The organism is Noviherbaspirillum sp. Root189 (genome assembly GCF_001428545.1).
Lineage (GTDB): Bacteria > Pseudomonadota > Gammaproteobacteria > Burkholderiales > Burkholderiaceae_D > Noviherbaspirillum.
This window is the reverse complement of record NZ_LMHZ01000002.1, coordinates 58,566-146,371: the sequence shown is the minus strand read 5'-3', so window position 1 is coordinate 146,371 and position 87,806 is coordinate 58,566. Positions and strand designations below refer to the sequence as shown.

The 87,806-nt window shown below is 57.3% G+C and carries 84 protein-coding genes, 1 tRNA gene and 1 riboswitch (1 of these 86 only partly in view); of the genes, 49 read left to right on the top strand and 36 right to left on the bottom strand.

Annotation, left to right across the window (positions count from 1 at the left end; translation table 11 throughout):
* The first annotated feature begins 67 nt into the window (after positions 1–67).
* Positions 68–1,299 (top strand): IS3 family transposase gene (locus tag ASE07_RS02380; protein WP_442946040.1). Its coding sequence is split into 2 segments (ribosomal slippage): positions 68–428 and positions 428–1,299, totalling 1,233 coding nucleotides; the frame shifts between segments, so codons are not numbered across the junction.
* Between the two features lie 686 nt (positions 1,300–1,985).
* Here ASE07_RS02380 and ASE07_RS02375 read toward each other — a convergent pair.
* The gene (locus ASE07_RS02375) at positions 1,986–2,297 is read right to left on the bottom strand and encodes a hypothetical protein (RefSeq protein WP_057289196.1); all 312 of its coding nucleotides are present in this window, start codon (positions 2,295–2,297) and stop codon (positions 1,986–1,988) included.
* A 146-nt stretch (positions 2,298–2,443) separates the two neighbouring features.
* On the opposite strand from ASE07_RS02375, the gene ASE07_RS02370 reads away from it, so the two are divergent.
* On the top strand, positions 2,444–2,686 hold the full coding sequence (locus ASE07_RS02370) for a helix-turn-helix domain-containing protein (protein WP_057289195.1): 243 nt from the start codon (positions 2,444–2,446) through the stop codon (positions 2,684–2,686).
* 94 nt (positions 2,687–2,780) lie between these two features.
* Here ASE07_RS02370 and ASE07_RS02365 read toward each other — a convergent pair.
* The 3 genes from ASE07_RS02365 to pepN form a co-directional block, all read right to left on the bottom strand.
* Positions 2,781–2,856 (bottom strand) — tRNA-Thr (locus ASE07_RS02365).
* Between the two features lie 111 nt (positions 2,857–2,967).
* Positions 2,968–3,969 carry a class 1 fructose-bisphosphatase gene (locus tag ASE07_RS02360; RefSeq protein WP_057289194.1) on the bottom strand — a complete coding sequence of 334 codons (1,002 nt, stop codon included), beginning with the start codon at positions 3,967–3,969 and terminating at the stop codon, positions 2,968–2,970.
* A 177-nt stretch (positions 3,970–4,146) separates the two neighbouring features.
* Positions 4,147–6,834: an aminopeptidase N gene (gene pepN / locus ASE07_RS02355; RefSeq protein WP_057289193.1), complete on the bottom strand. Its 2,688-nt coding sequence runs from the start codon at positions 6,832–6,834 to the stop codon at positions 4,147–4,149.
* Between the two features lie 72 nt (positions 6,835–6,906).
* Between pepN and ASE07_RS02350 the strand changes: the two genes are divergently transcribed.
* Together ASE07_RS02350 and ASE07_RS02345 are read left to right on the top strand one after the other, a co-directional pair.
* Positions 6,907–7,248, top strand: a complete 342-nt coding sequence (locus ASE07_RS02350; protein WP_057289192.1) for a hypothetical protein — start codon at positions 6,907–6,909, stop codon at positions 7,246–7,248.
* A 342-nt stretch (positions 7,249–7,590) separates the two neighbouring features.
* Positions 7,591–8,229: a DUF4136 domain-containing protein gene (locus tag ASE07_RS02345; RefSeq protein ID WP_057289191.1), complete on the top strand. Its 639-nt coding sequence runs from the start codon at positions 7,591–7,593 to the stop codon at positions 8,227–8,229.
* A gap of 70 nt (positions 8,230–8,299) precedes the next feature.
* On the opposite strand, the gene ASE07_RS02340 is transcribed toward ASE07_RS02345, so the two are convergent.
* The 6 genes from ASE07_RS02340 to ASE07_RS02320 all read right to left on the bottom strand — a co-directional run bounded on the left by ASE07_RS02340 (position 8,300) and on the right by ASE07_RS02320 (position 13,700).
* On the bottom strand, positions 8,300–10,234 hold the full coding sequence (locus ASE07_RS02340) for a DUF1631 family protein (protein WP_057289190.1): 1,935 nt from the start codon (positions 10,232–10,234) through the stop codon (positions 8,300–8,302).
* Positions 10,235–10,274: 40 nt separating this feature from the next.
* Positions 10,275–10,433, bottom strand: coding sequence for a hypothetical protein (locus ASE07_RS29375; protein ID WP_200960866.1), 159 nt, complete (start codon positions 10,431–10,433; stop codon positions 10,275–10,277).
* On the bottom strand, positions 10,433–11,407 hold the full coding sequence (locus ASE07_RS02335; RefSeq protein ID WP_057289189.1) for a quinone oxidoreductase family protein: 975 nt from the start codon (positions 11,405–11,407) through the stop codon (positions 10,433–10,435). Before ASE07_RS02335 ends, ASE07_RS29375 begins: the two co-directional genes overlap by 1 nt.
* Before the next feature lie 21 nt (positions 11,408–11,428).
* Positions 11,429–11,818 carry a methylglyoxal synthase gene (locus tag ASE07_RS02330; RefSeq protein WP_057289188.1) on the bottom strand — a complete coding sequence of 130 codons (390 nt, stop codon included), beginning with the start codon at positions 11,816–11,818 and terminating at the stop codon, positions 11,429–11,431.
* A gap of 141 nt (positions 11,819–11,959) precedes the next feature.
* A complete protein-coding gene (locus tag ASE07_RS02325) occupies positions 11,960–12,739 on the bottom strand; it encodes an SDR family oxidoreductase (RefSeq protein ID WP_057289187.1) in 780 nt (259 codons plus the stop codon).
* A gap of 40 nt (positions 12,740–12,779) precedes the next feature.
* Positions 12,780–13,700: a DMT family transporter gene (locus tag ASE07_RS02320; protein ID WP_057289186.1), complete on the bottom strand. Its 921-nt coding sequence runs from the start codon at positions 13,698–13,700 to the stop codon at positions 12,780–12,782.
* 165 nt (positions 13,701–13,865) lie between these two features.
* Between ASE07_RS02320 and ASE07_RS02315 the strand changes: the two genes are divergently transcribed.
* Both ASE07_RS02315 and ASE07_RS02310 read left to right on the top strand, forming a co-directional pair.
* Positions 13,866–14,366: an AAC(3)-I family aminoglycoside N-acetyltransferase gene (locus ASE07_RS02315; protein ID WP_082583903.1), complete on the top strand. Its 501-nt coding sequence runs from the start codon at positions 13,866–13,868 to the stop codon at positions 14,364–14,366.
* A gap of 104 nt (positions 14,367–14,470) precedes the next feature.
* Positions 14,471–15,916 carry an FAD-binding oxidoreductase gene (locus ASE07_RS02310; protein ID WP_235548320.1) on the top strand — a complete coding sequence of 482 codons (1,446 nt, stop codon included), beginning with the start codon at positions 14,471–14,473 and terminating at the stop codon, positions 15,914–15,916.
* Positions 15,917–15,985: 69 nt separating this feature from the next.
* Here ASE07_RS02310 and ASE07_RS02305 read toward each other — a convergent pair whose 3' ends face one another.
* Positions 15,986–17,560 carry a helicase HerA-like C-terminal domain-containing protein gene (locus tag ASE07_RS02305; RefSeq protein ID WP_057289184.1) on the bottom strand — a complete coding sequence of 525 codons (1,575 nt, stop codon included), beginning with the start codon at positions 17,558–17,560 and terminating at the stop codon, positions 15,986–15,988.
* 151 nt (positions 17,561–17,711) lie between these two features.
* Between ASE07_RS02305 and ASE07_RS02300 the strand changes: the two genes are divergently transcribed.
* The 16 genes from ASE07_RS02300 (at position 17,712) to ASE07_RS02225 (ending at position 32,081) form a co-directional block, all read left to right on the top strand.
* Positions 17,712–18,437, top strand: coding sequence for a YebC/PmpR family DNA-binding transcriptional regulator (locus ASE07_RS02300; RefSeq protein ID WP_057289183.1), 726 nt, complete (start codon positions 17,712–17,714; stop codon positions 18,435–18,437).
* 116 nt (positions 18,438–18,553) lie between these two features.
* On the top strand, positions 18,554–19,828 hold the full coding sequence (gene purD, locus ASE07_RS02295; protein WP_057289182.1) for a phosphoribosylamine--glycine ligase: 1,275 nt from the start codon (positions 18,554–18,556) through the stop codon (positions 19,826–19,828).
* Between the two features lie 288 nt (positions 19,829–20,116).
* Positions 20,117–21,037: an oxygen-dependent coproporphyrinogen oxidase gene (hemF, locus tag ASE07_RS02290; RefSeq protein ID WP_057289213.1), complete on the top strand. Its 921-nt coding sequence runs from the start codon at positions 20,117–20,119 to the stop codon at positions 21,035–21,037.
* Entirely contained in the window at positions 21,028–21,678 is a 651-nt protein-coding gene (locus ASE07_RS02285) for a nicotinate-nucleotide adenylyltransferase (RefSeq protein WP_057289181.1), read from the top strand. Before hemF ends, ASE07_RS02285 begins: the two co-directional genes overlap by 10 nt.
* Entirely contained in the window at positions 21,678–22,301 is a 624-nt protein-coding gene (rsfS, locus tag ASE07_RS02280; RefSeq protein WP_057289180.1) for a ribosome silencing factor, read from the top strand. The genes ASE07_RS02285 and rsfS overlap by 1 nt, the downstream gene beginning before the upstream one ends.
* Before the next feature lie 6 nt (positions 22,302–22,307).
* Positions 22,308–22,778 (top strand): 23S rRNA (pseudouridine(1915)-N(3))-methyltransferase RlmH, encoded by a 471-nt coding sequence (gene rlmH, locus ASE07_RS02275; protein ID WP_057289179.1) that lies wholly within the window; start codon positions 22,308–22,310, stop codon positions 22,776–22,778.
* A gap of 13 nt (positions 22,779–22,791) precedes the next feature.
* The gene (locus ASE07_RS02270; RefSeq protein ID WP_057289178.1) at positions 22,792–23,424 is read left to right on the top strand and encodes a Maf family protein; all 633 of its coding nucleotides are present in this window, start codon (positions 22,792–22,794) and stop codon (positions 23,422–23,424) included.
* A 219-nt stretch (positions 23,425–23,643) separates the two neighbouring features.
* A complete protein-coding gene (rng, locus tag ASE07_RS02265) occupies positions 23,644–25,107 on the top strand; it encodes a ribonuclease G (RefSeq protein WP_057289177.1) in 1,464 nt (487 codons plus the stop codon).
* A 302-nt stretch (positions 25,108–25,409) separates the two neighbouring features.
* Positions 25,410–26,162, top strand: a complete 753-nt coding sequence (gene modA / locus ASE07_RS02260; protein WP_057289176.1) for a molybdate ABC transporter substrate-binding protein — start codon at positions 25,410–25,412, stop codon at positions 26,160–26,162.
* A complete protein-coding gene (locus tag ASE07_RS02255; RefSeq protein WP_057289175.1) occupies positions 26,159–26,563 on the top strand; it encodes a TOBE domain-containing protein in 405 nt (134 codons plus the stop codon). The genes modA and ASE07_RS02255 overlap by 4 nt, the downstream gene beginning before the upstream one ends.
* The gene (modB, locus tag ASE07_RS02250; RefSeq protein ID WP_235548319.1) at positions 26,560–27,240 is read left to right on the top strand and encodes a molybdate ABC transporter permease subunit; all 681 of its coding nucleotides are present in this window, start codon (positions 26,560–26,562) and stop codon (positions 27,238–27,240) included. The genes ASE07_RS02255 and modB overlap by 4 nt, the downstream gene beginning before the upstream one ends.
* The gene (locus ASE07_RS02245) at positions 27,241–28,113 is read left to right on the top strand and encodes an ATP-binding cassette domain-containing protein (RefSeq protein ID WP_057289174.1); all 873 of its coding nucleotides are present in this window, start codon (positions 27,241–27,243) and stop codon (positions 28,111–28,113) included.
* 339 nt (positions 28,114–28,452) lie between these two features.
* Positions 28,453–28,926 carry a hypothetical protein gene (locus ASE07_RS02240; RefSeq protein WP_235548318.1) on the top strand — a complete coding sequence of 158 codons (474 nt, stop codon included), beginning with the start codon at positions 28,453–28,455 and terminating at the stop codon, positions 28,924–28,926.
* A 154-nt stretch (positions 28,927–29,080) separates the two neighbouring features.
* Positions 29,081–30,625 carry an IS1182 family transposase gene (locus ASE07_RS02235; RefSeq protein WP_057289172.1) on the top strand — a complete coding sequence of 515 codons (1,545 nt, stop codon included), beginning with the start codon at positions 29,081–29,083 and terminating at the stop codon, positions 30,623–30,625.
* Positions 30,626–31,125: 500 nt separating this feature from the next.
* Positions 31,126–31,497 carry a hypothetical protein gene (locus tag ASE07_RS02230; RefSeq protein WP_057289171.1) on the top strand — a complete coding sequence of 124 codons (372 nt, stop codon included), beginning with the start codon at positions 31,126–31,128 and terminating at the stop codon, positions 31,495–31,497.
* 26 nt (positions 31,498–31,523) lie between these two features.
* A complete protein-coding gene (locus tag ASE07_RS02225) occupies positions 31,524–32,081 on the top strand; it encodes a dihydrofolate reductase family protein (protein ID WP_057289170.1) in 558 nt (185 codons plus the stop codon).
* Between the two features lie 242 nt (positions 32,082–32,323).
* Here the strand turns inward: ASE07_RS02225 and ASE07_RS02220 are convergent, their stop codons facing one another.
* Together ASE07_RS02220 and ASE07_RS02215 are read right to left on the bottom strand one after the other, a co-directional pair.
* Positions 32,324–32,812, bottom strand: coding sequence for a GNAT family N-acetyltransferase (locus ASE07_RS02220; RefSeq protein WP_057289169.1), 489 nt, complete (start codon positions 32,810–32,812; stop codon positions 32,324–32,326).
* Positions 32,813–33,133: 321 nt separating this feature from the next.
* On the bottom strand, positions 33,134–33,400 hold the full coding sequence (locus ASE07_RS02215; protein ID WP_156396331.1) for a hypothetical protein: 267 nt from the start codon (positions 33,398–33,400) through the stop codon (positions 33,134–33,136).
* Between the two features lie 96 nt (positions 33,401–33,496).
* On the opposite strand from ASE07_RS02215, the gene ASE07_RS02210 reads away from it, so the two are divergent.
* A complete protein-coding gene (locus tag ASE07_RS02210) occupies positions 33,497–34,987 on the top strand; it encodes an amidase (protein ID WP_057289167.1) in 1,491 nt (496 codons plus the stop codon).
* On the opposite strand, the gene ASE07_RS02205 is transcribed toward ASE07_RS02210, so the two are convergent.
* Both ASE07_RS02205 and ASE07_RS02200 read right to left on the bottom strand, forming a co-directional pair.
* Positions 34,964–36,295 carry a voltage-gated chloride channel family protein gene (locus ASE07_RS02205; protein WP_057289211.1) on the bottom strand — a complete coding sequence of 444 codons (1,332 nt, stop codon included), beginning with the start codon at positions 36,293–36,295 and terminating at the stop codon, positions 34,964–34,966. The genes ASE07_RS02210 and ASE07_RS02205 overlap by 24 nt on opposite strands.
* A 331-nt stretch (positions 36,296–36,626) precedes the next feature.
* Positions 36,627–36,824 carry a hypothetical protein gene (locus ASE07_RS02200; protein WP_057289166.1) on the bottom strand — a complete coding sequence of 66 codons (198 nt, stop codon included), beginning with the start codon at positions 36,822–36,824 and terminating at the stop codon, positions 36,627–36,629.
* A 251-nt stretch (positions 36,825–37,075) separates the two neighbouring features.
* Here ASE07_RS02200 and ASE07_RS02195 point away from each other — a divergent pair, with 251 nt between their 5' ends.
* The 3 genes from ASE07_RS02195 to ASE07_RS02185 all read left to right on the top strand — a co-directional run bounded on the left by ASE07_RS02195 (position 37,076) and on the right by ASE07_RS02185 (position 40,062).
* On the top strand, positions 37,076–37,678 hold the full coding sequence (locus ASE07_RS02195) for a TetR/AcrR family transcriptional regulator (protein ID WP_057289165.1): 603 nt from the start codon (positions 37,076–37,078) through the stop codon (positions 37,676–37,678).
* 73 nt (positions 37,679–37,751) lie between these two features.
* Positions 37,752–38,858, top strand: a complete 1,107-nt coding sequence (locus ASE07_RS02190; RefSeq protein WP_057289164.1) for an alkene reductase — start codon at positions 37,752–37,754, stop codon at positions 38,856–38,858.
* Between the two features lie 214 nt (positions 38,859–39,072).
* Positions 39,073–40,062, top strand: coding sequence for an LLM class flavin-dependent oxidoreductase (locus ASE07_RS02185; protein WP_057289163.1), 990 nt, complete (start codon positions 39,073–39,075; stop codon positions 40,060–40,062).
* Positions 40,063–40,094: 32 nt separating this feature from the next.
* On the opposite strand, the gene ASE07_RS02180 is transcribed toward ASE07_RS02185, so the two are convergent.
* The 3 genes from ASE07_RS02180 to senA form a co-directional block, all read right to left on the bottom strand.
* Entirely contained in the window at positions 40,095–41,390 is a 1,296-nt protein-coding gene (locus tag ASE07_RS02180) for an NRAMP family divalent metal transporter (protein ID WP_057289162.1), read from the bottom strand.
* A 159-nt stretch (positions 41,391–41,549) separates the two neighbouring features.
* Entirely contained in the window at positions 41,550–41,933 is a 384-nt protein-coding gene (locus tag ASE07_RS02175; RefSeq protein WP_057289161.1) for a DUF2237 family protein, read from the bottom strand.
* A gap of 22 nt (positions 41,934–41,955) precedes the next feature.
* Complete coding sequence (senA, locus tag ASE07_RS02170; protein ID WP_200960864.1) at positions 41,956–43,155, bottom strand: selenoneine synthase SenA; 1,200 nt, start codon at positions 43,153–43,155, stop codon at positions 41,956–41,958.
* Positions 43,156–43,188: 33 nt separating this feature from the next.
* Here senA and senB point away from each other — a divergent pair, with 33 nt between their 5' ends.
* The 7 genes from senB (at position 43,189) to ASE07_RS02135 (ending at position 51,280) form a co-directional block, all read left to right on the top strand.
* Positions 43,189–44,214 carry a selenoneine biosynthesis selenosugar synthase SenB gene (senB, locus tag ASE07_RS02165; protein ID WP_057289160.1) on the top strand — a complete coding sequence of 342 codons (1,026 nt, stop codon included), beginning with the start codon at positions 43,189–43,191 and terminating at the stop codon, positions 44,212–44,214.
* Entirely contained in the window at positions 44,214–46,559 is a 2,346-nt protein-coding gene (locus ASE07_RS02160; protein ID WP_057289159.1) for a response regulator, read from the top strand. The genes senB and ASE07_RS02160 overlap by 1 nt, the downstream gene beginning before the upstream one ends.
* Before the next feature lie 388 nt (positions 46,560–46,947).
* Entirely contained in the window at positions 46,948–47,430 is a 483-nt protein-coding gene (locus ASE07_RS02155) for a 4Fe-4S dicluster domain-containing protein (protein ID WP_057289158.1), read from the top strand.
* 11 nt (positions 47,431–47,441) lie between these two features.
* On the top strand, positions 47,442–49,289 hold the full coding sequence (locus ASE07_RS02150) for an aldehyde ferredoxin oxidoreductase family protein (protein ID WP_057289157.1): 1,848 nt from the start codon (positions 47,442–47,444) through the stop codon (positions 49,287–49,289).
* Positions 49,290–49,437: 148 nt separating this feature from the next.
* Positions 49,438–50,706, top strand: coding sequence for an NAD(P)/FAD-dependent oxidoreductase (locus ASE07_RS02145; RefSeq protein WP_057289156.1), 1,269 nt, complete (start codon positions 49,438–49,440; stop codon positions 50,704–50,706).
* Positions 50,703–50,954, top strand: coding sequence for a sulfur carrier protein ThiS (thiS, locus tag ASE07_RS02140; protein WP_057289155.1), 252 nt, complete (start codon positions 50,703–50,705; stop codon positions 50,952–50,954). Before ASE07_RS02145 ends, thiS begins: the two co-directional genes overlap by 4 nt.
* Positions 50,954–51,280 carry a hypothetical protein gene (locus ASE07_RS02135; RefSeq protein ID WP_057289154.1) on the top strand — a complete coding sequence of 109 codons (327 nt, stop codon included), beginning with the start codon at positions 50,954–50,956 and terminating at the stop codon, positions 51,278–51,280. The genes thiS and ASE07_RS02135 overlap by 1 nt, the downstream gene beginning before the upstream one ends.
* A 53-nt stretch (positions 51,281–51,333) precedes the next feature.
* Here ASE07_RS02135 and ASE07_RS02130 read toward each other — a convergent pair whose 3' ends face one another.
* The 4 genes from ASE07_RS02130 to ASE07_RS02115 all read right to left on the bottom strand — a co-directional run bounded on the left by ASE07_RS02130 (position 51,334) and on the right by ASE07_RS02115 (position 57,216).
* Entirely contained in the window at positions 51,334–51,789 is a 456-nt protein-coding gene (locus ASE07_RS02130; RefSeq protein ID WP_156396329.1) for a hypothetical protein, read from the bottom strand.
* A 240-nt stretch (positions 51,790–52,029) separates the two neighbouring features.
* Complete coding sequence (locus tag ASE07_RS02125; RefSeq protein WP_057289152.1) at positions 52,030–52,695, bottom strand: endonuclease III domain-containing protein; 666 nt, start codon at positions 52,693–52,695, stop codon at positions 52,030–52,032.
* Positions 52,696–52,886: 191 nt separating this feature from the next.
* The gene (locus tag ASE07_RS02120; RefSeq protein ID WP_057289151.1) at positions 52,887–53,279 is read right to left on the bottom strand and encodes a hypothetical protein; all 393 of its coding nucleotides are present in this window, start codon (positions 53,277–53,279) and stop codon (positions 52,887–52,889) included.
* A 313-nt stretch (positions 53,280–53,592) separates the two neighbouring features.
* Positions 53,593–57,216, bottom strand: coding sequence for an indolepyruvate ferredoxin oxidoreductase family protein (locus ASE07_RS02115; RefSeq protein WP_057289150.1), 3,624 nt, complete (start codon positions 57,214–57,216; stop codon positions 53,593–53,595).
* 98 nt (positions 57,217–57,314) lie between these two features.
* Between ASE07_RS02115 and ASE07_RS02110 the strand changes: the two genes are divergently transcribed.
* Positions 57,315–58,220, top strand: a complete 906-nt coding sequence (locus ASE07_RS02110) for a LysR family transcriptional regulator (RefSeq protein WP_057289149.1) — start codon at positions 57,315–57,317, stop codon at positions 58,218–58,220.
* Between the two features lie 5 nt (positions 58,221–58,225).
* Here ASE07_RS02110 and ASE07_RS02105 read toward each other — a convergent pair whose 3' ends face one another.
* Positions 58,226–58,636 (bottom strand): PaaI family thioesterase, encoded by a 411-nt coding sequence (locus tag ASE07_RS02105; RefSeq protein WP_057289148.1) that lies wholly within the window; start codon positions 58,634–58,636, stop codon positions 58,226–58,228.
* A gap of 396 nt (positions 58,637–59,032) precedes the next feature.
* On the opposite strand from ASE07_RS02105, the gene ASE07_RS02100 reads away from it, so the two are divergent.
* A complete protein-coding gene (locus tag ASE07_RS02100; protein WP_057289147.1) occupies positions 59,033–59,377 on the top strand; it encodes a four-helix bundle copper-binding protein in 345 nt (114 codons plus the stop codon).
* Positions 59,378–59,588: 211 nt separating this feature from the next.
* Complete coding sequence (locus ASE07_RS02095; RefSeq protein ID WP_057289146.1) at positions 59,589–62,381, top strand: bifunctional diguanylate cyclase/phosphodiesterase; 2,793 nt, start codon at positions 59,589–59,591, stop codon at positions 62,379–62,381.
* 115 nt (positions 62,382–62,496) lie between these two features.
* Here the strand turns inward: ASE07_RS02095 and ASE07_RS02090 are convergent, their stop codons facing one another.
* The gene (locus ASE07_RS02090) at positions 62,497–63,201 is read right to left on the bottom strand and encodes a GntR family transcriptional regulator (protein WP_057289145.1); all 705 of its coding nucleotides are present in this window, start codon (positions 63,199–63,201) and stop codon (positions 62,497–62,499) included.
* A 291-nt stretch (positions 63,202–63,492) separates the two neighbouring features.
* On the opposite strand from ASE07_RS02090, the gene ASE07_RS02085 reads away from it, so the two are divergent.
* Both ASE07_RS02085 and ASE07_RS02080 read left to right on the top strand, forming a co-directional pair.
* Positions 63,493–64,734: an allantoate amidohydrolase gene (locus ASE07_RS02085; RefSeq protein WP_057289144.1), complete on the top strand. Its 1,242-nt coding sequence runs from the start codon at positions 63,493–63,495 to the stop codon at positions 64,732–64,734.
* Positions 64,735–64,803: 69 nt separating this feature from the next.
* The gene (locus ASE07_RS02080; protein ID WP_057289143.1) at positions 64,804–66,432 is read left to right on the top strand and encodes an HAL/PAL/TAL family ammonia-lyase; all 1,629 of its coding nucleotides are present in this window, start codon (positions 64,804–64,806) and stop codon (positions 66,430–66,432) included.
* Positions 66,433–66,636: 204 nt separating this feature from the next.
* On the opposite strand, the gene ASE07_RS02075 is transcribed toward ASE07_RS02080, so the two are convergent.
* The 5 genes from ASE07_RS02075 to ASE07_RS02055 all read right to left on the bottom strand — a co-directional run bounded on the left by ASE07_RS02075 (position 66,637) and on the right by ASE07_RS02055 (position 71,621).
* The gene (locus tag ASE07_RS02075) at positions 66,637–67,725 is read right to left on the bottom strand and encodes a porin (protein WP_057289142.1); all 1,089 of its coding nucleotides are present in this window, start codon (positions 67,723–67,725) and stop codon (positions 66,637–66,639) included.
* A 119-nt stretch (positions 67,726–67,844) separates the two neighbouring features.
* Entirely contained in the window at positions 67,845–68,363 is a 519-nt protein-coding gene (gene uraD / locus ASE07_RS02070) for a 2-oxo-4-hydroxy-4-carboxy-5-ureidoimidazoline decarboxylase (RefSeq protein WP_057289141.1), read from the bottom strand.
* Positions 68,360–69,304, bottom strand: coding sequence for an allantoinase PuuE (gene puuE / locus ASE07_RS02065; protein ID WP_057289140.1), 945 nt, complete (start codon positions 69,302–69,304; stop codon positions 68,360–68,362). The genes uraD and puuE overlap by 4 nt, the downstream gene beginning before the upstream one ends.
* A gap of 21 nt (positions 69,305–69,325) precedes the next feature.
* Positions 69,326–70,828 (bottom strand): nucleobase:cation symporter-2 family protein, encoded by a 1,503-nt coding sequence (locus ASE07_RS02060; protein WP_082583900.1) that lies wholly within the window; start codon positions 70,826–70,828, stop codon positions 69,326–69,328.
* 67 nt (positions 70,829–70,895) lie between these two features.
* Positions 70,896–71,621, bottom strand: coding sequence for a GntR family transcriptional regulator (locus ASE07_RS02055; protein WP_057289139.1), 726 nt, complete (start codon positions 71,619–71,621; stop codon positions 70,896–70,898).
* Between the two features lie 262 nt (positions 71,622–71,883).
* Between ASE07_RS02055 and uraH the strand changes: the two genes are divergently transcribed.
* From uraH to ASE07_RS02040, 3 genes are all read left to right on the top strand, one after another.
* Positions 71,884–72,237, top strand: coding sequence for a hydroxyisourate hydrolase (gene uraH / locus ASE07_RS02050; protein WP_057289138.1), 354 nt, complete (start codon positions 71,884–71,886; stop codon positions 72,235–72,237).
* Positions 72,238–72,264: 27 nt separating this feature from the next.
* On the top strand, positions 72,265–73,455 hold the full coding sequence (locus tag ASE07_RS02045) for a urate hydroxylase PuuD (RefSeq protein WP_057289137.1): 1,191 nt from the start codon (positions 72,265–72,267) through the stop codon (positions 73,453–73,455).
* A 185-nt stretch (positions 73,456–73,640) separates the two neighbouring features.
* A riboswitch (FMN riboswitch) is annotated at positions 73,641–73,810 on the top strand.
* A gap of 181 nt (positions 73,811–73,991) precedes the next feature.
* Positions 73,992–74,531 carry a 6,7-dimethyl-8-ribityllumazine synthase gene (locus ASE07_RS02040; protein WP_082583899.1) on the top strand — a complete coding sequence of 180 codons (540 nt, stop codon included), beginning with the start codon at positions 73,992–73,994 and terminating at the stop codon, positions 74,529–74,531.
* Positions 74,532–74,616: 85 nt separating this feature from the next.
* Here the strand turns inward: ASE07_RS02040 and ASE07_RS02035 are convergent, their stop codons facing one another.
* Positions 74,617–75,075 carry a YiiD C-terminal domain-containing protein gene (locus tag ASE07_RS02035; protein ID WP_057289136.1) on the bottom strand — a complete coding sequence of 153 codons (459 nt, stop codon included), beginning with the start codon at positions 75,073–75,075 and terminating at the stop codon, positions 74,617–74,619.
* Positions 75,076–75,097: 22 nt separating this feature from the next.
* Between ASE07_RS02035 and ASE07_RS28570 the strand changes: the two genes are divergently transcribed.
* A complete protein-coding gene (locus ASE07_RS28570; protein WP_156396328.1) occupies positions 75,098–75,319 on the top strand; it encodes a hypothetical protein in 222 nt (73 codons plus the stop codon).
* Positions 75,309–76,841: a CYTH and CHAD domain-containing protein gene (locus ASE07_RS02030; RefSeq protein ID WP_156396327.1), complete on the top strand. Its 1,533-nt coding sequence runs from the start codon at positions 75,309–75,311 to the stop codon at positions 76,839–76,841. Before ASE07_RS28570 ends, ASE07_RS02030 begins: the two co-directional genes overlap by 11 nt.
* A 40-nt stretch (positions 76,842–76,881) precedes the next feature.
* Here the strand turns inward: ASE07_RS02030 and ASE07_RS02025 are convergent, their stop codons facing one another.
* The gene (locus ASE07_RS02025; protein ID WP_235548317.1) at positions 76,882–77,190 is read right to left on the bottom strand and encodes a putative signal transducing protein; all 309 of its coding nucleotides are present in this window, start codon (positions 77,188–77,190) and stop codon (positions 76,882–76,884) included.
* 84 nt (positions 77,191–77,274) lie between these two features.
* Positions 77,275–77,688 (bottom strand): hypothetical protein, encoded by a 414-nt coding sequence (locus ASE07_RS02020; protein ID WP_057289134.1) that lies wholly within the window; start codon positions 77,686–77,688, stop codon positions 77,275–77,277.
* A gap of 282 nt (positions 77,689–77,970) precedes the next feature.
* On the opposite strand from ASE07_RS02020, the gene ASE07_RS02015 reads away from it, so the two are divergent.
* From ASE07_RS02015 to ASE07_RS02005, 3 genes are all read left to right on the top strand, one after another.
* The gene (locus ASE07_RS02015; RefSeq protein WP_057289133.1) at positions 77,971–78,774 is read left to right on the top strand and encodes a M48 family metallopeptidase; all 804 of its coding nucleotides are present in this window, start codon (positions 77,971–77,973) and stop codon (positions 78,772–78,774) included.
* A 202-nt stretch (positions 78,775–78,976) separates the two neighbouring features.
* Positions 78,977–80,035 carry an AI-2E family transporter gene (locus ASE07_RS02010; RefSeq protein ID WP_057289132.1) on the top strand — a complete coding sequence of 353 codons (1,059 nt, stop codon included), beginning with the start codon at positions 78,977–78,979 and terminating at the stop codon, positions 80,033–80,035.
* Positions 80,036–80,196: 161 nt separating this feature from the next.
* Entirely contained in the window at positions 80,197–80,649 is a 453-nt protein-coding gene (locus tag ASE07_RS02005) for an Hsp20 family protein (protein WP_057289131.1), read from the top strand.
* Positions 80,650–80,821: 172 nt separating this feature from the next.
* Here the strand turns inward: ASE07_RS02005 and ASE07_RS02000 are convergent, their stop codons facing one another.
* From ASE07_RS02000 to ASE07_RS01990, 3 genes are all read right to left on the bottom strand, one after another.
* On the bottom strand, positions 80,822–81,247 hold the full coding sequence (locus ASE07_RS02000; RefSeq protein WP_057289130.1) for an OsmC family protein: 426 nt from the start codon (positions 81,245–81,247) through the stop codon (positions 80,822–80,824).
* Between the two features lie 206 nt (positions 81,248–81,453).
* Positions 81,454–82,263: an alpha/beta hydrolase family protein gene (locus ASE07_RS01995; RefSeq protein ID WP_057289129.1), complete on the bottom strand. Its 810-nt coding sequence runs from the start codon at positions 82,261–82,263 to the stop codon at positions 81,454–81,456.
* Positions 82,250–83,428, bottom strand: coding sequence for a DUF3182 family protein (locus ASE07_RS01990; RefSeq protein WP_082583904.1), 1,179 nt, complete (start codon positions 83,426–83,428; stop codon positions 82,250–82,252). The genes ASE07_RS01995 and ASE07_RS01990 overlap by 14 nt, the downstream gene beginning before the upstream one ends.
* A gap of 241 nt (positions 83,429–83,669) precedes the next feature.
* Here ASE07_RS01990 and ASE07_RS01985 point away from each other — a divergent pair, with 241 nt between their 5' ends.
* Genes ASE07_RS01985 through ASE07_RS01975 form a run of 3 tightly spaced genes read left to right on the top strand, consistent with a single transcriptional unit; the run spans position 83,670 to position 87,041 of the window.
* Positions 83,670–84,332: a biliverdin-producing heme oxygenase gene (locus tag ASE07_RS01985; protein ID WP_057289128.1), complete on the top strand. Its 663-nt coding sequence runs from the start codon at positions 83,670–83,672 to the stop codon at positions 84,330–84,332.
* Positions 84,325–86,577 carry an ATP-binding protein gene (locus ASE07_RS01980; RefSeq protein WP_057289127.1) on the top strand — a complete coding sequence of 751 codons (2,253 nt, stop codon included), beginning with the start codon at positions 84,325–84,327 and terminating at the stop codon, positions 86,575–86,577. The genes ASE07_RS01985 and ASE07_RS01980 overlap by 8 nt, the downstream gene beginning before the upstream one ends.
* 8 nt (positions 86,578–86,585) lie before the next feature.
* Entirely contained in the window at positions 86,586–87,041 is a 456-nt protein-coding gene (locus tag ASE07_RS01975) for a response regulator (protein WP_057289126.1), read from the top strand.
* 85 nt (positions 87,042–87,126) lie between these two features.
* Here the strand turns inward: ASE07_RS01975 and ASE07_RS01970 are convergent, their stop codons facing one another.
* Positions 87,127–87,806 carry the end of a response regulator gene (locus ASE07_RS01970; RefSeq protein ID WP_057289125.1) on the bottom strand. It continues 961 nt past the right edge of the window, so only the last 680 of its 1,641 coding nucleotides appear in the window; its start codon lies off the right edge, out of view — the gene reads right to left on this strand; it ends in the stop codon at positions 87,127–87,129.

Here is an 87,806-nt window from a genome sequence, read left to right as displayed (position 1 = left end):
AATTGAAGTAGCCCCCTGATTCTCCGGACCATCGGTATTCCTTAAAATTGCAACTAGGAATACTGCTATGGATATGCCTATGCCTTCGGGAAGAAGTCGGGAAGTGGAAGTGATTACCGGGGTCCAGCGGCGAAGACGCTGGACCCCGGAGCAGAAGCTGGAATGGGTCAGACGGACGATGGAACCAGGGATGTCAGTGTCCCTGGTAGCCAGGGAGGCAGGCATCACTGCCAGCCAGCTTTTCCAATGGCGCAAGGCCTACACCGAGGGTTCACTCGTGGCGGTCGGGGCAAATGAGCCGGTAGTGCCGGCCTCGGAGCTACAAGAGGCGCTCAGACGCGTCAAGCAACTAGAAGCAGCTTTGGGACGCAAGACCCTGGAAAACGAAATCCTCAAGGAAGCCGTCGACTTCGCCAAGTCAAAAAAATGGATTGCGCGCTCGCCGCTGTTGCCCGGGGAAGAGCAATGAGGCTGGTTTGCTCAACTCTAGGCGTGGCGCGCAGTCATCTGGTGGCACTCGTGAATCGTCCAACAGACTGGAGCGACCGTCGCAAGGCGCGCCAGCGCTCCGACGATGCACAGCTTCTGAAGGACATCCGCCAGGTCGTTCACGAGCTGGGAACGTACGGCTACCGCAGGGTCTGGGGCGTGCTGAGGCATCAGCATGACTGCGGTGCAAATCACAAGACCATCTATCGCGTCATGCGCGACCATGGTCTGCTGCTGTATCGCCATGGCCAAAGACCGGTATCGACGCGCAAGCATGACGGACAAATCGCCGTCGCCACCAGCAATACGCGCTGGTGCACGGACGGCTTCGAGGTCAGTTGCGACAACGGGGAGCGGGTTCGCGTGGCGTTCGCCTTGGACTGCTGCGACCGGGAGGTGATGAGCTGGGTGGCCACGACCAAGGGGATTGATGCCGGATTGGTGGGAGACTTGATGATGCAGGCGGTCGAATATCGGTTTGGCGCCAACCAAATTGCGCCGACAGAGATTGAGTGGCTATCGGATAACGGCAGCTGCTACACGGCTGCCGAGACTCGCTCGTTTGCTCGTGCCCTGGGTCTCAAACCGGTTACGACGCCTGTTCACAGCCCTCAGAGCAACGGGATGGCTGAGAGCTTCGTGAAAACGATTAAACGCGACTACGCCAAGCTTGCGTTGCGACCGGATGCTAAAGCTGTGATGCAGCAGCTGGCCGATTGGTTTGAGCACTACAATACGAAGCACCCACACAGTGCATTGAAGTATCTGCCGCCGAGGATGTTCAGGGAGCGGCAGTCCTTAAATAACTAATACCGACGGTCCGGGAATATAGGGGCGAGACCANCCACACAGTGCATTGAAGTATCTGCCGCCGAGGATGTTCAGGGAGCGGCAGTCCTTAAATAACTAATACCGACGGTCCGGGAATATAGGGGCGAGACCAGCAATATACACTCGCGGATTAATACCTCCTGCGATGTAGGAGAGGACGCAGAACGACACTATGACTCCGCCTGCACTCCAGTAATCTCCACGAAGTGCAATGACTATAGCGCCTAGGATGCAAAGAAGCTGCCAAAGGCCAAGAATAAATGCTGTAGTTTTCGTGACCCCAGGATAGCACCAAGCATGGTTATAGCGGTCAAATAACTCTTGAGCTGTTGGAGATAGACCGTCTAGGAATATCTTTGGTTGGCGTCGCAACGACGAATATGTGAACCAAAGAAGGATAACTGCGACAAGAGAGAGGCAAAAGAATGCCGAACTCGAAAAGAATATTACGACAGAGGCGATAATCCAAATAAAACCGGCGATGTATGAAGTCATAAGTTTGATTAAGCTGACCTGCCTCTAGATAGCATGGGACATTAAAAAATTACAAAAATCGTATCAAGCTGCTTCACTCAGTATTCATCTGCTCAGATTTTCCCCCCTCCCCCCACCAAGAAGCAGGGCCGAAGTATGCAGGCGCGTACTTGTGTAAGTACCAAGGCCAGCTAAAGCTCTTTATTTTTATCTTGTAAGTTCAAGTGGTCCATCATTTTGCTAAATCGTGCAGCGCGAGCTTTAGCCTTTGGATACCCATGAAGTGCATCCCACCAGTGCGATAGGTCGCGTCCGAGTCGCCCCATAAATGCGCTACCAACTGCAAAGACAATGACAACTAGCCAATAGAACACCGTTAATGCAAGCAGGCCTAAAACCCATTCGTGAAAAAGGACCGTAACAGCAAGCATTCCACCAACGGACGCAAGGTTTCCTTTATTCTTTTGTACAAACCTCACCACAGATCGAAATTGAAACTCCATCGCGCTCCCTGAATGGCTCTATGTCTGAGGAAGGCACTAGATCCAGCGTACCCACATCCGGTAATTTCTTAATCAATGAATATTATACGTAACAGTTACGTTTAGTCTGTAGTCGTATAGTCTACAAAGCAAGATGATCGGGCTGTATGAAGCCCAAAGGGAAATATGTAGACGCACGTACGCTGTTCTCCGCGAATATGCAACGCATCCGAAGAGAGCAAGGCATCTCGCAGGAAAAGCTTGCAGAATTGGCGGGCTTACACCGTACCTATGTAAGCTCAGTAGAGCGTCAAGGAAGAAATGTGACGATTGACAACATGGAGCGGATTGCCTTTGCCTTGGAAGTTCCGCTATTTACCCTTCTCATGCCGCCCGGAGAGAGTGCGTAGCGTAGTAGCTTATCTTCATGTCTACATACTGTCTACGTAGACCGAAAAAGAAAAAGGCCCATGACTAGAGAAAGTCATAAGCCTTTGATTTCCTTGGTGCTGATGAGACGAATCGAACGTCCGACCTACTGATTACGAATCAGTTGCTCTACCAACTGAGCTACATCAGCGATGAAGCGTATTCTAGCAAAAACATTTGCCGCATTACCAGACCGCCAACCCTTTCACCGCCAGCAAGAGACCCTTCCTTCAATCTCCCGCTAACGGCGTCCAGACCACGTTTACTCGTTGTGATAACTGGTCACGCGTTCCACTTCACTCTTCGACCCCAGAAACACCGCAACCCGCTCATGCAGCTTGCCCGGCTGAATGTCCAGAATGCGCTGCTTGCCGTTAGTCGCAGCGCCACCGGCCTGCTCGATGAGGAAGGCCATGGGATTGGCTTCGTACATCAGGCGCAGCTTGCCTGGCTTGTCCGGTTCACGCGCGTCAGCCGGGTACATGAAGATGCCGCCACGGTTGAGGATGCGGTGTACGTCGGCCACCATGGAGGCGATCCAGCGCATGTTGAAGTTCTTGCCGCGCGGACCGGTGTCGCCGGCTTGCAGTTCGTCGATGTAGCGCTTGACGGGCGGGTACCAGTGGCGGGCGTTGGAGGCGTTGATCGCGTATTCCTTGGTTTCCTCGGGAACCTTCATGTCGCGCTCGGTGAGTACCCAGGAACCCATTTCACGGTCGAGCGTGAAGCAGTTGACGCCGTCGCCGGTGGTCAGCACGAGCACGGTCTGTGGGCCGTAGACGGCGTAGCCGGCGGCGACCTGCTTGCTGCCCGGTTGCAGGAAATCCTTTTCGGTCGGCTCCTTCATGCCTTCGGGGGCCTTCAGCACCGAGAAGATGGTACCGATCGAGACGTTGACGTCGATGTTGCTGGAGCCGTCGAGCGGATCGAACAGCAGCATGTATTCGCCCTTGGGATAGCGATTGGGAATCGGGTGGATGGTTTCCATTTCTTCCGATGCCATCGCCGCGAGGTGGCCGCCCCACTCGTTGGCTTCGAGCAGGATTTCATTGGACAGGACGTCGAGCTTTTTCTGCACTTCGCCCTGGACGTTTTCGCTACCTGCGCTGCCGAGGACTTCGCCGAGCGCACCCTTGCTGACCGCATGACTGATGGTCTTGCAGGCGCGGGCGACGACTTCGATCAGCAGGCGCAGTTCGGCGGGGATGCTGTTATGGAGGCGCTGCTCCTCGACCAGGTATTGCGTGAGGCTTACTCGTTTCATAGGCGTTCCAGTAGTAATAATGTTAGGAATTGCGGCGTTATGTGATGGCCTCTTTCCGTGGCCCGCCTGCGGTACCTGTCTTCGTTGTGGACTGTTACCGCGGCGGCCTTTCGGTGTCTTGAGGACTCTGTGTTTTTGCGTTGCTTGTTGTGTTGCTTGTTGTATTGCGTATTGTCCTTAATCGGCAAGCGACTTGGTGACCACTTCAAGCACGTCTTTCGACAGGGACTTGGTGGCCGCTACGCGCTTGAGCGCTGCGCGCATTTTTTCCTGCAAGGTAGGCGTGTATTTCCGCCAGCGATCCATCGTGCGCGCAAGGCGTGCGGCAACTTGCGGATTGATCGCATTGAGTGCAATCACCTGGTCGGCCCAGAATTCATAGCCGCTGCCATCGACCGCATGGAATTGCGACGGATTGCCATTGCAGAAGCTGAAGATCAGGCTGCGTGCGCGGTTTGGATTCTTGATGGAAAAGGCCGGGTGTTTCATCAGTTCGCGTACGGTCGCCACATCGGTATGGCGCGCCATGGCCTGCAGCGAGAACCACTTGTCGATGACCAGCGCTTCCTGCTTGAAGTCTTCATAGAAGCTGGCAAGTGCCGCGTCCCTGCCCGGTGCAGTGCTGTTGACCATTGCGGATAGCGCGGCAATGCGATCGGTCATGTTGTTGGCATTGTCGTACTGGTTTTGCGCGAGCCGGTGAGCATCGACATCGTCGACTTCCATCACGTAGGATAGGGCGAGGTTCTTGAGACCACGCTTGCCGGCAGAGATGGGGTCGGGACTGTAGGTGCCGGGTGTGCGGTTGTCCTGATAGGCGACCAGCCAGTCAACCTTCAGCGCGGACGCGAGTGAGCGGCGCAGGAAAATGCGCACCGCATGGATGGCGTGCGGGTCGATCACATCCATCTGCTCGGCGACTACGGTTTCCGATGGCAGCGTCAGCGCCAGTTCACAGAAGGCGGGATCGAGGTTGGTATCGGTCAGCGTTGCACGGAAAGCCCTCTGCAATGCCGTATCGTTCCGCGCGGTGTCGTTCAAGGGAATGCCATCCTGCACCGACTGCGACAACGCGAGCATGCGGCGCATCGCGAGCCGTTGACCGGCTTCCCAGCGATTGAAGGCATCACTGTCATTGGCCATCAGGAAGGCGAGATCGGCGTCGCTGTAGTCATACTCCAGGATGACCGGCGCGGAGAAATTGCGCAGGATCGACGGCACCGGCTGTTCGCTGACGTTGGTGAAGACGAAGGTCTCGTTCGCCTGCGTGAGTTCCAGCACCATGGTGGTCGGCGCCGCGCCATTGTTGCCTGCCTGATTGTCCTGCGATCCGCCCTGCAATGCCAGTGGCATGTCGCGGCCGCTCCTGTCGAGCAGACCGACTGCAACCGGAATATGGAAAGGCAGCTTCTTGCTTTGTCCTGGCGTCGGTGGGCAGGATTGCGTCAGCGTGATGGAGTAGGTCTTTGCATCGCGGTCGTATTGCGTTTCCGCCTTGACGCGCGGCGTGCCGGCCTGGCTGTACCAGAGTTCGAACTGGCTCAGGTCACGGCTATTGGCATCGGCCATTGCGGCACGGAAATCGTCGCAGGTGACCGCCTGTCCGTCATGCCGTTGGAAATACAGGTCCATGCCCTTGCGGAAGCCGTCGCGTCCGAGCAGGGTCTGGTACATGCGCACGACTTCCGAACCCTTCTCGTAAATCGTGACGGTGTAGAAGTTGTTGATTTCGACATAGGAATCGGGGCGCACCGGATGCGCCATCGGGCCGGCGTCTTCCGGAAATTGCGCCTGGCGCAATACGCGCACGTCCTCGATGCGCTTGACCGCGCGGCCGCTTTCGCTACCGATCAGGTCAGCGGAGAATTCCTGGTCACGGAAAACGGTGAGGCCTTCCTTGAGCGAGAGCTGGAACCAGTCGCGGCAGGTGACGCGGTTGCCGGTCCAGTTGTGAAAATATTCATGGCCGACCACGGATTCGATGCCGGCGTAATCGGCATCGGTAGCAATGCGCGGGTTGGCCAGCACGTACTTGGTGTTGAAGATGTTGAGGCCCTTGTTTTCCATCGCCCCCATGTTGAAGTCGCCAACCGCAACGATCATGAAGCGGTCAAGGTCGAGTTCAAGGCCGAAGCGTTCAACGTCCCAACGGATGCTGTTTTTCAGCGAGTCCATTGCATGCTGGGTCTTGTCGAGGTTGCCCTCCTCCACCCATACCTGCAGCAGGACTTCACGTCCCGATTGCAGCATGTAGGTTTCTTCCTGGCAGACCAGTTGACCGGCGACCAGCGCGAACAGATAAGACGGCTTCTTGAACGGATCTTCCCATACCGCGTAATGACGGCCATCGCCCAAAACGCCTTCCTCGATGAGGTTGCCATTGGACAGCAATACGGGATAACGTTGCTTGTCGGCACGCAGCATCACCTTGTATTTCGCCATCACGTCGGGGCGATCGGGGAAGAAAGTAATCTTGCGGAAACCTTCTGCTTCACACTGGGTGAAAAAGTTGCCGTTGGACGTGTACAGGCCCATCAGCGAGGTGTTCTGGTTCGGATGGATGGCGGTTTCGATTTCCAGCGTGACGCTGTCAGGCGCGTTGAAGATCTCGAGAATACCGTTTCCCAGCGCATAACCGCGCTTGGCGACTTCTTTGCCGTTCATGCGCAGCTGCACGAGTTCCAGGCTATCACCGTACAAGACAAGGCTCTTGTTGCGGCTTTCGGTATTGCGGCGCATGGTCAGCCGAGTGGCGACGCGCGTGAGATCCGGATCGAGGTCAAACCCCATTTCAACGGTATCGACCCAGTAGGTCGGCGGCGTGTAATCCTTGCGATAAATCGTTTGGGCGGTGTCGGTACGCATAGTTGGATTGGTTTCGCGAGATAATGACGCAAATAGCCATTTTACCAACCAACACGGCGGGAGCCTATCCTGATGAAATCATCCTTTGCGCTTTTCGTAGTTGCCATTTCTGCACTACTTGCCGGCTGCACACAGGAACAGCAGAACCAGATCAGCCGCTCGGTCCAGAACTGGACCGGTACCAACGGTGTCCTGGAGTTTTATGCGGGCGATAAACTGATGCGCCGCTTTATCAAGATCGACAAGATGACCACTGCGTCCGGGACCAATGACGGGCAGCCACGTTCGTACCGGTTTGGCTATGGCGTGCTCGATGAAAACCAGAACATGGTTGCTGACCCGGGCGAGAAAAAAGTGTATTTCGAGATCAGCGATTTCGGGGCGAATTACATCTTTTTCGAGAATCCACGATAGGGTTATTGGGGGATGTGCTTGCCAGATGGGGTTTGCTGGTGAACGCTGCCGGGAAAGTGAAAAATTTTTTGCTTGTATCGGCTGTTGAGCCGATGTGGGCACTCAACCTCCATCCCAACCTTCCTCCTCGCCGGGCGCCCCTGCCAAGGGGGAAGGGGCCGGTCTGCAGCATATTGGATGTCATGCGATTTGTTGTGACGTCCTTTGGATTTGCAATGACGTCCTCAACGTGGTCGGTCAGCGCTACCCAGGTTTACAGAATTACAAAAATTTGCGGAATTTTTAACGCGCTTTTACATTCTCAGTTTCTATAAAGAGACATTGCAAAACCGGAGAGAAGTTATGAAACGATGGCTGGTCGCCGGCATGATGGCGATAACGACCTTGCTGCTGGGCGGTTGCGCGACCAGCACCATCAGAAGCGACGTGACGGCGTTTCACGAATGGCCCGATACCCTGCCGGACAAATCGTATGTCTTCGAACGGACCAAGGACCAGAACGACAGCCTCGAATACCGCAGCTATGAAGACCTGGTGCGTGCCGAACTGAACCGGCTTGGTTTTACGGAAGCGCCCGCTTCCACCACGCCCGCACTGAAGGCTGCACTAAGCTACAGCATCACGGGCCGCGATGTGCGCGAGGTCTATCCGGTCGTGGTTAACCCTTACTGGTATGGGCCTGCCTGGCGTGGCTACTACGGACCTTTCTATGATCCATTCTATGATCCATTCTGGTATGGACCTCCTGTCGTGGAGCAAAGGGTCTCGCAATACCAGTTGTTTACACGACAGCTGAAGATCATACTGGCGCGCATGGCCGATGGCAAAAAGCTCTATGAAACGACTGTCGTCAGCGAAGGCACCAACCGATCACTGGCGGCGATCATGCCCTATATGGTGCGCAGCGCATTCGTCGATTTTCCTGGCAAGAGCGGCGTGCCGCGCCGGATCGAACTTGAAGTCGCAAAGCAGCAAAAATAAGTTGTTGCAACGGTTCTGCTTACCGGGCTGCTGTGTTGCCAGGTAAGCCTGCTACATAGATGTGGCTTCCCTATGGCACGCCTAATTCCTGCAACGCGGCATCCAGCGCCTTTCCGATAACCGAGTCACTCGCGATGGCATTGGCGCGGTTGGCGTGCAAGGCTTGCGCAAGCGCCTCGTCGCTGAGTGTGAACAGCACCTGCGTTGACGGCGACACAAAAATGAAGCGTCCACGTGCCGGACTGGCCCATAACAGCCGGCAATTTACCCGCGTCCCGTTATTGCGCACAAACTCCATCCAGCTTCCCGGCTTGAGGTCGTCGATCACCGGCGCAAAACCGGCCAGCGCCGCCTGCTGTTGTGCGCGGGCACGACGTGTCAGTTGGTGCTCGCTGGCGCGCTGTACGGTGTTCATCGTCAGTTCCAGCTGTTGCCGTGGTGAAGGTGCGGCAGGGGCGCGCATTGCCGCCGCCTGGCGTTCGGCCAATTGGCTGAGGAGTTGCTCGCGCTCGGGTCCGTGCCACTTCACCACATTGAGCCAGGCATTCAGCATGGATAGCATGCCGGGCAAGTGGGCGAGCAATTCTTTGCGGTCCTCGGGACTACCTTTAGGCTGCACGCTCCAGATCAGGTCGTCCATTGCCTTGGTGACACTTGGCAGCACGTCTGGTTTGGCACTACGTACGCTGTGGCCAAACGCCAGCACCCGGGTCCATTGCGCGAGCAAAAACTCTTCCAGAAAACCTGGCACTTCACCTGTTTCGATGCGTGCCAGCACGTCTGCCTCGGCGAGTGTCTGTGCATGCGCTTGCTCTTCCTCGCGCAATGCCTGTTCACGCCGGGTTGCAAGCTGGGACTCCAGCGGCAGATAAAGCTGGGCAGCACTCGCCTGCAGGTCACGCATCAGGGTATCGAATACCGAAGTGGGCGGGACGAACTCCGGCGCTAACCCGTCGAGTACGTCGTCAAGCCGTTCCACGGTACGTACAAGTGCCTGATACAGTGGATCGTCGGCGCCGGATGCATCGTCGCAGCCGATGCCGGTGTTGATCATTTCATACAGGAGACGACGCGCGGGATGTGCATCGCTGAACAGGAAATTGGCGTCAGCCAGAGCGAGCTGGGTGAGCGGCTCTTGCAGACGCAGCAGCAAGGTGCGCACGCGCCCGGGAATGATGGTATTGGTGATCAGATGGCTCGACATGCTGTCGAGCAGCGACACCACGCGCGCTGCAATGACGTTGAGCGTACCTTCCGGCGCAAGCCAGGTTCGCAGGCGATGTTCGAGCGATGGCGCGGACAGATCCGTGTCGACAATGCGTGGACGATAGGTGGCTTCGAGATCGGGCAGGATATGGCGCGCTATCAGTTCGCGATTCAGCGTTTGCCAGACCGGCTCCAGCCGCAGGAAAACATCCGGCCGCATCTGCTGCATCGCCAGCCTGTGGGCAATGTCGCCGGGATGGAACTTGCGCCATGCCGCCGATACCGCCTGCAGAAAGGTTTCCGAACGAAACGGATTCTGCGCGATGCCGATCGCATCCGAACCCACGCAGTGGGCAATGCGCAGACTGAGCGAGGTCAGCGTGTCCTGATGCGCGGCATCGAGTACCTGGCTGAGGTTGTCGAGCAATACCCTGGCTTCCATCGCATCGAAGCTAAGGAGAGACAGATCCATGGCACCGCTTTCGATGGGCGCCACGCCGTGCTCGGCGGTCGAGTCGGCCGCCTGGAGCAATTTTTCCTGAAGATTTTCGGCGACAAATTTACTGAACAGGGCCGGTTGGTCGCGCAGTCGCGCAAGCGCGGCACGACAGGCATCGACTTCATCTGCCTGCAGTTCGGGTAGCTGCATCTGGGCGGCCAAGGCCTCATGCAACCGTGTTGTGAAACCATCCAGCTGCACCGAGGCAAGCCGCAACGCGTTGAACGCCAGCGCGTGCAGCAAGGCGACGCGCTCGGCGCCGGCTTGCACCGGACCGCGTCCGGTTGATTGCTCGCTCATGATCGGCGGTATCGGCAATACAAGGCCTGCACCCTCCCGTTCAGGAATACAAGGCTTCGGATGCCAGCGTGATGGCAACGATCAGCAGGACCGCACCGATCAGCACCAGCAGCAACTTGCCAAATTTTGGCGTGCCATCGGTGCCGGTTGGCTGCTCGGCGGGATGCTCCATCGGGTTATTGTGCGGTTCCTTGTTCATCACGGTACCAGGATGGTCGATCCCGTCGTCTTGCGCGCTTCGAGATCACGATGGGCCTGGGCGACATCCTTGAGCGCATAGCGCTGATTGATGTCGATTTTGATCTTCCGGCTTTCGATCATGCTGAACAGATCGGCTGCCATGTCTTCCAGGTCGTTGCGCTTGGCCGCGTAAGTGAACAGGGTCGGGCGCGTGACGAACAACGAACCGCGCGAGGCCAGTTCATTCAGTCCGAACGGCGGTACCGGGCCGGACGCACTGCCGAAGCTGACCATCATGCCCAGCGGAGACAGGCAGTCCAGCGAACCGATGAATGTATCCTTGCCGATCGAGTCGTACACGACCGGCACGCCCTTGCCTTCGGTAATTTCCTTGACGCGCTCGACAAAGTTTTCCGTGTTGTAGTTAATGGTGTGCGTACAGCCGTGCGCTTTGGCAAGCGCAGCTTTTTCGTCGGACCCGACGGTGCCAATCATGTTGACGCCGATCGCGCGTGCCCATTGGCAGGCGATCAGGCCAACGCCGCCGGCGGCTGCATGGAACAGGATGGTTTCGCCGCCACGCAGCGGGAAGGTGCGACGGAACAGGTATTGCACGGTCAGGCCCTGCAGCATCATCGCGGCGCCGGTCTCGAAACTGATCGACTCCGGCAGCTTGACCAGGATGGCCGCGGGCATGATGCGCGCTTCGGCATAGGCGCCGGTCGGACGTCCGGCGTAGGCAACACGATCACCGGGCTTGATGTGGGTGACGCCTTGGCCGACGGCTTCCACCACACCGGCACCTTCCATGCCCAGACCGGCGGGCAGTGGCTGCGGATAAGCGCCGGTGCGGAAATAGACGTCGATATAGTTCAGGCCACAGGCATGCTGGCGGACCAGCGCCTCGCCTGGCCCGGGATTACCGAGTTCAACGTCCACGTATTCCATGACTTCCGGTCCGCCGACGGAATTGATGCGGATAGCCTTGACCATTTCCTGCTCCTTTTAGGTTATTCAGTTGTGATGGTGATGATGAGGAACAATCTGCGATAGCAACATTTTCGCAGAAGTGACATTGGTTGCGCAGGGAACATTGTGCACGTCGCAGGCCCGGATCAATGCATTGATGTCCGGCTCATGCGGCTGCGGGGTCATGGGATCGCGCAAAAAGATGACGCAATCGATCTTGCCCTCCACCAGCTCGGCACCGATCTGCATGTCGCCGCCGAATGGTCCGGAAAGCTTGCGCTCGACCGTCAAGCCGACGTCGTCATGCAATCGTTTGCCGGTCGTGCCGGTGGCTACCAGGATGCATTGCCGCAGAAGATCGGCAAATTCCGATGCCAACTCGACCATGTCATCCTTTTTCTTGTCGTGCGCAATCAGCGCGATACGTTTTTTCACTGCTGCCTCATCGTGTCAAAAACTGGTTGCGGAGAAATGAACGCGCCGCGCATAGGCCGGCTTGCGGCTTGCATTCGCCCGGAATGTCGTTCGACACCTGTCCCGGCGAACGGGTTGCCTGCGCAAACTACTTTTTCAAACTTAAAACGTACCGGGATAGTTGCCGCCGTCGAGCAATACATTCTGGCCGGTCATGTAGCCGGCATGCATGCTGCACAGGAATGCACAGACCGCGCCGAATTCGGCCGGGTTGCCGAAGCGATGTGCGGGAATCTGCTGGCTGCGTGCTTCCAGGACTTCCTCCAGAGTTTTGCCGGTAGCGGCTGCCGCAGCCCCCAGGGTTTTCTTCAGCCGGTCCGTATCGAACTGGCCGGGCAACAGGTTGTTGATCGTGACGTTATGGCTGACCGTCTTGCGTGCAATGCCGGCGACAAAACCGGTCAGGCCGGAACGCGCACCGTTCGACAGGCCGAGGATATCGATCGGTGCCTTGACCGCGCTCGAGGTAATGTTGACGATGCGGCCGAACCCGCGTTCTATCATGCCGTCCACCGTGGCCTTGATCAGTTCGATCGGGGTCAGCATGTTGGCATCGAGGGCGGCAATCCAGTCGTCGCGATTGAATTTACGGAAGTCGCCCGGCGGCGGGCCACCCGCATTGGTAATCAGGATATCCACTTGCGGGCAGGCAGCGAGCGCTTTGTCGCGCCCCTCGGGCGTGGTGATGTCGCAGGCCACGGCATTGACCGTGACGCCTGTCTTCTGACGAATTTCCGCCGCGGTTGCTTCGAGCGCATCCTGGGTGCGGGCGACCAGCGTAACGTGCACCCCTTCTCCGGCAAGCGCTTCCGCGCAGCCCCGGCCGAGTCCCTTGCTTGCGCCGCAGACCAGCGCGTGTTTACCAGCAATTCCAAAATCCATGACTTCTCCTCTGTGTACCGTCGGTAACGTCTGTAATGCGTTATACCCGTTTTTTTGACAATAAATAAATGCCGGCCAGGACCAGCGCGGTTCCTGCAAGTTGTATTCCGGTAATCGGCTCTGCCAGGATGAGGGCACCAAGGAAGAGCGTGGATACCGGTCCGATCATACCGGCTTGCGAAGTCGTCGGTGCGCCGATGCGCGCGACCGCCGCCATGGTCATGAATACCGGGAGTACGGTGCAGAACACGGCGTTAAGCAATGACAAACCGTAGACCTGCACTGGCTGAACCAGCAGCGAAACAGGCCGCAACAAAAAGAATTGCAGGATACAAGCAACACTGGAGACGCACATTGCATAGGCGACCAGCCGTATCGAGCCGACCTTGCGCACCATCTCGCCGGACATCAGCAGGTAGACGGCGTAGGTGATTGCGCTGCCAAGCACGAATGCGCCGCCCAGCAGCACGTTGGCACCGCCGAGACGCACATCATGCAGGAATACCAACACGGTACCTGCATAGGCAGTACCGAGCGCAATCCATTCGAGTTTCGTAATGCTTCTTTTCAGGAAAAGTACCGACAGCAGCAGGACGAACGACGGCGTCAGGAAGAGGATCAGACGCTCAAGGCCGGCCGAAATATGTTCCAGCCCGAGAAAATCAAGAAAGCTCGACAAGTAGTAGCCGAGCAGGCCCATCACCGTGATCTTCGCCAGTTCGCGCTTTGTCAGCGCGGGTTCGGTATGGGCTTTCCAGATCGCCACCGCGGCAAAGAAAGGCACGGAAAACATCATGCGAAAAGCGATCAGCGTCACCGCATCGATGTGGTAGCGATACAGCAGCTTGGCGACGATGGCTTTGGCGGAGAACAGAATGGCGCCGGCGATGGCGATGGTGAGACCAATCAGGAAGGCCTTGCGGTCAAGGCCGGAGATAGAAGGCGGGGAAGTGGATGGCATTCCGCAATTTTACGCGGTGAATCATTTTCTGACTTGCCATGTTGCTGACCGCGGTAATCCGGTGGAATATTCAGAGTCAGGCTGACTGGAATTGGCTTAAGGGTCTGGTTTTTCTACACTATTTGAAAAGCGCGAGTGGGTTCATGCCAAACGAAAGGAAGCAATATGCAGGAAAACATCCATGTTCGATTGCTTGGAGAAGCAGACATTTCCTCCATACGCGCAATGATGAAAATGTTCGGGGAAGCGTTTGGAGACCTTTCAACCTATACCGACAGGCAGCCTGACGACGCGTACCTGCATGACCTGCTTGGAAGCAGGACTTTTCTTGCCGTAGCAGCCTTTGCAGGACCAGAAGTGGTTGGTGGCCTTGCCGCCTATGTCTTGCCCAAGTTCGAGCAAGCCCGATCGGAGCTGTACATCTACGATCTCGCCGTTAGCGAGCCTTACCGCCGGCAAGGCATCGCCACGGCCATGATAGAAGAACTGAAGGTGCAGGCTGCTGAGCGCGGTATCTGGATGATCTTCGTTCAGGCTGACTATGGCGACGATCCGGCGATTGCGCTCTACACAAAACTGGGACTTCGTGAAGATGTTCTGCATTTCGACATCTTGCCAGCAAATTGCCGCCAAAGCACCCGAGATGCTGGCCTTCAGCGAAGGTAAGCTGACTAACACCGTAGATATTAACTTTTAATACTTTAGGGATGCGTATGGTTTAACGACTTGACCTCTCCTACAGTGGGACTCCAATCAAGCAGGAGACTTCAATGACCCACGAGACGCCTAAAGCGCACCCCGCGCCTCTTCCTCGACGTAGCTTTCTTGTCTATACCCTTGGCACAATCGGCTTGAGTTCTGTTGGCATGGCCCGTTCGGTCTGCGCAGCGGATATCGTGGTATCGAATGTGACAGGACTGTATTCCGTCATTGTTGCCAAGGTCGAGCAAGCTTCGTCTGCGGCGGAAGTATCGGAGCTGATAGGCAAATGGCCAGGAAAGATAGCGTTAGGTGGCGGTCGCTACAGTATGGGTGGTCAGGTTGCGGTGCAGGCCGGGTTGCATCTCGATATGCGGAAGATGAATCGCCTGGTCTGGTTCAGGCCCGAAGAACGAACCGTCAGAGTACAGGCGGGCATGCGCTGGCGTGAACTGCAAGAAATTATTGACATGCATCACCTCGCGGTAAAAACGATGCAAAGCTATTCCAACTTTACCGTTGGCGGGTCTGTATCCGTGAATGCCCATGGCCGTTATGTCGGGCACGGACCGATCTGCAATTCAGTCAGGGCACTTCAGATGGTTCTGGCGGACGGCAAAGTTGTTGAAGCCGGCCTGAATCACAACCGATCTCTATTCAGGGCTGCTATCGGCGGCTATGGCGCTGTCGGAGTCATTACCGAGGTAGAGCTGGAACTCAGCCGCAATGTCCCAATCGAGCGGATCATACAGTCGGTGCCACTGGAACAGTACGTGGATTTTTTCAAGTCCCGGATTGAGTCGGATCCCAGGCATATTCTGCACAACGCAGATCTTTTACCACCGGCGTTTAACGCACCCGTTTCCGTCACCTGGAAAAGCACAGACAAGCCGCTTACAGAGACACAACGACTTATTCCAGGCGGCCTTTCCTACCCTATCGAGCAAAACGTCCTTTGGGCTGTGACGGAATTACCTGGGGGAGAAACATTACAGGCGCAAGTCATTCGTCCCCGTGTTCTGAGTAAGCCTGTCGTAAAGTGGCTCAACCATGAGGCCAGCCGCGATACCGCTGAACTGGAACCCCGCACCCGAATGATGAGCACTTACGCGTTACAGGAATATTTCATCCCGACTCGCCATTTTGTCGCTTTCGCCAAGGGAATGGCGAAGATTCTGCAGCAACAAAACGTTGAGGCGCTGAATGTCTCAATCAGGCATTCGCCGGTTGATACCGTAAGCTTGCTTCCGTGGGCAAAAGAAGAGGTGTTCTGCTTCGTCATTTATTACAAGCAGCGCACTTATCTGAAGGCCAGAGAAGATGTCGGTCACTGGACTCGTGCATTGATCGAGCTAGCGTTGGCGAATGGGGGACGGTACTACCTTCCTTACCAGTTACACGCCACAAAACGACAGTTCCATCGGGCATATCCGGAAGCTGATGCGCTTCGGTCCGTAAAGAGCATGGTGGACCCCGCCGATAAATTTTCTAACGAATTATGGAGAAAATATCTGTAAGCGAAGGCATGTCGCTGCGCATAAGCATGAGCGTGCCGTCACCAAAGCACGGCACGCCGCACACCAGCTTCAGCGTTTCATGATCGAACCAAGCACACCGCGAATGATTTCCCGTCCGACCTGTGAGCCGATGCTGCGCGCCGCGGATTTCACCATGGCTTCGACCATGGTGTCCTTGCGGCGTCCCACGCTGCTGCCGCCGAACAGCCCGCCCATTGCGTCGCGCACCGAGTCGCCAAACGATGCGCCGCCGTCCGCTTCTCGCGAAGCAGGCTCTGCGTCACGGGATGAGGAAGCCGGAGAACCCGATGTTGCGCGACCGCGTTTTGCCGGCTGGACATCTTCCTTGGCCGGCATTTCACGGGCCACACGGCCTTTCAGTTTTTCGTAGGCGGATTCGCGGTCGACGACTTTTTCATAGACCCCGGCCACCATGGAATCGGCCATGAATTCGCTGCGCTCGACGTCGGTGATCGGCCCGATCTGCGATGCCGGAGGTACGACGTAGGCGCGCTCGACCATATTCGGCCGGCCCTTTTCATCGAGAAACGACACCAGCGCCTCGCCGACGCCGAGTTCAGTAATGACCTGGGCGGTATCGAGCTTGGGATTGGGACGGAAGGTCTCGGCGGCGGTCTGCACCGCTTTCTGATCGCGTGGCGTGTAGGCGCGCAAGGCGTGCTGGACGCGGTTACCCAACTGGCCGAGCACGGTATCCGGAATGTCGAGCGGATTCTGCGTGACAAAGTACACGCCAACCCCTTTGGAACGGATCAGGCGGACCACCTGCTCGATTTTTTGCAGCAAGGGCTTGGGCGCTTCGTCGAACAGCAGGTGGGCTTCATCGAAGAAGAAAACGAGTTTCGGCTTGTCGAGGTCACCGACTTCGGGCAGGTGTTCGAACAGTTCCGCTAGCATCCATAGCAGGAAGATCGCGTACAGGCGCGGCGAATTCAGCAGCTTGTCCGCCGCCAGGATATTGATCACGCCCTTGCCCTGCGGATCAGTTTGCATGAAATCGTCGATGTTGAGCATCGGTTCGCCGAAAAAGCGGTCGCCGCCCTGCTCGTCGATGGCAATCAAGCCGCGCTGGATGGCACCGATGCTGGCTGCGGAAATATTGCCGTACTCAGTCTGGATCTCGGCGGCATTTTCGCCCACATGCTGCAGCATCGCCCGCAAATCTTTCAGATCCAGCAACAGCAAGCCGTGGTCATCGGCGACCTTGAACACCAGTTGCAACACGCCCTGCTGGACTTCATTCAGGTTCAACATGCGCGACAGCAGCAACGGGCCAAGGTCGGAAACGGTGGCGCGGACCGGATGGCCTTTTTCGCCGAATACATCCCAGAACGTGACCGGGCAACCGGCCCAGGCCGGTTCGGTGATGCCGAGCAGGTCGAACCTTTCCTTGATGCGCGGCGTTTCAGAACCTGGTTTGACTAGTCCCGACAGATCGCCCTTGACGTCGGCCATGAATACCGGCACCCCTATGCCTGACAGTGCCTGTGCCAGCGTCTGCAAGGTAACGGTCTTACCGGTTCCAGTTGCGCCTGTGATACAGCCATGGCGGTTGGCCAGATTAGGGAGGAGCGCGAGTTCGAGGTCCTGGTGTTTGGCGATCAGCAGCGGTTCGAGAGGCATGTTTGGTCAGTCTTTCAGGCAAATTTCACGAAGGGCGATATGGTAAAATTGTAGATTGCTTTTCGGCTTGGCACTTAGTTATTTTGGCGACAAATATGCGCCGGAACGGGGTGCCCGGCCTTCTCTCGTTCATTTCCAAGAAAGATTTGCCATGGCTGGACATAGTAAATGGGCCAATATTAAGCATAAAAAAGCCGCGACCGACGCAAAGCGCGGCAAGATCTGGACACGTTTGATCAAGGAAATCACCGTGGCGGCCCGTTTGGGCGGCGGCGACATGAATGCCAATCCGCGCTTGCGACTGGCGGTGGACAAGGCAGCCGACGCCAATATGCCCAAGGACAACGTGACCCGCGCAATCCAGCGCGGCACCGGCGGCCTGGAAGGCGTCAATTATGAAGAGATCCGCTACGAAGGCTACGGGATCAACGGCGCAGCGATCATCGTTGATTGCATGACTGACAACCGGGTCCGCACGGTGGCTGAAGTGCGTCACGCTTTCTCCAAGTTTGGCGGCAATATGGGGACCGAGGGTTCGGTTGCCTTTCTGTTCAAGCATTGCGGCCAGTTGCTGTTCGCGCCGGGCACGAATGAAGATGCACTGATGGAAGCGGCCTTGGAAGCCGGCGCCGAGGACGTGGTTACCGACGAAGAAGGCGGCATTGAAGTGCTGACCCCGCCGCATGATTTTTCTGCGGTCAAGGAATCGCTGGAAAAGGCGGGTTTTAAAGCAGAAGTGGCTGAAATCCTGATGAAACCGTCAACAGAGACCGTTTTCACGGGAGACGACGCGGTCAAGATGCAAAAATTGCTCGACGCGCTCGAAAACCTTGACGACGTGCAGGAGGTCTATACCAACGCCGTCATCGAGGAATGAGGTTTTCATTTCCTTATTGCAACAAACGATCAATTGACGGCACAGGTGATGCCTGCTCCGTCCTGCAGACGTCAGCGTCTGCAACAAGCAATATTCCATAACGCAAGTAGATTCTCATGAAAATTCTGGTAGTCGGTTCAGGCGGCCGCGAACATGCCTTGGCTTGGAAGCTCGCGCAATCCGAGCGGATTCAAATGGTGTATGTCGCGCCGGGCAATGGCGGCACTTCGCTCGACCCGCGCCTGCAAAACGTCGACATCACCGATCCGGCATGGCTCGCGCAGTTTGCGATCAAGGAAAACATCGCGCTAACCGTGGTGGGCCCCGAAGTCCCGCTGGCGGCTGGCATTGTCAATATCTTCCGCGAGCAAGGCCTGAAGATTTTCGGCCCGACCAAAGAAGCGGCACAACTCGAAAGCTCGAAGGACTTCGCCAAGGCCTTCATGAAGCGTCACCGTATTCCGACCGCCGATTATCAGACGTTTTCCGATCCGCAGGCCGCGCGCAAGTACATCCTGCAAAAGGGTGCACCAATCGTCATCAAGGCGGATGGACTGGCGGCCGGCAAAGGCGTGGTCGTTGCCATGACAATCGATGAAGCGCATGCCGCTGTCGACATGATGCTGTCCGACAACAAGCTGGGGGATGCGGGCGCACGCGTTGTGATCGAGGAATTCCTTGCCGGCGAAGAGGCCAGCTTCATCGTCATGGTTGACGGCAAGCATGTGCTGCCGCTGGCGACCAGCCAGGACCACAAGCGCCTGAAGGACAATGATGAAGGTCCGAATACCGGCGGCATGGGTGCGTATTCGCCCGCGCCGATCGTGACGCCTTCGCTGCACGCGCGCATCATGCGCGAGATCATCAACCCGACTGTGCTGGGCATGAGCAAGGACGGTATTCCGTTCACCGGCTTCCTGTACGCAGGCCTGATGATCGATGCCAAGGGCAACCCGAGAACGCTGGAATTCAATTGCCGCATGGGCGATCCCGAAACCCAGCCGATCATGGCGCGTCTCAAGACTGATCTGGTGAGCGTGATGGAACATGCGGTCAACGGTACACTGGACCAGATCGAACTGGAGTGGGATCGTCGCACAGCACTCGGCGTCGTGATGGCCGCGGCCGGTTATCCGGATGCGCCGCGCAAAGGTGACGTGATTTCGGGCATCCCGGCGGAAAATCCGGAATGCGTGACCTTCCATGCCGGAACAACGATAGCGGACGGCAAGCTGATGACTTCGGGCGGCCGTGTGCTGTGCGTAGTCGGTCTTGGCGACAATGTGCGCATGGCGCAAAAGAATGCATACGACGTCGTGGACCAGATCCATTTTGACGGGGCGCAATTCCGTCGTGATATCGGCTGGCGCGCACTGAAGCGGCACGGATAAACATCGCGTCCGGCCGGTCTGATGAATGTTTCCTGACCGGCCAACGTCACACCGCAGCACTGCATCATCGTAACGAATCAGCAATGAATAATCCGGCCAAACCGGTCGGAAGCATCATGAGTTTCCCGGGAATTGCGTATCGTCCCGGATGGCCTGGGTGTTGCCCTGGCCCTGGCATGCAAACAGGCGGCAAGATGGCATTCGCAACGGTGCTGTGCGCCAAACCATCCACATTCTCAGCTTGCGCGCCGCGACCCGGCGATAAACAGGACACTCCATAATAATATCGTGACCACTATTACTTCCACTGACGTCAAGACTTACCTGCTGGATTTGCAAGCCAGAATCGTTGCGGCGATCGAGCAGGTCGACGGCAAAAGCTTCCTCTTCGACCAATGGCAGCGCCCGCATGGCGAAGGCCCGATCGCGGGCGGCGGCATTTCGCGCATCCTCGAGGAAGGTCATGTGCTCGAACGTGGCGGCGTTGGCTTTTCGCATGTGAGCGGTACCACGTTGCCTCCCAGTGCGGCGGCGAATCGCCCTGAACTGGCTGGCCGTGCATGGGAAGCGATGGGTGTGTCGCTGGTGCTGCATCCGCGCAATCCGTATGCGCCGACCGTTCACATGAATGTACGTTTCTTTATCGCCAGCGCCGAAGGCAAGGAACCGGTATGGTGGTTCGGCGGCGGCATGGATCTGACACCGTATTACGGCTTTGAAGAAGATGCGAAGCATTTTCACCAGGCTTGCCATGATGCGCTGGCACCGTTCGGCGACGATCTGCATCCGCGCTTCAAGAAATGGTGTGACGACTACTTTTATCTCAAGCACCGCAAGGAAGCACGCGGCGTGGGCGGCATCTTTTTCGATGATTTCCACGAACTCGGGCTGGAACAAAGCTTTGCCATGATCAAAAGCGTAGGCGACCGCTTTATCGATGCCTATGTGCCCATCCTGAACAAACGCAAGGATATGCCTTATGGCGAACGCGAACGCGATTTCCAGGCCTACCGGCGTGGGCGCTATGTTGAATTCAACCTGGTCTATGATCGCGGCACACTGTTCGGGCTGCAGTCCGGCGGTCGGACCGAATCGATCCTGATGTCCATGCCGCCGGTCGTGAAATGGCGTTATGACTGGACACCGGAACCCGGCAGCGCGGAAGCCCGGCTATATTCCGATTTCCTGGTGCACCGCGAATGGGTGTGACCCGCTCCATCGCCTTGCTCGGTGGGAGCTTTGATCCCGTCCATAACGGCCATGTCGCGCTGGGGAATTACTTCGTCACCCTGCTGGCGCCGGATGAGCTGCGACTTCTTCCGGCGGGCAATCCCTGGCAAAAACCGCCGCTCAAGGCCAGTGCACAGCAGCGCATCGCCATGCTGCGGCTGGCGTTCGAGCGCACTGCGGTAACGGTGGTCATCGACGAGCAAGAGATTCACCGCAATGATGCCTCGTACACCATCGATACCTTGCGGGCCATGCGTTCGCAGCTTGGTCCGGAAGTATCACTGGCATTTCTGATCGGCGGCGACCAGCTGCTGCAGCTACATACCTGGAAGGACTGGCAGGCACTGTTCGACCATGCGCATATTTGCGCGGCGTCGCGCCCCGGTTTCGATGTCGCTGTCCTGCCGCCCGAAGTAGCCCGTGAGTTTTCCCGGCGCGGGGCAACCGCAGAACAGATTCGCACGACGCCGCATGGCTTGGCGCTGCTGGGCACCAACCTGGCGATCGATATTTCGGCTACGCAAATACGTGCCGCGCTTCAACACGACGAACCCGTCACCACGCTCGTTCCGGGCGGGGTGCTAGACTATATCCAACAACATCATCTCTATAAAAGCTAATGGACATCAAAAAACTCCAATCCACCGTGATCGACGCGCTTGAGGACGTCAAGGCCCAGGACATCCGCATTTACGACACTGTCCATCTGACCAGCATGTTCGACCGACTGGCGATCGCGTCCGGCACCTCCAACCGCCAGACCAAGGCGCTGGCCGCCTCGGTACGCGACAAGGTGAAGGAAAAAGGCGGCAGTATCGTCAGCATCGAAGGTGAAGACACCGGGGAATGGGTATTGGTTGATCTCGGCGACATGATTGTGCATATCATGCAGCCGGCCATCCGCGAATACTATCGTCTCGAGGAAATCTGGGGCGACAAGGAAGTCAAGTTCGGCGCGGCCAAGCGTGTTTCCAAGCGCACCGCATCCGAGGATATGGAAGAAGAAGCACCGAAGAAGCGCTCGCGCCACCTCGCCGCAAGCCAGACCACGGTTGACGACGAAGAGAAGAAGCCGGCGCGCAAAACGGCCGTGAAAAAAACCGCAGCCAAAACCACGGCAGCCAAGAAGCCAAAGGCCCCTGTGGGCAAGACCGTCAAGGTCGCTGCCGGCAAGACCGCCGCACCGCGCAAGACGGCAGCCAAAACCGCAGCCAAACGTCCGGCACGGAAAACCGCTGAATAAGCCGTCATGCAGCTTGTAATTGCCGCGGTTGGGCATAAAATGCCCGGCTGGATCGAGGACGGCTTTGGTGAGTACGCGAAAAGGATGCCGCCGGAATGCCGCATCCAGCTCAAGGAAATCAAACCCGTCGAGCGCTCAGGGAGCAAGACTGCGGAAACCGTCATGGCGCTGGAACGCGTCAAGATTGAAGCGGCGATTCCGAAGGGCTCGCGCATCATCGCGCTTGACGAGCGGGGCAAGGACATAACAACCATGCAACTGTCCCGCTTTCTGACGGAGTGGCAACAAGACGGCCGTGATGTTACATTTCTGATAGGGGGCGCAGATGGTCTGGACGCCGGCCTGAAGGCTTCGGCCGACATGCTGGTCAGAATTTCCAGCCTGACGCTTCCGCATGGAATGGTACGCGTGTTGCTCGCCGAACAGCTTTACCGGGCCTGGTCCATCACACAAAATCATCCGTACCACCGCGTTTAAAGAATTTGGTCTCATGAAACCGGCAGATAACAAGATTTACCTTGCATCCAAAAGCCCCCGACGTCGCGAATTGTTGCGCCAGATCGGCGTCGAATTTGAATTGCTCCTGCTCCGCGACGCAGCACCGCGCGGCCCGGAAGTCAGTGAAGAAGTCCTGTCGGGCGAAAAGGCCGAAGACTATGTTGTCCGAGTCACTCGCGAGAAGGCCGAATTCGCGAGCAAAATGATGATGATGCGCCGTCTGCCCGCGCGTCCGGTGATGTCCGCCGACACCACGGTTGTCATCGACGGTCGCATTCTCGGCAAGCCTGCCGATCAGGTCGAAGCGATGGATATGTTACGCGCTCTGTCCGGCCGTACGCATCAGGTGCTGACAAGTGTTGCGCTGCATCGTGACGATGAAACCTGGCAGACCCTGCAAGTCTCGGATGTCCGCATCGCTACGCTGAGCGAAGAAATGATGCGCGCCTACTGTGCAACGTCGGAACCTTATGACAAGGCCGGTGGATACGGTATCCAGGGACTCGCCTCGGTGTTTATCGAGCATATTGCCGGCAGCTACACAGGCATCATGGGCCTGCCGTTGCATGAAACGGCAAAATTATTGAATCAGGCAGGGATCCCGGTACTGGGCTCTGTCAGCTAAACGGGTGAATGATGCGTTCATTCCAAAATGTGTGGATGTAGTTTCCGGGCGCACGTGTCAAGATTGAGTGTCGAATTTGACTAGAGAAACACACGCGCCGCCGCATATTTTGGAATGAACCCATAAGAATGAACCATCTTTGCTTCAGCGCGACGCCGGTCAAAGGTGCCGTGCCGGTGGACATGGTTCGCTTGCAACTTAACATCACCCGACAGGCTCATGAGCGAAGACATCCTCATCAATATCACCCCCCAGGAAACCCGGGTCGCATTGATTCTTCAGGGGGCGGTGCAGGAACTCCACATCGAGCGCACGCTGTCGCGCGGCATGGCTGGCAATATTTATCTCGGCAAGGTCGTGCGCGTCCTGCCCGGCATGCAATCGGCATTCATCGATATCGGTCTCGAACGCGCCGCTTTCCTGCATGTGGCCGATATCTGGGAAGCCCGCCCGCATGACAATTCCAACACGCCGGCCACCCCCATCGAAAAGCTTTTATACGATGGCCAGGCCATCATGGTGCAGGTCATCAAGGACCCGATAGGCACCAAGGGTGCTCGTCTGTCGACGCAAATCTCGATCGCAGGCCGCATGCTGGTCTACCTGCCGCAGGATTCGCATATCGGTATCTCTCAGCGCATTGAAAATGAAGCCGAGCGCGAGATGCTGAAGAGCCGGGTGCAGAAGCTGCTGCCATCGGAAGAAAAAGGTGGTTTTATCATTCGCACGATGGCGGAGGATGCATCGGAAACCGATCTGCAGATGGACGTCGACTACCTGCGCAAGACCTGGGCGACCATCACGCAACAGGCCAAGACAAGGCCCGCGCCCAACCTGCTTTACCAGGACCTGAACCTCGCCCAGCGCGTACTGCGCGATTTCGTCAATGATGAAACATTGACGATTCAGATCGACTCGCGCGAAAATTTTCAGATGCTGCAGCAGTTCGGCAATACCTACACGCCTTCGGTCCTGTCGAAGCTCGTGCATTACACGGGCGAGCGGCCGCTGTTTGACTTGTATGGCGTCGAGGAAGAAATCCAGCGCGCGCTTGGTCGCCGCGTCGACCTCAAGTCGGGCGGCTACCTGATCGTCGACCAGACCGAGGCGATGACGACGATCGACGTCAATACCGGCAGCTATGTCAACGGCCGCAATTTTGACGATACGATCTTCAAGACCAATCTGGAAGCGGCACATGCCATTGCGCGCCAGCTGCGGTTGCGTAATCTCGGCGGTATCATCATTCTCGATTTCATTGATATGGAAAATGTCGAGCACCGCAATGCGGTGCTCGCCGAGCTGAACAAGGCGCTGTCGCGCGACCGGACCAAGGTGTCGGTATCCGGCTTTTCCGCGCTCGGTCTGGTGGAGATGACCCGCAAACGTACGCGCGAATCGCTGGCGCATATTTTGTGTGAAGTATGCCCCGCCTGTTCAGGCAAGGGCCAGGTAAAAACCGCACGTACCGTCTGCTATGAAATTCTGCGCGAGTTACTGCGCGAAGCGAAACAATTCAACCCCCGGGAATTCCGTATCCTAGCGTCGCAGGTAGTGGTCGACATGTTCCTTGAAGAAGAGTCTCCGCACCTCGCCATGCTGGGCGACTTTATCGGCAAACCGATTTCCTTACAGGTTGAAAATGTCTACCATCAGGAGCAGTACGACATCATCCTGATGTAGCCGCTTATCCGCTGACTGCCCGCTTTTCTTATAAGCACGAATCGGATTCTTATTGCTAATAACGGTGCCGATGCACATATCTGTTGCGAATACTATCAACGCCAAGGGGCGTCGCAGCCCCAAAGCGGCAGAGGGCAATCCAGGATTCTGGCAGCCACACTTGAGCTGAATGGATATGCGCACGCCGGATTACAATATCAGCGCATCGATATAGTTGCCACAGTGCCTGGAGACATCTTCCGTGCCAGCCGACTCCGCACAATGGCAGTTCACATTATTTTTCACGGACGGCGTTTTTCTGCATGCATCGCTTCTTCATTCCATTGCTTGGGCTGATCTTGTTCATGTCCGGTGCGCATGCCGATACCTTGACCGTTGCCGTCGCGGCAAATGTGCGGTATGCGTTTGACGACCTGCAGGCCGCATTCAAGAAGGAAACTGGCCACGACATCAAACCGGTCTTCAATTCATCAGGAAAATTCTTTTCACAGATCGCCAGCGGCGCGCCCTTCGATGTCTTCCTGTCCGCCGACATGGAGTATCCCGAAAAACTTTACAGCGAAGGTCACGCCACTGCTGCACCCAAGGTCTATGCCTATGGTGCGCTGGTGTTATGGACGATGAAGGATCTCGACCTCAGCCGCTGGCAAACGGCATTGACAGGACCGGCGGTGCGCAAGATTGCCGTCGCCAATCCCAAGACCGCGCCGTATGGCCGAGAGACCATCAAGGCGCTCGCCTACTTCAAGCTAGACGAGTCCTTGAAGAACAAGATGGTATTTGGTGAAAGCATTGCGCAAACAAATCAGTACATTCATTCGAGCGTGACGGAAGCCGGTTTTACCGCCAAGTCGGTCGTGGTTTCTCCCGAAATGAAAAACCAGGGGAAATGGGTGGAGCTCCCCAAAGAAGCCTATCAGCCGATCGCACAAGGCATCGTGGTTCTCCGGCACGGTCAGCGAACCAATAGCCAGCTGGCGCAGCAATTCCATGATTTCGTCCTGTCAGGCACGGCGCGCAGCATTCTGCAGCGCTATGGATATCTTCTGCCATGAATCAGCTTCCCGGCCAGATCGTCACCATTGATAGTCATGGCAGCATCGCGCTGGTGGATGCAATCGTCGCCGGGCAGCGTTTCACGGCCATGTTGATCGGTGCAGGCGAAGAAGTAGCGGCATGGGAGCCGGGCATGGATGTGACGCTTTTGTTCAAAGAAGTGGAGGTGTCGCTGGCCAAAAATCTGATGGGCCAGATCAGCTTGCGCAACCGCATTGCGTGCACGGTGACGAGCATCGAACATGGTCGCCTGATGAGCAGGGTGATGATGGACTTTCAGGGATACCGTATTGCTTCGGTGATTACGACACGGTCGGCGCAGGCCTTGGCGATTGCGCCGGGCGTGTCGGTCGAGGCACTGATCAAGGCCAATGAAATGACGGTGGTGCCGGCGCCATGATGATGAGCTATGACTGGCAACCTTTGCTGCTGACGTTCCGGCTTGCCGCGCTGACGACATTGTTCCTGTTGCTGATTGGCGTCCCGCTCGCCTACTGGATTGCGACCACGCCAACGCGTTTCAAACCGGTGATCGAAACACTGGTCAGCATGCCCTTGGTATTGCCGCCATCGGTGCTTGGTTTCTATCTTTTGCTGGCGTTCAGTCCGCAAAATGCGTTCGGGCAGTGGCTGGAGCAATGGTTCCATGTCCGCCTGGTGTTCAGCTTCGCCGGACTAGTGGTTGGCTCCATCATCTTCAGCCTCCCCTTCATGGTGCATCCGGTCCAGGCAGGCCTGCAGGGACTGTCGCCGTCATTGCTGGAAGCATCCCGCACCTTGGGCAAATCAGACACGAGTACCTTATTTCGGGTGCTGTTACCCAACATCAAGCCCGCACTGTTGACGGGCGTGGTGTTGAGCTTCGCGCATACCGTCGGCGAATTCGGCGTGATCCTGATGATAGGCGGGAATATTCCGGGTGTAACCAAGGTTGCGTCGATCGCGATTTATGACGAGGTCGAAAGTCTTAATTACGCGGCGGCGCATTTTTATGCGCTGGTGCTGTTCGTGGTGAGCTTCAGCATTCTGCTGACTGTCTATATCGTGAACAAGAAATTGCTGCGGACAGGAGGCTGATTGCTGGAGATTTCGCTTCGTCATTTACTGCATGGCGCCGGCGGCAGCATGCCGCTGGCCGTTGATACGCGGATTGCTGCGGGAAGCTTCGTCACTTTGTTCGGGCCGTCGGGCGCCGGCAAGACCAGCATCTTGCGGATGATCGCCGGATTGATGCAGCCGCAATGCGGTCGGATCGTAGTCAATGGCACTGTGTGGTTTGACAGTACCAGCGGAATCAACCTGCCGCCACAGAAGCGTTCGATCGGTTTCGTATTCCAGGACTACGCACTGTTTCCTAACCTGAGCGTGCGCGAGAACATCGGCTATGCCATCGACAAACGCGATACAGGCTGGGTCGATGAACTGCTCGAACTCACAGAGCTTTCGGAACTGGCCGGCCGCAAGCCCGTCAGCCTGTCAGGCGGGCAGAAGCAGCGCGTGGCGCTGGCGCGTGCAGTCGCACGTAAGCCCAGCTTGCTGCTGCTGGATGAACCACTATCCGCGCTCGATCTGGCGTTGCGCGCCGAAATGCAGGATGAACTGGCGAACCTGCATCAGCGCTTGGGATTGACTACCCTGCTTGTCAGCCATGACATCGGCGAAGTGTTCAAGCTGTCGCAACACGTGCTGAAGCTGGAAGCCGGAAACGTCGTTGCATCCGGTACACCGGCCGAGGTGTTTCTTCAGCATCGTCTTTCTGGGCGACTGAATCTGCAGGCACAAGTCCTCGCGGTTCGCCGCGAAGAGGTGATCCATATCGTCACCCTGCTGGTTGGGCAGGACATGCTCGAAGTCATCGCCTCCGAGGACGAAGCTGTCACACTGAAGCCAGGTGACGTGGTTTCCATGTCAGCCAGGGCGCTCAGCCCCTACCTGTTCAAGCGGCGATAGCTGTAAGGTTTGTCCTGCATATCGTATCAGGCCGTTCATATAAACAACGATTGATTTGTTTAAGGCAGCATAGTGCTTTTGTCGAATGCCAAGGAAAATGAAAAATGTGCCAAGTAAGTGAAAAAATACTGCCACAGGACCTGAAAATTCTCGTTTTCCGTACTCAGCAATTCAACACCAGGTAGTCATTTTGAGACCTGTGCTGCTGTCCATGTAAGACGTGTCCGTATAATTTGGGATATGTTGAACATCCTTTTTCAAAACAATAACTTGGGCGCGTAACATGTCCGTGCATACCGGACGTTCGCTGTCCGTATAAGTACAACAGTTAAACATCATATGCGGCTCAAAATAGATTATCGATTGACTGGGACAGGCTGGGCAGAATGCGAGCTTTCTGATGAAGAAGCGAGCTGCGTTGTCACTGCTTCATACCTATCCGACGCGCTACGGAATCTTGTGCTTGCAGCTACCGCTGTAATATCCGGTTTCAATAGGGTTGCCTTTGGTTTCGATGAAGAGCCGGGTGAGTATCGATGGGTAATAACGACGTCGCGCATCAATGAAATCGACCTTCAAATCTTGGAGTTCAATGAGCTGTGGAGTGGCAAGCTCGATGATGAAGGTAGGCTTCTATTTCATACTCGGTGTCTACCAGATACCTTCGCCGACGCAGTACATGTCGCAGCACAAAAAATTTTGAATGAGCTAAGTGCTCAAGGGTACGAGGATAAATGGTCAGAACATCCTTTTCCGATGGCTCAGCTTCAAGAATTGGGCCGTTTGTTGGAGGAGCAGAAACGTGATGCCTAACTCGTTACTCAACCCGGACGCCCAGCAAAAGGATAGCCGCTTCCCGGCTTGTACTGGGTACCTGTTAGCTCGGCGTTGAGGCTGTGCAAAAAGGTGTAAACGAATTGGCGTCTGCGCTGTCTGAGTAAGTGATATCTGCGATGAAGGAGCTACGATGGCACGCTTCAAACCAGTCGACATGAACCCGCGCTTTCTTCCCGTAGTCCTCGAACAGCAGATCCAACCAGGCACATTCGAACATGTGCTGCATGTACTGATCGATACCGAGTTTGGCCTTACGCCACTCGTTGCCAGATATATTAACGACGACACCCGAGCGCCGGCATACGACCCCGCCGTCATGCTTAAGATCGTATTGCTCGCCTACTCGCGCGGCATCATTAGCAGCCGCGCCATTGAACGGGTGTGTCGCGAGAATGTCTTGTTCATGGCTATCTCTGGCGACACGCAATCGGCCTATACCACCATCGCATCCTTCATCCGTCATCTTGCTGACCAGATATCGGACATCTTCACCGAAGTCATTCTTATCTGTGACCGCCAAGGGTTAATCGGCCGCGACGTGTTTGCCATTGATGGCGTTAAATTGCCAAGCAATGCCCGCAAGGCGCGTAGCGGCACACACGCCGAACTGGCTCACCAAGCTGATGCGATTGAGCGCCGAGTCCGGCAAATGCTCAAGACGCATCGCAGTCTGGACAAGCAGAGCGAGAAGAACCAAATACACGCGCAGCGGAAAGCAGAACAGGATCGCATTCATGCATTACAAATAGAAGCGCAGTCGATCCGTGAGTTTCTATGCGCTCATCCTAAACGTACCGGCGATGCCTCCGGCAAGGGCCCTGAGCGCAAAAGCAACGTTACCGACAATGACAGTGCGAAGATGGCCACCGGTAAAAGTGTGATACAAGGCTATACCGGAGCGGCTACCGTCGATGCAGAATGTCAGATCATCGTGGCGGCGCAAGCGCACGGCTCGGGGTCGGAGCAAAGCCTGCTGTTGCCGATGATTGAACATGCCCGGCCATTTGCGAGCAAACGCACAGTAATGACTGCTGACGCTGGCTATCACAGTGAAGCCAATCTGGAGCAATTGCATGACAAGCGGATTGCGGCATTGATTGCCGATTCACAGATGCGTAGGCGGGATGAGCGGTTCAAAGAACAAGCAAAGCACAAAAGCAAGCCAGATCCGCTGTATAACAAGAAGCCGGCTCTTAAATCGGCGGGCAGTGGAAAATTTAAGCCGCTCGACTTCCACTATGACCCTGTCAGCAATACGTGCATTTGCCCGGCTGGCAAGAAGCTGTATAGCAACGGGGTCAACAACACCGCCAACGGCAGAACCTACCGTAAATTCACCGGCGCCAAGAGCGTTTGCATGCCGTGCAGTTTGCGTCAACAATGCCTGCGCAAACCGGATACCACCGAAACCAGACAGGTTGCCTTCTTCAGAAAGAATCAGGTTTCACCATTGAAGTATACCGAGTCGATGAAGCAGAAAATCGACACACTGGAAGGCCGAGCTTTATACGGAAGGCGGATTGCCACCGTCGAGCCAGTGTTTGGCAACCTGCGCTACAACAAGCGGCTGGACCGCTTCACATTACGCGGTCAGCACAAGGTAGATACGCAGTGGAAGCTGAACTGCATGGTGCACAATATTGAAAAGCTGGCGCATCATGGATATGCGAGGTAAAAAGAATGGCAACAAGGCTCTGTTCTTGCCATTCTTAGCCATATGGCCGACACTTTGATTATCTAAAACAATGCAGAAAACTGAAATCATGACTGTACGTAGGACGGGCAGCGTATCGCTTGAAATTCGGCTTTTTGCACATTCTCGTTAGGCATCAAGATGAGATTCCAGGACACCCACGTTAATTCGTTGGAGCGATTTTCCGTTGGCCAGGAGCTAGACAGCGGGCGCTTTTATCTCTCTATACCCGTGAGCAATAGGCTTGCTGATTATGAGGAATACTACGAGATTTCAAGAGAGTGCCATGACCGTTACTTGCATAACCTCGCTAAGCTTTCTGAATTGGCGAGGAAGTGCCGTAGTCGTGAATGTGACCATCTTTTATTTATCAAGCCGGGAAGTGATAGAGGTATTGGATGAGAATACACGCTATGCATAACACGACAGTGAACACAGATTCGCCCGCGGTGACCTGGTTACCTTGGCATTAGGAATCATTGATGAGCAAACCTTGGTCATATCTACGCCGCCGATACGGTGAAGAAGTTGGGTCACCATCGGACTCTGACTGCAAGAAGGCAGGTTATGAGCTGTTCAATGAGAACCTGCCAGGAATGACGACGGCAGATTATATTGAGCACGGGTCAGCTCATCTTCGCTATGGATACGATAACGGGCCCATGTATGTGCTGGAGATCGACCGGACAGGGCATGCAACGCTCGAAGTATGGGAAGATCAAGATTACGAAGTTGAGGCTTGTGCACCGCGAAAAATCAAGGTGGTCAGCGAAGGTCAAGCGACTGAGTTATGGGCTTGGTTAGCGTCAGGGCAGACAGAAAAAGTGGAGGCAGTTTTTAATGCAAACTCCTAACACATGTATCTCGAACGGAGGACACCATGGGACTCTTGACCTTCAGTATCAACGTTACCCTGGACGGCTGCGTCGACCACCAGGAAGGAATCGCCGACGACGAGACACACGCCTTCTTCACCCGCCTCATGGACGAGGGCGGGGCGATGCTGTGGGGCCGCGTCACCTACGAGATGATGGAGAGCTACTGGCCAGCGGTCGCCCGCGGCGACGCGGAGGCACCGCCGGCGTTGCGCGAGTGGGCGGTCAAGCTGGAGGCCAAGCCGAAGTACGTGGTGTCCTCGACGCGAAAGGACTTCCCGTGGACCAACAGCCACCACATCGCCGGCGACCTGCGCACGGGCGTACAGAAGCTCAAGGACTCGACCCCGGACGGCGTGCTTCTCGGTAGCGGCAAGCTCGCGACCGAGCTGGACCGGCTGGATCTGATCGACGAGTACAAATTGCTCGTCCACCCCAGGATCGCCGGCCACGGCCCGACCCTGTACGAGAGCGGGCTGCCCAGCACGCGACGGCTCGAGCTGATCTCGGCGAAGCCGCTCCGCAGCGGCGCGGTCGCCATGCACTACCGGCGCGCGCGCTGACTCGGAGATGCGTCATGTCGCCTAACAACGCGCTGCACTCGGACGGGCCTCGCGTTACTCGGTCCGCCGGTGAGCGCGGGCGTCAGATTTTTCATTATCTACAGCACATGCTTGGCGTATTTTCAGCAACCACATCAATGCGAACGCAATACTTGCCAAGGAATGTGAAAAAACATAGTGAAATCAAAGACCGTGTTTTCACTTTTCGTGTCACCCGACAGCTTGCCCGGTCCAGTCCTCTACTATGAATCCAGCTTCCGATACATCACATAGGCATCCACATACCCCAATTCCTGATGCAAAAACGCCTCAGGCAAAGTCCCGACCACAGCAAACCCCAACTTCTTCCACAACCCCACCGCTCGCTCGTTGGTGCTGACCACAAAATTAAACTGCATCGCTTTGAACCCTGCCTTCTTCGCCTCGGCAAGACAATGCTCCCCCATCGCCGTCCCCAAGCCACGTCCGCTATAGGCTGGGTCCACCATGAACGAAGCGTTCGCCACATGTGCCCCCCGATCCCTCTGATTTGCGACCAGCTTGTACATGCCAACAATACGCCCCTGTTCTTCAGCGAGATACGACGTCACTCCGTTGGCAAACCAGTAATCGAACGCCGTTTGCCTGCTGGTCTCCGGTCCGAAAACATAGGTTGTGCCAGTCATAATGACCGCATGAAAGATCGGCCACATGGCAACAAAATCGGATTCAACAGCTTTACGGATAGGCATAAGTCTTGAAATAAGTGATTGCTACATGAATCGGCACACGATGACATCTACCGGGAATTGCTGTAACACCTCAGCGTCTCTTCACGCTTTCACATCGTCGTTCCGCCCTGCTTCTGCTGGTCGCTTCGATGGTGTACGAATCCCGGAGAGCATTCGGCTGGAGATTTCGCTCCAGCTTGTCAGCGGCAACCCGGTATTGTCGACGCTCGGTACAGGCTTTCGCAAGGTTTTTCATCAGCATGGAGCCGGGATGCGCCCTGAGGCCACGCTTGTACCATGCAATAACTGTCTCGTGATCTCTGTCGGTTCCCGCCAAAAGCGCTACGCGATCTCCGCTGAAATCGCGTGGTCATTCAGCCGAACCTGCCTACCATCTTGACAGCGTGCATTCGTGCATTTGCCTGGACGAACCGCTAGATTGGAAACGAAGCGAAAGCTTGCATGCTCTTCTTCCCGCCATGCTTCGTAACGGTCGGCCATGCTGTTGGGGCCTGCTTTCACGATATGATATACAGACAGACGCTTGACGAAAAACCAGTAGTGGCCGCCGCAAAATATTGCCATATCAACTAAGGCGGATAGTCTCACTCGGGTATCCTCTTGTCAATTATTGTCCTAGACAAATATTGATTTGTGTGATGACGATACAATGCGATTGTCAGCATTAGGCCTACAATTCCACGCATGAATGCCACCTCTTCTCTGCCCCCACTGGTCACCCTGACCGCTTCACAACTTTCGCTCGCCATCCAGTCACGCGAAGTTTCCTGTCGTGATGTGATGACCGCTTATCTGTCCTGGATCGAGAAGATCAATCCGGCAGTCAATGCGATCGTGTCATTGCAGGATGCGGAGGGTTTGCTGCGACAAGCAGACGAACGCGACAATCTGCTCGCACGCGGTGAGTATCTGGGCTGGATGCATGGCTTTCCCCAGGCGCCGAAAGACCTCGCGGCGACCGACGGAATCATCACGACACTCGGTTCGCCCCTGATGAAGAAACATGTTCCGCAGTACGATGCAATCGTTGTCGAACGTGCGAAGCGGTCGGGTGCGATCCTGATCGGCAAAACCAATACGCCGGAACTCGGGCTGGGGTCGCATACCTATAACCCGGTGTTTGGCACGACGCTCAATGCCTACGATCAGCGCAAGACAGCCGGTGGCAGCAGTGGTGGTGCGGCGGTTGCGGTAGCGCTGCACATGCTGCCGGTAGCCGATGGCAGCGACATGATGGGTTCGCTGCGCAATCCCGCTGCATACAACAATATCTTCGGCTTCCGCCCATCGTTGGGCAGAGTGCCGAATGGTCCAGGCAATGAAGTCTTTTACCAGCAGCTCAGTACCGAGGGGCCAATGGCACGCACCGTTACCGACCTCGCAATGTTGTTATCGGTACAGGCAGGCTATGATGCGCGCGTGCCCCTGTCGCTCGCCGCGGATCCTGCGGTCTTTGCCGGTTCACTGCAACGTGACTTCAAAGGTACGCGCATCGGCTGGCTGAGCGACATGGATGGCTACCTGCCGATGGAGGACGGCGTCCTGGACTTGTGTGGCAGCGCACTCGCGCATTTTGAAGACCTGGGGGCAAACATCGAACATCTGGCCCCGGGCTTTGCCATGGATCGTGTCTGGAGCGCCTGGCTTACGCTACGCGGCTTTCTGATTGCCGGCAAGTTCGGGATGATGGCGGCCAATCCGGCAACGCGCCGCCTGCTGAAGCCCGAGGCGCTGTGGGAAATCGAACAAGGCCAGAAGCTGTCGGCCGCCGATGTGTATCGCGCGTCGACGGAGCGTAGTGCATGGTATGAAGCCGTCCGCAAATTATTCGAGCAGGTCGACTTCCTGGTGCTGCCAACGGCACAGGTCTTTCCTTTCGATGCGACACTCGATTGGCCAAAGCATATCGCCGGCAAGCAAATGGATACCTATCATCGCTGGATGGAAGTCGTCGTTCCGGCGACACTAGCTGGTTTGCCTGCGATCAGCGTACCTGCCGGCTTTAACGATGCCGGGCTACCGATGGGACTTCAGATTATCGGCAAACCACAGGACGATCTGTCGGTATTGCAACTGGCCCATGCTTATGAGCGAGTCATTCCCTATACGCGGATAAAGCCCCGCCTTCTTCGCTCAATGCCAGCAACAGGCTCAGCGCCGATCGGACTCGTCTGATGCCTGCTCGGCTTGTTTTCGTTCGCGCAGGGATTTGCGGTGGGCGGCAAGCTCGCCAAGCCGGATACCTTCAGGGGCACGACGGTACGGTTTTGCATGGCCGATACGTTGTGCCCTGTAGATGCCGGTATGGCCGGAGAACAGATAACTGACGACACATGCGATCCCGGCGTACGGGCCGATCGCCGGACCGAACAGCTCGATCGCCATTATGGTGCAAGCGATAGGTGTGTTGGCCGCGCCCGCGAACACGGCGACGAAACCTAGCGCAGCGAGCGTGGGAAAAGGCATATGCAACAATGGAGCAAGACTGTTGCCGAGTGTGGCGCCAATATAAAACAAAGGTGTCACTTCACCGCCCTTGAAGCCTGTCCCTAATGAAGCGATCGTGAAACCCATCTTTCCGATAAAGTCCCAAGGCGACAGCGGCGTCTCGAACGACTCAAGGATGACAGGTATCCCGAGTCCGATATAGCGCTGGCTTCCGACCGCCCACACGGCAGCGGCGACGGCGATGCCGCCGATGAAGCTACGGAACGGGGCATAGCGAATGTGCGCCTTCATCGTATCCGACAACAGATGCGTGCAGGTCGCGAACAGCATCCCGATCAGGCCGAAAATCGCGCCCGCTGCCAGCACCGCGGCGAGGGTCGCCGGCGTGATGGCAGGTATCAGCGACACTGCGTAATGCGTATGACGCACCCCTAGCAGCAACCCTACCTGATCAGCCACGATCGCCGCGACAAAACAGGGCAGGATGGCGTCGTAACGCATGCGTCCGATCGCCAGCACTTCGAGGCCGAAAACCGCACCGGCGAGCGGCGTGCCGAACACCGAGGCGAAGCCGGCGCTGATGCCGGCCATGATCAGCATCCGCCGTTGCTGGTTATCCATGCGGAACAGGTGCGTTAACTGATCCGCGAGCGCTCCACCCATTTGCACGGCGGTGCCTTCGCGCCCTACCGAGGCGCCGAACAGATGCGAAACGATCGTGCTGCCAAGGACTAAGGGCGCCATGCGAAGCGGTATGACATTCTTTGGATCGTGGATCTCATCCAGCAACAGATTGTTGCCGGCTTCCACCCTGGTACCGTACTGCAGGTAGATCCAGCTGACGGCGAACCCTGCAAAGGGCAGCAGCCAGATGATCCATGGATGGGCTTCACGCCACGTAGTTGCCCAATCGAGGCCAAACAGGAAGAGTGCGGACGCTGTGCCGGCGAATGCTGCGACGATAAGCGCCAGTACCAGCCATCTCGCAATATGCGGCAGCAGCTTGATTTGTTCGGGACGCGCGGGAGTTTTCATGTAACCAGGATCTTGTGCAAATAACCTGGTCGGAGAATGCACGGTGCACATGCCGATGGCTGCCTGCAGTGCAGGCTGAATCATCGGCGGCGACACGCGTGACAGACCGGGGCGACCGGGAGAACAATAATTTCCCTGCATCGCGCAATGATCTTACCAAACTTGTTGGACGCTGCGATTGGCGCGGCACGGATTGATGGCGGGATCGCGGCTGACCTACAGGGCGTCGTCTCACCTGCTCATTCGATGAGCAGCACTGCTCCGGTGCGGCCACGCGGTACCCGCAAGGGGAAATGAAATGGCCGGTGTCGGGCTTTAGCGGTTGCTTAACTTAGTTGCGCGCGGCCTTCTGAATCGCCAGCACAATGGCAACGGCCTTTTCGATCACCTCGGCCTGACTTGCCGCACCCATTGATTCTTTCAGATCGTGAAGACCTTCCCGTGTCGCGCGTGTAACGGGAACATTAATGAAGCCGTCCTGCTGCGAACCACCATTACCGTTGTTTGCTTTTGAATTTTTCTTTGGCATGAGTTTCTCCTGAGGGTGTAGGTTTATTGTCTTAAGCCGCATCATACGCGCTCGCAGAGCGGGTCAGAATTTTTACAAGGATAGGCGGGAGTACTTCTCTAAACAATATATTCTTGCAAAACACACAAGCATCGACCCGGCGGATGCTCAAATCGGCAGTACAAATAGTCACGTGTTGGTATATGAACGCAGAAGAACGTTTCCAAAATAAACCATGGCTTCTAGACGACCGGTCTAATATAATGCGTTTCATGGACCGCACCCTTCAATACCAGGACACCCGTGAACGCATCCTCTCGGTTGGAGAGGGCTTAATTCTTGCACGCGGGTTCTCGGCCGTGGGATTGAGTGAAATCCTGAGCAAGGCTGAAGTCCCGAAAGGCTCTTTTTATCACTATTTTCGCTCCAAGGAAGGCTTTGGCGTAGCCTTGCTGGAACGATATTTCCAGGATTACGATAGCCGGATTGCCGGCTTGTTCGGTCCGGGTAGAAAAGGCGGCAAGGAGGCCGTGCTGGCCTATTTCCATCAATGGCTGGAAATACAAAGCGCGAATGATCTCCACCATTCGTGTCTGGCGGTCAAACTGGCGGCCGAAGTCTGCGACCTGTCCGAAGCTATGCGCGAAGAATTGTCAGCGGGAATGAAGCATATTGTTTCCTGCCTGGCCAAGGCGCTAGGCGAAGCACAGACATCGGGCTCGCTCAGCCAGAATGCGGACGTCGAAGAACTGGCAGAATCTTTGTACGCGATGTGGATCGGCGCCTCACTCATGGCGCGTGCAAACGGATCCAACTTGCCTCTTGAACGGGCGTATCGCCAGACCAGAATCATGTTGGAAGCAAAGGACGCATGATGACCGAATGTCATGCGTTTTTTTGGAAAAGAATTAGACGACCGGTCTAATGCAATGTAATTGAGGAATATCCATGGTTAAACATTTGCTATCGCCGGTCAAAGCCGGCTCCATCATACTGAACAACCGCGCCATCATGGCACCACTGACGCGCTCGCGTGCCGGTCAGCCCGGGGACGTCCCGACCGACCTGAATGTCGAATATTATGCCCAGCGTGCGGGTGCCGGATTGATCGTGTCGGAAGGCACCCAGGTTTCACCGCAAGGCCAGGGTTATGCCTGGACGCCCGGTATTTATAGCGATGCCCAGGAAGCCAGCTGGAAGAAAGTGACCGCCGCGGTCCATGCGAAAGGCGGCCGTATTGCTGCACAGTTATGGCATGTCGGACGCATTTCCCATACCCTGCTGCAACCGGGCGGTGCAGCGCCGGTCGCTCCTTCGGCCATCATCGCCGCGAACAGCAAATGCTTTGTCGTTCAGCCGGACGGAACACCCGCCAATGTGCCGACCTCTCAGCCCCGCGCGCTCGCGACATCGGAAATCCCCGGCATCGTCGACCAGTATCGCCAAGCGGCCGCACGGGCCGGGCGCGCGGGCTTCGACTTTGTTGAAATCCATGGCGCCAATGGGTACTTGCCGCACCAGTTCCTGTCCACCAATACCAACCACCGCACCGACCAGTACGGGGGCCCGGTCGAGAACCGCGCGCGCTTTCTGCTCGAAGTGGTCGATGCAGCGGTCGCAGAACTCGGCGCTGACCGTGTTGGCGTAAGACTGTCCCCCCACTTCATCGGTCACGACATCGCGGATGAGCAAGCCGATGAGAGCACCTTATACCTTGCAAAGGAATTCAGCCGCCGTGGCATCGCCTATCTGCATATCGCCGAGCCGGACTGGGTCGGCGGCCCTGAACTGTCGGATGAATTCCGCCGGCAAATACGTAGCGGCTTCACCGGGCTGCTGATCTTCTGCGGCGGATATACCGCGGACGAAGCGGAGGCCCTGATCGCCAATGGAATCGGCGATGCGGTTGGATTCGGACGCCCTTTCCTGGCCAACCCGGATCTGGTCGAGCGCTTCCGTCGCGGTGCTGAACTCAATGCACCCGACAAGAGCACTTTCTATGGCGGCGGTGCGCGCGGTTATACCGATTACCCGACCTTGAAACAAGCGGCGTAATAAAACTTGTTACCCTTGTTTCCCTGAACGGCTCTCGGCCAAGCGCTTATCCGAAATCCGAACAGGGAAATTTGTAGTACTGGTCTATGTCATTGGCCATGGCAAACGCGCAAATCCGCAACGTGTCATGCTAATGACATTCGTGAAGGCCGTACGTGAACGCCCACCCTTACGACGAGATCCCGGATTTCGTCCCACCACAGGTATCGTTACCATGATTCCCTTTTCCGTCCTCGATTTGTCACCGATCACCGAAGGTAGTGACGCCGCACAGTCGTTCAAGAATTCACTCGACCTCGCCCAGCATGCGGAGCGTTGGGGCTACCGGCGCTACTGGCTGGCGGAGCACCACGGCATGCCCGGCATTGCCAGTGCCGCAACCGCGGTGCTGATCGGTCATGTCGCTGCCGGCACGTCGACGATTCGCGTGGGCGCAGGCGGTATCATGCTGCCCAACCATTCGCCACTTGTGATCGCCGAGCAATTCGGCACGCTGGAGTCGCTGTTCCCGGGGCGCATCGATCTCGGCCTGGGGCGTGCGCCGGGATCCGATCAGGTGACCGCGCGCGCACTGCGCCGCAACCTGATGTCCGATGCCGATGAGTTCCCGCAGGATGTGGTGGAACTCATGGATTATTTTTCCGGGGAGCAAAGGCAATCGGTCCGTGCCGTACCGGGGGCCGGCCTGAATGTGCCTATCTGGATCCTCGGATCGAGCCTGTTCGGTGCCCAGCTCGCGGCGGCTCTCGGTTTGCCGTACGCGTTTGCATCGCATTTCGCACCGACCCAGATGATGCAGGCGATCGCCTTGTACCGTGCCAACTTCCGGCCTTCCGCTCGCCTCGACAAACCCTACGTGATGCTGGGCTTTAATGTTTTCGCGGCCGACACGGACGAGGAAGCGAAATTCCGGGCGACCTCGATGCAGCAGGCTTTCGTCAACCTGCGCAGCGGCCGCCCTTCGCGCCTGCAGCCGCCGGTCGCCGATTACTGGGACCGGATCGGGCCGCAAGAACGTGCCTTGCTCGAACAGGTGCTGTCCTGCTCGGCAATTGGTTCTCCGGAAACGGTAGCGCGCGACATGCAAGCCTTTATCGAGCGTACCGGTGCTGACGAACTAATGATCACTTCGCAGATATTCGAGCATGCCGCTCGCCTGCGGTCTTACGAAATCACCGCGCAGGTCCATCAGTCGCTGGCTTGAATGCCTAATCTCAGTTCCGAGAGCACCCATCGCTATCCCCAGCTTGTCACAAACAAAATAATGACTGCGGCCGCCATTGCCGCAGTCGCGCTCCATCCCAGATACTTCAGCTTTCTGGTGACGACAAACGGTCCCATGATGTCGCGTCGCTGCGCCATCAGCATCATGACCACCATGATAGGTACCGAAATCACTCCATTGATGACCGCGGCCCAGAACAACGCTTTGATTGGATCGACATCGATCATGCCGATCACCGCACCCATCAGCGTTGACGCGGCGATGATGCCGTAGAAACGTTTGCCCATGGCGAGCTTCAGGTCGAGTCCCTTGCGCCAGCCGAATGCTCCTGCCACCGCATACGCGGCGGAGCCCGCCAGTACTGGAATGGCCAGCATGCCGGTACCGATGACACCGCAGCTGAACAGCAGGAATGCAAACTCGCCGGCGATTGGCCGTAGCGCTTCTGCCGCCTGCGCCGAAGTCTGGATTTGCCGCATACCATGCTGGAACAAGGTAGTCGCTGTGGTCAGCATGATAAAAAATGCGATCAGGTTGGAAATTCCCATGCCGATATAAGTGTCGATCGATATACGCCGCAAGTGCGCACGAGCCTGCTCTGGAGCAGTGCGCAAGGAGTGCGCATAGGGATCGGCATCGACTTCCTCGACTTCTTGGGACGCCTGCCAGAAGAAAAGGTAGGGACTGATTGTCGTGCCAAGAATCGCCACGGCGGCAGTGACATATTCCTTGCTGAACGTGATATGCGGTACAACAACCCTGCGCAGCACATCGCCCCACGATATATGCACGAAGAACACGACGCCGACATAGGCAAACAGGGCCAGTGTCAGCCATTTGAGAACATGCACATAGCGTTTGTAGGGAATGAAGACCTGCAGCAGCACCGACAATGCGCCGAAGCCAACCACATAGACCGCATGCGGACCGCCGACGACTAGACGCACTGCATCGGCCATCGCGGCGATATCAGCGCCAATGTTGATGGTATTGGCAATCACCAGCATGCTGACGATCAGATAAAGCAGCCATGGCGAATAACAGCGACGAATATTGGCAGCCAGTCCCTCGCCCGTCACACGGCCGATGCGTGCGCTGACGATCTGGATACCGACCATCAGCGGATAGGTGAACAACAGGGTCCATAGCAAGTTGTACCCGAATTGTGCACCGCCTTGCGAGTAGGTTGCGATGCCGCTCGGATCGTCGTCCGCAGCGCCGGTGATGAGGCCGGGGCCAAGCTTTTTGTACCAGGGAAGCGAGGGCGATTCTTTAACGATGGTATCGCCGGATACGGGGTGCTGCATGGCGGTTCCGCTTTCATTTTAGGTTAGCGCTCATCTCAACCTGGTGTGCGGAGCGGCCAAGTTAAGACCAAGGACCTTGGACCGGCAACACGCCACCGCATGCGCCGGGCACGGTCCCGCCATCCCGCATCGCGACCATCCCTGCCATTATTACTATAGTTACATCTGCCGGTGATCGAATTGCTTCAGGACTTCTTCATCAATCAGGTCGAGTGCGCTGAAGTTGGTGCTTTCCAGCACCACAGGCGGCGCCATGCCGGCGGCGAGCGCCTCGTTCCAGCGTAATGCGCACAAACACCATTGGTCACCCGGCTTGAGACCGGGGAAGCCCCATTCCGGCACCGGGGTGGATAAATCGTTGCCGCGACTGGCGCTGAACTCCAGGAAGTCCGCCGTCATGATGGCGCAGACCACATGGGTGCCGACGTCCTCGGCGCTGGTCTTGCAGCAGCCGTCGCGAAAAAAGCCCGTGACGGGATTGAAGGAACAGGGGACGAGCGGTTCGCCGTAAATGTTGCGTGCGGGTTGAGATGCGGTTGCCATATCTTTCGTGTCAGGGTTGATGCTATCTGGGTGCACAGGTGCGGAATCCGACAAAAATGTCGTCGCGGTGCGCCTGGTAATAGTTGCGGAAATGCGCGGAGCGCAGCCGGTCGGGTGTGGCAAACGATGCGCCGCGTACCGATTGATGATTGCCGAAATAAGGCGCTGAATATTCACGATAGGCGCCCGGCGAGAAGCCGGGATAGGGCTCAAAACGGGAAGCAGTCCATTCCCATACCTGCCCCCATTGGAAGCCCGGATGAGAGGTGCGCGCCGCCCATTCCCACTCCGCCTCGTCGGGCAGACGCCGTCCGGCCCACGCGCAGTAAGCCTGCGCCTCAAACAGGCTGACGTGCCGCACCGGTTCGTTGTCGTTCAATTGATGCACTTTGCCGAAGCGGCGACAGCGCCATTGGCCATCGTTGTATTCCCAGCCTGCAGGAGCGGTACGACCGGTATGTTCCAGCCATGCACGACCGTCTTCGCTCCAGTGCTGTAGCTTGATATATCCGCCATCGTCAATAAAGGCGCAAAAGTCTGCGTTGGAAACCGGCCCGGTATCGATCTCGAAAGCACTGACCTGGCATGCATGCCGCCATCGTTCGTTGTCAAATGCAAAACCTTTTTCGGGCTCGGCGCCACGTTTGAGTATGCCGCCGTCGAAATGCAATGCGGGCGCCCGTTCATACCGACCGGCATTGAATAACAGCGCGGCCGGCAACGTGACCCCTAATGTATTGAGCGTGTAAAAAAACGCTTCACCATGCATGTCTTCATGCGAAAGAATCAACCGATAGGGATAAAGCGCCTGGTCACTCTGGTCATCCATTGCGGTTCTTGCGAGCCTTGCCGTTATACGCTCATGGACTTCGGAGAAATAATTTTTGACTTCGGCCGTGGCCGGCAAAGGAAGACTCCAGCGCGCATCGTGCCCGACCGTATTAGAATCGAACCATGCATCGGCATCCGGCAGCAGGGACGGATGGCGCACCGAGCGCGGATCGCTGCTCGCGGCCTCGCGCAGCGTGTACCACTCGGCGAACCAGGCGATATGCCCCAGTTCCCACAGCGGCGGATTGACGATGGCCAGCCGTGGGACCCGGGATGCCTGGTCGAAACCGGCAGCGGCAAGGCACTCAAACAGCGCAAGCGTGCGGTCATGGGCATCACGCAGGGCCGTGGCCAGTTCGACTGGTCCCGCGTGTCGAAACGAAGAAGTCATCAGGTCTGAAACCGCCTTCAGTAGGAAGCAGGATTGAAAAAACAGCACGTTACCATTATCAGTCCGGCAACGGCAAACGCCAACAACGGTAATTGGCAAACCGCAAGCCGATGGGCGGCTTTTCTTTCCTCCGGGTATGAGGTTCGCGTCCTGGAGGACTGGGACGGCCATCCCTGCAACCTGATGATTGCCTTGCATGCGCGTCGATCGGCGAGCTCCATCACGCGTTTTTCACACGCCTTTCCCGACCGTCCCTTGCTGGTTGTGCTGACCGGAACCGATCTTTATCGCGACATTGTTGCCGACGAACAAGCTCGTCAGTCATTGCGCCTGGCCTCGAAACTGGTGGTATTGCAGGAAGCCGGACTCGATCAGCTGGATGACCGGTCTCGGGAGAAGGCCTGCGTCATCTATCAGTCGGCGCCACCAGGCGGCGTGGCGCATGAAAAGAAAGACAAACAGTCATTCGATGTCATCATGATCGGCCATCTGCGCGCTGAAAAGGATCCGCTTGTCTTCATGCAGGCTGCAGCACATATCACTCACGTCGAAGCCGAACGCCTGCGCATGATCCATGTCGGCGGTGCGCTGGACGCCGAACTGCGGGAGCAAGCGCTGGCGACCCAATCCCGTCATCCGCATTACCGCTGGCTCGGCAACCTGCCGCACGCGGAAACACTGGAGCGCCTTGCGGCGAGCGATATCATGGTGATCGCGTCGCGCATGGAAGGCGGAGCGAACGTGATTATCGAAGCCGTCAACTGCGGCGTGCCGGTGCTGGCCAGCGACATTGCAGGCAATCGCGGCATGCTCGGTGACGATTACGCAGGCTATTTTGCGGTAGGTGACAGCATCGCACTCGCCGCACTGATCAATCGCGCATCGCACGATGCGGCGTTTCGCCGCACGCTTCAGGAGCAATGTGCAAGGCGTCGACCGTTATTCCAACCCGCACGCGAACAAAAGGCTGTGCTGCAAGTAGTGAGAGAATTGCTGTTGAACGTACACACAAACGCACCCGAACTCGATACCTCAACCCGGCCCCCATGCTCTCGATAATGAATAGTGGCAACCTTACTTCCGCACAACTGAACGGTATCCTCAGCATCGCTGACGATGCCATTATTTGCGTGGACGGCCAGCATAAAATCATCCTGTTCAACCAGGGCGCGGAGCGCTTGTTCGGCTGGACTGCGCGGGAAGCGAACGGGTTGGACCTGAATACGCTGTTGCCGCAGCGTCACCACGCGACCCATCGCAACCACATCGCTAATTTTGATCGCTCGGGGCAAAGTGCGCGCAGGATGGGTGAACGCCGTGCGATCTTCGCCATGCGCAAGGATGGCACCGAATTTCCTGCCGAAGCATCGATCTCCCGCCTGGAAGCGGATGGTACCGCGATTTACACCGTCATCCTGCGCGACATTTCCAGCAGAAAGGCCTATGAGCGCGAACTGCAGGAAGCGCGCGACAAGGCGGAAGCGGCAACCCAGGCAAAGAGCATGTTTCTCGCCAACATGAGCCATGAAATCCGCACGCCGCTCAACGCAGTGATCGGCATGACCAGCCTTTTGCTCAATACCGCAATCGACGACGAACAGCGGGATTACGCGGAAACCATTCGCGCCAGCAGCGAAGTGCTGCTGACGATCATCAACGATATCCTGGATTATTCAAAAATCGAAATCGGCAAGCTGGAAATCGAGCGTCAGCCTTTCGACCTCCGGCGCTGCATTGAAGAATCCCTGGACCTGCTGTCGCCGGACGCGAGCCACAAGAACCTCAACCTTGCTTATTTCATTGATGACGGCGTTCCGGCTTCCGTGGTCGGCGATGTTACGCGGCTGCGCCAGGTGCTGGTCAATCTGCTGTCGAATTCCATCAAGTTCACGCATCACGGCGAGGTAGTCATCACGGTGACATCAACGCTGGTCGGCGACGGGACGCACGAAATCCGATTTTCTGTGCGGGATACCGGCATCGGTATCCCGCCGGATCGCCTCGGCGAACTATTTGAAGCGTTCACGCAAGTCGATGCGTCGACCACCCGCAAATATGGCGGGACCGGCCTGGGCCTGGCGATCAGCAAGCGCCTGACCGAAATCATGGGTGGACGCATGTGGGTGGACAGCGTGGTTGGGAATGGGTCAACCTTCCATTTCACCATTATGGCCGCTGCTTCCGGGCCGGGGCTGGCACAAAACGTATTGCAGGAGCGCTCGTCCGCGCTGTCGGGCAAGCATGTGCTGATCGTCGACGACAACGGCACCAACCGCCGCATTCTCGTCAAACAGGCGCTGCTTTGGGGAATGGTGCCCTCTGCGCTGGCGTCCGGCATCGAGGCGCTGGACCTGTTGCGGCACGGGCATGCCTTCGATGTGGCGATCCTCGACATGAGCATGCCGGAAATGGATGGCCTCGCGCTGGCGCGTGAAATCCGCAAACACCGCAGCGTCGATGCGCTGCCGATGATCATGCTCACTTCGGTGGCGCACCGGCCATCGGAAAGCAGCATGCGGGAAATCAATTTTTCGGCCTACCTGAACAAACCGATCAAGCCTGCCGCACTGTTCGAAGTGCTATTGCATGCGATGCGCATCCAGCCACTGGCGCCAGGCCGGGACAAAGTCCGTGCGCCGCGCGGCAAGCTCGCCGAAACCTTGCCCCTCAGCATCCTGGTTGCGGAAGACAATACCGTCAACCAGAAGGTGGTGCAGCAGTTGCTCGCGCACCTCGGTTACCGCGCCGACGTGGTGGCCAATGGCGTGGAAGTTCTGGATGCGCTGGAACGGCAAACGTATGACGTGGTGCTGATGGACGTGCAGATGCCCGAAATGGATGGGCTGGAGGCAACGCGCCGCTTGCGCGCCCGCTTCGGTGGAAATGGTCCGCGCGTGATCGCAATGACCGCGAATGCGATGCCGGGCGACCGCGAGAAATGCCTCGCCGTCGGCATGGATGCGTATGTATCGAAACCGATTGAACTCGACGACGTGCGCGCCGTGCTGACGGCGGTGGCGCCGCGCCGCAAGCAGGACGACAGCGGGACGACTCCCGTCATCGACCAGCGCCGCATCGACCAGTTGCTTGAACTGCAGGATGAGGAAAATCCCACCATTGCTGCCGATATCGTGCGCCTGTTCATCCAGGACGCACCGGGACACCTGGATAACATCGCACGCGCGATCGCCGATGCCGATCCGGCGCGATTGAAGGCGGCCAGCCATCGTTTCCTGTCGAGCATCGAGAATCTCGGTGCGATGCGCATGCGTACACATTGCATGGAACTGGAGCGCATTGGCATTGGCGGCTCCGTGCAGGACGCCCATAAGCAGTTGACACAGTTGCAGCACGAATTCGATAACGCACGCGTCCATCTCGAAAGCCTGATTGCGCAACCCTGATTGCTACAAAAGCTTGCGCCATATCATACGAGACAAGCATCGCAGGCATACGCTTTGCCCTGAAGCGCCGTCGTTGCCGCAATTTGCGACGGCTTTCCGTACCAGACTGGAACAGTTATTTTGCAGCCATTTTTGTTTTTACAACGCCTGATTTTCTGTGGCAAAATCAATCTGCATTCGATTTGTATCAGTAAGGACAACACTGAGTTTTAGCATTGCCCGACGTCGGCATGTTGCACAGGACGACGTCATATCGTTGACGGTGTACGCCATGGTGACAGCCTCGTACTCAGCGACCGACTGCCTCATCGTTGCGCAGATTCCGCCGTTTTGATTGTTGAAGAATTAAAGAAGTGCGATTCGAATCAATACAAAAAGGAGACGAAGCATGCAACGGTCCCTGCTTATCGAGCCGGACAAGTGCACCGGTTGCCTGCAGTGCGAAATGGCCTGCAGCTATGAAAACTACGGCGCATTCAATCCCGCCAAATCCCGCATCAAGGTGTTCGAGTTCCACCAGACCGGCACCAAGGTTCCCTATACCTGTACCCAGTGCGACGAAGCCTGGTGCCTGCATTCCTGCCCTGTCGAGGCCATCCGCATCGACATGAGTTCCGGCGCCAAGGTGGTCAACGACGATCTCTGCGTTGGCTGCAAGGTATGCACCATTGCCTGCCCGTTTGGCACGGTCAACTATGTACAGAGTACCGGCAAGGTACAGAAGTGCGACCTCTGCTATGACAATGTCGCCGGCCCCGCCTGCGCATCGGCTTGCCCGACAGGCGCCATTACCTACGTCGACGCTGACTGGACGGGCCTGGATCGCATGCGTCAGTGGGCCGCCAAGCTTGGCGACAAGACAACCGCCTGAGGAGAACCAAGATGGCCTGGACTGGAAAAATCCTGCGCGTCGACTTGACCGCGGGTACCTGTACTGCAGAACCGCTCAATATGGATTGGGCACGCGACTATCTCGGACAGCGCGGACTTGCAACCAAGTACTTCGTGTCCGAAGTCGATCCGCACGTCGACCCACTGTCGCCGGAAAACAAGATTATCTGGGCGACCGGTCCGCTGACCGGCACCATGGCCTCGACCGGCGGCCGCTATTCGGTGATCACCAAGGGCGCGCTCACGGGTGCAATCGCCTGCTCGAATTCGGGCGGCTATTTTGGTGCGGAACTCAAGATGGCCGGCTGGGACATGATCATCTTCGAAGGCAAAGCGCCGGCGCCGGTCTACCTGAACATTACGGATGACAAGGCGGAACTGCTCGATGCTTCCTGGTTGTGGGGCAAGACCGTATGGGAAACCGAGCCGGCACTGAAGACGCGCCACCAGGATCCGCAGATTCGCGTGTCCTCCATTGGTCGCGCCGGGGAGACCGGCTGCCTCTATGCCGCGGTCGTCAACGATCTGCACCGCGCGGCCGGGCGCTCCGGCGTCGGTTCCGTGATGGGCTCGAAAAACCTGAAAGCGATTGCGGTACGCGGCACGCTGGGCGTCGGCAACATCCGCGATCCCATGGCCTTCATGTCGGCGACAGTCGCGGCAAAGAAGGTGCTCGCGGATAACGCCGTCACCGGTCAGGGCTTGCCCAAGTACGGCACGCAGGTACTGATGAATGTCATCAATGAAATCGGTGCCATGCCGACACGCAACCATCGGGAAGTGCAGTTCGAGGGCGCCAAGGATATTTCCGGCGAAGCCATGCACGAGCCGCGCACAACAGACGGAAAAACCAATCTGGTGACCAACCAGGCCTGCTTTGGCTGCACCATTGCCTGCGGGCGGATTTCCAAGATCGACGAAACCCATTACACCGTACAGAACCGGCCGCAATACTGGGGCACTTCCGGGGGGCTCGAATATGAAGCCGCCTGGGCGCTGGGTTCCGCAAACGGCGTCAACGACCTGGAAGCCCTGACCTATGCCAACTTCATCTGCAATGAAGACGGCTTCGATCCCATCTCCTTCGGGGCGACTGTCGGCGCGGTCATGGAACTCTATGAAATGGGTGTGCTGACCAAAGAGCAGCTCGGTATCGAAGCCAATTTCGGCAATGCAAAAGCGCTGACCTATTTCGCCGAAATCACTGCCAGGGGCGAAGGCTTCGGCAAGGAGATCGGACTGGGGTCGAAGCGACTCACCGAAAAATATGGCCATCCCGACCTGTCGATGAGCGTGAAGGGCCAGGAATTCCCCGCCTACGATGCGCGCGGCATCCAGGGCATGGGACTCGCTTACGCCACCTCCAATCGCGGCGCCTGCCATCTGCGCGGTTATACGGTCGCCTCCGAAGTGCTTGGCATTCCGGTCAAGACCGATCCGCTGGTGACCGACGGCAAGGCTGACCTGGTGAAGGCTTTCCAGGATGCGACCGCCGTTTTCGATTCTTCGGGCGTCTGTGTGTTCACCACGTTCGCATGGACGTTGGCCGACCTGCAACCGCAATTGCACGCAGCCTGCGACGAATCGTTCACGATGGAGAGTCTCGCATTGATCGGCGAGCGTATCTGGAATATGGAACGCGACTTCAACAACCGCGCAGGCTTTACCCACAAGGATGACACGTTACCGAAGCGGCTGATGACCGAGCCCGCAAAGAGCGGACCGGCGACCGGCCTGGTCAGCGGGCTCGACAAGATGTTGCCCGAGTACTACGCGGCACGCGGGTGGACGAACGAAGGTCAGTTGACCGAGCAGACACGCGAACGGCTTGGCTTGTAAGAGTAGCTGCTGCCAACGTCAGGCTGTCGGGGTCGAAAGGACCGGACGCGAATGCCAGCGCGTGATCGTTCGGTCCTAACTACGTTAGGCGTTCATCGCCTACAGGGCCAGGCTGCCTATACCTATCATTGGGATGGAAAGGGAAAACATGCAACACGTCATCATCGGCAATGGACCTGCCGGCGTCATTGCAGCTGAAACCATTCGCAAGAATACCGCAGCAGACAGCATCGTCATGATCGGGGACGAAGCTGAACCGCCTTATTCGCGGATGGCGATTCCCTATCTCCTGCACGGCAACATTAATGAACGCGGCACTTATCTGCGCAAGGACACCGAACACTACCGCCGCCTGTGCATCCAGCAAGTGCAAGGGCGTGCAGCCCGCGTCGATACCGGCACGCGGCAGGTCGTGCTGGAAGACGGCTCGCAAGTCGGCTATGACAGGCTGCTGATCGCCACCGGTTCAGTACCGGCACGTCCGCCGATTCCAGGAATCGACCTGCCCGGCGTGCACAACTGCTGGACGCTGGAGGATGCGCGCAGAATCATGGGACTCGCCGCGCCCGGCGCCCGCGTCCTGCAGATGGGGGCTGGCTTCATCGGCTGCATCATTCTCGAAGCGCTGGCAATGCGCGGCGTCCAGCTCACCGTGGTGGAAATGGGCGAACGCATGGTGCCGCGCATGATGGGCGATGCCGCCGGCAACATGATTCGCCGCTGGTGCGAAAGCAAGGGCGTGGCCGTGCATACCGGTACCCGCGTGGATGCCATTGAGCGTGGCAACGGCGGCAACTCTCCGCTGATCGCGCGCCTGTCCAACGGCACCACACTGGAAGCCGACCTTGTCATCTCCGCGACCGGCGTCAAGCCGAATATCGGCATTCTCCAGGAAAGTCCGATCAAATGCCTGCAGGGCATCCTGGTCGACGAGACCATGCAGACCTCGGTCGCCGGCGTCTATGCCGCGGGAGACTGTGCGGAAGCCTTCGATCCCATCAGCGGACAGACCATCGTGTCGGCGATCCAGCCCAACGCCGCCGACCAGGCGTATTGCGCAGGCATGAACATGACGGGACGTCGCGCGCTGCAGCGCGGAGTCACGCAGATCAATGTGCTTGACACCTTGGGCCTGGTCTCGACATCGTTTGGTCAATGGGATGGCGTGCCGGGTGGTGATCATGTCGAGTTGACGGATCATGACGCATTTCGCCATGTACGGCTGGAGTTCGACGGCGACGTGCTGGTCGGCGCAAATGCCATTGGTTTTACCGAGCATGTCGGTATCCTGCGCGGGCTGATCGAATCAAAAGTCAAACTGGGCGGCTGGAAACAAGCCTTGCTGGCTAATCCCTTATGCCTGCCCGAAGCCTATATTGCCGCCACGCGCAAACAGCCCGACTGGCGACATGCATGAAAGTGATCTTCAAACTGTTTGCATCGCTGACCGACTATCTGCCACCCGAGCGCAAATACAATGCGATTGAGCTGGAGGTTGCATCCGATACCACGCTCGGTGAACTTATCACGCGTTTCAATATGCCCCCCAAACTGGTGCATCTGGTGTTGATCAACGGTGTCTATGTAGAACCAGCCGATCGCGCGCTGCGCCAGCTTGTCGATGGGGATGTGGTGGCGATCTGGCCGCCGGTGGCGGGCGGCTGATGCAGGAAAAGAGCGAAGACAGGATCGTACCTGTCGAGCTCGTGCGGGAAATGGGATGCACCGAAGCGGACTTCCAGCGCTGGCTGCCCGGCGCGACAAAGCAGGCGCCCATTGACACGGTACGTCAAGACGATGGCGACTTGTATATCGTCCATGCTGATGCAGGCGCGGTGGAAATCATGACGTCCCGGCGAGCCCCCCGGCGCATTGCGGGCATCACCTTGCCGGTACTTCATGTGCGTTTCCGATTTATTGGCATGGACGCATTGCAGCGGCAAACCTTCCTTACGTATTTCGATCACTACACGCGGCGTGGCGGAGGCTGAAGTGTGTCGTTACCATTAACACCAATTCCGATAATTCGCTTACTTCGAAGCGCTCAATCTTTCTTTTCCCGAACTTCGACGTCGATAATGGTTGGATCGTTGTTCATCGGACGTGCAGGATCCGATGAGGAGCCAAAGAGCGAGGAAAGTGCACGGTTTACAAACGCCTGTCTCATCCACTTGTAAGCAAGCAGGTAGCCTATCGACAGACCGAGAAATAGCGAGGGTATTAATTCACCCCTGGAAACAAAACTCAGCAAACAGCCGGCAAGCAAGGCAAGTAATACTGGTCGCCGGGCATGTTTAGGAAGCAAGCCAACGGTACGCAACTTTCCCTGGCGTACATAAGGCAGCCTGGCAAACAGAGCACCGAGGAGCAGACCGGCCACAAAACGCCCGGTGCCTAGATAGCTGGAGACAAAACCAACAACCAGATAGCCAGCATAGGAAATGGTGCCAGCTACAGCGGCCAGCACCAATATTAAAACAGCGATTGCCAGCTTTGGCATGCGCATTGCGGCTTTGACTAATAAGCGTAAGATTTTTTTACTCCTGCAAAATTCTGCAGCTCAAAGATGTGCCGTTATATGGCCGGGCAGCTATGTTAAACGTGTTGGTTGATGATGTCTGCAATGGTCTGAAAGCGCTATCTCGGTGCGCTCAGTGCATTGACTGCTTTCATGCTATTTGTTGCTTTGCGAAGTCGCCGGTGGCGTAAATCGTATCGGCAAATGTGATTTGTGACTACGCTAGCGATGCGCCGTCACACCGACCTGCTGGCACATATCCAGCACTGGACAGCTAGAGCAATGCGGTAATTTTCCGGTGCAGATATGCTTGCCGAATGGTACAAGCAAGCGGTTAATGTCTATCCAGTGGCGAGGCGGAAGCTTGGCTTCCAATGCGATTAAAGTTTTTTCGGGTGTTGAAGTTTGTATATAACCCCAGCGCCCTGTCACGCGATGGACATGAACATCCACACTGATAAAAGGCGCTTCACACGCAATACCCAACACAAGATTTGCACACTTGGGGCCGACGCCGGCGAAGGAGAGCAAGACCTCTCGATCGCATGGAAGCTTGCCATCAAAGTCATCGATCACCCGGCGTGCAATCGCAAGGATCTGATTCGCTTTGCGCTCATGGAAGGTACTTGCCTTGATCAACGTGTCCAGTTCTTCATAACTCAATGTACTCATCTCGGCCGGCGTGCGCGCACGTCCGAACAACTTGCGCGAAACAGGCAGCGTCACTTCGTCAAAAGTGCGAATGGAAATAATACAGGCCACCAGTTGCTCGAAAGCCGACGTAAATCCTTCTTCAGCCAACTGAAAAAGTGCCGCTTTCGGCCATGGGCTTACGGCAGTTTCAATGCGGCTGAACGCCAAGCCAATATCCAGTGGCTTCTTCTCCATCGGGCTTACCTCCGTTCTGATGGACGCAAGGACGTCAAGGATTGAATCTACACATCGCGGCTGACAAAACCTGCTTTCGGCATTGCCGCTTTGACAGGCAACGGTGCGATTGCATTGGAAATCAACGGGTGCGTAGTCAGGCGAACCTGAGCCGGGTACTACGGAACCACGCCATTATCCAGACCCGCAGGTCATCTCAGCGCAGTAACCAGCGCCACAACAGCGACCGCCGCCACGACAGCGGTTGCACAACATAGCCAGATAAAACGGACGCGTTGGGTTTCGAGCCGCTGGATCAGTTGGGCATTCTGGTCGGCGAGTGCCTTGATCAACTGCGATGAGGCATGCATCTGCTCATGCAACTCCGCTGCCGTTTTTTCCGCTACGCTGACCCGTTGGTCCAGAGCGTTAATTGCCTCGGCCATCGATGCCTGGTGGCTGGCCGCACTTGGCTGCGGCGGCGACGAGGCATGGGGTTCGGTGGCGTTCCATAACTTCCTCGCTCCTTCCGCCACTTTCGGTGCTGAACTGATCACGTCGGACCACGGAACGTTCTTTAATAGCGATAACCAATTGTTTGCCACGGATGTTCCTGTATGAAATGTTCTGAATAGGCTTTACCAGACTAGTATAGTTTCATCGTCTTTTCGCAGCAGCCTTCTGATTTTTAGAGCATGCAAATGCAGCTTCGTTTAAACATCCTCGTTAGAATCATACCGCCGGGTTTGCCCATGCCATTTGACCAGACGCCATTGTGCTTCAGTAGCCTATCTTCCCAATTATCCCAATAAAAAAGGCTGGAAACCCTTCGGGTTCCAGCCTTCTCTATCATTATGACTCGCGATGCTGCGTGAGCGGCAACAGAGCTGACTCTAGTTGCCGCCTATTTGCAGGCTGTCAAGCTGCATGCACCGCCGTCGTTCCCGGTGCCTTCGGCGCATCGAACTCTTTCAGCAATGCCGCTTCTTTCTCCTTCGCCGCCTTCAGATGACGTTCTTTCACGTGGCCGAAGCCCCGGATGTCTTCGGGAATGCTGGCGATCGCCGCAGCCTTGGCAAGATTATCCTTGTTTAACCTAGGCAACAACGCGGAGACGGTTTCCTTGTACTGAGCAATCAATGCGCGTTCGGTTTTGCGTTCCTCGGTATAGCCGAACACATCAAGCGCTGTGCCGCGCAGGAACTTCAGTTTTGCCAGCATGCCGAATGCCTTCATCATCCAGGGACCGAACTCCTGCTTGATCAGGTGGCCTTCCGCATCGCGCTTGGCCAGCAACGGCGGCGCGAGATGGAATTTGACCTTGTAGTCGCCTTCGAACATGCCATCGATCTTGGCCTTGAATGCCGTGTCGGCATGCAGGCGGGCGACTTCATACTCATCCTTGTAAGCCATGAGCTTGAACAGATAGCGTGCCACCGCTTCGGTCAGGCGGCTCGACTTTTCCCCTGCAGCGTTGCGCTCCGAATCCCTGACACGCTGCACGAACTCACGATACTGCTGTGCATACTGTGCGTTCTGGTACTTGGTCAGGTAATCGACACGGGTGGCAATCACGTCGTCCAGCGACGGTGTGCGCTTGAACTCGATCACTTGTGCCGCGGTATCGTTGACCTTGGCGAGGCGCTCGACGGCAGCCCAGTCGTGCGCGGCATTGCGGCCCCACACAAAGGCTTGCTTGTTGAACTCGATCGATACGCCGTTCAGCTCAATGGCTTTGATGATCGCTGCTTCGGACAGTGGCACCCAGCCTTTTTGCCATGCATAACCGAGCATGAACATGTTGGTCGCGATGCTGTCGCCCATCAGGGCAGTCGCCAGTTTGCCGGCATCGATGAAGTCGACACGATCGCTGCCGCAAGCGGTGCGGATCTCGGTTTCAGCAGACTGCCCCGGATACTTCCAGTCGGGATTCTTGACGAATGCAGCAGTCGGCGTGCCGGTTGCATTGACGGCGGCGTGCGTACGGCCTTCACCCATGCGTGACAGCGCGTCGCGGCTGGCAGTCACGATCACGTCGCAGCCGATGACAAGATCCGCTGCGCCGGTACCGACGCGAGTCGAATGAATGGCATCCGGCGTATCGGCCAGGCGGACGTGCGACATCACCGGTCCACCCTTCTGTGCCAGGCCGCTCATGTCCAGCACCGAGCAGCCCTTGCCTTCGACGTGGGCCGCCATCGCCAGGATCTGGCCGACTGTCACCACACCGGTGCCGCCGATACCGGTCACCAGGATGCCGAAAGGCTCGCGTGTGGTTGGCAACACAGGTTGCGGCAGATTGCTGCCTTCCAGGATCGGCAGCTTTTTGGCACCGGCGGAATTGTCGACCGAAGCCTTCTTCGGCTTGCGCAACTGGCCGCCTTCTACCGTTACAAAGCTGGGGCAGAAACCCTTGACGCAGGAAAAGTCCTTGTTACACGACGACTGGTTGATCTGGCGCTTGCGGCCAAACTCGGTTTCCATCGGTTCCACCGACAGGCAGTTCGATTGCACGCTGCAATCGCCGCAGCCTTCGCACACGGCTTCGTTGATTACCGCGCGCTTGGCCGGGTCGGGGAACCCCGGCTTGCCGTCCTTGCCGATTTTTTTCCGGCGGCGACGCTTTTCGGAGGCGCAGGTCTGGTCATAGATGATGGCCGACACGCCCTTCACTTCGCGCAATTCCTTTTGCACCGCGTCGAGCTCGTCGCGGTGGCGGATCGTGACGCCAGGCGCCCAGTTGACGCCAGCCGGATACTTTTCCGGTTCATCGGTGACGACCACGATGGGGTTCACGCCTTCGGCCGCGACCTGGCGCGAAATCATTGCCGGATCCAGCGGGCCGTCAAACGCCTGGCCGCCGGTCATCGCGACTGCATCGTTGAACAGGATCTTGTAGGTCATATTGACCTTGCCGGCGACAGCAGCACGGATCGCGAGCAGGCCGGAATGGAAATAGGTGCCGTCACCGAGATTGGCGAACACATGCTGCTCGGTGGTGAATGGCGCATGACCGACCCAAGTGACGCCTTCCGCGCCCATGTGGGTGAAGGTCGCGGTCTGGCGGTCCATCCACAGCACCATGTAGTGACAGCCGATACCGGCGAGCGCCCGGCTGCCTTCCGGCACCCTGGTCGAGGTGTTGTGCGGACAGCCCGAACAGAAATGCGGAATGCGATCCTTGTTCGGATCGGGTTTGCCGGCGCCGACCTTGAGGACGTTTTCCTTTGCCTCCAGATAAGCAATGCGTTCCTTGACGCGCTGTTCGATCGGATGGCCGGCGAAGTACTTCGAAATGCGGGCTGCAATGGCACGGGCGATCTGCGCCGGGCTGAGTTCATAAGTCGCCGGCAGCAGCCAGTTGCCATGGCCTTCGCGATGGTTGCCGCTCCATTCGCCGGTGTCATCGAACTTGCCGACCACGCGCGGGCGTACGTCGTCGCGCCAGTTATAGAGTTCTTCCTTGAGCTGGTATTCGAGGATCTGACGCTTTTCCTCGACCACAATGATTTCTTCCAGTCCTTGCGCGAAGTGACGCACGCCTTCCGCTTCAAGCGGCCAGGTCATGCCGATCTTGTACAGGCGGATACCGATGTCGCGCGCGACTTCTTCATTGATGCCGAGATCCTCCAGCGCCTGTCGGGTGTCGAGATAGGATTTGCCGGCAGTGACGATGCCGATGCGGGCATGCGGGCTGTCCCAGATGATCTGGTTGAGCTTGTTGGCTCGCACGTAGGCGAGTGCCGCGTACCATTTGTAATTGTTCATCCGTGCTTCCTGATCGAGCACGGCATCCGGATAGCGAATGTTGAGGCCGCCGGGCGGCAGTTCGAAATCGGTCGGCAGGATGATCTTGACGCGGTCCGGATCGAGGTCGACCGATGCGCCCGATTCGACCACATCGGTCACGCATTTCATCGATACCCACAGGCCGGTATAGCGCGACAGCGCCCAGCCGTGCAGGCCATAGTCGAGGTATTCCTGTACCGATGAGGGATACAGAACGGGAATGCCGCAAGCCTTGAGGATGTGCTCGCTCTGGTGCGCCGTCGTTGATGATTTGGCAGCATGGTCGTCACCGGCCAGCACCAGCACGCCGCCGTTCTTGTCGGTGCCGGCCATGTTGGCATGCTTGAACACGTCGCCGCAGCGGTCGACGCCCGGGCCTTTGCCATACCACATCGAGAATACGCCGTCATACTTGGCGTTCGGAAACAGGTTGACCTGTTGCGTACCCCAGACCGCCGTGGCCGCGAGGTCTTCGTTCACGCCGGGATGGAACTGGACATGATGCGCTTCGAGGTGTTTCTTTGCCTTCATGGCCGTCATGTCGACGTTACCCAGAGGCGAGCCGCGATAGCCGGTGATATAGCCCGCGGTATTGAGGCCGGCCGCAACGTCGCGTTGACGCTGCATGATCGGCAAACGAATCAGTGCTTGGGTGCCTGTGATAAAGGCACGGCCGCGCTCCAGCGTGAACTTGTCGTCCAGCGAGATGTTTTCCAGCAGGTTGCGCTGGTCAGCGGAAAGGGGTGCATTCATGGCGATGGTCTCCGTAATTTTTAGCCCTCATTGAAGTATAGTAAGCCAGTTTGGTATCGTAAAATCACAAATACACAACTCTGGTATCTGAAAAACGCATGGCTGAACACGTCACTCTCCGACAACTCCGTTACTTCGTAGCTGCCGCCCGGACCGGCCAGTTTTCGATGGCGGCAAGCAATGAACACGTGTCGCAGTCGGCGATCACCAATGCTGTCCTGGCGCTGGAGCAGCAGCTGGGTGTTCGCCTGTTCGACCGGCTTCCGCAGGGCGTGTCGTTGACCGCCGAGGGTGAAGATTTTTTTCACCATGCGCGGCACATCCTTGATTCCGTGCATGATGCAATGCACAAACCACGCTTTCGAGCCAACAACCTGCGTGGCAAAGTCAAGGTCGCTGCCTCGTACACTGTTTTAGGATATTTTCTGCCGGAGCTGCTGGCACGATTTCGCGCAAGTTATCCGGATGTGGAGATTGATCTGCGCGATATGGACCGCGCGGGTATTGAAGAGGCGGTGTTATCGGGGGAAGTCGAACTCGGTGTGGCGATTCTTTCAAACGTGCAAAAGCTCAACCGTTTCGGCCATGCGGTACTGGTCCGTTCGCGACGCCAGCTTTGGGTGGCGCCCGAGCATCCCTTGGCCAAACTTGAATCGCCTTCACTCAGGGACATTGCTCAGCATCCCTATATTCTCGTGACGGCGGATGAAGCGGAAGCATCGACCGCTGCCTACTGGAAAGCAAAGCGCCTGAAGCCGAATATCGTATTCCGCACCAGTTCGATTGAGGCGGTGCGCGGCCTGGTGGCGCATGGTTTTGGCGTCACGGTGCTGTCGGACATGGTGTTTCGCCCGTGGTCGCTGGAAGGCAAGCGCATTGAGGCACGACCTATCCTCGACGTCGTGCCGCATATGGAAGCCGGGGTATTGTGGAAAGAGGGAAACCCGTTGAGTACACCGGGTGAAGCACTGCAGCAGTTTCTATTGCACGCCTATGGAAGCTAGGCTAGTTATTTCAAGTACTTGAACGTCCCTACTGCGGTTGCCACAAGTAAATCATCGTCGAGCCAGATCTCCGAGCGTGTGAAATAGATTGACCGACCTTTCTTCTCCGCCAAACCCTTTGCGGTCAGTTCGCGACCAACACCATTGCCAAGAAAATTTGTCGTCAGTGACAGCGTCACCGCATGACGGGCGGGCTCGCCGGGCTCCGCATGCAGGCCGGAGTAGCCGGCCACTGCATCAAGCAGAGTACAAATGATGCCACCATGGACCACGCCGCTGCGATTGAGCAGGTTCTCGTTAAGCAACAGCCGCATTTCTGCATGGCCGTCACCCCATTGGGTCAGTCTGACGCCGAGGAATTCGAGAAGAGGATTATCGAGCCCTGGTAGGGCATTGAGTGGCAATGGTTGATTCATGAAGTTATTCCTGAATATTCCTGAAGCGGTGCTGCTGATATGGACCACTGTGTGTCCTTGAAAGCTATCATTCTGCCCGGAATGTGTGCACCCTGCCTGCGCTGAACAAGAATAAGGAACCTTTGGACGGTAAACGACCCTATCAATGACAAATTGATACCCTCCATGACTTATACCAATCCCAAGCTATAACGTGACAAATGAGATCGATGGATTTTTGTGACTGGCAAGGCGCAGGAGGAGTCAATAGCGAGCTATTGACGACGAGTGCAACGCAGGCAGGCGGCTCGGCGCCCCTGGAAAAAGACGCGATCTCATGGTGCGTTATGGGTTGGGATTGGTATTACATCCCTAGTGTGCCGTCACCCCATTTGCATAACCGAAAGGAGACCTGCCATGAGCACTACCATGTCACCTGAGATGAAACAATGCCTCGCCAATTGTATGGAATGCCATCGGATCTGTACCGAGACTGCAGCCCATGTCTTGCATGGTGGTCATGTCCATAGCGAAGCAAAGCATTTGATCGCGCTGCTCGACTGTGCGCAGATCTGCGGCTTGCATGCCGATTTCATGGCACGTCGTTCTCCCCACCATACCCATCTGGCAAAGGAATGCGCGGAAATCTGCAATGCCTGTGCCGACTTGTGCGAAGAGCATGCTGATCCCGACGGAGAGATGGCCGCATGCGCTAAAGCCTGTCGTACCTGCGCGCAAACCTGCATGGCCATGTCGCATTAACAAGACCGACAATAATGACGTGAGGTAACACTTGACTCCTGGCAGTGTGGCTAAGTTGCTAAGCTGTATAAGACGTGCCTGATATGCATACACCATTGCGTTTGGTCGAGGCGGCCAACACATAAGAACGTATGATCGTTTTATCATCCTTTTGATGTGAAAAGAACAAGATGCCATTCAGGGAGTATTGCGTCTGTTCAAAGTGACGCCTATGTCGCCATTATTACGCTTGCGCGCGCCGAGCCCTGTCGCACTCGCCACATTTATTATTGGACTGGTGCTGACGGCAATGTTGTTCGGCCTTACCTATGAACTCGAAACCGATAAGGCCGACCTCGATTTCCGGCGCCGCGTGGAGGGCTATGTCAGCGATCTGCAGCAAGGTGCCGGCGATGCCATCGCCAGTCTGCAGGCGGTCAATCAGCTGATCGCGAGTGTAGGCGAAGCCGGCCAGGATAACTTCAGCAGCTTTACTGCCCCTTTACTGAAGCGGCAGCCCTATATCCGTGCGTTCAGCTATCACCGCTTTATCTCTTCCCGAGAGCGTGCGATGTTCGAAGCCTCAATGCGGCGCTCGCATCCTGGTTTTGTGATCAAGGAATTCGGCGAATCGGGATGGGTTCCGGCTGCTACACGCAGTCAGTATCTCGCAACCATCTACGTTGCCCCGTTCGCAGAAGAAAAATTTCGGATAGGTAATGACGCACTGTATAACCCGCAACGCGCGGCGGCGACCTGGCGTGCCGTCGAGCAAGGCACACCTTCCGCGACCGGGATTGTACAAACCATTCTTAGCCGGACCAATGTGCCTATCTTTTTTGTCGTCATGCCGCTCTATCGCAGCGACATGCCGTTACGCACCGCGGAGGAAAGGCGTGCCGCGGTTTTTGGCGTGACGCAGGCAATGTTCAATGCGCGCGACCTCGTGGGAAAAGTTCTTGGTCGTGAAGCGTTGTCCATACCTGGACTTGAGGTCAGCGTATACACAGCCGTCGCCGGGGAAGGCGAGCATCTTGCATTTCATCATAAGGCCGAGCACCTGGAGGACGACAGCGTACTGTCGAGATTGCGCTTGTTCGGCGCACAAACACTGACCGTATCCGAATCGTTCGATGTGGGCGGCACGGTCTGGAATATCCGGATTTCCGGGACGCCTGCGACATTTACCTATAGCCATCGCGCTTCGCTGCTGGTTCTCGTATTCGGTTTGTTGTTCAGCCTTGCCGTTGCCCTGAATCGACAGTCGGCCGCCGCGCGGGCGATGCATATCGAACAGCTTGTAGAACAGCGCACCGTTGAGCTGGGGCGCGCCAGCCGCGACTTGCAGTTGCGTCAGCGGGCAATCGAGGCAAGCGCCAATGCAATCCTGATCACATCGGCATCCGGGCCGCATTTCGCGATCGAATATGTGAATCCGGCGTTTACCCGCATCACCGGATACCAGTCGGAGGAAGTGATTGGAAAGCCTTTTGATTTTCTTTGCGGCACGGACCATGACCAGGCGGGCGCGATGGAACTTCGCGCCGCCCTGAACTCCGGCACGGAGAGCCAGGCCATTGTTCGCCATTACCGCAAGGACGGTACCTTGTTCTGGGATAACGTCTATGTCGCGCCGGTGGCGCTGGCGGGGCGAGCGGCCACCCACTTCGTCGTCACGCAATACGACATTACCGAAACCCGGCGCTATCAGGCCGAACTGGAGTTCCAGGCAAACTACGACCTGCTGACCGGCATCGCCAACCGCAACCTGTTGCGCGACCGCGTCACTCAGGCGCTGACCATGGCGGCACGCCATGACGAGCACGTCTGCGTTGCCTTCATGGACCTGGATCGCTTCAAGTTCATTAATGACAGCCTGGGGCATCGCGCCGGCGATCTGTTCCTGAAAACGATTGCGCACCGGCTCAAGCGCGCGGCGCGCGACACCGATACGGTGGCGCGTTATGGCGGCGACGAGTTCGTGCTGGTGTTGCCGGAAGCGGAGGACGTTGCCGAGTCGGCCAAGGTAGTACAGCGCGTGATGCAGGCCTTGTCACGGCCGATTCCCATCAACGGCAAGGACTTCTTTCCGAGCTGCAGCGTCGGCATCGCGGTCTATCCGACGGATGGCGAAGATTTCGAAACCCTGCTCACCCATGCCGACATGGCGATGTACAGCGCCAAGGAAAAAGGCAGGAACACCTTCCAGTTTTATGCGCCGAACATGAACGAGCGTGCGGCCAAGCGGCTGCGACTGGAGGGTGACTTGCGACGTGCGCTGGAACGGCGCGAGCTGCTGTTGCATTATCAGCCGCAGGTCGATGTGAATTCCGGCCGCATTGTCGGGGCCGAAGCACTGATCCGCTGGCAGCATCCGGAACTGGGCCTGATTTCGCCATCCGAATTCATCAGCCTGGCCGAAGAAACCGGGCTGATTGGCGCCATCGGCGACTGGGTCTTGCGTACCTCTTGCAGCCAGGCGCGTCACTGGGAGCAAGCCGGTCTGGGCAAGCTGCGCATCGCCATCAACCTGTCTGCCCGGCAGTTCAGCCAGCCCAATCTCGTCAGCATGGTGGAAAGTGCCCTTGCCGACAGCGGCCTCAGTGCCTCCGACCTTGAGCTGGAGATTACCGAAAGCACCGTGATGGTCGATGTCCAGCATGCGATACGCACGCTGCATGAACTCAAGAGCATCGATGTGCATCTGTCGATCGATGACTTCGGTACCGGATTTTCCAGCCTGTCCTACCTGAAGCAGTTTCCCATTGACGTACTGAAGGTCGACCAATCGTTCGTGCGCGACCTGGCCACGGACCCGGACAATGCGATGATCGTGATGTCGGTGATTTCACTGGCGCACAACCTGCGCCTGAAGGTGATCGCGGAGGGTGTCGAAACAGCGGAGCAGCTGAGCTACCTGCGCGACAACAAGTGCGACCAGGTGCAGGGATATTATTTCAGCAAGCCGCTTCCGGCTGACAAATTCGAGCGCTTCCTGAAGCAGGAGCTTGGCACGGAAGCGTGAGCCAGAACACAGGTTGATGTGGTTGCGTTATGCAAGGGTCGTTACGCACAGTCGGGGCCGGGGCCGGACCCTGCACCTGTGACCTGCACCTTGCAGAGCGCGTCGGGAGTCAAGCTCAGGCCAGCAGCACCGACACCAGATCGCGTTTGGACTCTTCCACGCTCTTGTCGAAGTGCAGCGCCGATTCGACATGGTCGAGGTGGTCGAGGATCAGCTTGACCGCGCGTTCGGTCTTTCCTGCCTTGGCGGCCTCCAGAAACTCCGAATGTTCATCCGACGAACACACGGCGTCCATATCGGTCTGATACAGCATCGTGATGAGCGAGCTGCGTGCGACCAGTTCCTGCAGAATCTCGGTCAGTACCTGGTTGCCGACGATTTGCGCCATCAGTACATGGAAATCGCCGAGCAGCTGTGACTTCACCTTGGAATCGTGACCTGAAATTGCGGCCCGCTCGGCCTTCAGGTGCTTTTCCAGCATGCGGTAATCGGCTGGACGCGCCTTGGCGACAAATTCCCTGGCAAGGGCGGCTTCGAGGATGCGGCGGGTGGCAAAGATTTCGCGGGCTTCGGTTTCGGTCGGCTGGCTGACGAAAGCGCCGCGATCCGGAATGATATTGATCAGCTTGTCCTTGGACAGCGTCAGCAGGGCAGCGCGGATCTTGGTCCGGCTGACCGAGTACAGTCGCGACAGCGCTTCCTCGCGCAGCTTGGTCCCGGGCGGCAACCGGCGCGCGCCGATCGCGGCGGCGATGTCTTCCGCGATTTCGTTGGCGCTTTTTGCTGCCGCCGTTTCTTCTTCTTTACGTGACTTTGGCATAACAATGGAATCAGGTGTCGGGAGCCGGCAACCGATCGTGTCGGGTCCGGCCGCGCAAAGCTTAACATGAAGACAATCTTTTCTTCATGCCGATATGGTTTTACCGGTAGCCGCACTGTAGTAGAGCAGCCGACGGACCGTCAATGATATCGGTCCGCTGATAGATACTATATAGCACCGGATTCACTGAGAATAACATTTTTGCTCGCTGTTTTTGTATACAATCTTTGAATACGATACTATACTTTTACTTACCGATATGCCGCATAGACGCCGCAACAAGGAGAAAGCATGAATCAGGCAAGCAACAAGGGGGCGACCATCATGCGCTGGGCCGACGATCTCGCCAGTCATAGTGAAGCAGAAGGCATGCTCACCCGGACCTATCTGACCGCGGCGCACAGCGGCGCCGCCGAACAGCTCGGGCAGTGGATGCGCGAAGCCGGCATGAGCGTGCGACGCGACGCCGCCGGCAACGTGATCGGGCGTTATGAAGGACAGGTCGCAGATGCGCCGGTGCTCCTGACCGGTTCACACTTCGATACCGTGCGCGACGCCGGCAAGTACGATGGCAACCTCGGCATTCTCCTTCCGATTGCTTGCATCGCGGAATGGAACCGACAGGGCAAGCGCTTTCCGTTTGCCATCGAAGTGATCGGTTTTGCCGAAGAAGAAGGCGTGCGCTTCAAGGCCACCCTGCTTGGCAGCCGCGCATGTGCCGGCACCTTCGATAACAGCGTGCTGGACAAGGTCGACGACCAGGGCCAGACCATGCGCCAGGTCATGCATGCAGCGGGCTTCAATTCCCAGGACCTGGAGCGCGCTGCTTATGCGCGTGAGAAGGTGCTCGCCTTCGTCGAGGTCCATATCGAGCAGGGTCCCGTGCTGCTCGACGAATCCTTGCCGGTCGGCGTGGTCACGGCCATTTCCGGTGCAACACGCTTCCTGGTGCAAGCAACCGGCCTCGCCGGGCATGCGGGCACCGTACCGATGACACTGCGCCGTGACGCCGCCATGACGGCAGCCGAAATCGGCCTGACTATCGAAAAGCGTTGCTCGGGCATTCCCGGACTGGTGGGTACAGTCGGTCAGCTCGCAGTGCCGAACGGTGCCGCCAACGTGGTGCCGGGGAAGGCGGTCTTTACCATCGACATCCGCGCTGAAACCGACGACGTGCGTGAAGCGGCCGTCAACGATGTGCTGCAGGCCATGCAGGAAATCTCGGCACGCCGCCGCGTCAGCCTCGATATCAACAAGACGCATGAAGCCAGTAGCGTCCCCTGCGCCGGATGGCTGCAGCAGCAATTCGCAGAGGCCATCACCGCGTCCGGCATTCCCCTTCGCTACCTGCCTTCGGGCGCGGGCCACGATGCGATGGCCATCGCTGCGATCGCCGATGTCGCGATGCTCTTCGTCCGTTGCGGCAATGGCGGCATCAGCCATCATCCGGATGAAATCATGACGGTCGACGATGCGGAAACCGCGGCAGAAGTTTTCAGCCGCTTTGTCGAGCATTTCAAGCCGCAGCACTGACACGCGCTTTACCTTTTCCAAAACAGCCACTACTTCATCATTCAACAAACGAACACCACGGTACCCAACATGACAACAACGACATTGATCGATGGCTTTAATCTGACAGCGGAACAAGTAGTCGCCATTGCACGCGATCCCGGCGTGCAGGTTGGCCTGGCTCAATCCTCGCGCGATGCGCTCAAGCAGAGCCGCGACTACATCGAATCGACATGGATGCACGATGAAGCACCGATGATGTACAGCTTCAATACCGGCGTCGGCTTGCTGAAGGATACCCGCATCAAGGTCGAGCACATCGCGCTGTTCCAGACGCAGATGATTAAGGCCCATGCGGCCGGCATCGGTGAGCCCTTCTCCGAAGAAGTCAGCCGCGCCACCATGCTGCTGCGTGCCAATGCGTTCGCCAGCAATTATTCGGCGCCGCGCGTTGAAGTGGTCGACCGCCTGCTTGCCTTCATTAACGCTGGCATTCACCCGATCATGCCGCAGAAAGGTTCGGTTGGTGCGTCGGGCGACCTCGCACCGCTGGCTTACCTTGCCGCAGCGATTGCCGGCTTTGAAGAGGCTGAAGTCATGTATCGTGGCAAGCGCATGAGCGCGCCGCAGGCGATCACGGAATCCGGTGTCGGCCCGGTCCAGTTCGACCTGAAGGCGAAAGATGCCTCCGCGCTGATCAACGGCTGTACCGTATCGCTGGCTGTCGCGGTGCTGGCAGCGCATGACGCACGCAATCTGTTGTCGGATGCCTGCCTGTCGCTCGGTCTGACGCTCGAAGCGATGCGCGCCGAAATGTCGGGCTTCGACGAGCGCATCCAGCTGGCCCGCCCGCATGCCGGCCAGATCAAGACGGCGGCGATTATCCGCAACCTGCTCAAGGGTTCAACACGTACCACCCACGAAGCACGCGCAGTGCAGTTCCCCGATGAGTTGCGCCGTACCGATATCGCCTACACGCCGCGCATCCAGGATGTCTATTCGCTGCGCTGCGCACCACAGGTGTACGGCCCGGTGTTCGATGCGCTTGATTACATCGACACGATCGTCACACGCGAAATCAATTCGGCGACCGACAATCCGTTGATCTTCTCCAAGGATGGAGGCGGCTTCGAAATCATCTCGGGCGGCAATTTCCATGGTCAGTACCTGGCCCAGGCAATGGACTTGCTGGCCATGGCGGTGACTGACCTCGGCAGTATCGTCGAGCGCCGCATTGCGCGCCTGATCGACCCGACCTTGTCGTGGGGTTTGCCGCGCAACCTGATGAGCGGTATCCGTGGCGTCAACACCGGCTACCCGGTCGTGCAATGCTCGATGAGTTCGCTGGTCATGGAAAACCGCACCCTGTGCATGCCGGGCAGCGTCGACAGCATTCCATCGAAAGGCAACAGCGAGGACCACATCTCCAATTCGACCTGGTGCGCACGCAAGGCGGCGACCGTGGTGGCGAATACCCAGTACATCGTCGGCGTCGAAATGCTGCTGGCCGCGCAAGGTCTCACCATGACCGAATCGCTGTTGCCGGGCTTTGTTCTGGGTCAGGGTACCCAGGCTGCGTACGACGAAGTGCGTCGCCAGATTCCGGCGTGCCTGGATGGCGACCGCTGGTTCCACAAGGATATTCAAGTTGCGCAGTCCTTCGTGATCACCGGCTCGGTACGTTCCGCGGTCGAGCAGAAAATCGGCAAGTTCGCGTAAGAAGAATAAGGTACCTGCCCTTGGGAGGCGAGCTGAAAGGCTCACCTCTTTTTTTCGTGCCAACAGCAGCCGGACACGCAGATCGGTACGCTGACCGAAGCCTTTGCGGCGACCGCGCGATTCAAATTTTCCGGCTGCTCTTCCAGAGATTCGGCCGCTGCCGCCGCCTACTCCACCAGCGCGGCATTCCTCATGGATGACGGGTTAGAACCGGTGACGCACGCCAATACCGAAGCTTTCGGCACGGCTGGACGCAGTGATCTTGTCCGACATCAGCACCGTGTAGATATCGGTACGCTTCGACAGCAGGTAGTCGTAACCCACCGACACGGTATCGCGCTTGAGTTCGGTGCCCACCAGACTGCCATCGCGTCTGGTATTCGCGTAGCCAAGCAAGACCTTACCCGGACCGACCGGCGCGCTCATGCCGAGACTGAAGGTCTTGTCCTTCATGCTGGCAGCGGTCGCGGTGTCATCGTCGTTGACCTGGTAGGTGGCAAACAGCTTGGCGATATTGAGATCGTAGCTGCCGCCAACAAAGTAGGCTTTCTGACGCGTGATCGCGCGGTAGTTGACCGGTGCCGCAGTTGCATCAATCAACGCTGCGCCGGAATTCGGATTACTGACCTCGGCATCGTGATAGAAGGCTGACAATGCGAGCGGCCCTTTGAAGTAGAGCAGGTTGAGTGCGATATTGTTCGTTCCGTTGCGACCCGCAACTTCACCGAACTGATAATGAACGTTCGCGCGCAAGCCATTGAAGTCGGGTGTCGAGTAAATGATCTCGTTGCTCCAGCCACTGTCGGACGCGTTCGATGCAATCCAGCTCCGCGCACCGAATGCGCCCGACGGCACATACGCATGCACTACCAGCGGCGAAAAGGTGAATGAATCGCCGAAGGGATTGAACAACACGGTAGGCAGGAAGCTCGGCGCCAGACCACGTCCGAACTGAATCTTGCCGAAGCTTCCGGCCAAGCCGACGTTGGCATCACGCGAGAACAGGTTGTCGCCGCCGAAGCGACCGGACGTGCCGGTATCGCCCTGGAAGAATCCGTTGAGCGCAAATTCCGCCTTGAGTCCGCCGCCCAGGTCTTCGCTCCCCTTGAAGCCGAAGTAGGACGTGGTCATGCCGCCGCTATTGACAACGGATCGGCGGCCCGCGTCGCCACTATATTTCAGCGAACCGGCAAACAGGTCGACCGTGCCCTGCACGGTCACGTTGGTCTGGGCAAATGCGCCCTGGATGGCGAGGCAGCCAATGGCTGCCGCGATGGCGGTGGTTTTTTTCATTTTGTCTCCCGAAAGGAAAGATGGGTGTGAGCCTGCCTGGCATGCGGTTTTTCAACCGCATGCCATGGTCGATATTGTTATTATTTTCTGGTCCTGCGCCGCGTTCTTGTTGAATAAGCTTATTGCACGGCGTCTGCAAGGCGGAATCCGCCGATGCGAATGATTTGTTCTATGCATTCCTTCGCCTCCGCATCGCGGTCGTTGCCGAGACGCCTTTCAACATTTTGCAGAATGCTTTGGCGATTGTGTCCCTTCACGGCAATCACAAAGGGAAAGCCGAATTTCTCGTTGTAGCGATTGTTGAGATCCTGCAGCTTTGCGAATTCCTCGGCACTGCACTGGTCGAGTCCCGCACCCTTTTGTTCACGCGTCGATTCCTCGGTGAGCTCGCCGCGCACCGCCGCCTTGCCGGCCAGTTCGGGGTGGGCACGAATGAGCTGGATGCGTTCCGCCTCACTGGCATTGCGGACCGCATCGGCCATGGCAGCGTGCAATTGCTCGACGCTGGCAAATGGACGTTTGGCTGCTGCACGTTCCGCCACCCAGGGCGAGTGTTCAAAAATTGCGCCGAGGGCCGCCGTGAAATCGGCTGGCGACATGGTATTCAGATTGTCGAGAGAAAAATGTTTGGTCGTCATTTTGCTTGATACGGATGCGTGCTGATCCAGTGGTTGGCGATATCGATACGGCGGCAGATCCACACATTGTCATGGGACTGCAGATAATCAAGGAAACGTTGTAGCGCGCGGAAGCGTCCCGGCCTGCCGAGCAGCCGGCAGTGCATGCCGATCGACAGCATCTTCGGCCTGTCCTGTCCATTTGGATCGCCTTCCGCGTACAGCACGTCGAAGCTGTCCTTCAGGTATTGATAGAACTGTTCGCCAGTGTTGAAACCCTGTGCCGTCGCAAAGCGCATGTCGTTGCTGTCCAGCGTGTACGGCACGACCAGGTGGGGCCTGGATTCGCCTGCCGAGGTCTCGACTTCGGTCCAGAAAGGCAAGTCGTCGCCGTAGTAATCCGAGTCATAGGTAAAACCGCCCTGCTCGACCACAAGCCTGCGGGTATTGGGCGAATCGCGGCCGGTGTACCAGCCGAGCGGCGCGCTGCCGGTCAGCTGACGCTGGATGTCGATCGCGATCCGCATATGCTCGCGCTCCACGGCTTCATCCATGTGCTGGTAGTGAATCCAGCGCCAGCCGTGGCAGGCAATTTCATGACCAAGGTCGACGAATGCCTGTGTCAGTTCGGGATGTCGCTGCAAGGCCATGGCGACGCCGAACACGGTCAGCGGCAGCTTGCGCTGCTCAAACTCGCGCAGGATGCGCCACACGCCGGCACGCGAACCGTATTCATAAATCGATTCCATCGACATGTGGCGCGCCTCGAATGCCGCCGCGCCGATAATCTCGGACAGGAATTGCTCCGAAGTCTTGTCACCATGCAGCACATTGTTTTCGCCGCCTTCTTCATAATTCAGGACGAATTGCACCGCGATGCGCGCCTGGCCGGGCCAGCGCGCGTGAGGAATCTGCCGGCCATAGCCGACGAGGTCACGGGGGTATGCGTTATCTTTCTGCATGGTGAAGTAGTAGTAAGTAAGTTATTCGCTGCCGTGGGTATTGGCCTTGGCCGCAGCCTCTGCCTCGTCCTGGGAAGCGATGCCGTTAAAAAACAGGTTGAGTAATACCGCAACGATCGCTGCCAGCAAAATCCCGCTATGCAGCAGCGGCGACAGTGCCTTGGGCATATGTTGCGCATAGCGCTCAGCCACCAGCGGCAACATGCCGAAGCCGATAGCAATGGCAACGATGAACAGGTTGTTGCGGTTGCTCTTGTAGTCGACCGCTGCCAGAATGCGGATGCCGGTAGCGGCAACCATGCCGAACATGACAAGGCCGGCGCCGCCAAGCACGAATTGCGGCACGGCTTCGGCAGCTTGCGCGATCTTGGGAATGACGCCCATGATTATCAGGATGACGCCGGCGGCGACACAGACCCAGCGGCTCTTCACGCCGGTCACACCAACCAGGCCGACGTTCTGCGAGAACGAGGTATACGGGAAGGTATTGAAAATGCCGCCGATCAGCGTACCGAGTCCATCGACGCGCAAACCGCGACTGATGTCGTCTCTGCGGATCTCCTTGCCCGTCAGTTCTCCGAGCGCGAGGAACATGCCGGTCGATTCGATCATGACGACGAGCATGACCAGCGTCATCGTCATGATCGCGACGACGTCGAAGGTCGGCATGCCGAACTGGAAAGGCGTGACGATGGCGAAGGTCTTGGCCGTCGATACCTTGTCGAAGTCAACCTTATCGAGAAAATAGGCGACCGTGGTACCGGCGACAATGCCGGTCAGTACCGCGATATTGGCAAGAAACCCCTTGCCGTATTTGGCAACCAGCAGGATGACAATCAGCACGAACAGTGCAATGCCGAGATTGTCGAGCGCCGCGTATTGCGGATTGGGAATCATCGGCGCCGGGCCGGCGGGCAACGCGGTCCCCGCTGCCTTTGCAGCAGCGACGAGATTGGCAAACGCGGGGTCGGGAATCGTCGCCATGTTGGGTGTGCCACCCATGGCCCAGTTGACACCAACGCGCATCAACGAAATGCCGATCACCGCGATAATCGTTCCGGTGACGACCGGTGGAAACAATGCAAGCACCCGGCTGACAAAGGGCGCGATGAATATCGAGATGATGCCTGCCCCGATGACGGCGCCAAAAATGCCTGTGACGCCCAATGCCGGATTAGCAGCCATGGCCAGCATCGGACTGACTGAGGCAAAGGTCACGCCCATCATGACTGGCATGCGAATACCGAACAGCTTGCCAAAGCCGAGCGACTGAATCAAGGTCACCAGGCCGCAGCAGAACAAGTCCGCACTGATCAGCGCAGCGACCTGTTCCGGCTGCAACTTGAGCGCACGGCCAATGATCAGCGGGACGGCAATTGCGCCGGCGTACATCACCAGGACATGTTGCAGTCCCAGCGTCGCCAGCTTGCCGGCAGGTAGACGTTCGTCGACCGCGCTGCCGGCCAGCGGTACGGAATCGGTTGCCGGCACAGATGCCACGGCAGTATGTGATGTGCTCATCATGTCTTCTCCAAAACTGCGGGTGTGAGAAATATTGTTGTTCTTGTTATGGTTTGTGGTGGTACCTGCCCTACTGTGCGTCCGGTTTACCTAATGCCGAACGCAAATCGAATCGCCTGTCAGGCCGCTTGAGCATCCGGCAGGCACATTGCTCCAGGTGATGCGCCATTTCATGTTGCGCACCGACGTGGTCTTTCTTTTCCAGCGCGTCGACCACCGCAAGGTGTTCATCGAATGAGCACGGCTGCTGACCTGTTGTTTCGGTCGTCGAAATCAGCAGCGTGGTCCGCGATACCAGGCGACGCAGCATGTCGACAAGCAACGCGTTGCCGGCAAGCTTCGCCAGCTCGATATGAAAATCAGCGGACAGCCGTATCCACAACGGGCGGTTTCCCTGCATGTAAGCTTCGCGCTCACGGTCTATCATTTGACGCAGGTGCGCAAAATCGGCCGCCGTCGCACTGCGTGCCACTTTTTGCATGGCCATCTGTTCCAGTGTCTGGCGCAACTCGAACATGTCGTGTGCTTCCTGTTCGGTAGGGCTTGCAATATATGCGCCACGATTGGGTTCGAGATCAACCAGGCCGTCGGCGGCCAGCTTGACGAGGACCTTGCGCACGTTATGGCGTGCCAGACCGTAAATTTCGGTGAGCGCCTGCTCGGTCAGTTTGGTGCCCGCCGGCAGGCGGTGCTCCATGATGGCGTCATAGATTTCAAAATACATGCGCTCATCCGGTGCAAGGCGCGATTCTTGCGGTACGGAAGGTGCGCTCACTAGTTTGGGGCGTGCGGCCATAATGATCCGGATCAGGGTTGGACGGCATCATGCAAAGTGCGGCAAAGCCGGGCTTTGCGCACCGTTGCGGGCTTTAAACAAGCTGCCACGCTTTCAATGTTGACGAGGATGCCAACGGCCCATAGAATTGTCAACAATTTGTTATTCGTTTTGTTCAATCTCTCGAGCAGCTGCAGTCACCCGTCGCGGCGGCACCTCATGCTCAACGCTGGCGCCATTCCTGGCAATGCCAGGTGTTATCCCAAATAATCATGGAGTTATGATGAGTCGTCTGACTACACACGTGCTGGACACTGCGCACGGCAAGCCTGGCCAAGGCATTACGGTCGACCTTTACAAAATTGTCGACAATCGTAGAAATAAATTGTTATCAAAAATCACCAACGCCGATGGACGCTGCGACGGTCCACTGCTGGAAGGAAACGCTTTCCAAGCCGGTGTCTATGAACTCGATTTCCATATCGGCGCCTATTTCACCGGACTCGGACTGGCCTTGCCCAAGCCCGCCTTTCTTGATGTGGTCACCCTGCGCTTCGGCGTGGCCGACGCCAGCCAGCACTACCACGTGCCGCTGGTAGCCAGCCCCTGGAGTTATTCGACCTACCGTGGCAGCTAACTTGACGATCAGGAAGGAGACATAACAATGGAAGGTTATTTGCTCGACTGGGCCAATTTGCTGCTGCGCTGGCTGCACGTCATTGTGGCAATTGCGTGGATTGGTTCCTCGTTTTATTTCGTATGGCTGGACAACAGCCTGCGGGCTCCCAGTGATGCGGCGCTGAAGGAAAAAGGCGTGGGCGGCGAACTCTGGGCCGTGCACGGGGGTGGCTTCTATAACCCACAAAAATACCTCGGTGCGCCACGTCATTTGCCGGAAGACTTGCACTGGTTTTACTGGGAGTCGTATAGCACCTGGTTGTCGGGTTTCGGCCTGTTCTCGGTGCTGTACCTGTTCAATCCCAAGGTCTTTCTGATCGATCCCAATGTCGCGAACCTGACCCCCACTGTGGCCGTCATTCTCGCACTGGCATTCCTGGTGGTTGGATGGCTGGTGTATGACGTGCTTTGCCGTGCGTTGCAAAAGAAGGAAGGATTGCTTGCGGTGCTGGTAGTTGCCTTTGTGGTCATCGCGTCATGGGCGGCCTGCAACCTGTTCTCGGGTCGTGCCGCATTTCTGATCATCGGTGCCATGATCGCGACCATCATGAGCGCCAATGTGTTTTTCTGGATCATTCCCGGACAGCGCAAGGTCGTCGCGGCAATGAAAGCAGGCCAGCCGGTCGATCCCATCCATGGCCAACGCGGCAAGCAGCGCAGCGTGCACAACACCTACTTCACGTTGCCTGTACTGTTTGCGATGCTGTCTAACCATTACAACATGACCTACAGCCACCAGTACAACTGGCTGGTGCTGGTACTGATCATGGTGGCCGGCGTACTGATTCGCCAGTTCTTCATCCTGCGTCACAAGGGCGTCGTCAACGTCGTCTATCCCATCGTTGCGGTGGCATTGCTGGCCGCGGTCGCCGCGTGGATTGCACCGTCCAGGCCGGCCGCTGCGGCGGCGGGAGCATCCGCCGCGGCCGTCGATGTCGCACAGGTCAAGCCGGTCATGGACAAACACTGTATCCAGTGCCATGCGGCTGCGCCTACGCTAATGCCGACGCCAGCAAAAGGCCTGATGTTCGACCAGCCTGATCAGATCAAGGCTCATGCGCAGCAGATCTACCAGCAAGTTGTGGTGCAGAAGGCGATGCCATTGGGGAACATAACCAACATGACCGAGGATGAGCGCGCGCTGATCGGCCGCTGGTTCGAAGGCGGCGCGAAGTAAACATCTGCAAACCTGCCTTGTTCACAGAGGGATCCCTGGAACGGCGTCACCGTCCAGAGATCCCTTTTCTGCTTATGCGCCATATTGCGCCTCGCCGGAGTGCGGCTGATGTCAGTGCGATTCAGCATGGCCTCTCCTGTGCGCTGCGCTTCAACATGCTATATTCGTCCTTGGCTGCAAAGCCAAAACGTTCTCAGGGCGGGGCGAAACTCCCCACCGGCGGTAATGATGCCTGCGCATCTAGCCCGCGAGCGCCTGCAAGACGCCAACGTACACGCGTAGGCATTCTGCAGGGTCAGCAGACCTGGTGTGATCCCAGGGCCGACGGTCACAGTCCGGATGAAAGAGGACGGGATTCATCAATCTGGCTGCGAGAACGTCTTGCGTTCCCTGCGGCGTAGCGATGTCCTCACACACTTGGAACTGCCGGTGTGTACTGAGCGACCGCGTTGCTACCGCATGGGCAAAAGTCGACTCGCGTGTCATTGCCATCCCGTGCGCCCTATTTATTTTTTCTCGTAAATAGGAGCTTCAGAATGTCTTACCCGTCACACCCATCACGTAACACCACTTCCACTTTCACTCCTGGTTCGGTCACCGGAAAACGCATTGCCTTCGTTCAGGCTTGCTGGCATCGCGATATCGTCGATCGCTGCCGCGTCTCGTTTGCGTCGGAAATGGAAAAGCTTGGTACCGAGGCGAACCTGATCGATTACTACGAAGTGCCCGGTGCATACGAAATTCCGTTGCATGCCAAACTGCTGGCACAGAGCGGCAAATACGAAGGTATCGTTGCGGCGGGACTGGTTGTCGATGGTGGCATTTATCGGCACGAGTTCGTTGCACAGGCAGTCATCTCCGGCTTGATGCAAGTGCAGCTTGAAACGATGGTGCCCGTGTTTTCCGTTGTGCTGACACCGCATCATTTCCATGCGGGCGAAGAACACCAGCGTTTCTTCTACGACCACTTCGTCGTCAAGGGTGCAGAGGCGGCGCATGCCTGCGCAAGCACCCTCGGCAAACTGCGAATCATGCGTGACGCAGCCAATCCAGCGCCGCTTGCAAACGCCGCGTAAGCAGAAAAGTCGCCGTAGCGCTCATTGTGTGAGCACTACGGCGACGCCGGACCTGCCTTATCATCAGGGCATCACCTATCACATCTCACGCATCCGGTAGCAGCACCACAAACGTTCCTTCCAGTTGACCAGCCTGCTTGCCTTCGCATTCCAGCACGGACTGCACCGTGATGCGGGCCATGCGTCCGCGACGTACCGCGTTGAACAACCGTTCCCAGGACCGCTCGTCGCCAGATGAAGCGATGGCGCTGAATGCCGCACTCATCGGTTTCTGATACAACATGTTGTTCGCCTGGATCACCACGCGCCCGGGCAATCCTGACGCCTGCAGACGCAGGTAGACCAGTGTCCAGGCGGACAGAATGGCGACCGCGGATGCACTACCACCAAAGACGGTAGCTTCATGATTGATATTCGGGCCAATGGGAGCGCGTAGTTCGACACGCTCCTCAGTGGCCGCGTGTACCTGCACACCCATTGCCTGCGACAGCGGAATTTGCCTGTGAAGGTAAGACTGCAGTGTAGTGATCTGAATTGTGTTCATGTATTTGCCAAGGTATTTAGAAATGGTCGTGCGCTGGCCACAGATTTCAATGTACCGTGTTTACTGCAAGCATGCTCTGGCCGGCAGCGCCGCAAACCTTTCTTCTTGCTTCATGTCTTTTGATTTACTTCGTCAGCAGCAACGGCGCATACGCCTATTGTTCAATTCTTTAGTGCTCTTGCGCGCCGCGCTGAACGGCCGCCAGCAAACCTGTCTTGCAAAAAGAAAACAACATGGAAATTGAACTCAAGCTTTTGTTGACACCGCAGGCTGCGCAGTCCTTGCGGACCCACCCCTTACTGAAGAAGTACGGCACCGGACAGCCACGGGAAGAAAAATTATCGGGTACCTATTACGACACCAGCAATTGCGACCTGCGTCGTGCCGGTGCCGGACTACGGGTCAGGCAAGTCGACGGCCGCTGGGTACAAACCATGAAAGCGGGTGGCGGCGTGGCGTCAGGCCTGCACAGCCGCCACGAATGGGAATCTCCTGTTGCTGGACCGACTCCCGACTTGGCCGTGCTGCGCGAACTGGTCGATCATGGATCGTCATGGAACCGATTGCTGAGATCCAGGGAAGTGGAGCAAGGGCTTTTACCCGTCTTTACGACCTCAGTGACGCGCACGATATGGGATCTCCGCCTTGCGGAAGGCACCGAAATCGAATGTGTACTGGACCAGGGCAGCCTTGAACGTGGCAAGGATAAGGAGACGATCTGCGAAATCGAACTGGAATTGAAATCCGGTAATGTCAATCAGCTTTATGGCTTGGCGCTGGAACTGCTCGAGTCGGTTCCCATGCAGATCGGAAACGCGAGCAAGGCTGAACGTGGCTATGCGTTGCTGGCCCCTGTGCCTGCTCGCGCCGTGAAAGCTGAGGCACTTGTGCTGTCCCGGCATATGAGTATCGAAAAAGCTTTTCAGCTTATCGTGGCGAACTGCATGGCACAGATGCAGGCCAATGAAGATGGCGTGATGCACAGGCATGATCCGGAAAGCCTGCATCAGATGCGCGTCGGCATTCGCCGCCTGCGTTCTGCTTTCAGCCTGTTTGCGCCTGTGCTGCAGGTGCCCGACGACATGCGGGAAGACCTTAACTGGATCGCAACGCAGCTCGGCACGGCGCGCGATTGGGACGTACTGGCCGATTCAACCCTGTCACGACTTGCCGATGCACCGACGGATGCTGCGCAGGTCGGCATGGTCCAGTATGCGGTTCAGAAACGGGCGCAACAACTGCATGGCGAGGCCGCGGCGGCAGCCACCTCGCCGCGATATACGCGCCTGGTGCTGCGCTTGTCGCAGTGGATGCGTGCTTGCGGCTGGCGCGAGGCGCCGCCGCGACAAGCGAGCACTCGCCTGCACGACTCTGTGATCCGATTTGCCGACGATATGCTCGATCAGCTCGATCGGAAGCTGCGCAAGCGCGGACGGCGCTTGCATAAAGCAACGCCGGAGGCGCGCCACCGTGCACGTATTGCGGCGAAAAAAACGCGCTATGCCGCCGAGTTTTTCCAGTCGCTTTATAACAGACGGAAGCTGCGGCGATATGTCAATGCCCTTTCGCGCTTGCAGGACGAACTGGGATTCCTTAACGATGCGGCGGTCGCCGACCGGTTGTTGCAGGATCTTCATGGCAAGGACGTCCATCTTGCAAGTGGCGTCGGATTTGTCCGCGGTTATCTTTCTCGCAGTGCCGATACCGATGCAAGCGTGATTCGCAAGCGCTGGAAGAAATTCAAACGCTTAAGCACACCCTGGTAAATGGATATTGGCATGCAGCGATCAGCCGCGGAAAAATGCTTCAGCCGGCACCGACATCAAAATCATCGTCGAGCCGGTAGACGCCGCGATGGAAGGCATCGATGACTGCGATCGCTTCACGCTCACGATCAGCCGGCACCAGCACGCGTACACCGCCCAAGGCCGGCGTAAGGAGCGAATGCAGCTGCACCAGGTTATCGTCGGCCACCATAGCAGGAATGCCGGCGGCGACCAGACAGGAGCGGACGATATGCGCCTCAGTCGGAATAAAATAGCGCGCTACGGCGACCATGTCGTTTGCACCGGCACCATGCGTCATGAACTTACCTTCCCGCGGCGTGCGCCGCATGAGACCTGCGAAAAATACTTCCGGTTTTGCCGATACGTCTGAACCCTCTGACGATGCTGTCGATGCGCACGTGTTCCTGACATTTCACCTCTCGTCGGGTATCCAGCGCAGCGTCAGCACGGTGCACCCGGCATCGACCGCATAACGGTGATAGATGCCTTCACCCCACGTTGCAAAATCACCGGAGTCAGACAGCACTATCTCCCGCGTGGCCTCGGGTGGAAAATCCTTTGACTCGGAAAAGACGATACGGAATCTGCCGCTGCCAATCAGGATGGACATCGTCCGTCCTTCACTGACCGGCTTATCAATGCCGCGCGGATCGCCTGCGGGATGAACCATCCATTTCATGCACAAGCCGTGCGACCGGCAATCGACCGGCATATAACGCAAGCTGCCGGCGCCGTCCTCTCCAGAGCGTGTCCATTCGCTGAAGCCGAGAAACCAGCCTGTTCCGTTTGTATCAAGCTTACCCGCATTGCCAGTCTCAATCTGCAAGGAACACCTCCGAAGTACGGTGAAGGATAACCGGTAGAACGGACACACACCGTAGAACGCTTATGCTTAACAATTGAAATGCTTTCCAAGTCCTATCATAAACGTCAATACTGGCGAAGCGATTGTCGGCCATCACAAGCTATCCAGACGCCATGGTCAACGCCCTATTCAAACATAAACGGACATTACAAAATACTTTGTTATTTGGCAATTTTTGTTGCCTGGCCGTCTATACTTTCGGGTATCGGACATTCCAGTCAACTATCCTTACCGTCGATCATAATGAAAAACACTTTGTTCCTTGCGGCGGCCGTCTTGCTGCTGGCCGCATGCGCTTCGACCACCAAGCCCGGCGCGGTGGGCGTCACCCGTCCGCAATTACTGCTTGTTTCTGCACCCACCGTTGAGCGCATGGCGCTTGTCAGTTACGCGCAGCAAGCGGAAAAAGCGAAGTCGGAAGGCAAGCTGATTACGTCAGGCCCGGAATACGATCGCCTGCTGCGTATTGCCAACCGCCTGAAGGCGCAGGTCGGCATATTCCGTGAAGATACCTTGCAATGGAAATGGCAGCTGGTGCTGATCGATGCGCCAGTGCTGAATGCAAGCTGCGCACCGGGTGGCAAGGTGACGTTTTACACCGGCATTGTGCGGCAACTGAAGCTGACCGACGACGAGATCGCCGCCGTGATGGGTCATGAGTTTGCGCACGCCTTGCGCGAACATGGACGGGAGCGGGTATCTCAGGCGGTCGCCCAGAACACCATTGCCAGTGCAGCCCTTGCCGGCGCCCAGAACCGGCAGGCACAGGTCGCGCTTGCCAACCAGTTTGCGCAATATCTGTTTGTGCTCCCCAATTCTCGCCAGAACGAGAGCGAGGCTGACAGCATCGGACTGGAGCTTGCCGCGCGCGCCGGCTTCGATCCACGCGCGGCCATCACGCTGTGGCAAAAGATGGGTGGCGCGGCGGAAGGCAAGAGTCCGCCGGAATTCCTGTCCACCCATCCGGCGAATACGACGCGCATTGCCGAGATCAGCGCCGTGCTCCCTACGGTCATGCCCTTGTACGACGCGACGAAAAAGGAATAACCCTGGCCACAGCGACAAACCGGAATGCCCTCAAGAAAGCCTTATTCATTCAGCGAAACAGAACCTTCGCTCACGCGCCCCGTGGCTGGTAAAAGATTTGCTTGCGCGTCCCTTGCGCGATCCCCACGGGGTCGGTTCCTCCATCCGGTAGGATGGAGGTTTTCGTCATGTCCGCGGTACTAACCGTTTATCCGAGATAACAATGAATAATCCGCACTTGCAACACAAGACCTTCCTCGCATTGCTTATCGTCGTTTCCATTGCGTTCGGCTGGATCCTGTTGCCGTTTTACGGCGCCGTCTTCTGGGCGGCGGTACTGGCCATCCTGTTTGCACCGTTTTACCGGCAGTTGCTGACCAGGATGCACGGCCGCCGTAACCTGGCGGCGCTCGCAACGCTGGTCTTCTGTCTACTCATTGTGATTTTCCCGCTGTCGGTGATTACCGCGTCCCTGTTGCGCGAAGGGGGTGCGGTGTATGAGCAGATACGATCCGGCCAACTGGACTTCGGCGCGTATTTCGAGCAGGCGCTCAATGCGCTGCCGCCATGGATCGTCGAGCAACTGGACCGCTTCGGCCTGACCGATCTGTTCAGCTTGCAAAACAAACTGTCCGGCGCCGCCGCGCAGGGCAGCCAGACCATCGCCACCCAGGCGTTCAGCATTGGTCAGAACACTTTCGATTTCCTCGTCAGTTTTGGCATCATGTTGTACCTGTTGTTCTTCCTGTTGCGTGATGGCGTTGCCCTGTCCATGCGCATCAGGCAGGCCATTCCACTCAGTGTCGAACACAAGCGCAGTCTGTTCAGCAAGTTCACGACCGTCATCAGAGCCACCGTGAAAGGCAACATCGCGGTCGCCGCGACCCAGGGTGCACTGGGAGGCGTCATGTTCTGGTTTCTCGGTATCCAGGGCGCAGTCCTGTGGGGCGTATTGATGGCTTTCCTGTCGCTGCTGCCGGCGGTCGGTGCGGCCCTGATCTGGGGACCGGTCGCCATCTACTTCCTGTTGACCGGCGCGATCTGGCAAGGCATCACGCTGATCGTGTTCGGCGTGGTGGTGATCGGTCTGGTGGATAACATCCTGCGCCCGATCCTGGTGGGCAAGGATACGCAAATGCCGGATTACGTGGTGCTGATATCGACGCTCGGCGGCATGGCCATGTTCGGGCTGAATGGCTTTGTCATCGGGCCGGCAATCGCGGCACTCTTCATCGCCACCTGGGATTTGTTTTCGGCGGCGAAGGAAGAATATAACCCGTGAACGCCAAGCGAGCGGGCGATTGAATAAATTGCTAACAATGCAATTCCGTATAAATGTATTTTGTCCCCTTGAAACGCAAACACCTTATCCCTATATCCGAATCAGCGGATGCTCAATGGAGGTCCGCGAATTTCATATCGCTTACTCATGAGGATATTGCAATGCGTACTTACGACTTTACCCCCCTGTATCGCTCGGCCATCGGTTTTGACCGCCTGGCGCAACTGTTTGACGAAGCCGCTCGCACCGATGCGCAGCCGAGCTACCCGCCGTACAACATCGAACTTGTCGGTGAAGACAAGTACCGTATCACCATGGCCGTTGCCGGTTTCGACCGTTCCGAACTGGAGATCGAAAGCGAACGCGACCAATTGAAAATCGTCGGCCGCAAGCAGAAGGACGAAACCAAGCGCACCTTCCTGCACCGTGGCATCGCCGCACGTGATTTCGAGCACCGCTTCCAGCTGGCAGACCATGTCAAGGTCGTCGGCGCCAAGCTCGACAACGGCTTGCTCAACATTGAACTGGTGCGTGAGATTCCTGAATCGCTGAAGCCGCGCAAGATTGAGATTAATGGCGACAACGTGCAGCTGCTGCAACGCGAAGCCGCCTGAATGGCGCTCGGTTAAAGCCGGCTTACCGGTATGAGTCGGCGCAGCACTCAGATGACTGCATGATGAACGCCGGAAGCGTAGTCGCTTCCGGCGTTTTTTCGTATCTGCCAGGCCTGTATAACGGGCCAACGGTAAGGCCAGCAAAGTACGCCACCGTACTCTTACCGCAAGTCTAGGTTTCCAGTTTCGCGTCGAGCGTAATGGTTGCGTTCAGCACCTTGGATACCGGGCATCCGGCCTTGGCCTTGTTCGCAGCCTCTTCAAACGCTTTCTGATCGCCGCCGGGAATGCGCGCAACCAGATCAAGGTGCACCGCCGTAATCGCAAAGCCGCCTTCCACCTTGTCGAGCGTGACGGCCGCCTTGGTCGTGAGGTTTTCTGCGGTAATACCGGCCTCACCCAATTGTGCGGACAAGGCCATGGTGAAACATCCCGCGTGCGCGGCCGCAATCAATTCTTCCGGGTTGGTTCCGGGCCCTTCTTCAAAACGCGAAGCAAAGCCGTAACGTGTATTGTCGAGTATGCCGCTCTGGGTAGAAATGCTGCCTTTGCCGTCCTTCAGGCCGCCACTCCATGATGCCGATGCCGTGCGTTTCATTATGGGTTCTCCTGTTGATCCTGTTGATATTGAATGAAGACACAAGAAACAACTGAACTGCGTTTTCTTCTCCTGCATGTTATCGCCGTTCATCGCCATTCTTGGATTCCTGGCGCAGCTGATTGGACACGAAAGCCTATAGGCGTTGTGGCCCGATGAAGGAAATCCGCGATTGATCTGCGGAAGATCAAACACCTTGCTGGTTTTCAACCTGGTGTAGGTGGGGCCTCGGGAAGCGTGCTCTCAGGCATGGTTACTACGGAACTCGCGTTGCCATCCTCACGGGAACCGAAGATCATCTCGGTCATCCAGCTGACCAGTAGTGCCGTGTAGGCCCGCTGAAAACTTTCTTCGGATAAACCATGGTCCGCACCTTTGATCACGCGATAAGTCATTGATCGCGGTTCGGTACACGCTTCCAGGTAGCTGGTAATGACCGCACGCGGAATGATCGTGTCGCGTTCGGATTCGACCACCAGTACATCGCCACGAAAGTCCGAGCATGCGCGCAGCGCCCTGTTCTCCTCCGCCGGCACCTGGCTCTGCCGATATTCGCCAAGATCCTGCCCGTTGTGCAGCTGACGTTTCGGCATTTCCCAATTGCTGTCGCGGTAGAGGGCGGGGACGCGCAGTGCAAGCCACTTTACAGGCCGCATCGAGGTCAGTATGGCTGCAAGGTAACCACCATAACTGCTGCCCACCACGGCTACCGAGGAGGGATCGACGCCACGCTGCGAGACCAGCGTATCGTAGGCGGCCAGCACGTCATGCAAGTTGTTTTCGCGTGACACCGTATCCTGCTGCGGCAGGGTTTCTGCATGTCCGCGCAGATCGAAGGTCAGGCAGACACATCCGAGCGCCGCGATTTCACGCGCGCGCGCGAGATACTGTTCCTGGCTTCCGCCCCAGCCGTGGACAAACAGCACGGCTGGCATTTTCCGTCCCGGTGTGACCAGCGTGCCGTCGATCGTTTCGCCGTCCACCTCTATTTTGATGTTGTCGTTATGTATGGGCATAGTCCTCTAGTCGTGCATATTTCAGAATTGGGCCCACCTTTTCATCGTGCCCATGAAAATAGATCACCACATTGTCTGGCAGTTCGACATCGGCGCCATACAGTTCCACTGTGGAAGCCCTGACGACGTTTAACGCGGGATCCGCATGGAAGGCTTCCAGCGCGGCAATCTCCGCACCGCTGGCGCCGCCGACCCGCCACGATTGCTCCAGCACGCCGGAGCGCCACTGCCCGTGCTCATCCCTACCCTGGGCAATATCGTAATTGCAGCGCGATGCAAACAACCGCGGGAAACAGGACATGGCTGCGTTGTGATAAGCGCAGGCCTGGGATACCGCGGTACCCAGATCGGGTGTGAGACCAAGCGCCAGCAGCGCATCGAAACCACCACGTGCCACAGTGAGCGTGGAACCGCCGTACACCTCTTCGCCGCGATTATTACGGGTCAGTTTTTGCACGCCATAGTAGGTAGCGACAAGTTCGTCCACCTTCACCTGTCCCACACTAAGTGTCGTGACGTCACTCAGGTTGCATTCGAGAACGATGCCATCCCGGATCGCATTGTCAGCATGCAGTGAATACAGCAGATCGTCGAGTTCATGCGCATTGCCAACCACCCATTGGCCCAGGCCGCCGACCCCGCTGGACTTCTTGACGCGAACTGCCCCGCATGCCAGCAAGCGCGTTCCGGCATCGCGTGCGCAATGCAGATCGAATGCAGAATAACCAGGCAGCACGACTTCCTTGACCCTGCGTGCAAAACTGGACGACCATCCGTCCGGCGCAGTGGAAAATGGTCCGGGCAAGCCATGCGTGATGGTCTTGGTCGCGACGAAGCCGTGGGGTACAACGCCGCCAAACAAGTCCTGTTCAGCATGGATGTGCAATTCCTCGGCGCCGACACCACCGACACCACCGACCAGCGTATCGCTAGGGACGAAATACAGACGGCCACGATGCCGTGTTTCCGCGTTGAATTCGCCAGCGTATTCGCATCCCTTGATCGCGGCTAGGCGGCGTGCAATCTCCGCATGCGAGGCGCGTTCATGCGAGGCGCATTCGCCGGTGGCTTTTCCCGAAAGAATCACCACGGCATCATGTGAAACACGTTGCCCGGCACTGGAAGACGTAAGCTGCTGAACACTATCCGGAAATATCTTTTCCATACCTTCCGCCCCTTCTGCCTTTATCGGTTCCTGATCATTGCGCTGGCTTGATGCAAGCATGAAAAAGCAAGAAGCTTGCCGCAACCCCGGCTTGCATATGGGCATGGAAATCCGGTCTGTGTCCTTGCGTGATGCGGCTTCGCTTCGATAGTACAATGTGCGCTTCAAATTGGCGGCATCGCAGGTCCGGCCCGCATTACGCCAGACATGGCGCTTACCGTTCAATTCAATTCAGGATTGCATGAAAAAAACTTCTGCCGCGCTGGAAGCTTTGCGACAGGCGACCGGCGACGTACACCAGCAGCTCGAACAATCGCTGACCATCAACCGGCCCGGGGCCGGCAAGCGCGAATACCTTGCGTATCTCGAGGACTTGCGCGGATGGATGGCGTCGTTTGAAGCAGCATTATGGAATGCGCCATGGCCGGCAGAAATGGAAGCGCGCGAACGTGCCGACAAGCTTGCATGGATCGATACGGATTTGCGTGCGGGCGGCAGGAGCAGTCATGCAATTCAGGCTATCCCGGTGGCAGGATTTACACCCGACCTCGCCGCGCTGCCGGCCCGGTTCGGTGTTGCTTATGTGATAGAAGGTGCGCAACTGGGAACCAAGGTACTGAGCCGGGCGCTTGCTCCCGGTCTGCATCCATGGTCACCGCGCTGGCTCGAAGGCTATGGCGACCAGAACGCGAAACGATGGCGCGTTTTCACCGATTGTGTGGAGCATTACCTCACGACGGATGAGGCACATCGTGTCGCGGCATCGGCAGCGAGAGAGGCGTTCACTTCACTGGCGGACTGGTTCGCGGCGCGCCGGCTGGCGCGCGAAACTCTACAAGATCCCCGCGATGTTGCCGCAAACGCCGGCGACGTTTCATTTTTGTTTGGCAGAGTACATGGATAGAACAAGCATTGATTCGCTTCCTGTCGACCTGACGTCATGCGACAGGGAGCCCATCCGCATTCCAGGCAGTATCCAGCCGCATGGTTTTCTGGTCGCCATCGCCAGCGACAATCTTCAGGTCATTCAGGTCAGCGACAATATCGCAGCCTTTACCGGTACGCCGCTCGACAGGGTGCTGGATCTTGGTCTGGCGGAACTCATCGGTGAAGAAGCAGCCTCGCATATTTGCTCAGAAATAAACCATCAACGGATCGCTGAACAGCCGGCGTATCTTGGCGCCATCGAAGTATCCCATGGTGGATACTTCGAGGTGCTGGCCCACGTGCGGGACGGCTTGACGATACTCGAGTTCGAAGCAGTCGCAAGCAAGGTCCCGGCCAATTTCCGCCTACTGTACTCGCTGATCGGCAACTTCATGTCGCAGTTGCACGACTCGGATACGGTGGCCTCGATCAGCAGTCTCGCCGCCGCAGAAGTCAAGCGGGTGACCGGCTTCGGCCGCGTGCTGGTATATCGCTTCGATGAGGACGGACATGGGCATGTGGTCGCGGAGGCGCGCGAGCCCGACTACCATTCCTACCTTGGCCAGCGTTTTCCGGCTTCTGACATACCACGTCAGGCACGCGAACTTTACCTGGCCAGTCGCGTCCGCCTGATCCCGAACGCCAACTATGCGCCTGCCAGGTTGCATCCCGAAAACAATCCATTGAACGGCCAACCGACCGACCTGAGCTTTGCCGCGTTGCGCAGCGTTTCACCCGTCCATTTGCAGTACATGCGCAACATGGGCACGCTGGCCTCGATGTCCATGTCGATCGTGGTCAAGGGCAAGCTGTGGGGATTGATTTCCTGTCATAACGCGGAGCCCTGTTTCGTGCCGTTCGAAGTGCGCGCTGCATGCGAGCAGCTGGCGCAGATTCTGGCGCTGAGCGTCGCGTCGCGCGAGGAAGGCGATGAATATCATTACCGTCTCGAATTGCGGCGCATGGTGGTGACCATGCTGGCGGGGCTGACGCAGGGTCCGGACTTCGTCGACAATATCAAGTCGATCGCGCCCGAGCTGTTGGGTTTTGCCAGCGCCTCCGGCGCGGCTCTTTCTTTTGAAGATCGTATCGTGCGTTTCGGTGATGCCCCGGACGAAGCGGCGATTCGCGACTTGATCGGATGGATGAGCACGCACGCGCACGGCGACCTGTTTCACACCGATAGTCTCAGCACAGAGTATCCGCCAGGCGCAGCGCTCAAGCGGAATGCCAGCGGCGTACTCGCCATCCCGATATCGCGCATTCACAATCACTACCTGATCTGGTTCCGGCCGGAAGTCATTCATACGGTGGATTGGGCGGGCAACCCGCACCTGAAGTCCACGTCCGGTGCGCCGGTGAATCCGCTCACGCCACGCATGAGTTTTGAGATCTGGCGCGAAACCGTCGTCGGGACCAGCATGCCGTGGCGCGCGAGCGAGATCGAGATGGCGTCCGAGTTCCGGTCCGCCCTGCTGGGCATCGTCCTCGAACGTGCCGAACAGATGGCTGAGCTTGCCGAAGAACTCGGACGCGCCAACAAGGAACTGGAAGCATTCTCGTATTCCGTATCGCATGACCTGCGCGCACCGCTGCGTCATATCGTTGGCTTCAGTGATCTGCTACTGGAATTCGAAGGCAATGACGCCCCTGAGCGGCGCGTGCGATTCCTGAAAAACATCAAGGATTCAGCGCGCTTTGCCGGAAAGCTGGTCGATGATCTGCTGAGCTTTTCGCAAATGGGACGCGCTTCCCTGCGGCCTTATGACGTCAGCATGGCGGAACTCGTCAACGCGGCAAAAGACAAGCTGTCACTGGAGACCGGGGACCGGCAGATAGAGTGGCAGATTGACCCGCTGCCAGTCATCCAGGCCGATCCGAACTTCCTCCAGCTCGCCGTGTACAACTTGTTGTCGAATGCGGTAAAGTACACGCGGCCTCGGGCACATGCGATCATTCGTGTGAGCGCTGAAAGCCGCGACGATGAACATATCTTTCGCGTAGCGGACAACGGTGTGGGCTTCAACATGGAGTACGTGCATAAATTGTTCGGCGTGTTCCAGCGTCTGCATCGCATGGAAGATTTCCAGGGCACTGGCATCGGCCTTGCCAATGTGCGCCGCATCATTGAGCGCCATGGCGGCAGCGTCTGGGCCGACGGTACCGTGGACCAAGGCGCGACATTTTCGTTCTCCATCCCTAAAACCATCGCTCTCGATTAGAGGCCTGCATGTTAAAGCCGATTCTTCTTGTCGAAGATAATCCCAATGATCTGGAACTGACCCTGATCGCACTGGAGAAAAGTCAGCTCGCCAACGAAGTGATCGTGGTGCGGGACGGCGCAGAAGCGCTCGACTACCTGAATGGCCAGGGCGCCTTTGTCAGCCGGCCTGCCGGCAATCCCGCGGTCATTCTTCTTGACCTGAAGTTACCGAAGGTTGACGGACTCGAGGTGCTGCGTCACATTCGTTCGACACCCAGTCTCAAGAGTTCTCCGGTGGTGATGCTGACCTCTTCCAAGGAAGAGCAGGATCTGCTGCGCAGTTATGAATTAGGCGTGAATGCGTATGTCGTAAAGCCAGTCGACTTCCAGGAATTCGTCCGCGCCATTTCCGACCTCGGCATCTTTTGGGCAGTGCTGAACGAACCGCCGCCTGGCTCGGCACGTTACGTACGCAAGTCCTGATCCGATACGATCCGGCGGCAGTCAGCGGATCTTGTGACGCCGCTGGCGCTCTGATGATCGTATTGATTCTCGATGACGTATTGCGCTATTGCAGTAGCGCCTTGCGTTCCCTGCGGCGCAGCAGGTGCCTGATTTTCTGCGACAGGGCATCTGCGCTATAAGGCTTGCGCAACAGGCTCACCCGCGGGTCGACCCTGCCGCCATGGGCCAGAATACCTTCTGAATATCCGGACGTAAACAAGACCTGCAGCTCAGGCAGCAGAGTTCGTGCCTTGTCGGCAAATTCCGCACTGCGCAGGGACCCCGGCATCACGACATCGGTAAACAGCAGGTCAACGTGCGCACCGCTTTCAATGATGGCAAGGGCGGACAGGGCATCTTCCGCTTGCAGGGTCATATAACCCAGATTGGTCAGCAGTTCGACGGTCGTGGCCCTGACATCGGCTTCGTCTTCGACCACCAGGATGGTTTCAATACCGCCGAAAATCGGTCCGGCTGCCGACTCATCGCCACTCACTGCATCGCCGTCGACGCCCGGAAGGAAAATCTTGACCGACGTACCGCAACCCGGCTCGCTTTCAAGGCGGATATGCCCGCCACTCTGCTTGACAAAACCGTAAGCCATGCTGAGTCCGAGGCCGGTACCCTGCCCGGCCGGCTTGGTGGTGAAAAATGGTTCGAAGGCGCGTTCCAGGACTTCCGGCGGCATGCCGACGCCCGTATCGGCCACTTCAATCAGGACAAAGCGGCCGCGATTAGTGTCAG

What these genes read in the sequence shown, in the direction of transcription:
- ASE07_RS02055 (WP_057289139.1), bottom strand. Translation starts at nt 71,621, where the DNA reads ATGGCCGCACGCCCCAAACTAGTGAGCGCACCTTCCGTACCGCAAGAA.
- ASE07_RS02015 (WP_057289133.1), top strand. Translation starts at nt 77,971, where the DNA reads ATGAAAAACACTTTGTTCCTTGCGGCGGCCGTCTTGCTGCTGGCCGCA.
- ASE07_RS02185 (WP_057289163.1), top strand. Translation starts at nt 39,073, where the DNA reads ATGATTCCCTTTTCCGTCCTCGATTTGTCACCGATCACCGAAGGTAGT.
- ASE07_RS02370 (WP_057289195.1), top strand. Translation starts at nt 2,444, where the DNA reads ATGAAGCCCAAAGGGAAATATGTAGACGCACGTACGCTGTTCTCCGCG.
- ASE07_RS01985 (WP_057289128.1), top strand. Translation starts at nt 83,670, where the DNA reads ATGAAAAAAACTTCTGCCGCGCTGGAAGCTTTGCGACAGGCGACCGGC.
- ASE07_RS02225 (WP_057289170.1), top strand. Translation starts at nt 31,524, where the DNA reads ATGGGACTCTTGACCTTCAGTATCAACGTTACCCTGGACGGCTGCGTC.
- puuE (WP_057289140.1), bottom strand. Translation starts at nt 69,304, where the DNA reads ATGCAGAAAGATAACGCATACCCCCGTGACCTCGTCGGCTATGGCCGG.
- ASE07_RS02270 (WP_057289178.1), top strand. Translation starts at nt 22,792, where the DNA reads ATGAAACCGGCAGATAACAAGATTTACCTTGCATCCAAAAGCCCCCGA.
- ASE07_RS02005 (WP_057289131.1), top strand. Translation starts at nt 80,197, where the DNA reads ATGCGTACTTACGACTTTACCCCCCTGTATCGCTCGGCCATCGGTTTT.
- ASE07_RS02100 (WP_057289147.1), top strand. Translation starts at nt 59,033, where the DNA reads ATGAGCACTACCATGTCACCTGAGATGAAACAATGCCTCGCCAATTGT.
- ASE07_RS02340 (WP_057289190.1), bottom strand. Translation starts at nt 10,234, where the DNA reads ATGAGCGAGCAATCAACCGGACGCGGTCCGGTGCAAGCCGGCGCCGAG.
- ASE07_RS02230 (WP_057289171.1), top strand. Translation starts at nt 31,126, where the DNA reads ATGAGCAAACCTTGGTCATATCTACGCCGCCGATACGGTGAAGAAGTT.
- ASE07_RS02175 (WP_057289161.1), bottom strand. Translation starts at nt 41,933, where the DNA reads ATGGCAACCGCATCTCAACCCGCACGCAACATTTACGGCGAACCGCTC.
- ASE07_RS02240 (WP_235548318.1), top strand. Translation starts at nt 28,453, where the DNA reads ATGCGGCTCAAAATAGATTATCGATTGACTGGGACAGGCTGGGCAGAA.
- ASE07_RS02155 (WP_057289158.1), top strand. Translation starts at nt 46,948, where the DNA reads ATGCAACGGTCCCTGCTTATCGAGCCGGACAAGTGCACCGGTTGCCTG.
- ASE07_RS02160 (WP_057289159.1), top strand. Translation starts at nt 44,214, where the DNA reads ATGAATAGTGGCAACCTTACTTCCGCACAACTGAACGGTATCCTCAGC.
- ASE07_RS02305 (WP_057289184.1), bottom strand. Translation starts at nt 17,560, where the DNA reads ATGCCTCTCGAACCGCTGCTGATCGCCAAACACCAGGACCTCGAACTC.
- ASE07_RS01990 (WP_082583904.1), bottom strand. Translation starts at nt 83,428, where the DNA reads ATGGAAAAGATATTTCCGGATAGTGTTCAGCAGCTTACGTCTTCCAGT.
- ASE07_RS02085 (WP_057289144.1), top strand. Translation starts at nt 63,493, where the DNA reads ATGAATCAGGCAAGCAACAAGGGGGCGACCATCATGCGCTGGGCCGAC.
- modA (WP_057289176.1), top strand. Translation starts at nt 25,410, where the DNA reads ATGCATCGCTTCTTCATTCCATTGCTTGGGCTGATCTTGTTCATGTCC.
- ASE07_RS02000 (WP_057289130.1), bottom strand. Translation starts at nt 81,247, where the DNA reads ATGAAACGCACGGCATCGGCATCATGGAGTGGCGGCCTGAAGGACGGC.
- ASE07_RS02115 (WP_057289150.1), bottom strand. Translation starts at nt 57,216, where the DNA reads ATGAATGCACCCCTTTCCGCTGACCAGCGCAACCTGCTGGAAAACATC.
- ASE07_RS02025 (WP_235548317.1), bottom strand. Translation starts at nt 77,190, where the DNA reads ATGCGGCGCACGCCGCGGGAAGGTAAGTTCATGACGCATGGTGCCGGT.
- ASE07_RS01995 (WP_057289129.1), bottom strand. Translation starts at nt 82,263, where the DNA reads ATGCCCATACATAACGACAACATCAAAATAGAGGTGGACGGCGAAACG.
- ASE07_RS02090 (WP_057289145.1), bottom strand. Translation starts at nt 63,201, where the DNA reads ATGCCAAAGTCACGTAAAGAAGAAGAAACGGCGGCAGCAAAAAGCGCC.
- ASE07_RS02150 (WP_057289157.1), top strand. Translation starts at nt 47,442, where the DNA reads ATGGCCTGGACTGGAAAAATCCTGCGCGTCGACTTGACCGCGGGTACC.
- ASE07_RS02130 (WP_156396329.1), bottom strand. Translation starts at nt 51,789, where the DNA reads ATGCCAAAGCTGGCAATCGCTGTTTTAATATTGGTGCTGGCCGCTGTA.
- ASE07_RS02350 (WP_057289192.1), top strand. Translation starts at nt 6,907, where the DNA reads ATGAAATCATCCTTTGCGCTTTTCGTAGTTGCCATTTCTGCACTACTT.
- uraH (WP_057289138.1), top strand. Translation starts at nt 71,884, where the DNA reads ATGAGTCGTCTGACTACACACGTGCTGGACACTGCGCACGGCAAGCCT.
- rng (WP_057289177.1), top strand. Translation starts at nt 23,644, where the DNA reads ATGAGCGAAGACATCCTCATCAATATCACCCCCCAGGAAACCCGGGTC.
- ASE07_RS02310 (WP_235548320.1), top strand. Translation starts at nt 14,471, where the DNA reads ATGACCCACGAGACGCCTAAAGCGCACCCCGCGCCTCTTCCTCGACGT.
- ASE07_RS02110 (WP_057289149.1), top strand. Translation starts at nt 57,315, where the DNA reads ATGGCTGAACACGTCACTCTCCGACAACTCCGTTACTTCGTAGCTGCC.
- ASE07_RS02235 (WP_057289172.1), top strand. Translation starts at nt 29,081, where the DNA reads ATGGCACGCTTCAAACCAGTCGACATGAACCCGCGCTTTCTTCCCGTA.
- ASE07_RS01980 (WP_057289127.1), top strand. Translation starts at nt 84,325, where the DNA reads ATGGATAGAACAAGCATTGATTCGCTTCCTGTCGACCTGACGTCATGC.
- thiS (WP_057289155.1), top strand. Translation starts at nt 50,703, where the DNA reads ATGAAAGTGATCTTCAAACTGTTTGCATCGCTGACCGACTATCTGCCA.
- ASE07_RS02325 (WP_057289187.1), bottom strand. Translation starts at nt 12,739, where the DNA reads ATGGATTTTGGAATTGCTGGTAAACACGCGCTGGTCTGCGGCGCAAGC.
- ASE07_RS02105 (WP_057289148.1), bottom strand. Translation starts at nt 58,636, where the DNA reads ATGAATCAACCATTGCCACTCAATGCCCTACCAGGGCTCGATAATCCT.
- ASE07_RS28570 (WP_156396328.1), top strand. Translation starts at nt 75,098, where the DNA reads ATGGTCGTGCGCTGGCCACAGATTTCAATGTACCGTGTTTACTGCAAG.
- ASE07_RS02060 (WP_082583900.1), bottom strand. Translation starts at nt 70,828, where the DNA reads ATGATGAGCACATCACATACTGCCGTGGCATCTGTGCCGGCAACCGAT.
- ASE07_RS02040 (WP_082583899.1), top strand. Translation starts at nt 73,992, where the DNA reads ATGTCTTACCCGTCACACCCATCACGTAACACCACTTCCACTTTCACT.
- ASE07_RS02205 (WP_057289211.1), bottom strand. Translation starts at nt 36,295, where the DNA reads ATGAAAACTCCCGCGCGTCCCGAACAAATCAAGCTGCTGCCGCATATT.
- ASE07_RS02300 (WP_057289183.1), top strand. Translation starts at nt 17,712, where the DNA reads ATGGCTGGACATAGTAAATGGGCCAATATTAAGCATAAAAAAGCCGCG.
- ASE07_RS02360 (WP_057289194.1), bottom strand. Translation starts at nt 3,969, where the DNA reads ATGAAACGAGTAAGCCTCACGCAATACCTGGTCGAGGAGCAGCGCCTC.
- ASE07_RS02145 (WP_057289156.1), top strand. Translation starts at nt 49,438, where the DNA reads ATGCAACACGTCATCATCGGCAATGGACCTGCCGGCGTCATTGCAGCT.
- uraD (WP_057289141.1), bottom strand. Translation starts at nt 68,363, where the DNA reads ATGACGACCAAACATTTTTCTCTCGACAATCTGAATACCATGTCGCCA.
- ASE07_RS02045 (WP_057289137.1), top strand. Translation starts at nt 72,265, where the DNA reads ATGGAAGGTTATTTGCTCGACTGGGCCAATTTGCTGCTGCGCTGGCTG.
- rlmH (WP_057289179.1), top strand. Translation starts at nt 22,308, where the DNA reads ATGCAGCTTGTAATTGCCGCGGTTGGGCATAAAATGCCCGGCTGGATC.
- ASE07_RS02200 (WP_057289166.1), bottom strand. Translation starts at nt 36,824, where the DNA reads ATGCCAAAGAAAAATTCAAAAGCAAACAACGGTAATGGTGGTTCGCAG.
- ASE07_RS29375 (WP_200960866.1), bottom strand. Translation starts at nt 10,433, where the DNA reads ATGAACAAGGAACCGCACAATAACCCGATGGAGCATCCCGCCGAGCAG.
- ASE07_RS02345 (WP_057289191.1), top strand. Translation starts at nt 7,591, where the DNA reads ATGAAACGATGGCTGGTCGCCGGCATGATGGCGATAACGACCTTGCTG.
- ASE07_RS01975 (WP_057289126.1), top strand. Translation starts at nt 86,586, where the DNA reads ATGTTAAAGCCGATTCTTCTTGTCGAAGATAATCCCAATGATCTGGAA.
- senA (WP_200960864.1), bottom strand. Translation starts at nt 43,155, where the DNA reads ATGACTTCTTCGTTTCGACACGCGGGACCAGTCGAACTGGCCACGGCC.
- ASE07_RS02255 (WP_057289175.1), top strand. Translation starts at nt 26,159, where the DNA reads ATGAATCAGCTTCCCGGCCAGATCGTCACCATTGATAGTCATGGCAGC.
- modB (WP_235548319.1), top strand. Translation starts at nt 26,560, where the DNA reads ATGATGATGAGCTATGACTGGCAACCTTTGCTGCTGACGTTCCGGCTT.
- rsfS (WP_057289180.1), top strand. Translation starts at nt 21,678, where the DNA reads ATGGACATCAAAAAACTCCAATCCACCGTGATCGACGCGCTTGAGGAC.
- ASE07_RS02080 (WP_057289143.1), top strand. Translation starts at nt 64,804, where the DNA reads ATGACAACAACGACATTGATCGATGGCTTTAATCTGACAGCGGAACAA.
- ASE07_RS02135 (WP_057289154.1), top strand. Translation starts at nt 50,954, where the DNA reads ATGCAGGAAAAGAGCGAAGACAGGATCGTACCTGTCGAGCTCGTGCGG.
- ASE07_RS02315 (WP_082583903.1), top strand. Translation starts at nt 13,866, where the DNA reads ATGCAGGAAAACATCCATGTTCGATTGCTTGGAGAAGCAGACATTTCC.
- purD (WP_057289182.1), top strand. Translation starts at nt 18,554, where the DNA reads ATGAAAATTCTGGTAGTCGGTTCAGGCGGCCGCGAACATGCCTTGGCT.
- ASE07_RS02375 (WP_057289196.1), bottom strand. Translation starts at nt 2,297, where the DNA reads ATGGAGTTTCAATTTCGATCTGTGGTGAGGTTTGTACAAAAGAATAAA.
- ASE07_RS02180 (WP_057289162.1), bottom strand. Translation starts at nt 41,390, where the DNA reads ATGCAGCACCCCGTATCCGGCGATACCATCGTTAAAGAATCGCCCTCG.
- ASE07_RS02030 (WP_156396327.1), top strand. Translation starts at nt 75,309, where the DNA reads ATGGAAATTGAACTCAAGCTTTTGTTGACACCGCAGGCTGCGCAGTCC.
- ASE07_RS02335 (WP_057289189.1), bottom strand. Translation starts at nt 11,407, where the DNA reads ATGGTCAAGGCTATCCGCATCAATTCCGTCGGCGGACCGGAAGTCATG.
- ASE07_RS02320 (WP_057289186.1), bottom strand. Translation starts at nt 13,700, where the DNA reads ATGCCATCCACTTCCCCGCCTTCTATCTCCGGCCTTGACCGCAAGGCC.
- ASE07_RS02285 (WP_057289181.1), top strand. Translation starts at nt 21,028, where the DNA reads ATGGGTGTGACCCGCTCCATCGCCTTGCTCGGTGGGAGCTTTGATCCC.
- ASE07_RS02210 (WP_057289167.1), top strand. Translation starts at nt 33,497, where the DNA reads ATGAATGCCACCTCTTCTCTGCCCCCACTGGTCACCCTGACCGCTTCA.
- ASE07_RS02125 (WP_057289152.1), bottom strand. Translation starts at nt 52,695, where the DNA reads ATGGAGAAGAAGCCACTGGATATTGGCTTGGCGTTCAGCCGCATTGAA.
- ASE07_RS02220 (WP_057289169.1), bottom strand. Translation starts at nt 32,812, where the DNA reads ATGCCTATCCGTAAAGCTGTTGAATCCGATTTTGTTGCCATGTGGCCG.
- ASE07_RS02195 (WP_057289165.1), top strand. Translation starts at nt 37,076, where the DNA reads ATGGACCGCACCCTTCAATACCAGGACACCCGTGAACGCATCCTCTCG.
- ASE07_RS02035 (WP_057289136.1), bottom strand. Translation starts at nt 75,075, where the DNA reads ATGAACACAATTCAGATCACTACACTGCAGTCTTACCTTCACAGGCAA.
- pepN (WP_057289193.1), bottom strand. Translation starts at nt 6,834, where the DNA reads ATGCGTACCGACACCGCCCAAACGATTTATCGCAAGGATTACACGCCG.
- ASE07_RS02190 (WP_057289164.1), top strand. Translation starts at nt 37,752, where the DNA reads ATGGTTAAACATTTGCTATCGCCGGTCAAAGCCGGCTCCATCATACTG.
- ASE07_RS02075 (WP_057289142.1), bottom strand. Translation starts at nt 67,725, where the DNA reads ATGAAAAAAACCACCGCCATCGCGGCAGCCATTGGCTGCCTCGCCATC.
- ASE07_RS02010 (WP_057289132.1), top strand. Translation starts at nt 78,977, where the DNA reads ATGAATAATCCGCACTTGCAACACAAGACCTTCCTCGCATTGCTTATC.
- ASE07_RS02095 (WP_057289146.1), top strand. Translation starts at nt 59,589, where the DNA reads ATGTCGCCATTATTACGCTTGCGCGCGCCGAGCCCTGTCGCACTCGCC.